Consider the following 112,282-nt stretch of genomic DNA (forward strand, 5'->3'; position numbering starts at 1 on the left):
TGGGGGACGTGGGGTTGTGCTGCGGGGGACGGGGGGCGGGCTTCGGGGCCGTGACGGGGGGGGGGGCCGCCGCCCCCCCCCCCCCCCCCCCCGCCCCCCCCGGGCCGCGGCCCCCTCGCGGGCGGCCACCGGCCGGTCCGCCGCGCGGTACGCGGACGTGGGGTCGGGCGGGCCGCGGCCCCTCGCGCCGCGGCTGACCCTCCCGGGTGACCAGGGCGGGGTGCGACTGCAGGTCGCACCCCGCCCTGCCGTCGTCGTGGGGGAGGAACCCCCACCGAGGAGACGACACGTGGACGACCAGGAGACCGGCGGGCACGCGGGGCGGCGCCCGTCCCGGCCCACGCTGTGGGTGCTGGGCATCACGACCGCGCTCGTCGCACTGACCGGCCTCGCGCTGTGGGCGGCGCCCGTGGCCCCGGCCCTGCACACCGGCCCGCACGGCGGGCTGTCCCTCCCGTGGTGGGTCCTGGCCCTCGGCTTCGCGGCCACCGAGGCCACCGTGCTGCACATCCAGGTCAAGCGCGAGGCCCAGACGGTCGCCGTCAGCGAGTTCCCCCTCGTGCTCGGCCTCTTCTTCGCCGGCCCGCTCCCCCTGCTGGCCGGGCGCCTCGTGGGGTCGGCGGCGGTGCTGCTGTTCCACCGCCGGTCGGCACCGCTCAAGACCACCTTCAACCTCGCGCTCGCCGGGGCCGAGACGGGGATCGCGGTCCTCGTCTTCGGCGCCGTCGGTCACCTGGGGGAGGGGAGCCCCCTGCTGTGGCTGGCCGCGCTCCTCGCGGCCCTGCTGGCCAACGCCGTGGGCATCGTGGCCATCGGCCTGGTGATCGCCGTGTTCGAGGGCGGGCTGCGGCCCGCGGCGCTGGCCCGCGAGGCGGTGACCGGGCAGGCGGTCGCGCCGATGGTGGTGGCCGTCGCCCTCGTGGCCGTCACCAGCCTGGCGGCCGACGTCCGCAGCGCCGTCCTCCTGCTGCTGGCCGCCGCGGGGCTGCTGGCCGCCTACCGCGCCTACGCCGCCCTCAGCGACCGGCACCTCAACCTCGAGCGGCTCTACCGCTTCACCCAGGCGGTGACCAGCTCGCCCGAGATCGACGTGGTCCTGGGCAACGTCCTCGGCGAGGCACGTGAGCTGCTCAAGGCCGAGCGCGCCGAGGTGGTCTTCCCCGCCCCGGGCGGCGGGCAGGTCGCCCGCGTCCTGCTGGGGCCCTCGGGCCGGCTCTCGCGGTCGGAGGAGCCACGGACACCCGTGGACGAGTGGCTGCTGCAGGCGGTGGTCGGCGGCGACGAGGCCCAGCTCCTGCCGCGGACGACCCGGCACACCCCGGCGCGCGCATGGCTGGCCGCCCGCGCCGCCCACGAGGCGATCGCCGTTCCCCTGCGCGGCGGGGCCGGCACGGTCGGCGTCCTCGTCGTCACCGACCGGCTCGGCGACGTGCGGACCTTCGACGAGTCGGACGTGCTGCTCCTCGAGACCGTCGCCAACCACGCCAGCGTCGCGCTGCAGAACGGCGAGCTGGTCGACAGGCTCCGGCACGACGCCCTGCACGACGCCCTCACCGGACTCCCCAACCGCGCGTTCCTGCAGCGCCGGCTCGCCCCCGCGCTCGACGACGTCCGTGACGGCCGCTCCGCCGGCGCGGTGGTGATGATCCTCGACCTCGACGGCTTCAAGGAGGTCAACGACACGCTCGGCCACCAGCAGGGCGACGCCCTCCTGGTCGAGGTGGCCGCCCGGCTGGTGTCCGCGGTCGGCGAGGCGGGCACGGTCACCCGGCTGGGCGGCGACGAGTTCGCCGTCCTGGTGACCGACACCGCCGACGAGGACCGTGCCGTCCGGCTCGGCCGGCGGCTGCTGCGGGCCCTCGAGCAGCCCGTGGCCCTCGACGGCCTCGAGGTCGAGGTCGGTGGGTCGCTGGGCATCGCCCTGGCGCCGGCACACGCCACCGACCCCGCCGGCCTGCTCAAGCGGGCCGACGTCGCGATGTACGACGCCAAGGGCACCGCACGCGGCCTGCGCGTCTACGCGCCCGACCTGGACACCGGCGACCCGCGCCGGCTCGCGCTGGTCTCGGAGCTGCGCACCGCACTGGCGACCGGCGGCATCGAGGTGCACGTGCAACCGCAGGCGCGGACGACCACCGGCGAGGTCGTCAGCGTCGAGGCGCTCGTCCGCTGGGACCACCCGGAGACGGGGCGGATCTCCCCGGAGGAGTTCGTGCCGATCGCCGAGCGCACGGGTCTGATCGGCGCGCTGACCACCCGCGTCCTCGACCGGTCGCTGGCCGCCTGCGCGGCCTGGCGGGCCGCGGGCCACGACCTCGGCATCGCGGTCAACCTGTCCGCGCGCAGCCTGCACGACGCCGACCTCGTCGACGAGGTCGCCCGGCTGCTCGCGCGGTACGGCGTGCCCGCGGGGCGGCTCACCCTGGAGGTGACGGAGGGCTCGGTCATGGCCGATCCCGCCCGTGCCATCGCGCTGCTGCACCAGTTGCGCGACCTGGGGGTGCGGCTGTCGGTCGACGACTTCGGCACCGGGTACTCCTCGCTCTCCTACCTCAAGCGGCTCCCCGTGCACGAGGTGAAGATCGACCGCAGCTTCGTGACGGGACTGCAGAACGGCTCCGAGGACGTGGCGATCGTCCGCGCCGTCACCGATCTCGGGCGGCACCTGGGGCTGGAGGTGGTGGCCGAGGGTGTGGAGGACGCCGCCACCTGGGAGCTGCTGCGCGAGATGGGCTGTGACCTGGTCCAGGGCTGGCACCTGAGCCGGCCCATGCCCGCCGCCGAGCTGCTGCCCTGGCTGCGGCTCCGGCCCGTCGCTCCGGCGGTGCTCCGCGCCGTCTGACCCGCCGGGGGCCCGTCCAGCGCTCAGCGGCCGCGGGGTGCGGCGCGCACGTGCACGCGCTCGCCCTGCGGGCCGAAGAGGGCGAGCACCTCGGTGGGCCGGTCGTCGGCGTTGCCCAGCCAGTGCGGCGTGCGCGTGTCGAACTCGGCCGCCTCACCGGCGGAGAGGACGACGTCGGTGTCGCCGAGCAGCAGCCGCAGCCGGCCCGACAGCACGTAGACCCACTCCCACCCCTCGTGCGAGCGCTGCTCGCCCGGCTCCCCGCCCCGGCGCGGCGGCAGCACCAGCTTGTAGGCCTGCAGGCCGCCGGGGCGGCGGGTGAGCGGGATGAACGTGGCGCCGTGCCGGGTGATCGGCTTCAGCCGCACCCGGGGGTCGCCGGTCTCGGGGGCGTCGACCAGCTCGTCGAGCGGCACCTGGTGGGCGCGGGCCAGCGGCAGCAGCAGCTCCAGGGTGGGCCGGCGCTGCCCCGACTCCAGCCGGGACAGCGTGGACACCGAGATGCCGGTGTCCTCGGACAGCTGGGTCAGCGTCGCGCCGCGCTGCCGGCGCAGGTCGCGCAGCCGCGGGCCCACCGCGTCGAGGACGGCGTCGAGGTCCGCGTCGGGATCGGTCACGTTGCCAGTATGGCAAAGGGGTTTGCCTGATCCGCGACGGCGGGTGCACCGTGGGCGGCATGGACGAGACGTACGACGTGGTGGTCATCGGCGGGGGAGCGGCGGGCCTGTCCGGCGCCCTCGCCCTGGGGCGGGCGCGGCGCTCGGTCGCCGTCGTCGACGAGGGGACGCCGCGCAACGCGCCGGCGCACGAGATGCACAACTACCTGGGCCGCGACGGCACGCCCCCGGCCGACCTGCTCGCCGCCGGGCGGGCCGAGGTGGCGGGCTACGGCGGGGTGCTGGTCGACGGCACGGTCACCGCGGTCGGCGGGGCGGCCGGCGCCTTCACCGTGGAGCTCGCCTCCGGGCGGGTCCTCGGCGCGCGGCGGCTGCTGGTCACCACCGGCCTGACCGACGAGCTGCCCGACATCCCGGGGGTGCGCGAGCTCTGGGGCACCGACGTCCTGCACTGTCCCTACTGCCACGGCTGGGAGGTGCGCGACCGAGCGGTCGGGGTGGTCGCCACCGGCCCGATGTCGCTGCACCAGGCCCAAATGTGGCGGCAGTGGAGCGCCGACGTCGTGTTCTTCCTGCACACCGCGCCCGAGCCGGACGACGCCACCGCCGAGGCGCTGGCCGCGCGCGGCGTCCGCGTGGTGCGCGGCGAGGTCGCGGCGCTGGAGACCGAGGGCGGCCGGCTCACCGGCGTCCGGCTGGCCGGCGGCGAGGTGGTGCCGCGCGCCGCCGTCGTCGTGGCCCCGCGGTTCACCGCCCGCTCGGCCGTGCTTGCCGGGCTGGGGCTGGAGACCCAGCCGTTCCGGATGGGAGAGGCGGTCGTCGGCTCGCACGTGCCGGTCGACGCCCGCGGCGCCACCGCGGTGCCCGGCGTGTGGGCGGCCGGCAACGTCGCGGACCCGAGCGCCCAGGTGATCGGCGCCGCGGCGGCCGGGCTGGGGGCCGGCGCGCAGATCAACGCGGACCTGGTCGCCGAGGACACCCGGGCCGCCGTCGACGTCATCCGGGCGATGAGCGACCCGGAGTACGGCGCGCAGTGGTGGGAGGAGCGCTACCGCACGCACGACTCCGGCGTGTGGAGCGGCCGGGTCAACGACGTCCTGGCCACCGAGGCCGCCGACCTGCCGCCGGGCCGCGCGCTGGACGCCGGTGCCGGCGAGGGCGGCGACGCCGTCTGGCTGGCCCGCCGCGGCTGGACGGTGACCGCGCTCGACCTCTCCCGCACCGCGCTCGACCGGGCGGCCGCGGCGGCCGAGGCGGCCGGGGTGTCGCTCGAGACCCGCGAGGTCGACGTCTCCTCGTGGCAGCCCGGCGAGGAGCGGTGGGACCTGGTGACCGCCTCGTTCCTGCACTTCCCGCCCGGCACCCGCGACGCCGTGCTCCGGACGCTGGCGTCGGCGGTGGCGCCCGGCGGCACGCTGCTGGTGACCATGCACGACGGCAGCGACGTCGCCTACGGCATCCAGCGGCCGGGCCTGCCCGACTGGTACGCCACCGGCGGGCAGATGGCCGCGGTGCTCGACCCCGGCGACTGGGAGGTCCAGGTGGCCGAGGCGCGGCCGCGCGCGGCGCGCGGGCACGAGCACGGATCGGCGCACGCCGCCGACGCGGTGCTGCGGGCGCGACGCCGTCAGCCGGTGACGTCGTCCTCGCTCGTGTAGAGCAGCCGCAGCCGGGCCGGCGGGGTGAACGGCCGCCAGCCGTCGCGGGTCTGGGCCAGGCGGTCGGCCACCAGCCACAGCACCGCCGGGTCGTGGCCCATGCCGAGGTGGCTGGCGTGCACGCCGACGTTCTCCGCGCGCGGCCCGGGCGTCTGCCGGCAGGCCCGCCAGTCGACGACGCCGTCCCAGCGCGAGTACACCGCGGTGCTCGGGACCGGCAGGCCGCCGGTGAGGCCGCCCCGGCCGCGCGGCACCGCGTGCAGGTGGCGGTAGCGGGCGTAGGCGCGGGCGCCGGGGCTGTCGTCGGGCGGGCCGCCGGCCAGCCCGAACGGCGAGCCGAGGCTGATCACCTGGCGGACCAGGCGCGGCACGCGCAGCGCCAGCCGCCGGGCGTAGATGCCGCCCAGGCTCTGCCCGACGATGCTCACCGGGCCGGCGTGCTGGTCGGCCAGCCGCTGCACCAGCCGGGGCAGCTCGTCGGTGATCTCCTTGGTGGGGCCGCGGTTGCGGCCGAGCTCCCAGCCGACCACCGGGTAGCCCAGGCCGCGCAGCCAGCGGCGCAGCGTCGCGGTGGAGACGTCGGAGGCCATCAGGCCGGGCAGCACGAGCACCCCGTGCGGCTCGCCGCGGGGTGCGCCGCGCAGCAGGGGGTAGGTCAGCGCGAGCGCGCCGGCGCTGGCCGCCGCCCGCACGGGCTCGGTGGCGGCGAGCAGGCGGCGGCGGGCTTCCGGGCTGTTGGGGGCGTCGGTCACGGTCGTCCCTCCGACGGCGGTGGCGGGTCTGCGACACCGCTACCCGGCCGGGCGCCCGGGACTCGCCTTCCGCGCGCGAAAGGCGGGTCCCGGGCGCGGGGTCAGCGCTCCTGCAGGTAGGCCGCCGCGGTGGCGCGCAGCCGCTCGTGCACGCCGTCGGCGGCGACCGCGCCGGGCAGGTACCGCTTCGCCAGCTTGGCCACCATCGTGTAGTTGGTGTCGACGACGTTGCCCGCCGGCGCCAGCCCCGCCTGGCTGACCAGCTGCAGGGCGTCGAGCTCGTCCCAGCCGGCGAGCTCGGCCGCCCAGGTCACCAGGTCGTGCTGGCTGATCCGGTAGGCGTCCTCCAGCGGCCGGACCGACCCGGTCGACATGAGGAACTCGTCGGTCTCCAGCCGCGGCCAGGCGGGCCCGCCGCCCTTGACCAGGTCGACGACGACGACCGTGCGCATCGCCGACTCGACCGCGGTGCCGCAGACCTCGCCCTCGCCCTGCCGGCAGTGCCCGTCGCCGAGGGAGAGCATCCCGCCGGGCACGTTGACGCCGAAGTAGACGGTCGTGCCGGCCCGCACCTCGGGGGTGTCCATGTTCCCGCCGTGCGCGCCGGGCGTGATGCTGGCGAACACCTCGCCCGCGGCCGGCGCGACGCCGATCGTGCCGTGCATCGGGTCGAGCGGGAGCTCCACCTCCGGCCCGCCGCGGCGGGGGCGGAACAGGCAGGTGCCCCGCTCGCGGTCGACCTCGTAGAGCCAGACCAGCTCCTCGAGCGGCTCGTGCAGCATCGCCGTCGAGTGGGTGGTGGTCAGCGCGCCGAAGTGCGGGAACGTGCTGGACACCGCCCAGTCGCGCGCCGGCGCGACGTCGACCAGGTGCACCGCCAGGGTGTCCCCGGGCTCGGCCCCCTCGACCGCGATCGGCCCGCTCACCGGGTTGAGGAAGGGGAAGTGGCACACCTGGCTCGGCAGGTCCTCGACGCTGCGCACCTTGCCGCCGTAGCAGTCCTCGGTGGTCAGCTCGACCACCGTGCCCGGCGCCACGGTGAGCAGCGGCTCACCGCCGCCGAAGGAGTAGCGCAGCTGGTCGGGGGTCGGCTCCAGGGAGACGATCTCGAGGGACGCCGTCACAGTCTCTCCTCCGCTCGGATCTCGGGCCTCCGGCCCGTGGCGATCAGGACGATCATCAGCACCACGCCGATGGCCAGCCACACGAAGCCGAGCTCCTGGGCGGCGACCTGGGCGTTGTAGACGACGTAGGCCAGGATGCCGAACCCGAGGACCGGCACCGCCAGGTGCAGCCACCAGTTGCGGCTCTTGAGGCGACCGACGAAGTGCACGACCACGGCGACGTGCAGCAGCAGGAAGGCCGACAGCGCGCCGAAGTTGACCAGGGTGGACAGCAGCGTGATGCCGTCCTCGCGCTGCTCCATGTACAGGCCGAGCACGAGGGAGACGGCCGCGACGAGGAGGGTGGCGTTGACCGGCACGCGGCGGGTCGGGTGCACCTTGCGCAGGAAGCCGGGCAGCTGGCGGTCACGCGCCATCGCGAACAGCAGCCGCGAGGTGGCCGCCTGGGCCACCAGCGAGTTGGCGAAACCCCAGGCGATCGCCGTCGCCACGGCGGTCAGGGTGCCCAGCCAGGCGCCGCCGGCCACCTCCGCGGCGTCGTAGAACGCGGTGCCCGCGGCGTCGCCCTCGGCGATGAGGGTGTCGGGGTCGGGCACCAGCAGCGCGGCGACCCAGGTCTGGACGATGAACAGCGTCCCGGCCAGCGCGAGCGCGGCGATCATCGCCTTGCCGATCGAGCGGGCCGAGTCGCGGTTCTCCTCCGCGAGGGTGGAGATGCCGTCGAAGCCGAGGAAGCTCAGCACCGCGATCGACACCGCGCCGAAGACCAGCTCCAGCGAGAACGTGTCGCTGTTGTAGATCGGCGTGAAGTCGAAGCCGCGGCCCTCGCCGGAGGCCAGCGCGACGACGCCGATGACCAGGAAGATCGCGAGCACGATCAGCTCGGCCACCAGCATGATCTTGTTGACCCGCGCGGTGAACTCGATGCCGAAGTAGTTGACGGCGGTGTTGAGGACGACGAAGCCGATCAGCCAGACCCACACCGGGATCGACGTGACGATCGAGTTCATGGCGATCGCGGCGATGAGGTAGAGCAGCGCCGGGACCAGCACGTAGTCGAGCAGGATCATCCAGCCGGCGATGAAGCCGACCGGCTGGGCGATGCCGCGGCCGGCGTAGGTGTAGACCGAGCCGGCCATCGGGAACGCCCGGGACATCTGCGAGTACGACGCCGCGGTGAAGGCCATCGCCAGCCCGCCGATCGCGTAGGCGAGGGCGACCATGCCGCCGGAGCCCTGGAAGACGCTGCCGAAGATGCCGAACGGCGCGATCGGCACCATGAAGACCAGGCCGTAGACCAGCAGGTCGGTGAACGTCAGCGAGCGCTTGAGCTCCTGGCGGTAGCCGAACTCCTCGACGCCGGCGGCTCCGGCTGCCGGGACCGCGCCGGCACCGGTGCTCCCGGTGGCGTGCGCGGACGGGGTGGTGCGGGGGTCGGTCACGACTCCTCCTCTCGGCCGGCTCGGGGCCGGACGCGGGGAGGGTAGGCCCCGTTGCTTCCGATCGGAAGCAGTGGGGGTCAGTCGCGCGCGCCGACCTCGCGGAACACCAGCCCGTCGGCGCGCGCCAGCCGGGGCCGGGGGATGCGCGGCGGCTCCGGCGTGCCGGTCTCCAGCAGCCGCGCGGCGGTGCGGACGCCGTCGTGCACGCCGCGGGCGTAGGCGCAGACCACCGGCGCGCTCGGCCCCACCCGGGCGGCGAGCCGCTCCTGCAGGGCGAGCTGCCCCTCGTCGCCGGCGCCGTCGGCCGCCGCGAACGAGGGCATGCAGGCGTAGAGCTCGCCGGAGCCGTCGCCGCCGACGGCGTACAGGCCGTTCTCCTCGAGCGCGCCGGACAGCCGGACGACGCGGCGGTCGAGCCCGGCCCGGGCGAAGGCGCGGTTGAAGGCGACCAGGTCGCGGCCGACCAGGCTGAGCAGGACGGCGTCGGCGCGGGTGCGGCGGACCAGGTCCAGCGCCGGGCCGGGGTCGGCCGGGCCGAACGGGACGAGCAGCTCGCCGGCGACCTCGGCGCCGAGGTCGTGCAGCACCGACCGCGCGGCGCGGTGCACCGCCTGCGGCCACACGTAGTCGGTGCCCAGCAGCACCCAGCGCCTCGCCCGGCGGTGGCGCACCAGCCAGGTGAGCGCGGCCGCGTGCTGGGCCGGCGGGGACGCGCCGATCCGCAGCGCCCCGCGGGACCCGCGCCCGCCCTCGTGCGGCGGGGTGAACACGTAGCCGGCGCGCCCGGCCAGCGCGGCGGCGACCGCGCGGGAGACGTCGCTGGTGGAGAACCCGACGAGGACGTCGACCGCGCCGGCGGCGTGCAGGGCGGCGACGTCGGCGGCCACCTCCGCGGGGCGGCGCCCGGCGTCGACGGTGACCAGCTCCACCGCGCGCCCGCCGACCCCGCCGGCCTCGGTCACCTCGTCGGCGGCGAGCGCGGCCAGGTCCAGCGCGGAGGGCGCTGTCATCGCCAGCGGCCCGGTCAGCGGGACGGCCAGCCCGATCCGGACGACGTCGGGGGACCGGTCGACGACGGCCGCCTCCCACGCCTCCATCGGGGCGGTCGGTCCGGGCACCTCCTGAGTATGGTGCGGGCATGGCGGTCGAGCAGCAGGCCACGGGCACCGCGGTGCCCGCCGCGCCCGCCGCCTCGCTGGTCGAGCTGCTGGCCGTCGTCTCGCGGCGGGTCGCCCGCGGCGTCGGGGCGGTGCTCGCCGAGGACGGCGCGACGCCGGAGACCTACCGGCTGATGCGCGCGCTCGCCTCGGGACCGGGCCGCACGATGAGCGAGCTGTGCGCGGCGCTGTGCGTCCCGGCGCCCACCGCCACCCGGATGGTCGACGGCCTGGTCGACGCCGCGCTGGCCTACCGGCTGCCCGACCCCGGGGACGGCCGCCGCGTGCGGGTGCACCTGTCGGCCCGCGGCCGCACCCGGCTGGACCGGCTGGAGGCGCTGGTGTCCGCGCACGAGGCGGCGCTGACCACCGAGCTCGGCCCGGCCCGGGTCGCCGCGCTGGTCACCGCGCTCACCGACCTCGCGGACCCACCCGCCTGATGCCCGCGGGGGCACCCGTCCCCGCGATCGCGGACCTCCGGCGGCGCCACGCCGTCACCTACCGGGGTGTCGCCGCCGCGACTCCGTGATCGAGTCGACGGGGGGCCGGGCACCAGGGGCCGTCGGACGCCGGCGGCCCACCGCGGGCGCCCGGACGGGCCGCGCGGGTACACCGGTCCGGTCCGCGCGAGTCCCGACGGCGGGCGCCCGCCTCAGTCGGACGGCGGCAGGATGCGGGGGACGAAGACCTCGTCGATCGGGCGCGGGCCGACGTACTGCCGGCAGGTGCACGGCACCCAGGTGTGACCGGCGAACCGGCCGCGCCGGTCGAAGGTGTCGCGGCGCAGCTCGGCGTAGCAGGTGTTGGTCTCGGTGTCGTGCTGGCTCAGGGTGTGCCCGCAGCCGCACACCGGCGTCGGGTTCGGCGGCGGACCCGCGGGACGACGGCGCCCGAGCCGGCCGGCCACGAAGCCCGCGGCCAGCAGTGCCGCACCGATGACCAGGCTGACAGGTTCCACCGTCGTCGCTCCTCCGCTCCGCAGACTCCCCGACGGTAACGCCGCGGGCGCCCTCGAGGTGCCGGGCGCGGGCGCGTCGCCGGTTCCCGGAGGGCGGTTTGATACGGAACCGTCCAGGACATCAACAGCGTGTGGACTCCCTGGCGGTCGGATTCGCCCGTCCGGACCGCTGGGACCAGGGCACTCCGGCCACCCGGCGCACCCCGTGGCACGCCGTCTCGTCGGTGCGGCCGGCGGCGGAGCGCGACGGCGAGGTGGAGCTGGCCCTCTGCGGGTCGATCGTGCAGATCTGGGGCCACCAGCGGTGGGAGCGCCTCGGCGCCGGGCGCACCGGCTGCCCGGAGTGCCGGCGGCTGTCCGGGCCGGCCTGGGAGCGGGCCCTCCTCAGCCGAGCCGGCTGACCGCGGCGGTCAGCGCCGCCGGCCGCTGATCGCCGACAGGCCGGTGATCTCCCGGCCCACGATCAGCGCCTGCACGTGGTCGGTGCCCTCGAAGGTGTAGATCGCCTCGATGTCGGCGTGGTGCCGGGCGATGTGGTGCTCGAGCAGGATCCCGTCCCCGCCGAACAGGTCCCGCGCGTCGGCCACGATCCGCCGGGCGGTGGCGCAGCAGTGCCGCTTGGCCAGCGACGCCATCGCCGCGGTCATCCGGCCGGCGTCGGCGAGGCTGGACAGCCGCCAGCACATCAGCTGCATGGTGGTGATCTCGGCGAGCATCGTCGCGAGCTTCTCCTGCACCAGCTGGTAGCCCGCGATCGGCTGGCCGAACTGCTCGCGGTGCAGGCAGTGCGCCAGCGCCAGCTCGTAGGCCGCCGTCGCCACGCCCAGCGCGCGCCACGCGACGGTGTACCGGGTGCGGTCGAGGACCGTGGAGACGTCCTTGAACGAGCGGCAGTTCGCCAGCTTGTTCTCCGCCGGCACGCGGACGCCGTCGAGGCTGATCTCGGCCTGCCACACCGCCCGCAGCGCCGTCTTGCCGGTCATGACCCGCGCGCTGAAGCCGGGCGTGCCCTTCTCGACGACGTACCCGCCGACCGCGCCCCCCTCGTCGCGCGCCCAGATGAGCACGTAGTCGGCGATCGAGCCGTTGCCGATCCACTTCTTCTGCCCGTCGAGGACGAAGGCGTCGCGGTCGCGGCGGGCGCTGGTCTCCAGGGCGACGGCGTCCGATCCGTGGCGCGGCTCGGTCAGGCCGAAGGCGCCGATCTTCTCCATCCGCGCCATCTCGGGGAGGAAGCGCTCCTTCTGCTCCTCGGAGCCGAGCATCGCGATCGACTGCATCGCGAGGAAGCTGTGCACGCCGTTGAAGGTGCCGATGCTGCCGTCGGCGCGGGCGAGCTCGGCGGCCACCAGGCCCGCGGCGACGGCGCTCATCCCCGGCGAGCCGTAGCCCTGCACCGTGCCCCCGGCGATGCCGAGCTCGGCGAACCCGGGCACCAGCTCGAAGGGGAACTCGGCACGCTCCCAGTAGTCGTTGATCCGCGGCGTCACCTCCTTGTCGCACCAGGCGCGCACGCGGTCGCGGACCTCGACCTCCCCGGGGGTGAGCAGCTCCTCCAGGGCGTAGAAGTCGGTGCTCGCGGTCTCAGGCACGGCCCGACGCTACGCGCGGGCAGGGCATGCTGCCGGGCGTGCGGATCGTCGTCGCCCCGGACTCATTCAAGGGCACGCTGACCGCGGCCGAGGCCGCCGACGCCGTCGCCCGCGGGCTGGCCCGGGTGCACCCGGACGCCGAGGTGCTCGCCCGCCCGGTGGCCGACGGCGGGGAGGGCACGGTGGCCGCCGCCGTGCGCGCCGGGTACCGCCCGGTGACGACGACGGTCGGCGGCCCCGACGGCCGGCCGGTGCGCGCCACGTTCGCCGTCGACGGGACGACGGCGGTGGTCGAGCTCGCCGCCGCGGCCGGGCTCGGGCTGCTCGCGGAGCCGGCACCGACGACCGCGACCACCCGCGGCGTGGGGGAGCTGCTGCTCGCCGCGCTCGACGCCGGCGCCCGGCGGGTGGTGCTGGGCCTGGGCGGCAGCGCCACCACCGACGCCGGCGCGGGGTTGCTGCAGGCGCTCGGCGTGCGGCTGCTCGACGCCGACGGCCGCGACGTCCCGCCCGGCGGCGCCGGGCTGGCGCACCTCGCGCGGATCGACGCCGGCACCCGCGACCCGCGGCTGCACGGCCTGGAGGTCCGGGTGGCCACCGACGTCGACAACCCGCTCACCGGCCCGTCCGGCGCGGCCGCGGTCTACGGGCCGCAGAAGGGCGCGACGCCGGAGCAGGTCGCGCAGCTCGACGCGGCGCTGGCGCGGTTCGCCGCGGTGGTCCGCCGCGACCTCGGGATCGACCTGGAGGGGCGGCCGGCGATGGGCGCGGCCGGGGGGACGGCGGCCGGGGTGGCCGCCGTCCTGACCTGCTCGGTCGGGTCGGGCGCCGAGCTGGTCGCCGACCTGGTCGGGCTGGACGACGCGCTGGCCGGCGCGGACCTGGCGGTGACCGGCGAGGGGTCGCTGGACGCGCAGTCGCTGCGCGGCAAGGCGCCGGCCGTGGTCGCCGCCCGGGCCCGGCGGGCCGGCGTCCCGTGCGTGGGGCTGGCCGGCCGGGTCGCGCTGGACCCCGACGAGCTGGCCGCCGCCGGGTTCGCCGCCGCGCACGCGCTCACCGAGGCCGAGCCCGACGTCGCCCGCTGCCTCGCCGAGCCCGCGGCCGTCCTCGAGGAGCTCGCCGCCCGCGTCCTGGGTCAGGCGCCGAGCAGCCCCCGCACGTAGGCCGCCTGCCCCACGTGCTGCAGGTCGTCGGACAGCACGCTGACCAGCCGGACGCCGAGGGTCACCGGCGGGTCCCACCGCTCGTCGACGACGCGGTCGAGGTCGTCGTCGGTGAGCCCGCCGAGGAACTCCGCACTGCGGGCGGCGACGGCGTCGGCGTACTCGAGCAGCAGCTCCGCCGAGGGCACCCGCACCGACGCCACCTCCTCCGTGCTCATCCCGTAGCCGGTGGCGGCGTCGTCGACGGGCAGGCCGAACCGGCCGGCGAAGCCCTGCGCCGTCCACACCTGCTCGGTGCCCGCGACGTCGGCGAGGTGGCCGTCCTGCACCCGCAGCAGGTGCCAGGCCAGCCAGCCGACCGGGTTGGCGTCCGGGCCGACGCGCTCGGCCAGCTGCTCGGGGGACAGGCCCTCGACGGCGGCGTGCAGGGTCTCGCCGATCTGCGAGTAGGCGTAGGTGAGCAGGTCACGGGTCCGCATGAGCGGCCGCTACCCGTCCCGCTCGCGGGGGACGCCTGCCGGCGCCGGCCGACGGTAGGTTGCGGTGTCCGCCCGGCCGTCGAGGGAGCCAGCCCGTTGGTGTTCGTCCTGCAGCGGCTGCTCCGCGCCCTCCGTGTCCGGCTCTCGGGCTGGCGCCTGCCGCTGGCGGTCATCCTGCTGGTGTTCCTCACCAGCTGGGCGGCGATGGCGCTGGTCGAGCCGGCCGGGACCGGCATCGCGGCGCCGGAGAGCTACTGGTGGTACTTCGTCATCACCGCCGCGACCGTCGGCTACGGCGACCTGTACCCGTCGTCGGTCGGTGGCCGGGTCGTCGGCGCCTACGTCGTCGTCGGCGGGATCGTCACGCTGACCCTGCTGTTCACCGAGCTGGCCACCGCCCTGCAGACCGCGCGGGGCAGGCGACTGAGAGGAGTGGTCGGCCTGGACCTCCGGGACCACGTCGTCGTGCTGGGCTACACCCCGGGGCGGACCGAGCGGATCGTCACCGAGCTGACCGTCGAGCCGGGCACCCGCATCGCGCTGTGCGCCCACGACGACGTGACGGTGAACCCCATGCCCGAGGAGGCGGCGGTCTCCTTCGTCCGCGGCGACCTCACGCACGCCGACGTCATGGACCGCGCCGGCGTGGCCCGCGCCCGCACGGTCGTCGTCGACGGCCGCGACGACAACGAGACCCTGGCCATCGCGGTCGCCGTCGACCACGCCAACCCGCGGGTGCACATGGTCGCCGCGGTCCGCGACCTGGGCCGGCGCGACACGCTCCGCTACGTCAACCCCGGCGTGCAGGTCGTGCAGTGGCACATGCCCTTCCTGCTGTCGGAGGAGGCGGCCGACCCCGGGCTGACCGAGATCTACAACGAGCTCATGACGGCGGGCGGGCACGGCAACACCTACTCGCTGCGCGTGCCGGCCGGGGCGCGGCCGCGGACGTTCGGCGAGTGGCAGACCGCCCTCGGCCGCGACCACGGCGCCACCGTGCTGGCGCTGCGGACCGCCGAGGACCTGCGGGTCAGCCCCGCCTGGGACACCCCGGTCCCGCAGGGCGCGACGCTGTACTACGTGGCGGCGCAGCGGCTGGACGTCACGCGGCTGGACCGCTCACCACACGCCGACCGCGGCGGCCAGTAGCGCCAGCAGCCCGCCGACGGCGGCCAGCACGGCGAGCAGCGCGATCAGCACCGGCACGACGACCCAGCGGCGCCGGAACCGCCGCCGCCGCGCCGGCCGCGGCGGGGGCGGGGGCGGGGGTGGTGCCGGCGGGGGAGCGGCGGCCCGGGCGTGCCGCTCGGCGCGCCGCTCCCGGCGCCGGTCGGCGAGGTACCGCGCCTGGTCCCGGGCGTCGCGGGCGACGGTGCCGAGCACCGCGGCCAGCCCGCGCAGGTCCTCGAGGTCGAAGCGCTCGACCCGGTCCCCGGGGGCGAGGCGCGGGCCGTCGTGGCGGGTGCCGGGGTCCTCGGCGGCGGGGGTCCACGCCGGCGCCGCGGCCGGCCCGGCCCGCTCGGCCAGGGCCTGCAGGGCGGCGCGCGTCCGCGCGACGTCCCAGCGCCGCGCGGGGTCCTTGGTCAGCAGCCCCTCGAGCACCGGCGCCAGCGGGCCGGCCCGCTCGGCCGGCGCGGGGTCCTCGGAGACGACGGCCAGCAGCGTGGCCATCGACTCGGGCCGGTCGAAGGCCCGCCGGCCCTCGACGGCGGTGTAGAGCGTGGCGCCCAGCGACCACAGGTCCACCGCCGGGCCGGGCTCCTCGCCCCGCGCCCGCTCCGGCGCCATGTAGGACGGCGAGCCGATGATCGCCCCTGACGTGGTGATCGACGGCCCGCCCGTGGCGACCGCGATGCCGAAGTCGGTGAGGTGCGCCGCGCAGTCGCGGCCGACGAGCACGTTGGCCGGCTTGACGTCGCGGTGCACGATCCCGGCGGCGTGCGCGGCCTCCAGCGCGGCCAGCACGTCGAGGCCGATGCGGGCCACCGTGGGCCAGGGCAGCGGGCCCTGCCGCTCGACGATCTCCTGCAGGCTCCGGGAGTCGACGAGCTCCATGACCAGCCAGGGCCGGCCGTCCTCCTCGACGACGTCGTAGAGCGTGGTCACGCACGGGTGCACCAGCCGCGCCGCCGCCCGGGCCTCCCGCAGCGTGCGGTCGCGCAGCGCCGCGCGCTCGTCGTCGCCGAGGTGGGCCGGGAAGGTCACCTCCTTGAGCGCCACGGGCCGGCCCAGCACCTGGTCGGTCGCGCTCCAGACCACGCCCATCCCGCCGCGGCCGAGCATCCCGGTGACCGCGTAGCGGCCGGCGACCAGCCGCCCTGCACCCGTGTCGGCGGACATGGGCGGACGGTACGCCGGTGGAGGAGCCGGCGTCCCGCCCTCAGTCGGTCCCGTCCTGCGCCGGCTCCGGGTCGCTCTGCGCCTCCAGGGAGGCCTCGGTCTCCGCGTCCTCCATCTCGAGGGCGATGTCGCGCGGCTGCGGCTGGTCCGGCTCAGGCGTCGTCATGACCGCAGCCTGCCCGCCGACGGCGCGGTCCGCTCCCCGGGACGGCGTCGCGGCGTGACCGGCGCCACCTAGACTCCGGCGCCGATGAGCATCACCCGCCTGCTGGTGGCCAACCGCGGCGAGGTCGCCGTCCGGGTGTTCCGCAGCGCCGCCGCCCTGGGCCTGTCCACCGTCGCCGTCGCGCCGGAGGACGACGCCGGGAGTCTGCACGCCCGCCGCGCCGACGAGGTCGTCCGGCTGCCCGGGACCGGACCGGCGGCGTACCTGGACGTCGGCGCCGTCGTCGGGGCCGCCGTCCGCGCCGGCGCCGACGGGCTGCACCCGGGCTGGGGCTTCCTCGCCGAGAGCCCCGACCTGGCCCGCGCCTGCGCGGACGCCGGGATCGCGTTCGTCGGCCCGGACGCCGCCGCGCTCGCCCTGCTCGGCGACAAGACCGCCGCCCGCGCCCGCGCCGGCGAGCTGGGCCTGCCGGTGCTCGCCGCCACCGACGGCGACACCGACCTCGCCGCCGCGACCGCCTTCCTCGCCGGCCTGGGCGACGGCGGCGCGGGGATGGTCAAGGCGGTGGCCGGGGGCGGCGGCCGCGGGATGCGCCCGGTGCGCGACCCCGCGGACCTGCCCGCCGCGCTGGAGCGGGCCCGCTCGGAGGCGCGGGCGGCGTTCGGCGACGGCGCGGTGTACGTCGAGCGGCTGCTGACCGGCGCCCGGCACGTCGAGGTGCAGGTGGCCGGCGACGGCGCGGCCGTGGTGGCCCTCGGCGACCGCGACTGCTCGCTGCAGCGGCGGCGGCAGAAGCTGGTCGAGGTCGCGCCCGCGCCCGGCCTCGACGACGGCCTGCGCGCCCGGCTGGCCGGGTACGCCACCGCGCTGTGCGGGTCGCTGGCCTACCGCGGGCTGGCCACCGTGGAGTTCCTGGTCCGCCACGACGAGGTTCGCGGCGACGAGGTGGCCTTCCTCGAGGTCAACCCGCGGCTGCAGGTCGAGCACACCGTGACCGAGGAGGTCACCGGGCTGGACCTGGTCGAGGTCGGCATCCGGCTGGCCGAGGGCGCGACGCTGGCGGACCTCGGGCTGTCCGCGCCGCCGCCGTCCCGCGGGGCCGCCGTGCAGGCGCGGGTCAACGCCGAGACGCTGCTGCCCGACGGCACCGTGCACCCCGGCGCCGGCCGGCTGGAGCGGTTCGTGCCGCCGACCGGGCGCGGCGTGCGGGTGGACACCGGCGTGGTCGCCGGCGACGAGGTCGGCCCGCGCTACGACTCGCTGCTGGCCAAGGTGGTCGTCGCCGACCGCGACCTGCCGCGGGCGCTGGCCGGCTGCCGCCGCGCGCTGGCCGAGCTCGACGTCGCCGGGGTGCCGGTGAACGCGGACCTGCTCGCGGCGCTGCTGGACCTCCCCGAGGTGGCCGGCGGCCGCGCCACCACCGACCTCGTCGACGCGCGCCTGGCCGGGCTGGTGCCCGACCGCCCGGCCGAGGTCGCGGCGGCCGTCGACGGCGTGCTCCCGGTGACCGCGCCGCTGTCGGGCGCGGTGGTCGAGGTGGCCGCCGCCGACGGCGACGCCGTCGCCGCCGGGGCGACGCTGCTGGTGCTCGAGGCGATGAAGATGGAGCACGTCGTGCCCGCGCCGGCCGCCGGCGTGGTCACCGGGCTGGCCGTGCGGGTCGGCGACGTCGTCACGGCGGGGACGGTGCTCGGCGGGGTCGTCCCCGGCGAGGCCGGCGACGCCGGGGGCGGGCCGGGCGGGGAGGACCCGGACGCCGTCCGCCCCGAGCTGGCCGAGCTGCACGAGCGGCGCGCCGCCACCCTCGACGACGCCCGGCCCGAGGCGGTCGCCCGCCGCCACGAGGCGGGGCGGATGACCGCGCGGGAGACGGTGGCGGCGCTGGTCGACGAGGGCACCTTCGTCGAGTACGGCCAGCTCGGCATCGCCGCCCAGCGGGCGCGGCGGACGCTGGCGGAGCTGGTCGCGCGGACGCCGGCCGACGGCATGGTCACCGGCGTCGGCGAGGTCGGCGGCGTGCCGTGCGCGGTCCTCGTCTACGACTACACCGTGCTGGCCGGCACCCAGGGCCGCACCAACCACCGCAAGACCGACCGGCTGCTCGAGGTCGCCACCGAGCGCGGCCTGCCCGTCGTGCTGGTCGCCGAGGGCGGCGGCGGACGACCCGGCGACACCGACGGCGGTGGCTTCTCCCGGCTCGACGTCCCGACCTTCACCACGATGGCGCGGCTGGCCGGGCGGGTGCCCACGGTCGCCGTCGTCTCGGGGTACTGCTTCGCCGGCAACGCCGCGCTGGTCGGCTGCTGCGACGTCGTCATCGCCACCGCGGACAGCAGCATCGGGATGGGCGGCCCGGCGATGATCGAGGCCGGCGGGCTGGGCGTCGTCGCGCCGGAGGACGTCGGACCGACGGCGGTGCAGGCGGCGAACGGCGTGGTCGACGTCGTGGTGCCCGACGACGCCGCGGCCGTGGCCGCCGCGCGGCAGGCGGTCGGGCTGCTGACCGGGCGGGTCGTGCCGGGGGAGGCCGCCGACCAGCGGCCGCTGCGGACGGCCCTGCCGGCCAACCGGGTGCGCAGCTACGACGTGCGCCCGGTGGTCGCCACGCTCGCCGACGACGGCAGCGTGCTGGAGCTGCGGCCGTCGTTCGGGCGCGGGATCGTCACCGCGCTGGCCCGCCTGGACGGGCGGCCGGTGGGGTTCGTGGCCAACGACCCGCGGCACCTCGGCGGGGCGATCGACGGCGAGTCGGCGGACAAGGCCGCGGCGTTCCTGCGGCTGTGCTCCTCGGCCGGGCTGCCGGTGGTGTCGCTGGTGGACACCCCCGGGTTCATGGTCGGCCCGGAGTCCGAGCGCACCGGCACCGTGCGCCGCTTCGGCGGGCTGTACGTGGCCGGGGCGCAGCTCCGCGTCCCGCTGCTGGCGGTGGTGCTGCGCAAGGCGTACGGGCTGGGCGCGATGGCGATGCTCGGCGGCGACCTGCAGGTCCCGCTGCTCACGCTGGCCTGGCCGACCGGCGAGTTCGGGCCGATGAGCCTGGAGGGGGCGGTGCGGCTCGGGTACCGGCGCGAGCTGGCGGCGCTGCCGCCCGGGGACCGCGACGCCCGGTTCGCCGAGCTGGTCGCGGCGTCCTACGCGCAGGGCAGGGCGCTCAACGTGGCGTCGGCGTTCGAGGTGGACGACGTCGTCGACCCCGCGGACACCCGCGACGTGCTGGTCCGCGCCCTGGCCGGACTGGCGTGAGCAGGCAGTGGGCGGCGCCCGCGGCTACCGTCCGGCCATGCCGCAGTTCCGCCTGACCACCGGTGACGGCGCCGTCCTGCACGAGTGGGACGCCGCCGACGCGACCGCCGCCGAGACCGAGGCCGTCGACGTCGTCGCCCGCCACCGCGCGGAGGACCCGCCCGGTGCCGCGGAGTACGTGCTCGTCGACGGCGCCGGCGGCGACGTGGCGCGCTGGGGCTCGGACGCGCCCTGAGCTCAGCTCTCCCCGAGGCGGCGCTGCAGCACCTCGTGCTCGCGCCGCAGCACGACCTGGGTGACCAGGTCGCGGACCGCGCCCTCGGCCTGACGGCCGATGAGCGGGGCGTCGACCCTGGCGTCGCCGGTCACGGTGGCGCGGGTGCCGCCGCCGGCCGCGGGGGTCAGCCGGCGCTCGCAGGTGACCCGCGCCTCGCGGCCCATGATCTCGGCGCGCAGGTCGAGGGCGCCGCGGTAGCCGCCGTCGCCGTCGGGCCGCCAGGTGGTGGTCTCGGTGACCGGGACCGTCCTGCCCACGAAGCGGGCGAAGACCGGCGGGATGCCCGTCGTCGGCGCCGACAGCCGCACCCGGGTGGTGGTGCCCGCCCCGTTCGCCTCGCTCGAGACCTCGTGCACCTCGGCGTCCAGGGCCTGGGCGACCTCGCGCAGCAAGACCTCGTCGGTGAGCTCGGCGAACACGCGGTCGGGGGCGGCGGTGTAGCTGGTGGTGGCGTCGATGGGCACGCCCCATCCTCGGCTGTGCCCCAGCGCGCCGCCCGGCGGGGTCAGACTGCGGCCGTGGGCGAGGTGGTCATCCGGCCGGCGGGTCCCGCGGACGCCGCCGCCGTCGCGGGGGTGCACGCGCGGGCCGGGCGGGCGGCGTGGTCGGCGTTCCTCGGCGACGTCCTGGCCGAGCCGGACGTGCCCCTCTGGCGGGAGCGGGTGGCCGCGGACGGGTTCCTCGTGGCCGAGCGGGACGGCGTCGTCGTCGGGTTCGGGCGGGCCGACGTCGCGACCGGTGAGGTCGCGCTGCTCTACGTGGACCCCGCCGAGCAGGGCAGGGGCACCGGGCGGGCGCTGCTGGCGGCCGTGCTGGACCTGCTGCGGACGGCCGGGTGGGACCGCGCCCGGCTGCGCACCGAGGAGCGCAACGCCGGCCCGCGCGCCTTCTACGAGCGGGCCGGGTGGCGGCCGACGGGCGAGGTGCTCGAGCGCGAGTGGGCAGGCCGGCGGCTGCGCGAGGTCTGGTACGTCCGGGACCTGGACTGAGCGGTCCGCGCCCGGCTCAGGGAGCCGGGGCGGGCTCGCCGGCGGGGGACTCCGCCGCGGTGCGCCCCTCCGGCGCCGGGGGCTCGGGGGACTCCGCGGTGGACGGGTCGGCAGGCGGCTCGGGGCAGGCCGGGACCGGCGGGCACCCGGGCGTGGTGGCGTCCGGGTCGGTGGCCGGGTCGGTGGCCGGGTCGGTGGCCGGGGCCGCCGCCGGATCCGTCGTCGGGTCCGTGGTCGGGGCGGCCGTCGGGTCGGTGGCCGGGTCCGGTGTGGTCCCGGTGTCCCCGCACGACGGCTCGTCGGCGGGCGGCTGGTCAGCGGGCGGCTCGTCGACCGGCGGCTGTTCGGCGGGCGGGTCCTCGGCGGGCGGTTCCTCGACCGGCTGCTCGACCGGGGGCTGCTCGACCGGCGGCTGCTCGACCGGCGGCTGCTCGACCGGCGGCTGGTCCGCGGGTGGCTCCTCGCCCGGCTCCGGTGCCGGCGGCGCGGGGTCCGCCGGTGCGGGAGGCTGATCGGCGGGAGGCTGCTCGGCGGGCGGTTGCTCGACCGGAGCCGGCCGGTCCGCCGGCGCCTCGACCGCGGGAGCCACGGGAGCCGGGGCGGCCGGGGCGGGCGCTCGGGGCGCCGGAGTGGCAGGGGCCGGGACAGCGGGCGCGGGGTCGAGGGGCGCGGGGTCGAGGGGCGCGGGATCGAACGGGACCTCCGTCGGCAGGGACCGGTCGTCGCTGGACCCGCGCGGGAACGAGTTCCGGGGGAGGGTGCCGGGAGAGGAGTCGTCTGCGTCGTCGTCCGGGGTGGCCCGGGTGGCGGCCGCGGGGGCCCAGCCGTCCTCGAACCCGGGCGCGGTGACGCCGATGCTCGGCATCACCAGCGGGCCGCCCTCGGGCAGGCCGTCGTCGCCCGAACCGCCCCGCCGGGCCTCGGCGTCGGCCGACGTCGTGTCCGCTCCGACCGCACCCGCGACCGGCGGCCCGGAGACCGCGGCCAGCGCGGCCGCCATCCCGAGCGCGCACGCGCTGGCGCCGAGCCCCGGGATCAACCGGGCGGATCGGACCCCGCGTCGCCTCTTGTCCATGGACGCTTCCCCCTGAGCTGTCACTGCGCCCTCAATCCTGACCCGGGCCGTTCCGTACGTCCACGAATGTCGGTGCTGTTCACCCGTGTGTCGCGGGAACCCCCCGGGAGAGGGCCGGGACCGGGCGTTCGGCACGGCGGCAGGTCGAGGTCGGTCCCGGAGCGCGGTGCAGGGCTGGTCCGGTCAGGCGGTGGAGTGCTCCAGGACGCGAGGTGCCGGCCGGGTCCGGGGCGGCCGGCTGCCGAACAGGACGCCGGCCACGACGAGGGCGCCGCAGGCCAGCTCGACCAGCGGCGACCGCTCGCCGAAGAACAGCCACGCCGAGCCCATCCCGACGATGGGCACCAGCATCGAGAACGGGGCCACGGTGCCCGAGGGGTGCCGGCTCATCAGCGCCGTCCAGATGCCGGAGCCGAGCAGCGTGGCGACCACGACGGTGAACAGCAGGCCGGCCAGCGCGAGCAGCCCCGTCGTCGTCCCGAGCGTCGTCAACGACGCGCCGATGCGGGCCGGGCCCTCGGTCGCCAGCGACAGCGCGAGCATCGGCAGCGGCGGCACGACGGTCATCCAGAGCATCAGCCGGAACGGGCGGGCCGGGCGCGCCTGCCGGTTGCACAGGTTGCCCAGCGCCCAGCCGAGCCCGCCGCACAGCGTCAGCAGCACCGGCAGCAGCGTGGCGCCGCCGTCCAACCCGGCCCGGTGGACGGCGATGCCGGCCAGGCCGACGACGGCGAGCGCGACCCCGGCCGCCTGCCGCCCCGTCAGCCGCTCACGGAGCAGCAGCCCGGCCAGCACGACCGTGAACGGCGCCGAGGACTGCAGCACCAGCGAGGCGAGGCCGGTCGGCATGCCGGTGTCCATCGCGACGTAGAGGAAGACGAACTGCAGGACGCCGAAGCCGGTGCCGTACCCGAGCACCCACCGCCACGGGACGCCGGGCCGCGGCACGAGCAGCACCGTCGGGACGGCGACCAGCGCGAACCGCAGCGCGACGAGGAAGAACGGCGGGAACTGCTCGAGCGACAGGTGGATCGCCGGGAAGTTCAGTCCCCAGACGACGGCCACGAGGAGGGCGAGCAGGCGGTCGCGGGTCGGCACGCCGTCGAGCGTGCGCCCTGCAACCTTCCAGCACCAGCGAGATCTCGTGACACGACGATGTAGCGTCGCTGCATGGACGTCCGCGCGCTGCAGACCCTCCGCGCGGTGCGGACGCAGGGCGGCGTCACCGCCGCGGCCGCCGTCCTGCACCTGACGCCGTCGGCGGTGTCCCAGCAGCTGGCCGCGCTCTCGCGGGAGGCCGGGGTGCCGCTCACGGAGCGGGTCGGGCGCGGGCTGCGGCTGACCGCGGCGGGGGAGGCGCTGGCCGAGGCGGCGGTCGACGTCGCGGTCGCCGTCGAACGGGCGCGGGCCGCCTGCGCCGCCTTCCTCGAGCGTCCCGAGGGCACCGTGCGGGTGTCGGCGTTCCAGAGCGGTGCCCAGCTGCTGCTGCCGCCGCTGCTCACCCGGGTGCGCGAGCTCGGCGGGATCACCGTCGAGTGCTCGGACGAGGACGTCGCGCTCGACGAGTTCCCCGCGCTCACCGACCGGGTCGACGTCGTCGTCGCCCACCGGCCCGACGGCACGCAGTGGCCCGCCCCGGGGCTGCGCGTCGTCCCGCTGCTGCGCGAGCCGCTCGACGTCGCCGTGCCCCGCGACCACCCGCTGGCCGGCCGGTCGCGGGTGCGGCCCGGGGACCTGGTGGGCGAGGACTGGATCGCCGTCCGCGAGGGCTTCCCGGTCGCCACCGTGCTGGCCGCCGTCGCCGCGGGGTCGGGCACCGCGCCGCGGATCACCCACCGGATCAACGACTTCTCCGTCGTCGAGGCGCTGGTGGCCGCCGGTCACGGGATCTCGCTGCTGCCGCGGTTCACCCGCGGCGGCCACCCCGGCGTGCGGCTGCTGCCGCTGGCGGGGGTGCGGGCCGGACGGCAGGTCGACGCGCTGCTGCGGCCGGACACCGCCGAGCGGCTGGTCGTGCGCCGCGTGCTCGACGCCCTCGTGGACGTCGCCGCCGAGGCCGCGGGCGGATGAGACCGGTCAGCGGCGGTTGCGGCGGGCGATCTCGGCGCTGAGCACCGTCGCGAACGCCGTCCACGCCGCGTAGGGGAGCAGGGCCCGACCGGCGGCGCGGTCCACCCGGCCGGCGCGCCGGGTGAGGTCGGCCGTCGACGCCGCCAGCAGCGCCGCCTCCGCCGCCGCCAGCGGGGGCCGGTGGGCGCGGAAGAAGGCCCACGTCCAGCCCGCGTTCAGCACGAGGTTGCCCGCGAGGGCCCGGGCGTCCGCCGGGTCGCCCCGCTCCAGGAGGCGTCCGCCGGCGAACGCCAGCAGCGCGTACAGCGCCGTCCACGCGATCCCGAACACCGGGCCGGGTGGCTGCCGGCGCGGCGTGTCGAGCCCGCGGTACCAGGACGAGCCGACGTCGGTCCCGGCCGAGCCGACCAGGGCGGTCAGCCCGACGGCGGTCGAGGCGGTCAGCAGGGGACGTCGCACGGGTTCAGCCTGCGCCGCGGGCGGCGGACCCGCCCGCGGAGCTCAGGGCTTCCAGCGGTGCAGGCCGGTGACCCGGCGGACGGCGGCGGCCGCCACCCGGTACGGCACCTTGTCCAACACCGCGGCCAGCTTCGCGTCCGGCCCGACGGTCACCCGGAACCGCGGGCGGTCCGCGTCCAGGGCGCGGGCGACGGCGCGGGCCACCTCGCGCGGGTCGCGCGAGCGGGGGAGGTGCTCCTCCTCGACGAACCGCTCCACGGTCCGCAGCAGGCCGGTGTAGGGGCTGCCGGGCGGGGTGACACGGGGCGTCGTCGCCCAGATCGCGGTGTCGTAGTTGCCCGGCTCGACCAGCACCACCCGGACGCCGAACGGCTCGACCTCGTAGGCCAGGGACTCCGCCCAGCCCTCGAGCGCCCACTTCGACGCGCAGTACAGCGACAGCCCGGGGTTGCCGTAGCGGGCGGAGTCGCTGGAGACGAGGACCAGCCGCCCGGACCGCTGCCGCCGCATGACCGGCAGCACGAGCTGGGTGAGCCGCAGGGCGCCGAGCAGGTTGGTGTCGAGGACCCGGCGCCACTCGTCCTCGTCGGTGTCCTCGAACGCGCCCCCGCTCGCGGTGCCGGCGTTGTTCACCAGCGCGTCGAGCCGGCCACCGGTGAGGCCGAGGGTCTCCTCCACCGCCCGCCGGGAGGACTCCGCGTCGGTCACGTCCAGCTGGACGACGTCGAGCGGCTCCAGCCCCGCCTCGCGGGTGCGGGCGTCGAGCGCCGCCCGCCGGCCCGGGTCGCGCATCGAGGCGACGACGTGCCGGCCGCGGCGGGCCAGCTCGACGGCGGTCTCCAGGCCGAGCCCGGAGGAGCACCCGGTGACCAGGACGGTGCGCTGCTCGGTGTCCACGCCACCCGCATCGGCAGTCCGGCCGGCCGACCGGACGACACCCGCCGGGTCAGACGCGGTCGGCCGCCGCGCCGGGCTGCTCCTGTCCCGCGGTCGCGGCCCAGCTGGCGAGCAGCCTGAGGGCGTCCTCCGACGGCGTGCCGGGCTCGGCGGTGTAGATCGTCATGCGCAGGTCCGCGGAGTCCTCGGCCGGCAGGTCGAACGTGTGGTAGCCCAGGTCGAGCGTGCCGACGACGGGGTGGTGGAACCGCTTGGCGCCGTTGTGGTGGATGCGGACGTCGTGCGCCGCCCAGCGGACCCGGAACTCCTCGCTGACCGTGGACAGCTCCCCGACCAGCTCGCGCAGCTGCGCGTCGTGCGGGCGGCGGCCGGCCTCCCCGCGCAGCAGCGCGACGGTGGTGTTGGCGGCGAGCTCCCAGTCGGCGTAGTAGTCGCGCGCACCCGGGTCGAGGAACTGGAAGCGGGCGAAGTTCGCCGGCCGCCGCGGACCGTCGAACAGCGGTGAGTGCAGCGCCCGGCCGAGGGCGTTGGTCGCCAGGACGTCCAGGCGGCCGTTGGCGACGAGGGCGGCCGAGCCCGTCATCGAGTCGAGCATCCACTGCACCCGCGGCTGTATCCGCGCCCTGCCGCGACGCTGCGGCGTGCGGGCCGGGCGGGTGGCGGCGCGGGCCAGGTTGAACAGGTGGGTGCGCTCGGCCTCGTCGAGCCGCAGCGCCCGGGCGACGGCCTCGAGCACGTCCTCGGAGACGCCGGCGATGTGGCCCTTCTCCAGCCGGGTGTACCAGTCGGTGCTCACCCCGGCGAGGACGGCGACCTCCTCGCGGCGCAGCCCGGGCACCCTCCGGCGTCCGCCGCCGGGCAGCAGCCCGGCCCGCTCCGGACTGATCCGGGCGCGCCGGCTGACCAGGAAGTCGCGGATGTCGGCGCGGTTGTCCACTCGTCCGACGGTACGGCGGCCCGCCGGGCCAGGGGGGTCGTGCCAGTACCCCCACAAGGCCGACCCCCCGCGCGTGCGCCGGAGGGGGTTCCGTGGGGTGCACACCCCGAACGACCCACGAGGAGCAGCACCGTGCGAGGAGCCGTCCTGTACGCCCCCGGCGACGTCCGCGTCGAGGACCGCCCGGACCCGCGGATCGAGCAGCCCACCGACGCCGTCATCCGGCTCGCCGCCGCCTGCGTGTGCGGCTCGGACCTGTGGCCCTACCGCGGCATCGAGGCGGTGGCCGGCCCGTCGCCGATGGGGCACGAGTACGTCGGCGTCGTCGAGGAGGTCGGCAGCGAGGTCCGCACCGTCCGGCCCGGGCAGTTCGTCGTCGGCTCCTTCTTCGCCTCCGACAACACCTGCGAGATCTGCCGCGCCGGCTACCAGACGCACTGCGTCAACCGGCAGCCCGGCGCCCCGACCGGCGCGCAGGCGCAGTACGCGCGGATCCCGCTGGCCGACGGCACCCTCGTCGCCACCCCCGACCTGCCGTCGGACGACCTGGTCCCCGGCCTGCTCGCCGCCTCCGACGTGCTGGGCACCGGCTGGTTCGCCGCCGTCGCCGCCGAGGCCGGCCCCGGCAGGACGGTCGCCGTCGTCGGCGACGGCGCGGTCGGCCTGCTCGGCGTCCTGGCCGCCCGGCAGCTCGGCGCCGAGCGGGTCGTCGTCTTCAGCCGGCACGAGGACCGGCAGCGGCTGGCCCGCGAGTTCGGCGCCACCGACGTCGTCACCTCCCGCGGCGACGAGGGCGTGGCGGAGCTGGAGGAGCTCACCGGCGGCCTGGGCGCGCACTCGGTGATCGAGGCCGTGGGCACCCAGGAGTCGATGGTGCAGGCGATCCGCGCCACCCGCGCCGGCGGCCACGTCGGCTACGTCGGCGTCAGCCACGACGTCTCGCTGCCCGGCGAGGAGCTGTTCTTCTCCGGCGTCCACCTGCACGGCGGCCCCGCCCCGGTGCGCCGGTTCCTGCCCGAGCTGATCGACCTGATCTGCAGCCGCACCATCGACCCCGGGAGGGTCTTCGACCTCGAGCTCCCGCTGGAGCAGGCCGCCGAGGGCTACCGCGCCATGGACGAGCGCCGCGCCATCAAGGCGCTGCTGCGCCCCTGAGGCCGACGACCAGCACGCCGCCGTCCACTGGCTGACCCCCGTCACCGACGAGGAGCACGCCGCCGCCCCGCCGTCGACTGACGGCCCCCAGAACGGAGAGCACCCCCTCGTGCGCGTCACCGCCTACGCCGCCCCGGCCGCCGGCCGGCCCCTGGCCCCCACGACCATCGAGCGCCGCGACGTCGGCCCGGACGACGTCCTCATCGCCATCGAGTACGCCGGCATCTGCCACTCCGACATCCACACGGTCAACGGCGACTGGGGCCCGCAGCCCTTCCCCGTCGTCCCCGGCCACGAGATCGTCGGCGTCGTCGCCGAGGTCGGCGCCGACGTCACCACCCACCGGGTCGGCGACCGCGTCGGCGTCGGCTGCATGGTCGACTCCCGCGGCGAGTGCGCGAACTGCCGCAACGGCGACGAGCAGTACTGCCTGGACGGCATGGTGCCCACCTACGCCGGCACCGACCGGGATGGCACCACCACCCAGGGCGGCTACTCCACCCACGTGGTCGTCGACGCCGGCTTCGTCCTGCGGGTGCCCGACGGCATCGACCCCGCGGCAGCCGCGCCGCTGCTGTGCGCCGGCATCACCACGTACTCGCCGCTGCGCCGCTGGGGCGCCGGGCCGGGCCGGCGGGTCGCCGTCGTCGGCCTCGGCGGGCTGGGCCACGTGGCCGTCAAGCTCGCCGCCGCGATGGGCGCCGAGGTCACGGTGCTGTCCCAGTCGCTGAAGAAGCAGGAGGACGGCCTGCGGCTCGGCGCCACCCACTACGCCGCCACCAGCGACCCGGACACGTTCGCGCGGCTGGCCGGCCGGTTCGACCTGATCGTGAACACGGTGAGCGCGCCGATCGACCTCGACGCCCACCTGTCGCTGCTGGCCGTGGACGGCGCGCTGGTCAACGTCGGGGCGCCCGCCGAGCCGCTGAGCCTGCACGCCATGTCGCTGATCGGCGGCCGGCGCACCTACGCCGGCTCGATGATCGGCGGCATCGCCGAGACCCAGGAGATGCTCGACTTCTGCGGCGAGCACGGGATCGGCGCCGAGGTCGAGGTCATCCCCGCCGAGCGGGTCAACGAGGCCTACGAGCGGGTGCTCGCCTCCGACGTCCGCTACCGGTTCGTCATCGACACCGCCACCCTCCGCTGACCCGTGGCGCGGGCCCCGTCCCGCGGGGCCCGCGCCGCCGTCAGCGGCTCGTGAGGACGACGAGCCGCTGCGTCGCCCGGGTCATCGCGACGTACCGGTCGACCGCCCCCTCGATCCCCTCGCCGAACCGGTCGGGGTCGACGAGGACGACCAGGTCGAACTCGAGCCCCTTCGCCAGCACCGGCGTCAGCGACCGCACGCGCGACGTCGCCGGGAACGCCGGGTCGCCGATGACGCACGCGACGCCCTCGGCGTGCGCGGCCAGCCAGCCGTCCACGACCGCCCGCAGGTCCGCGGCGGACCCGTGCGCGACGGGGACGCCGGTGCTGCGGACCGACGTCGGCACGTTGGCGTCCGGGACCGCGGCCCGGATGACCGGTGCGGCCTCGGCCATGACCTCCTCCGGCGTGCGGTAGTTGACGGTCAGCGAGGCCAGCCGCACGTCGGGGAGGCCGACCCGCCCGAGCCGCTCCTCCCACGACTCCGGGAACCCGTGCCGGGCCTGCGCGCGGTCCCCGACGACGGTGAGGCTGCGGGACGGGCAGCGGCGCAGCAGCACCTGCCACTCCGCGTCGGTCAGCTCCTGCGCCTCGTCGACGACGACGTGCGCGAACGGGCCGGCGAGCACGTCCGGGTCGGCCTGGGGCAGCGCGGCCTCGTCGACCAGGGCGTCGCGGAGGTCCTGGTGGCGCAGGGAGGTCATCAGCAGCAGCTCGGAGTCGTCGGCCGCGATCAGCTCGTCGACGACGCCGGCCATCCGCTCGCGCTCGGCCGCGACGACCGCGTCGTGCCGGCGCCGCCGCCGCTCCACGTCCGGGTCGCCGATCCGCTGCCGCGCCGCGTCGAGCAGCGGCAGGTCCGACACCGTCCACGCCCGCGGGTCCGCGCGCCGCAGCGCCCGGACGTCGTCGGCAGCGAGCCAGGGCGCGCACCGGCGCAGGTAGGCCGGCACCGACCACAGGTCCCCGACGACGTCGGCGGCCTCCAGCAGCGGCCAGGCGCGGTCGAACGCCGCACGCAGGTCGCCGTCCCGCCGCACCGCCCGCCGCACCTCGTCCGGCTCGGCGTCCTCGTCGTCGTGCGCGTCCACGACGATGGAGACCAGCGCCTCCCACGCCTGCCCGCGCGCCTCGTTGTGCGGTGTGCCGGGGTCGGGCGCCTCGAACGCCTCGGCCCAGTCGTCGGGGCCCAGCCACACGTCGGCCCACGGGGTCGTGACCGTCGTCCCGCGGGACGGCGGCTCCTCGTGGAAGCGCACCGCCGCCTCGACCGCCTCGGCCATCCGCGCGGACGCCTTCAGCCCGGCCACGTGCGGGTCGGCCTCGACACCGGCCGTCGCCCCCTCGGGCACCAGGTCCCGCAGCGTGCAGGTCCGCACGCCCTCCTCGCCGAGGCCGGGCAGGACGTCGGAGACGTAGGCCAGGTAGGGCTGGTGCGGGCCGACGAACAGCACGCCGCCCCGGTGGTGCCCGAGGCGCGGGTCGGAGTAGAGGAGGTAGGCGGTGCGGTGCAGGGCGACGACGGTCTTGCCCGTCCCCGGGCCGCCGTCGACGACGAGCGCGCCGCGGGAGCCCGCGCGGATGATCGCGTCCTGGTCGGCCTGGATGGTGGCGAGCACGTCCCGCATGCGGTCCGACCGGTCGCTGCCGAGGCTGGCGATGAACGCGGACTGGTCGTCGAGCGCGGCGTGCCCCCGGAGCCCGTCGGGGGTGAACACCTCGTCCCAGTAGTCGGTGATCCGGCCGCGGGTCCAGCGGTACCGGCGGCGGCTGGCCAGCCCCATCGGGTCGGCGTGGGTGGCGCCGAAGAACGGCGCGGCGGCCGGGGAACGCCAGTCGACCAGCAGCCGGCGGCCCGCGCCGTCGGTGAGGCCGAGCCGCCCGACGTAGACCGGCTCGCCGCCGTCCGCGGGCACCGTGCGCCCGAGGCACAGGTCCAGGCCGAAGCGGCGCAGGGTCCGCAGCCGGGAGGTGAGCCGGTGCACCTCCAGGTCCCGGTCCAGCGCCGCCTGGCCGTGGCCGCCGGGGGACCGGCGCTCGGCGTCGAGGCGGTTGCCCAGCTCGGCGACGGTCCGCTCGAGGCTCGCCGCGACGGCGGCGAGGTGCGCGGCGTCGTCGGCGACCAGCGCCGGGTCCGCCTTGGCGGCGAGGTCGTCGGGGAGGGCGAACACGGTGGTGCTCAGGGGGGTCACGGCGGGCGAGTGTGGGCCCCGACCCGGGCCTTGCCGCAAGCCCCGGGGGGCGCTATACGTTGAGGTGGGAGGACGGACGGCCCCCGTCTCAGGTGCCCTCGCCCGGCGTCATCCCCATCCGGGCCAGCACGACCGTCTCCCCGATCTGCACGAGGTGGTAGAGCACCAGCGACACCGCGGTCACCACCACGACCGCCGACCAGACCAGCGAGAACTGCACCTGCGCGTACGCGGTCTGGATCGCCGAGCCGATGCCGTCGCCGGTGGCCAGCCACTCGACCAGCAGCGCCCCGGTGAGCGCGCCGGGCACGGAGACGCGGACGGCGGCGAAGAACGCCGGCAGCGACGCGGGCAGCGCCACCTTCCGCAGCGCGGTCAGCGGGCCGCCCCCGTACACGTGCACGACGTCGAGCACCTGCGGGGACGCCGACCGCAACCCGAAGGCGATCGTCACCAGCGCGGGGAACAGCACGACGATCCCGGCGACCACCGCGACCGTGGCGACGTCCCGGCCGAACACCAGGATGATCAGCGGCGCCATCGCGACCAGCGGCACCGAGCGCAGCAGCATCGCGATCGGCATGAGCGCGTGCTCCACGCCCCGCGACAGCCGGAACGCCGTCGCGCCCAGCAACGCCGCCGCCAGGCCGGCGACGAAGCCGATCAGGGCGTGCCCCAGGCTGGTGCCCAGCCGGTCGAGCAGCAGCGACCGGTGCTCGCCGGCGTCGTCGTCGGTGACCAGGTACGCCCACACGTCCAGCGGGCCCTTGGCGACGTAGGACGAGATGCCGAACAGCTCGATCACGCCGACCCACAGCACCCCGACGACGACCAGCGTCCCGAGGGAGGTGAGCAGCGAGCGCGCCAGCGCGCGCAGCACCGCCCGGGTGGCCTGCCGCCGGACCTCCCCGCGCCGGGCCGCGGCGTCCCCCGCCGCGGCCGCCGTCCGGGGCCCGCCGGGCGTCTGCGCCATCAGGACTGCCGTCCTCTCGACCAGGGGGTCACGAACCGGGCGACCAGCCCGAGCAGGGCGAAGCCGACGGTCGCCACCGCACCGGAGGCCAGCGCGATGCCCCACACCCGCGCCGGGTTGAGGCCCTGCTGCGCGGCGGTCATCGCCGGCCCGATGCCGACGTCGACCTTGCCGAAGTACTCGCCCAGGACGGCGCCGAGGAAGCAGGCCGGCACCGCGATCTGCAGCGCGGTGAGGACGCCCGGCAGCGCGGCGACCAGCCGGACCTTGCGCAGCTGGGTGAGCGCCCCGCCGCCGTGGACGGCGACCACGTCGAGTGCGGCCCGGTCGGCGGCGCGCAGGCCGAGCAGCGTGCCGACGACGGTGGTGAAGAAGCAGCTCAGCGCCGCGAGGAAGACCGCCGTCCCGGAGGCCTCGCCGACGTCCGGGGCGCCGGTGATGATCAGCACCAGCGGGCCGACGGCGACGATCGGCACGCAGTAGGTGATGGTCGCCAGCTGCGTGACGACGCCCTCGGTCCGCGGCACCACCAGGACGACGGCGGCCAGCAGCAGCGCGAGCCCGTTGCCCCACAGGAAGCCCCGTGCGCCCTCCTCCAACGTCACGCCGAGGTTGCGGCCGTAGAACGCCCAGCCGTCGGCGGCCCACTGGGCCACCACCTCGGGCGGGGTGGGGACCGCGTCGACCGAGCCGGCGCCGACGTCGGACAGCACCGTGACGGCGGCCAGCCACCACAGCGCGACGACCAGTGCCGACCCGAGCGCGCCGACCGCCCAGGACGGCAGCCGGACGCCGCTCACCCGCCGTCCCCGTCCGTCCCCGCGCCGGTGCCGAACAGCAGCTCCGACGCCCGGTCGACGTAGGCGTGGAACTCCGGCGTCCGCTGCATCTCCGGCGTCCGCGGGCGGGGGAGGTCGACGTCGATGACCTCCCGCACGCGGCCCGGCCGCGGGCTCATGACCGCCACCTGGTCGGAGAGGAACACCGCTTCGGTGATGCCGTGGGTGACCATGAGGGTGGTCGCCGGCTTCTCGGTCCAGATCCGCAGCAGCTCGAGGTTGAGCCGCTGGCGGGTCATGTCGTCCAGGGCGCCGAACGGCTCGTCGAGCAGCAGCACCGACGGCCTGAGGACCAGCGCCCGCGCGATCGACACGCGCTGGCGCATGCCGCCGGACAGCTGCGCCGGCCTGGCCTTCTCGAAGCCCTCGAGCCCGACGAGCGCGACCAGATCGCGCACGTACGCGTCGTCGACCCGCACCCCGGCCACCTCGAAGGGCAGCCGGATGTTGGACAGCACGCTGCGCCAGGGCAGCAGTGCGGCGTCCTGGAAGGCGATGCCGAGCTCGTGCCCGCGGCGCAGCTCCTGCGGGCTCTTCCCGTCGACCCGGATCGAGCCGCCGGTCGGCTGCTCCAGCCCGGCCAGCACCCGCAGGATCGTGGACTTGCCGCAGCCCGACGGGCCGAGCAGGGAGAGGAAGCTGCCGCGGTCGGTGTGCAGGTCCACCGCGGACAGCGCCTCGACCCGGCGGGTGCCCATCGAGAAGGTCTTGGACAGGCCGGTGATCTGCACGCCGGTGCCCAGGGCGGCGCCCCGGGCACCGGACGTGGTGGTCGTCTCGGTCACCGGGTCGTCAGGGCCGGTAGTCCCTGAGCTCCGGGTTCTCCTCGTAGACCTCCTCGAGGAGGGACAGGTCGAACAGCTCGTCGGCCTGGATCTCGACGCCGGCGCCGGCCAGGGACTCGACGGTCTCCTGCTGCAGCTCGTCGGTGATCGTGAACAGGCCCTCGGCCTCGGTGTCCTCGGTGGTGATCAGCTCGTCGTTGGCGGTGTGCGCCGACTGCACCTCGTTCTCCCGGACCAGGCCGAGGTCGGCGCCGTAGCTCTCCAGGCAGACGTCGACGGCGGCCTCGGGGTCGGCCAGGACGTCGGTCCAGCCCTGGATCTCGGCGACGAGGAACGCCTTGAGCCTCTCGCGGTCCTCCGCGATCGACTGCTCCGTGGCGGTGAACGTCTCGGCGACGAAGGGCAGCCCGTTGTCGGCGAAGGGCAGGTTGGTGACGGCCAGGCCCTGGCTCGCCACGGTGATCGACTCGTTGGTCAGGTAGGCGACGAAGCCGTCGACCTCGCCGTTGACCAGCACGGAGGGGTCGTACTGCACCGGGACGACGGTGACCTGGCCCGGGTCGATGCCGTTGGCGGCCAGCAGCGCCTGGAAGAGGCTGGTGTTGGAGTCCTGGACGCCGATCCGCTTGCCGACCATGTCCTGCGGCGTCGCGATGTCCCCGCCGTCGGCCAGCGACAGGATCGTGAACGGGTTCTTCTGGTACGTCGTCCCGATGATCCGGACCGGGGCGTCCTCGTTGGCGACGGCGGTGCCGACCGAGACGGCGTCGCTGAGCGCGACGTCGACCGAGCCCTGCACCAGCTCGGCGACGCCGGTCGAGGGGCCGGCGACGAGGTTGACCGAGGAGAAGCCGGCGTCGGCGTAGTAGCCGTTGGTGTCGGCCACGTACTCGCCGAGGAACTCGGCGTTCTTGATCCAGGACAGCTGGACGGACAGCTCGCCGAAGCCGCCCTCGCCGGATCCCCCCGGTCCGCCGGGGTCGTCGGACCCGCCGCAGGCGCCCAGGGCCAGGGCCAGGCCCACGGCGGAGGTCGCCGCGGCGGCCCGCCGGAGAGGGGAGCGGGTGGGGGGCGGGAAGGTCATCGGGGTCCTCGCTCGGGTCGGCTGCGCGGTCAGCGGCGCCCGACACTCGCCGACGTTCGTTTCCGCCCGAGGCGCGTCGTGTCACCGCCGAGTTACCGCCGGTCCCGCGCCCGTGAGGAACCCCACGCCGCTCCCGTCAGCCGGCGGATCCCGTCGTCATCCGGTCCAGCACCTCCAGCCACGCCCGACGGACGTGCACGGGCTGGTCGTCGACCAGGGAGCCCAGGTGGGCGGGGTCGAGCCGGCCGGGGTCGACGACGGTGCCGAAGGCGAGGCGGAAGACGAGGTCGCTGACCTGGTCGCCCGCCAGGCCCGCGTCGGTCAACGGCTGCAGGACCCACCGCGGGTCCGCCGGCATCGTGCTCACGGACGATCTTCGTGCGCGGGCCGCCTCCCGGATGCACCCGGCGACGAGTCCCCGTCGTCCGGCCGGTCACCACCGTGCACGCTGCGGATGGGGAGGAGAGCCCGATGTCCGACCTGGTGGTGGACTTCATCGTCTCGCTCGACGGCTACGGGGCCGCGGAGGGCTGGCCCGGCTACTGGGGCATGGAGGGGCCCGAGTACCTCGGCTGGCTGGGGCAGGACGGCGCCCTGGAGCAGACCGTCCTCATGGGGGCGACGACGTACCGGCTGATGTCCGGCTTCGCCGCCGAGATCCCCGACGACCCCGGTCTCGCCGGCCTGACGGCGATGTCGAAGGTGGTCTTCTCCTCGACCCTGCGCGCGCCGCTGTCGTGGGCGAACACCGAGCTGGTCGACGGCGACGCCGTGGCCGCCGTGCGGGCGATGAAGGAGCGCGGCACGCGACCGCTGCGCACGGTGGGCAGCGTCAGCCTGTGCCGGTCGCTGCTCGCCGCCGGCCTGGTGGACCGCTACCGCGTCGTCGTCTTCCCGGTCATCACCGGCGCCACCGGGACCGACCGCGTCTACGACGGCTATCCCGACGTCGCTCTCGACCTGGTCGACAGCCGCCTGTTCGACGGCCGGCTCCAGCTGCTGGAGTTCGTCCCCACGGTGCTCGCCGGTCCGCCCGGGGCGACCTGAGGGAGCCCGGACCCCTCCGGCGGGGACCTTCGTGTCTTCTCCGGGGAACGGCGCGGTCCTAGCGTCGGGGCGAGCTGACCCCGGTGTCCGGTCAGACGCGGCCGGTGTCCCCGCATCCCCGCTCACCCCGGAGGTGGACGCCATGCGCACCCCGAAGAAGCGCACCAGCCTCGCCCTCGCCGGTTCCGCCGCCCTCGTCGCGGGGGTGGTCGTGTGGCCGGCGGGCGCGGCAGCCGCCCCGGAGGGCGAGGTCTTCGAGGGGACCTTCGAGACCGACCGGGTGGAGGAGGTCTTCCTCGACCACGACGCCAACGGCGTGCCCTCGCTGGGTGACGAGCTCGTCTACACCAACACCAGCACGGGCGGCCTCGGGGACGCCACCGACCGGGGCCACTGCGTGTTCCACCAGGTGGACCTCGCCGCCGACAGCACGGTGCTGCACTGCACCGCGACCAACGTCGGGCCGCGCGGCTCGCTCAGCGTGCAGGGCGTGAGCCGCACCGGCATCACGGCCCCGGTGCTGCGGGAGCCGAGCAGCTGGGCCGTGACCGGCGGCACCGGCGAGTTCGCCTCCGCGTCGGGGGAGATCCACATCGAGGAGTTCGAGGGCGCCGGGCTGGACTTCCGCTCCCGCGGGACGTTCCGGATCGTCCTCGGCGGCTGAGGGGCGTCCCGTGCCGGTCGCCGTCCCGGGCGACCGGCACTGCGCTCTCGTGCGGCCGCGCGCGACACGCCGCGTCGACCATCCCGGCCCGGCGGCCGGCGCCGGGCCGACCGTGTCCTCGCGGGGACCGCCGGTGTGTCCGCCCGTGACACCACGGGCCCCGGGGAGACCGGTGCCGCGTCTCCCCGGGGCCCGTCCGACCGGTCGGCTCAGCCGCCGAGCCGGGACCTGAGCAGCTGCTTGCCCTGTTCAGCGCCCTTGCGGCTGTCCGCCTGGGCCTTGCGGAAGAGCTCGGCGAGTTCGCCGTCGCCGTCGCGGTCGGCGTCCTGGATGTAGGTCTCCAGCCGCAGCGCGTTGCTCAGGCACTGCTCGGTGAACCAGATGAGGTTGTAGTCCTTGTCCTGGGTGCCGGTGACCTGCCCGGCCTCCTGGCCGCTGGTGGTGGTCATGGCTCGCTCCCTCCACTCGGGTGAGGGGTTCGGTCTACTCGCCGGCGACCGCGTGCGTCCACCACTACCTGCCTGGTGGTCCTCCGTGCCCGTACCCGGGCCGAGCGGTGCCGGACGCGTCGGCCGACGTGGACGCCATGGCGTCCGGCCGACGGACTGACCCGTCGAGCACCGACGAGGGGAGCGGGCGGTGGCCGGACGCCACGAGTACGAGGTCGAGGAGCTCCGCGAGGGCGTGATCGGCGGCAAGACGTCCGGCGACGAGCTCGAGAGGCTGCTCGACGAGCACGCCCGCGAGGGCTGGCAGCTCAAGGCGATCACGTCCGTCGACGTGAAGGGCCGCATCGGGCCGGGCAGCGTGGAGGGCAGCCTGGTGACCTTCGAGCGCCCCGTCGCCCGAGCACGCCCGGGACCGGCGACCGCTGCGCCGACCCACGCTCTCGTGTGTGGGGCGGGTGGGGCTCGAACCCACGACCCAGGGATTATGAGGACTTAGCCAATAAGCGCTGTGCTGACCAGGGAAAACGCCGGTCGGCAAGAAGCGTAGGCGGTCGAGTACCCGTCTCTTGCAGCGAGCTCCGGCAGTCCGGCTGCCAGCGTTGCGGGGGCCGGCGGACCAGCGCCGCACCGGCGGAGGTCCACCGACGTCGCCTACCGGCTGCATACAGTCCTCGCTCGTGCAGCCCGAGCTAGAAGAGATCCTCCTGCTCCAGACGGATTGGACCTCAGGCAACTCCGTCGCGATGCAGCGTCGCGGAGTCCTCATCCGCACGGAGGCGGCAGGTTGGCTACGGGACCGATTGGATGCCGTTACCACGGCGATGCCTCCGGACGCGCGCGATCTCGCGGTGACCGGCCGGGACTCCACCGGGCTCAAGGCCGAGGTGCCATGGATCCGCATCTTCTCGGCCACCCACTCCCCGAGCCCCCAGGAAGGCTGGTACCTGGTCTACCTCTTCAGCGCGCTCGGCGACCGGGTCTACCTGTCGCTCAACCAGGGCACCACCGTCTGGGTCAACGGAGAGTTCCGCCCCCGGCCTGCCGAGCAGCTCCGGGCTCGCGTGGAGTGGGCCAGGGCTCTCCTCGCCGACCGGTTGAAGGCGTTCGCCGGAGCGGTCTACGACATCAAGCTCGACGCTCGCTCATCGAACTTGGGACGCGGCTACGAACGCGGCAACGTCGTCGCTCTCGAATACCCCATCGACGCCATCCCTGCGGACGGTCAACTGAACGAGGACCTGCAGCGGCTCGCCGAGCTGCTCGGGGCCGTGTACGCATCCGACGTCATAGCTCCCGGGGAAATCGCGCCCGAGGTCGCCGATGCCGTCAACGCCGCCGAAGAGGTGGCCGAGCCGCGTCGGCGACGCCAGGGGCGGGGCTACCGCCTCAACACCGCCGAGCGCCTGGCGATCGAGCAGCACGCGGTACGGCTGGCGTGCCAGTACCTCAAGGAGCAGCAGTTCACCACGATCAAGGACGTCGGCTCGACTGAGTCGTACGACATCGACGCGCGTAAAGAGGGCCAGCGCCTTTACGTCGAGGTGAAGGGCACGGTCTCGGCCGGCGTCGAAGTGATCCTGACCAAGGCCGAGGTCGAGTTGCACAAGGCGTGCTACCCGAACACGGCGCTCATCGTCGTCCACAGCATCACGCTGCAGCGGGGCGAGAAGCCCGTCGCTTCCGGCGGGGTCCTCAAGGTGATATCGCCCTGGTCGCCCGAGGATGCGGCGCTGACCCCCATCACCTATCGCTACACCGTCACCGCGTAGGGGTGGCCAGGTTCCTGGCCTAGCGGGGTCTCGATCAAGCATCAAGCAGCTGAGTCCCGAGCGGCGCTCGCTCCGGGAGAACCGCGACTCGCGATCTCGTCTTCGCTGTTAGCCTCGCCTTCATGGCTCAAGAAGACGGCGACAAAGAGCATCCGGGGATGCAGCGAATCAGAAATGCTCTTTCCGACTTCCTGCGTTATGCCGCTGACACCATGAGTTTGATAGATCTTACCGAGGGCGGAGCGAGAGCCCTACTGGGCTATCGAAGCATCAACCTCCACATCAAAGATCTGTTGAGTGATCAGGAGTCGAAGTGGACAGCCGATGATGCGGCGCGACTGGAGAGAGCAGAGCGCAGCGCCCAGCTTGCAGAATCCGAGATTGAGCGCGGGTTTCCACTCCTGCACAATCACTCCTTGATGGGGCTCTGGGGAGCGCTCGAGGTAATGGTTGAAGATGTGAGCGCAAACTGGCTTGATGTTCACCCTGAGACCATGACTTCTGAACACTTCCCGAAGATCCAGGTCGAACTGAACAAGTTTCTCGCCCTGGACCCGCTTGAACAGAAGCGCCACGTCGTCGCGGAGTTGAAGAGCAAGAAGGGGACACCCCTACGAACAGGCGCAGGCCAATTCGAAGCACTACTCGACGCGATCGGCCTCGACGGCCCTCTTGACCCTGATGTCCGCAGTGTCCTCCGTATCGCGCAGGGCTTTCGCAACGTCGTCGCTCACAAGGGTGGAAGGGTGGACGCACGGCTGATTTCGACTTGCCCCGATCTCGGGTTGGAACTCGGGCGACCGATCCGCATCTCAGCAGCGCAGATGCAATCCATGGTCTTCGCAATGGTGATGTATGCAGAAGAGGTCAACCGGCGACAACGTGCCGCATCCGGCCTGCCTCCCGGCGGTGTGCAGCTACCGCCAGGCGTGGCCGCGCTCGGAGCTCTCGGAGCCGTTCAAGAGGCAGGTAGACGGAGCCAGCAACTAGGTCCGCCTGCAAGGTCTCCGAGTCGGCGTGCGCCCGCGAGCCTTGAGTTGAAGGGCGGACCCGGCGGTGCAGGGTGGGAGGCATGAACATCTGGCCGGCGGTCGTCGGTGTCGGTGGCGTCGTCCTGGGAGCGCTCATCGGCGGAACCATCTCGCTTCTCACCGGCTGGCAGTCCCGTCGGTGGGCACATCAGGAGTGGCTACTTGACCGCCGTAGCGACGTCTACACCGAACTGCTCACGGCCATCCAGGCGATCATGGACGCGGGGCCACAGGTCGACGCGCGGGAGCGGTCACGACTAGGCGGGGACATCTTCAGGGCCAGCATCCGTTGTCAGATGGTCGGGAGCAACGGCGTGGCGGAGGCCGTCAACAGCGTGCTCGCGGACGTCCCCGCCTACATACGCGAGGCGGCGGAGGCCAAGCGCATGACCAGGCACGGCCCCACCCTGCAAGACGCCATGCGTTGGGACCTCGTACGCGCCCCTCGGTTGCGTCAGTGAACATTCAGCGAAACGCCCTCGATAGGCTCATCCCTCGCGGCTGATGAGCGATGGCTAGACTTCGCCGATGCTGGAGGAAGTCATCGTTGATCGCGGCCCGCAATACGAACAGCTGAAAGAGTTGGCGGTAGGCCTCCGGGTTGAAGGTCACCTTCTCCACTCGATTGGGGACCCTACGTCGAGCAGCCCCTTTGCGGAGGCCAACGCGCTATATCGCTGGGAGAAGGCTTCCGACTGGTGCTACGAGTACCTCTCGGCTGCCATTGAAAGCGGGCTGATGTGGGCAGACTTCAGTGCGCCGCTGGAGTTTCATGAATCTGCCCGCGTCCGACTGAGGCCGCGTCCCATACAGGGCCTCGCTCGCTCGGCGCTTGAATCGGCATCTCAGGCTATCTGGGTAATGACCGCCGACTCACCGGAGGAGTTGGCTATCCGACACCTCCGTCTCATGTATGCCGATTTCGAGGAACAGCGCAAAGCGTACAAGCTACAGGGGAACCGCGTAGAACAGGCAAAGCGACAGATCGACCGCTTTCTCTCTCGCGTCGGTCCGGAATTGCAAGAGGCGGACGTGAAACGACGCGTCACGTACTTGGACACGATCCGAGGAGCCTCAACAGAGATGGGAATGAATCCGGACGCCGTTGAGTACCTGTGGAGATTGGCAAGCGGATCTACACACGGCAAGCGCTGGGCTGCATTAGACCTCAACGAGGTGGAGTTGAGGGAGGAGTATGAGCCGGGCCAGCACCGCGTGATGCGAACTCCCAAGTTTGAGCCCCTTCTCAAGGTCTTGGCCACAGCCTATGAGGCCATAAGGTTCGGCGTTGCAGTCTTCGCCGCTCGGTCGAGTGCCGATATCGGCCCCCTACGACGCGCTGCACTACTCGCCGTGGCGAGAGAGATGCCCGTACCCGCGGAGCGCGAACGAGAACGCCAGGAGCTCATCGAGCGGCTCTCGCAAGACTCTGTAGAGGCAAGGCCAGCCAGCGAATAGGCGTACAGCTGAGCTCGGCCGGTGCGCCGCAGCAGCTCCGCGACGAGGACGGCACACCGGCCGAGGATTAAGGGACCCCGGCTGTCAGAGCCGGACGCCGCGGACGATGTCGAACGCCTTGGGGCGGGCGACGGCGATGTCGCCGCGGTACCAGCCGACGAGGCCGAACGAACCCTCTTCGACCATGTACCGCTCGCGCAGCACGGTGATCGTCAGCGCGGTGCGGATGCCGACGTAGAGCTGCGAGAAGTCGCCGGTGAACACGTCGGAGGTGTCGTTGCTCGTTCCGGTGGTGAGGTTGACCGGCACCTGCGAGGTGGTCAGCCGGCGAACGCCGTCGAGGTAGCCCGGGGCGGCCAGGTAGGTGCCCTGGCCGTCCTTCTGCTTGCCCAGCGAGCGGGCGGTCCGGTCGGCCATGATCTGCGCCGTCGGGGACTCGTTGGCGTCTCGCACGCGGCCGACGGAGTCGACGAGGATGTCCCAGGTCGGCGAGCCACCGTTGGCCGCGACGTTGGTCTTGGTCACGCCGGTGGTGTTGATCAGGCCGCTGGGCTCGTCGCCGGTCCCGGTGCCGTACATCGCCGCGCCGTCGACCTTGAGCGCGAAGCCGATCGCGAAGGCGCGCCGGAGCTGCTCCTCGATCCCGCTGGCGTCCTCGAGCAGCTCCCGGGTGATCTTGGTGACCACCGCGAGCGACTTCGCCGACAGAGTGACCTTGTCCAGCGCCGCGTCGTCCTCGGCGAGCGGGTTGCCCTCGCCGCGCCATGCAGGCGTCGGGTCCTCGGCCCAGCGGGCAACGTCCAGCGTCCGGTTCGCCATCGGCACCAGCCGCGCACCGGCCTGGAACACGCGGGTCTCGGCGCGGGCCAGGTCGATGATCTCGGCGGCCAGCGGAGCCGGGAGCATGAAGCCGCCGTCGGCGGCGACCGTGCCGGTCATGGCCCGGCGCTCGGCCTCCGCGCCGCTCCACTCGCCGAACATCGCGCCGCGCAGGTACTTGCGCAGCGACAGCCCGGTCTCCTCCTCACGGACGAGGCCGCGGGTGCGGAGGAAGCCGGCGAAGGACTGCCGGTCGGTCAGCGGGACGCCGTCGCGGTAGTCGCCGCCGACGTCGACGAAGGCGCGGCGGCCGCTGCCGTCGCCCTCCATCAGGATGCCGCCCTCGGGGATGACGCCGGTCCGGTCGATCACGGTCAGGTCCTCGACGAGGTTCAGCAGTCCATCAAGGGTCTTGGTGAGGCCGCGGACCTCGGCCTGCTCAGCGTCGGTGGGAGCGGCGCTGCGCTGGAGGTACTCGATCCGAGCGCGGACGCTCTCAGCCTCGCGGAGCACGTCGGCCGGCGAGGCGTCGTCGGCGCGGAACTGCTCGGCGGTACGGAAGATCACGGAGGGCTTAGGCATGGGGTCACTGGCTCCACAGGAGAGGAAGGGCATGGAGGGGGATGCAGCGGAGCGCTGCTGATCCGGCCTGCCGTCCTGTGCGGTGACAGTGGCTCCGGGGCGCGGTGACCCCAGCCGAGGACTTGATCATGCGGCACCGCGCCGCAGCTCGTCCAGCGCCTGAGCGACCGGGTCGACACCAGGCGTCACGAGCGCACCTTCGGCCTCGTCCTCCTCGGTCAGCTCCAGCTCGGCGACGGCCAGCAGCCGCCGCCGCTCGTGGAGAGCACGCACCAGGGCGGCGGCGAGCCGATCGGTGAAGCGACGGGCCGAGACCGGCTCGCCCTCGGCGGTGTCGCGGAGCCCGAGGACGATCCGGCGGATCGTGTCGTCCGGGAGCTGGGCGATGTCGTGCTGGTTGATCTTCACGGTCGTACTCCTTCGTTCGGTCGTCGTTCGGTTAGTTCGCTCGGCGAGGAGCGTCGACAGGCCGGCGGCTGCCCGGAGCGCCCCGCTACGCCTGCCGGACCGGCTCCGGGCAACGGGAGCACCCCCGCGGGGCTCCGGCAGGCGTACGGGGCAGCTCCCACTGAGGCCGCCGTCAGGGCGGCGGCGGAGGCGGTCGTTCAGTGGGGAGGGAAATCCCGACGGCGCGGTCGAGAGCGGCCGAGGCCGGGAAGATCGGCACCGCCCCTTCCCCGGGCATCACGAAGCCTCCGCCGCCGGCTCGCCGGAAACAGTCCCGGCGCGAAGGTTGTGCTTCGCGACGATGCAGGTGACGCACTTGCCGGCGGCGGTCAGCGGGTGGCCGCAGTCGGTGGAGCTGACCGTGGGCACGGCGGCGATGGGAAGCTGGCCGCCGTCCCGAGATGCGGTGTATCCGGCACCCGCGGCCCCCGCGTTACCCGCGCCCATCGAGGCGACGGCGGGATGGTGCGGGGGCTGCGGGCCAGGATCGCCGGTCATCTCCGGACGCTCGGGCGGAGTGATCGTCCAGCGGATGACCTTGTCGTGGTTCTTGCCCTCGTCGTCGTGGACGGTCCAGCCGGCCCTGCGCATGGTCGGGGCCTGCCGCCGCAGCACCTGCGTGACCGTCCGCGCGTCGCCCGGCCACCCCTTGGCGCGGGTGTCGGCCATGAACGCCAGCCGGGTGAGCAGCTCGACCGCGGTGCCGGTGAAGGAGTTGCCGGCGTACATGCGCTCGATGGCGGTGATGAACGGGTCGCCGGTGAGGGTGTCGACGGCGACGGCCCCCTGCTTGCCGAGATAGCGGTCCAGCCCGTTGGTGCCGAGCACCCGGTCGACGGCGGCCAGGATGCGCGCGAAGTCGGCCATCCGGGGCTTGCTCTCCAGACGGACAGAGGGAAGGACACCCGCGACACCCGCTGCGAGGTCGAGCACCGCGCCGAGCAGCCGAGGGTGCATCTGGTCCCAGGCCGACCAGAGTTCCTCCTCGGTACGCCGCCCCTGCTCGGAGATGGTCTGCAGGTGGATCGGCAGCATCCGCTCGGCGAGGTCGCCCCGGATGGCCCCGATGTCGATCCCGTTGAGCAGGAGGCACCGGCGGAAGGCGAACACCGCGAAGTCGCCGTCGGTGTAGAGCCGGCGACGAACGTCGCCGTCCCCGGTGACCGCCCGGCACATCGAGTCCGAAAGCCATGCCGGGATGTCGGAGAGGTTGTCGAGCCCGACCACCAGGGAGCCAGTCGCCGCAGTCACCCACGAGTCTGCGTCCCGCGGCGGCTTGCGCAGCGGCACCGGCGAGGGGTCGAGCACGCTGACCAGCAGCTTGGTCGCGCTGCTCTTGCCGGTGCCCTGCTCACCGAAGATCGACAGCACCGGGTGGGGCATATCGGGCCAGAGGATCGCCACCAGCCACGCCGCGACCAGCGGCCGGTCCGCCGGGTCCACGTTCAGCCAGTTCCACAGCTCGTCGAGCGCGCCGCCGACCACCGGCTCGGGCAGAGCCGCGTTGAGCTCCGAGCGCCGGAACAGCACGGGGGCCTGCGGCGCGACTGTCCAGCCGTCGGCGGTGATCCGCACGACCCGGCCGGTCGCATCGCCGAGGTCGAGCCAGAGCGCGCCGCCGCGCTGGGCCGCCCGAAGGTGCAGCCGCTGGGGCTCACCGTCCTCGGCCGTGCCCTCAATCACCAGGAGGGCGTCGGCCAGCGCCTGCTGGGGTGCGGCCCGACCGGTGCGCTCGAAGTAGGCCCGCGCGAGCTGACCGCGCAGCGAGGTCTTGCCGCCGCGCAGCAGCCGGATCACCGGAGGGCCGGAGCGGGGGTCACCGAAGGTGTGCCCCTCGGTGCTGATCCCGAACTCGTACAGCTCGGCAGCAATCTCCACCAGCATGGTGGCCGCCGACTTCTTCTCCACGCGGTCCGGGACGGTGGTGTCCGGTTCGGTCGACGCCGCCATCGGCTCCGCGTCGAGGGTCACCGCTGCGGCGAACACGCTCTCGCGGATCTCGTCCTCGCCGTCGGTGAACAGATCGTTGGCGTTCACCGGTTCACCGCCTCCGCAGCGGCCCGCCGCTGCTGGACGGCCAGCACCGCCGTGACCTCCGCGACGACCAGGCCGAGGAGCGACTCCATGCTGTCGTGACCGACCGCCTGATTGAGACGGGTGGCGAGCATCTCGCACCGGCGGCGCAGCGCCCCGTTCAGAAGGCCCTGCCGGTACCAACCGACCGAGGCCGGCGTCGGGACACCGCCGTACAGGTCGGCCAGCAGCAGAGCCAGGTTGCCCACCGCCTCGGAGCCGGTGACGACCGCCTTCGCCTGAGCGTGCGCGAACACGACGGTCGGGTCAGGGGCGAGGCCACGCGCGGCCAGCTCCCGGCACACGTCGGCGACCAGCGCCAGTCGGGGGTCGGCGAAGTCCTCGCCGTTCACGAGGTGCAGAGCGTCCAGCGCGGCCACGGCCGAGAGATGGAGCACGGCCCCGACGAACGCGGCCTCGGGGTCCAGCATCGCCGTCCTCGCAGCGGTCGTCGTCGGAGCGGTCACCGCACACCACCGCGGCGCGCAGACCCCGGCCGGACCAGTTCGGCCGCCCACGCGGGGATCACGACGTAGTAGCCGCCGCTACCGCAGTGCGCGACGCGGTGGATGACCCGGGGCTCGACGGGCTCGTCGGTCTCCCACCCGTAGCCGTGGAGGTGCTGGTGCCTGCCGAACGGGCAGCGCACCCGGAGCCCGCGCGTCTCCCGGTACGGGCGGATCTCGACGACCTCGGCCGTCGGGTCCGCGAGGGCGGGGGCGGGCAGGTCACGGGCGGTGCCCTCGGGGGCGAGCCTGACGACCTGCTTGGCGGCGACGTGGGTCTCGGAGGGGGCGGTCCCGGTCGAGCGGGCCGCCCCTTCGTCCGCGGTCACGCGGCACCCGCCTGACCCTCGGTGCGGCCCGGCGTCGCCTTCCCGCGCCGACGCGCCTGCGCCGAGCGGTAGGCGAGCCGAGTGAAGTACTCCTTGCGGGCCGACTCGGCCATCCGGGCGCGCACGACGGGGTCAAGGATCCCGTCGGGGTCGACACGGGCTTCGAACCGATCGAGCTGCGCCCGGCGCGCCGGTGCAGTCCGAGCCGAACGGTCGGCGGTCTTGGCCCACGAGGCATGGGCGGCGATGCGGGCGCGCAGGGCGCGCTCGTTGGGGCTCAACGGACAGACCTCTCCCTGAGAAGAGGCCCGCTGAGACCCCGCGCTGCGCGCAGTACGGGTGGTGGAGGAGCGCCGTAGCCACCCGGGCGGCTGCTGACCTAGACGTTAGGACAGCGCCCGGAACGCTACCGCACAGCGCGGACGCTCCGCTAGGAAGGACCTACAGCCTGTGATCAGCGCGGCATTGTGATCTCGCGACGACCGAGACGTAGAGCGACCGCGTACAGCTCCAGCAGTCGGGCCGGACGGACGACGCCGCTGTAGGAGCACCTCCGGCAGTCCAGCCGGGTGCGCCCGTCGGTCATGTCCCGGAGGGGACCGGGCTGGAGCAGGGGGATCGGATCGACGCGGGTGGCGGTGACCCGGCCGCGGTCCGGGCGGTCCTGCTGCGCCGGGACGACCCGCAGTCCCCAGCCGTCCATGTCGGCGAGGATCGCGGGGAAGAGCAGGTGCCCGCGGGGGCACAGGAGCCGCACGACCGACGGCTCGGCCTCCCGCAGGGCGGCGACGACCTCCGGCCAGTGCGCGACCGTCCGTTGCACGGCGCGCTCCTCGTCGCGCATCCGCGGGTAGTGGTCGGCCGCTCCGCCTGCGTCCGGGTGGCTGTCGCGCTCGGGGCCGGTCACAGCCGGTCCCCGAGCCCGGCGCGATAGAACGCGGCGCGGGCGCGCTCGTCGGCGGCCGACGCGGCATACCGGCCGACCATCTCCCTCGACCGCCACCCGGCGAGCCGCATCAGGTCCTGCTCCTGGTTCCCATCGGCGAGCCAGCGGTGCGCGAACGTGTGCCGGAACCGGTGCGGGTGGACGTCCTCGACCCCGGCGTCGGCAGCCCGGCGCTCCAGCATCTGCCGGACGCCGGAGTCGGTCATCCGGCCCTTCTTCCCGATCCAGAGCGCGGAGAGCCCAGCCTGCGGGTGCTGGGCGCGGGCGCGGAGGTAGCGCCGGAGTGCATCGGCGGTCTTCGGGTTGTAGGGGACGGCCCGGCCGCGCCGACCTTTGCCCATAACATGCGCGACGCTCTGCTCCGGATCGAGATCGTCGACGCGCAGGCCGGCCAGTTCGCCAGCGCGCATCCCGGTGTCGAACAGCATCCGCAGGAGCGCGGTGTCCCGCCGGTTCTCGAACGTGTTGCCCTTTGCGGCGTCGAGCAGGCGGCGCAGCTCGTCCTCGGACAGGACGGCGACCGGCTGCTCGGGGACCGCGGGCGGGCGCATCTTCTCCATCGGCGACCGGGGGATCTCGCCGTCGTCGACGAGCCACCGGAAGAGCTGCTGGAGCGACCGGTAATGCTTCGCGACCGTAGCCGGCGCGACCCGGTCGACAAGCGCGGCAAGGAACGCCTCGACGTGCTCCCGGCTGATAGCGCTCGCGGTCGTCGGCATCCCGGCCCGGACAAGGTGCGCGTGGAAGTTCTCGCCGACACGGAGATAGCTCGCGATCGTCGTCGGGGCGACGTTCCGGGCGCGGAGATGAGTCCGCCAGTCGGGGAGCATGGTGGTCAGATCGTCGATCGCGGCGGCCGCGCGCCGAGCCGGAGCCTGGGTCATACGGCGGACCCTAGGAGGACCGGATCCGTCTAGAGCTAGGCGGGAGTCCCCGGCTCTTCGAGCGCTGTACGGGATCGAGTACCCGGGTATTGCCTGGTAGTGGGGCGGGTGGGGCTCGAACCCACGACCCAGGGATTATGAGTCCCATGCTCTGACCGGCTGAGCTACCGCCCCGGAACGACGCTCCCAGCCTGCCAGACGCCGGACCGGCGCTCAGCGGACCCACAGGCGCCGCGCCGCCGGGTCCCAGCGCCGGTCGCCGCCGCGCCGGGCCCTGCCCCCGGAGGTCCGGCGACGGGCCGCGGTCGGTGCGGCCGCCGCCGCGCTGCTGGGAATCAGTGGCGTCGGCCGCTACGCCCTCGGCTCGGCCGCCGCGGGGGAGGGCACCGCGGCGACGACGTCGGTGGTCCGGCCCGGCACCACCGACGGCACCCGGGGCGGCGTCCCCGGCCCCCGGCCCGGCCTCGACGAGGGCACCACCGGCGACAGCGCCTGACCCGTGCGCGGGCGGGCCCGGCCGGGGACTCAGCCCCGGCCGGGTCCGTCGCCGAAGCCGTCGAAGCCGCCGGGCCCGCCGCGGAACCCGTCCGGGCCGGCGTCGAACCCCTCGGCCAGCCCGTGCAGCACCAGCGAGCCGAACGCCACGAGCACCAGGAGGGTGACCAGGCCGACCAGTGCGATGCGCACCGCCGCGGGACGGCCGGCGCGCGCCCCGGCGACGGTGGTCCGCAGCTGCTCCCAGGCCATGAGCCCCAGCGGCCGCCAGCCCGGCGCGGTGACCTGCGGCGGGGCCGCCACCGGCGGGAGGTCGGCGGTCAGCGGCGCGAGGTCGCGCAGGTGGACGGCGGCCCAGGCGGCCGCCATCCGGTCCCCGCCCTCGTCGGGCGTGAGCGCCCCGCGGGCGACGCCGTCCTGCAGCCGGTGCACCGTCGCGAGCCGGTCGGCGTCGGTCGCGCGCACCGGCGGTGCCGGCGGCACGGCGCCCGGTCGCACCGTGCCGTCGGCGGCGGCCGCGTACCGCGTCCGGCCGCCGAACGGCGTCGTCGGTCCTGGGATCGGGGTCCCGTCCATGTCGTTCCTCCCCACGAGAGCCGGTCCGGCCGGCCAGCGTGCCCGCGGTTCCTGTGACGGACCTGTGAGCCCGGCCACCACGGGACATGCCTCGAAGGCGGGAGTGGCACTGCGTGTCAAACCGGCCACGATCCGTGAGACTCGCAGGTCGTCGCGGTGTCGAAACGGTTGAGCGCGCAAGCGGACACGCCGGGGCCGTTATGTCCCCGTGACCTCACCCGTCCCATCCGTAGTACCTTCGCCCGCGGTCCTGCCGGGCCGCTGCGCCTCGGGACGACGAGGACCCCGGCCGGACTCCGCCTGACCGTCCCGGCACGCGCCGGGAGCGGGGACCGCACGGAGGTCCCCGGCTCGGTCGCGCCCGCGGACGCCGGACGCGGGCAGGCCGCCCGTCCCGCCGGACGGGCGCCGATCCGGCAGGCGGCCGCGAGAAAGGGAGATCCGCCCTCTTGGCGACCGCGCACCACCGGACCGCCCGCTCCACCTCCCGCCGGCTCCGCCGCGCCGTGCTCGCCGCCGGCGCCGCCGCGCTCCTGATGGCGGCGCCCGTCCCGGCGATGGCGGACCCCGACGACGACGTCGCCGCGGCCGAGGCCGCCGAGGCCGCCCTCGTCGCCGAGGTGAGCCGGATCCAGGGGGCGGTCACCGCCGCCGAGGAGCAGCTCCAGCGGATGACCGTCGAGGCGGAGGCCGCCGCGGACGCCGCACTGGTCGCCCAGGCCGAGCTCGCCGCCGCGCAGGAGGCCGCCGCCGTGGCCGCGGCCGAGCTGCAGGCCGCGCGCGACGCCGTCGCGCAGGCGCAGGACGAGGTCGTCGAGCTCGGCCGCGAGGCCTACATGGGCAGCGGGGGAGACCTGGGCGGCACCGCCTCGGTGCTGCTGGACAGCCAGGGCCCCCGCGAGGTCCTCGAGCGCGCCGCCACCCTCGACCTGCTCGGCGCCCAGCGCGCCGAGACCCTCGAGCAGTACGAGCTGCTGGAGACCCAGGAGGAGGAGGCCGACGCCGCCGCCCGCGCCGCGGTCCAGGAACGCGACGCGGCCGCCGCGGCCGCCGCGCAGGCCCAGGCCGCCGCCGACGCACGGCTGGCCCAGGCGCAGGGCGACTACGACGCCCTGGCCGGTGAGAAGGCCCGCCTGGACGAGCAGTTGCGCGCGGCCGAGGTCGAGCTGCTGCGGCTGCGCGGCGTCGCCGAGGCCGAGGCCGCCTGGGAGGCCCAGCAGGCCGCCGAGCAGCGGGCCGCGGTCGACGTCCAGTCCAGTGCCGGTGGCGGCACCGCCCCGACCACCGGCCGCGTGACCTCCTGCTACGGCCCGCGCTGGGGGACCATGCACCAGGGCGTGGACATCGCCGCCCCGATCGGCACCCCGGTCCTCGCCCCGGAGGGCGGCGTGGTCCTGCAGGCGGGCCCGGCCAGCGGCTTCGGCCAGGCCGTCTACGTCCAGCACGACGACGGCTCGATCACCCTCTACGGCCACGTCAACCGGTTCTTCGTCTCGGCCGGCCAGGTCGTGGGCGCCGGCCAGCAGATCGCCGAGGTCGGCAACAAGGGCCAGTCCACCGGGCCGCACCTGCACTTCGAGGTGCACGAGGGCGGGCTCTACGCCAGCCGGGTCGACCCGATGCCGTGGCTGCAGGCGCACGGCATCTCGCTGGGCGGCGCCTGCTAGCGGCGTCCGCGGAACCGGCCGAGCAGGTCGCCGGCGCCCCCGACGGTCCGCGCGGCCAGCGCCAGGATCGGCCCGCCGGGGATGCCCGGCGCCGACTCGACGATCGGGGCCAGCCGCATCAGCTCCGGCAGGTCCCGCACCCGCAGCCGGCGCCGCACCAGCGCCGCGGCCGGGTTGGTCCGCCCCGACGCCGCCTCCAGCAGGACGTCGGCCGCGGCCTCGACGACGGCGCCGCGGGGCCGCGTGCCGCCCACCGGCCGCACCGTCCAGCCCGGCGGGTCGGCCGCGAAGACCCACCCGCCGCCGGGGGTCACCAGGGCGGCGCCGCCGGCGATGCCCGAGGAGGCGGCCAGCGCGCCGGTGACGTCGGCCAGCGCGGCCAGCCCGGCGTCCAGGACCCGTGCCGGGACCGGGGGAGCGCCCAGCGGTACCAGGTCCAGGCCGTGCACGGCGAGCTCGTAGGCCTGACCGAGGACCACCGACAGCATCGGCAGCCGCCCGACCGTGGAGACCGCGGGCGCGGCGTCCAGCTCGACGGGCTCCTCGGTCAGGTAGCGCTCGGTCGCCTCCCGGTTGCGGCGCAGCGCGGCGAGGACCTCCTCCCGCGAGGCGTCGCGGTGGGTGGCGGTCACCCGGGCGTTGGTCGCGTCGACGTCGGCCGGCGTCCCGGCGCCGCCGGCCCGGGCGGAGGTCACCAGGTCGGCCAGGGCGGCGTGGTCGGGCCAGCAGCCCAGGTGCACGCACACCTCGTGCGCCCGCCAGCCCGGGAGCCGCGTCGGCCGGTCCAGGTCCACCGCGGCCGCCTGCTCGAGGAAGGCGTCCCAGGCGCCGAGCACCATCGGCCCCACCACGTCCCGGCCGGCATCGGCCATCCCGCGCGTCCCGTCGTCCCGTCCCATGCCCCGGCCCCTACCCACCCCGTCGGGGGAGTGGCACGTGCGTCCGAGTGGAGAACGGAACGAGATCGGCCGAGAACCCCAGCGTGGACGGGGCAGGGGTGCGGCGTGCCGAGGCGGGGACCCCGCGCCGGCCGCGGCGTGCCGCGCCCGCCTGGCTCGGCGCCGGCCTCTACCGGCCGCTGGCCGAGGACGACGAGCGCGCCCGCTTCTGGGTCCGGCACGTGCACACCGGCGTGCTGCTCAGCGAGATCGCCGGCTGGGCCTGCCTGGTCTACACCCTGACGACCCCGACCCCCGGTCACCGGCACCCCGTGCTCCTGGCGCTGGCCGGCTCGGTCGTCGTCCTGACGCCCCTGCTGCTCCTCCTGCCGCTGCACCGGATCGTCCGCGACCTGCGCGGCCCGCTGCTGTTCTCCGTCTGGACGGCCGCCGTGACGGCCATCGTCGCCACCGCTGCGCGGCTGGACGGCGGCACCGACAGCCCGCTGTCGGTGATCTTCTTCCTGGTCCTCGTCTACATGGCGGTGGCCTACCCGCCGGCCGGCGTGGTGCTCACCGGCACGCTCATGACCACCGCGTACGCGACCGTGGTCGCCGGCCCGCCGGATGCGCACTCGCTGCTGGTGGCCACCGTGCTCGGCACGGTCACGCTGATCTGCACGCTGTCCTCGGCCAACCAGTGGGCCGCCCACGACCGGCAGGTGCTGCTGCTGCGCACCCAGGAGGCGCTGGCCACCACCGACCCGCTCACCGGCGTGCCCAACCGCCGGGTCTTCCTCGACCGCGTCGGCCGGGCCGTGCGCCTCGCCGGCCGGGGCGAGCGGGCGGTGGTCTGCATCGTCGACCTGGACGGTTTCAAGGCGGTCAACGACCGGCGGGGCCACGCCGCCGGCGACGAGGTCCTCCGCTCGGTCGCCGCCGCGCTGGGCCGGGTGGTCCGCGAGACCGACACCGTCGCCCGGCTCGGTGGTGACGAGTTCGCCGTCCTCGCCGGGTCCCTGCTGCCCGCCGACGACGTCCTGCTGGCCGACCGCCTGCGCGCCGCCGTCGCGGAGGTCGGGACCGGCTGCGGGGTGACCGCCAGCGTGGGCTGTGCCCCCGTGCACCCCGACGACGACGTCGCGGGCGTGCTGCACCGCGCCGACGAGGCGATGTACCGGGCCAAGGCGGCCGGCGGGGACCGGGTCGCCGATCTCGCAGGGTGACCGACACTCCCGCAGGCCGCTCACCGAGCGTCACCGGCGGTCGACGGAGTTCCGTATGCGACACGGGCTCCCGCAACGGCCCGTGACGGGAGCCACGGTGTAGCGTCGAGGCGGTCCGACCCCGGGTTGGACTCTGCGCCGGTGGTCGTGGTATGGCGCTGACCAGCACTTCCGTGACGCGCGTGGCGGGTGTGGTCACATCCGGAACAGTCGCTGCATCCGCACTGGCGCGACCGGCACCTCATCGTGCACACTGTCACCGGAAGCCCTGGTCCGCCGCCGTTGACCACAGCCTGTCACCGAATCGATCGTCCGTTGGGGAAGACGAGACCGATCGAGTCGATGGAGGTGCCTCGTGCAGCGACGGTCTACCCAGGGTGTCGTCTTCGTGCACTCCTGCCCGAAGGCGCTCTGCCAGCACGTCGAGTGGGCGCTCGAACGCGTCATCGGCGCGCCGGTCTCCCTGTCGTGGGCCGACCAGCCCGCGGCGCACGGTGCCTACCGTGCCGAGGTCGCCTGGACCGGGGTCCCCGGCACGGGCGCCAAGCTGGTCGCCGCGCTGCGCGCGTGGCCGATGCTGCGCTTCGAGGTGACCGAAGAGGCCAGCCACGGCAACGACGGCGAGCGCATGTCCTACGTGCCCGGGCACGGCGTCTTCCGGGCGCCCACGAGCGCCAACGGCGACATCGTCGTGACCGAGCAGCAGCTGCGGACGCTCGCGGCGACCGCCACGTCGGTGGAGGCGTTCCGCCACGGCGTCGACCAGCTCCTCGGCGCGGCCTGGGACGCCGACCTCGAGGTGTACCGCTACGCCGGCGACGGCAGCCAGACCACCTGGCTGCACCAGGTCGTCTGAGCGTCCGGAGCGGAGTCGCAGGTCACGATCAGGGCACACGACGTGAGGCACCCCGCCCCCTCGTCGTAGGCTGCACACCAGGTCGTCCGGACGCCGTCGGGGAAGCGGCGTCCGGGCGACCTCCACACGAGAGGCCCGCCACCGGTGCAGCGGTGGCGGGCCTCTCGGCGTCCGGACGGGAACTCGTCCGGTGGGCGGTCGGCCCCGCTGCGCGGGGCAGCGGGGACCTCCTCAGAGCGGGATGTTGCCGTGGGCGCCGCGGCCGGCCGGGGCCGAGGCGAGGGCCTCGACCAGCCGGCGGCGGGTGCGGGAGGGCTCCACCACCTCGTCGACGACGCCGATCTCCAGCGCCCGGTTCACCCCGCCGGCGATCCGCTCGTGCTCGGCGGCCAGCTGCGCGTGCAGCGCCTCGCGCTCGGCCGGCGGCACCGCGGCCAGCTTCTTGCGGTGCAGGATGCCGACGGCGGCCTTGGCGCCCATGACCGCGACCTCGGCGCCGGGCCAGGCGAAGACGGCGGTGGCGCCGAGCGAGCGCGAGTTCATCGCGATGTAGGCCCCGCCGTAGGACTTGCGGGTCACCAGCGTCACACGCGGCACGACCGCCTCGGCGAAGGCGTGCAGCAGCTTCGCGCCGCGCCGCACCACGCCGTCCCACTCCTGGCCCACGCCGGGCAGGTAGCCGGGGACGTCGACCAGCACGACCAGCGGCACCCCGAAGGCGTCGCACATCCGCACGAAGCGGGCGGCCTTCTCCGCCGACGCGGAGTCCAGGCAGCCGCCCAGGCGCAGCGGGTTGTTGGCGATCACGCCGACCGTCCGCCCGCCCAGCCGGCCGAGCGTGGTGACGACGTTCGGCGCCCAGCGCGGGTGCAGCTCCAGCCCGGGCCCGTCGAGCACGGCGGCCACGAGCGGCTTGACGTCGTAGGCCCGCTGCGGCTGCTCGGGCAGCAGGGAGCGCAGGTCGACGTCGGGGGCCTCCGACGCCGGCGCGAAGGAGCCCTGCGCGGCGAACAGGTCCACCGCCTGCCGGGCGGTCTCCAGGGCCGCCGCCTCGGACTCGGTGACCACGTGCACGACGCCGCTGCGCCGGCCGTGGGTGTCCGGGCCGCCGAGGCGCTCCATGTCGACGTCCTCGCCGGTGACCGAGCGGACCACGTCGGGGCCGGTGACGAACACCCGCCCGGCCGGCCCCATGATCACCAGGTCGGTGAGAGCCGGCCCGTACGCGGCGCCGCCGGCAGCCGGGCCGAGGACGACCGACACCTGGGGCACCCGGCCCGAGGCGCGCACCATCGCGGCGAACACCTCGCCGACGGCGTGCAGCGCGGTCACGCCCTCGGCCAGGCGGGCGCCGCCGGAGTGCCAGATGCCGACCACCGGCACGCGCTCGCGCAGCGCGGTGTCGATGGCGTCGACGATGTGCCGGCAGCCGTCGATCCCCATCGCGCCGCCCATCACCGTGGCGTCGGTGCAGAAGGCGACGGCGGGGCTGCCGGCCACCGTCCCGCGCGCGGCCATGACGCCCGAGGTGTCGCGGGGGGCGAGCAGGGCCACCGACCCGGCGTCGAAGAAGCGGGCGAGGCGGTCCTCGGGGTCGCGCGGGTCGGGGCTGGGCAGCGTCGGGACGGCGTGGACGGTGGTCACCGGACCTCCAGGGGCGGGCCTTGAGTGCGGGGCCGGCCCGGGGGCCGGGCGGGGAGTGCGCTAGGCGGTCGTGAAGACGAGCGCGATGTTGTGGCCGCCGAAGCCGAACGAGTCGTTGACCGCGGCGGTGAGGGACGCCTGGCGCGGCTCGCGGCGGACGATGTCGAGGGCCTGCACGGCGGCGTCGTCGTCGGGGTCGTCGAGGTTCGCCGTCGCGGGCACGACCTGCTCGCGCAGCGCGAGGATGGTGAACACCGACTCCAGGGCGCCGGCGGCGCCGAGCAGGTGGCCGGTCTGGCTCTTCGTCGCGGTGACCAGCGCGTGGTCGCCCACGGCGCTGCGGATCGCGGCGGCCTCGGCGGTGTCCCCGACCGGGGTCGAGGTGGCGTGCGCGTTGACGTGGCCGACGTCGGCGGGGTCGACGCCGGCGTCGCGCAGCGCGGCGCCGATCGCGCGGGCGGCGCCCTCGCCCTCGGGGTGCGGGGCGACCAGGTCGTAGCCGTCGGCGGTGGCGCCGGCACCGGCGAGCCGGGCGTGCACCCGGGCGCCGCGGGCCCTGGCCGAGCCCGCGCGCTCGAGGACCAGCGCGGCCGCGCCCTCACCGAGCACGAACCCGTCGCGGCCCTTGTCGAACGGGCGCGAGGCGCGCTCGGGCTCGTCGTTGCGGGTGCTCATCGCCCGCATGGCGGCGAACCCGGCCATCGGCAGCGGGTGGACGACGGCCTCGGCGCCGCCGACCAGGACGACGTCGGCGCGGTCGAAGCGCAGCAGGTCCAGGCCCCAGCGGATCGCCTCGGCGCCGGAGGCGCAGGCGCTGACCGGGGCGTGCACGCCGCCGCGGGCGCCGATGGCCAGCCCGACGGCCGCGGCGGGGCCGTTGGGCATGAGCATCGGGATGGTGAAGGGGGAGACCCGCTTGGGGCCCTTCTCCTCCAGGACGTCGTCCTGGCCGAGCAGGGTCAGCGCCCCGCCGATGCCGGTGCCGAAGACGACGGCGATCCGCTCGGGCTCGACCCCGGCGTCGGCGGCACCGGACTCGGCCCAGGCCTGCTCGGCGGCGATGACCGCGACCTGCTGGCTGCGGTCCAGCCGGCGCGCGCGGACCCGGTCGAGCTGCTGGACGGGGTCGGTGGCCAGGGTCGCGGCCAGCTGGGCCGGGAACTCCTTGACCCAGTCGTCGTCGAGGCGGCGGACCCCCGACCGTCCGGCCAGCAGCGCGTCCCAGGTGCTGGCGACGTCGCCACCGAGGGGCGTGGTGGCTCCGAGGCCGGTGACGACGACGTCGTCGTTCGAGCTCATGACGGGTCCTCTCCTGGGGGCGTGCGGGCGCGGGCGGCCGGGGACCCGGCTCAGCCCTGGTTCTTCTGGATGTAGCTGATGGCGTCGCCGACGGTCTTGATGTTGCCGAGCTCGTCGTCGGGGATGGCCACGCCGAACTTGTCCTCGACGGCGGTGGCGATCTCGACCATCGACAGGGAGTCGACGTCGAGGTCCTCGGTGAACGACTTCTCCGGGGTGGCGTCGGCGGGGGCGACCCCGGCGACCTCCTCCAGGATCTCGGCCAGACCTGCCTGGATGTCCTCGCTCACGCGGGGGTCCTCTCTCTCGGTGGGGGCGGGCGCTGCCCGCCGTCGGGCCCGGACGTCCCGGGTGTCTGGGGTGCCGCTCAGGGCAGGACGAGCACCTGGCCGGCGAAGGTGAGACCGGCGCCGTAGCCGAGGACGAGCGCGAGGTCGCCGCTCCTGGCCTCGCCGGACTCCATCAGCGCGGTGAGGGCCAGCGGGATCGACGCCGCGGAGGTGTTGCCGGCCTGGACGATGTCGCGGGCGACGACGGTCTCCTTGCCGAAGCCGAGCCGCCGGGTCATCGACTCGACGATGCGCAGGTTGGCCTGGTGCGGGGCGAACACGTCGATGTCCTCGGGCCCGACGCCGGCGGACTCCATCGCCTGGATGAGGGTGTCGGTGAGCCGGGTGGTCGCCCAGCGGTAGACCGCCTGGCCGGCCATCGAGATGCCCCTGGAGCCGGCGACGATCTCGATCGCGGAGAACTGGTCGCCGTCGCTGCCCCACGCCACCGGGCCGATGCCCGGCTCGTCGGAGGCGCCGACCACGGCCGCGCCGGCGCCGTCGGCGAAGATCACCGCGGTGGAGCGGTCGGTCTGGTCGACGACGTCGGTGAGCCGCTCGACGCCGACCACCAGCGCGTTGCGCGCCGAGCCCGCGCGGATGGCCGCCGAGGCCACCTCCAGCGCGTAGCAGAAGCCGGCGCACCCGGCGTTGAGGTCGAACGCGCCGGGGCGGGGGATGCCCAGGCGGTGGGCGACCTGCGGGCCGATGCCGGGGATCGGCTCCTTGAGGCTGGCGCTGGCGAGGATCACCAGGTCGACCTCGTCGGGCGCCAGGCCGCTGGCGGCCAGCGCCTTGCCGCCGGCGGCGACGGCCATCTCCTGCAGGGTCTCGTCCTCCGAGGCCCAGCGGCGCTCGGCGATGCCGACGCGGGTCTGGATCCACTCGTCGTTGGTGTCCATCACCTGGGCGAGCTCGTCGTTGGTGACGCGCCGGCGGGGCCGGTAGCCGCCGAGGCCCAGGATGCGCGCCCCGGGGGCGCCCTTCGGCAGTCGGATGCTCACGCGGGGACCTCCGGGTAGAGACGGGCGAGCGGGTCGCCGGCGTCGACGAGGTCGCCGTCCTGGACGAGCCACTCGGCGAGGACGCCGTCGTACCCGGCCGAGACCTTGACCTCCTCGCGGCGGCTGCGCACGCAGCCGAGGGGGGTGCCGGCGGGCAGGTGGGTGCCCTCGGGGACGTCGGCGGGGCTGACCGTGCCGCGGACGGGGGAGACGACGACGCGCCAGTCGGGCTGGTGCTCGGCCTCGGGGCGGCCGCGGGCGGCGTCGATGAGCGCGCGGGCGCGGTCGAGGTCGCCGGGGCCGGCCAGCGCCAGCACCTCGACGTCGGCACCCTTCCACTCGCGCTTGGCCAGGCCCGCCAGCGCGCCCGCCGGCGGCAGCTCGATGGCCGCGGTGACGCCGAGCTCGCGCAGGGTGGCCAGGCACGCGTCGAAGCGCACCGGGCTGGTGACCTGGCTGACCAGGCGGGACAGCGCCTCGGCGCCGGAGTCGACGGCGGCGCCGTCGGCGTTGGACAGCAGCAGCCGGCTCGGGTCGGCCGGGCGCAGGCCGCCGACCAGGCCCTCGAGCTCCTCGCGGGCCGGGCCCATGTAGGAGGTGTGGAACGCGCCGGCCACCGAGAGCGGCACCACCCGTGCCTTCGCCGGCGGCTCCGCCTTGAGCGCGGCCAGCCCGTCGAGCGGCCCGGCGACGACGACCTGGCCGCCGCCGTTGAGGTTGGCCGCGACCAGCCCGTGCCGCTCGAGCGCCTTCTCCAGCTCGTCGGGGTCGGCGCCGAGGACGGCGGACATGCCGGTCGGGGTGAGCCCGCAGGCGCGGGCCATCGCGCGGCCGCGGACGGCGGTCAGCGCGATCGCCGCCTCGACCGACAGCACGCCGGCCAGCGCGGCCGCGGTGAGCTCGCCGACGCTGTGCCCGGCGATGACGACGTCGCGGCCGGTCTGCGGGCTGTGCGCGACCGGGCCGGGCAGGCCGCCGAGCTCGCGGGCGACGAACAGGCTCATCGCGACGACCAGCGGCTGGGTGACCGCGGTGTCGCGGATCGCCTCGGCGTCGCCGGTGGTGCCCAGGGTCAGCAGGTCGGCGTCGGCGATCGCCCCGGCCCAGCGGAAGAAGGACTCGGCGCCGGGGAGCTCCAACCAGGGGGTGAGCATCCCGGGCTTCTGCGCACCCTGCCCGGGTGCGAGGACGGCCAGCACCCCACCACCGTCTCATTGGTCACGGCCCCCCGCGCGCTCGTCCGGCACGAAAGGACACCGCTGCGCTTTGGAGGGTTCCTACAACAGCGGAGCCCGGACGAGCCGTCGCGGTGCCGATCCGTGGTGGACAACACTGCAGGACCCCTTGCGGCCCCGGGCACTGCTAGTGCCAGAGGGAGCGCTCGCCGCCCAGGTCGGCCAGTGCGAGCGCGACCTGGAGCGTCCAGGCGCCGCGCGGGTCGGTGGCCACCTGGCCGGTCACCTCGGCGGCCCGCTTGAGCCGGTACCGGACGGTGTTCGGGTGGACGAACAGCGCCCGCGCGGTGGCCTCCAGGTTGCCGCCGCCGGCCAGCACCGCCCGCACCGTCTCGAGCAGGTCGCCGCCGGCGGTGCGCAGCGGGAGCACCACCCGCTCGGTGAGCGCCGCGCGGGCCAGCGGGTCGCCGTCGAGGGCCCGCTCGGGCAGCAGCGCGTCGGCGGGCACCGGCCGCGGTGCGCCGGGCCAGGCGCGCGCGGCCCGGAGCCCGGCCAGCGCCGCCGCGGCCGACCCGCCGGCCGCGCTGAGCCGGTCGACGACCGGGCCGAGGACCACCGGGCCCGGCCCGAACTCCTCGGTGACCCGCTCGGCCGCCGACCGCAGGTCCTCGGCGCCGCCCAGCACCACCACCAGGTGCTCGGCGTGCACGCCCACGAGCACCTCGCAGCGGTGCGAGCGGGCGGCGCGGCGGACGTCGGCGTGCGTGTCGCCGTCGGCGGGGGCGACCCCGACCAGCACGGCCACCGGGCCGGTGCCGTCCCAGCCGAGCGCGGAGGCGCGGCCGGGCAGCTCCTCGGAGCGCTCGCCGCGGACCAGCGCGTCGACGACCAGCGCCTCCAGTCGCGCGTCCCAGGCGCCGCGGTTCTCGGCGAAGCTCGCGTAGACGTGCGCGGTGGCGAAGGCGACCTCGCGGCTGAACAGCAGCACGGCCAGGCGCAGCGCGTCGGCGTCGCCGGGCTCGGCCACCGACTCGACGTGGTCGTCCATCACCTGGACGGTGAGCTCGACCAGGTCGACGGTCTGCTTGAGCGGCACGGCGCGGACCAGGTCGCGGGGCGCGGCGCCGAACACCTCGCCGGTGAGCCGGGGCGGGCGGTCGGGGGAGCGGCACCACTCGACCAGCGAGGCGATGCCGGCCTGCGCGACGAGCATGACCCACGAGCGCTGGTCGGCGGGCATGGTGCGGAACCAGGGCAGGTCCTCGTCCATGCGGGCGACGGCGCGGGTGGCGATGGCCCCGGAGGCGCGCTCCAGCCGCCGCAGCGTCGCCGCCGTCGGCGGGCGGTCGATCACCCGGTGGGCCACGCGGTCAGCGTGTCACGGCCCGTTGCGTCGGGGAGAGTGGGGGAGTGACCGCCCCGACCACCGCGCCCGCACGGGCCCGCCGCCGGGTGCTCCGCGCGATCGGGGCCGGCCTCGCCGTCCTCGCCCTGCTCGGGACCGGGGTGGCGGCCCGCTTCGGCCCGCAGGTGCGCCTCGACGACGCGGTCAGCCGGGAGCTGTACGCCGGGGACGACCGCTCGGCGCCGGTGAGCGCACTGCTGGAGACGCTCACCACCCCGGGCGTCACCTGGTTCCGCGTGCTGGTGTTCCTGCCGGTGCTGGTCTGGCTGGTCCGCCGCCGGGCGTGGCGCACCGTGCTGTGGGTCGTCGTCGCGGTCACCGCCGTCGGGCCGCTCACCACCGCGCTCAAGGAGCTGGTCGGGCGCGCCCGCCCGGCGTTCGAGAACGGCGGCCTGGTGTACGAGGGGCTGAGCTACCCGAGCGGGCACTCCTCGGGCATCGCCACGCTGGTCACCGTCGCGCTGGTGCTGGCCTGGCCGCGGCTGACCGCGCCCGGCCGCCGCGCCGCCGTCGCCGCGGGGGTCGCGCTCGCGGTGCTGGTCGGGCTGACCCGCGTGTGGCTGGGGGTTCACTACCCGTCCGACGTCGTCGGCGGGCTGTGCCTGGGGACGGCGTGGTCGCTGCTGGTCGCCCTGGTCGCCGGCGGGCTGCCCGGCGGTCCGGCGGCGCTGCCCGGGCGGGACGCCGCGCGGTGACCGGCGTCGAGGGCGCCCCGCTGCTCGAGCCGGGCGACGGCTCGCTCGGCCCGCTGCTGCGGGTCACCGACGACCGGCTGCCGCCCGGCGCCGGCTACGGCGTGCACTTGCACCGCGCGGTCGACGTCGTCGCGGTCGTGCTGGCCGGCTCGCTCACCCACCGGTGGGGCGGGGACGCCCCGCTGGCGGCCGGCGACGTCGGCGTGCTGCGCGCGGGCACCGGGCTGGACCACGACGAGGTCGCCGGACCCGGCGGCGCCCGGGTGCTGCAGGCCTACCTGCGCGCGGCCGACCCGGGCGCGGCCCCGGCGCACGAGGTCGTGCGCGCCCCCGCGGGCTGGGTCGACCTCGGCCGCCCCGACGCCCGGCTGTGGCTGGGGGCGGACGGCCCCGACGTCCCCGACGGCGTCGTGCTGCGCCCCGGCGGCGGGGTCGCCGTCGTGTGGCGCGTCGATGCCGCCCGCCCCGTCTGGGCGACCTGAGCGAGGACCCTCGCGACCTCGGGCGGAGGCGCGCCGCACGAGCCGGGTCGGGCAGACCCGCGCCTCCACCTCCGCGGAGCCCTCGACCTGGCGCAGCAGCAGGTCGGTCATGTGGCGGGTCATCTCGCCCAGCGGCTGGGCGACCGTGGTCACCACCGTCCACGTCACCCACGACCAGGTCGGGGCGATGACGACGGGCGACCGCGTGGCGGTGCTGCGCGACGGCGCCCTGCAGCAGTGCGACACCCCGGCGCCCTGCGCGACCGCCCGGCCACCACCTTCGCCGCCGGGTCCATCGGCTCGCCGGCGCGCTGCTGCCGGCGTCGCGGGACCTGCTCGACCGGGCCGCCGCCGGCACCGGGGGGTCACCGTCGGCTTCCGCCCCTGCGGGTCCGCGAGGGCGGCCTGCACGTCCTCGACCCCGTGACGCAGGCGCGCGTCGACCAGCCCCTACCGTCCTCCCGTCGGCGGCGACCGCTGCCGCCGCGCCTCCCCCTGGCCCCGCCCCGCTCACCCCTGCCCTGAGGAGCACCCCTGCCGTGACCACCACCGACACCCACGAGGACGCCCTCGCCGGGCTGACCTTCCCGCCCGACTTCGTGTTCGGCGCCGCGACCGCCTCGTACCAGATCGAGGGCGCCGTGACCGAGGACGGGCGGGGACCGTCGATCTGGGACACCTACAGCCACACGCCCGGCCGCACGTTCGGGGGCCACACCGGCGACGTCGCCGTCGACCACTACCACCGCTACCGCGACGACGTCGCGCTGATGGCGGACCTGGGGCTGTCTGCGTACCGGTTCTCGGTGGCCTGGCCGCGGGTCCTGCCCGAGGGCGGCGGCCGGGTCGAGCAGCGCGGGCTGGACTTCTACCGGCGGCTGGTCGACGAGCTGCTCGCCGTCGGGGTGCAGCCCTGGCTGACCCTGTACCACTGGGACCTGCCGCAGGCGCTGCAGGACCGCGGGGGCTGGGCCGATCGGGACACCGCAGAGCGCTTCGCCGACTACGCCGCGGTCGTCGTCGACGCCCTGGGCGACCGGGTGCGGCACTGGTCGACGCTCAACGAGCCGATGTGCAGCGCGCTGCTCGGCCACGTGTCCGGCGCGCACGCCCCCGGCCTGCAGGACCCGGTCGCCGGCGCCCGCGCCACCCACCACCTGCTGCTCGGGCACGGCCTGGCCGCCGCCCGGCTGCGGGCGGCCGGGGTGACCTCCCTCGGCGTCACGCTGAACTTCACGCCGATGCACCCGGCGACCCAGGACCCCGCCGACGTCGACGCCGCCCGCCGGCTCGACGGCCAGCAGAACCGGATGTTCCTCGAGCCGGTGGTCCACGGCGCCTACCCGGCCGACGTCGTCGCCGACCTCGAGGCCGCCGGCGCCCCGCTGCCGGTGCGCGACGGCGACCTGGAGACCATCGCGGCGCCGCTGGACTGGCTGGGCGTCAACTACTACTTCGAGCAGACCGTGCGGGCCGGCACCCGCCCCGCGGACGCGCCGCCGACGTCGTTCATCGGCGGCGAGGACGTCGTCGAGCTCGACCCCGAGGGCCCGACGACGACGATGGGGTGGGGGATCAGCCCGCAGGCGTTCACCGACCTGCTGCTGTGGCTCACCGAGCGCGCGCCCGGCCTGCCGCTGGTGGTCACCGAGAACGGCTCGGCCTGGGACGACGAGGTCGACGCCGAGGGCGCGGTGCACGACCCCGAGCGGGTCGACTTCCTGGTCCGCCACCTCGGCGCGATGGCGGCGGCGATGGAGCGCGGGGCCGACGTCCGGGGCTACTTCGCCTGGTCGCTGCTGGACAACTTCGAGTGGGCCCGCGGCTACGCGCAGCGGTTCGGGCTGGTGCACGTCGACTACGCCACCCAGCGGCGCACGGTGAAGGACAGCGGCCGGGCCTACGCCGAGCTGCTGCGCCGGCACCGCGCCGGGGCCTGAGGACCGGGGGCCCGTGCGGGGGTCGCGCACGGGCCCCCGGTCCTACGCCGCGGCCGGGCGGTCGCTGCTCGCCACGGCCGTCGCGCGGGTGGACGGGCTCGGGCGGGTCACGGGCGCCGCGGCCGCCCCTCGGTCCACCGTCCCGGGCACTCGCCCGAGGCGCAGGCCCGGCTGCTCCCGGCCGACGCTCAGACCAGGTCGGCGACGTCGGCCGCGCAGCCCCAGGAGAGGGTGACCCCGGCGCCGCCGTGCCCGTAGCAGGCGACGACCGGCCGCCCGCCGACCTCGAGCCGCTCCAGCCGGACGGTGGGCCGGCCCGGCCGCAGCCCGACCGCCCGCGACAGCACCGGCTGTCCCCGCAGCGCCGGGACGAGCGCGCACGCCCGCTCCAGGATCGCGGCCTCCACCTGCGGGTCGGGGTCGCGGCCCGTGGCCCCCTCCACCGCCGTCCCGCCGACGACGACGTCCCGCCCTCGGGGGACGACGTAGGTCAGCCCGGCCGGGCCGTCCTCGTCCAGCACCCACCCGGGCAGGCCCGGGTCGGCGAGGCGGACCACCTGGCCCTGCACGGGCACGCAGGTGTCGTCGTCGAGGAGGTGCCCGGACCCCAGCCCCGCGGCCACCACGACGACGTCCCCGGCCACCTCGTCGAGCGACCCGACCCGGCCCGGCACGGTCGTCACCCCGGCCGCGGCGCACGCGGCGGCCAGCCAGGGCAGGTACCGGCCGGTGTCGACCACCGGCAGCGTGCAGCGGGTGCCGGCGGGCGCGCCGGGCGGCAGCTCGTCCGGGGACGCGGGACGGACCCCGGGCACCCCCGGCGCCCACCACGGGTCGGGGTCGGGGGTGCGGTGCACGTACGTGCCCGGGCGCAGCGCCACCCCGGTCGCCGGGTCGGCGGCGAGCCGGGTGAGGACCTCCAGCGAGGTGGCGCCCCACCGCAGCACGGCGTCGGCGGGCGCCACCCGGTAGGGGGACCAGATGGCGGCGGCCACCGCGGAGGTGGTCGCCTCCCACGGGTCGGCGGTGAGCAGCCGGACGCGGTGCCCGGCACGGGCGAGCTCCAGCGCGCAGGTCAGCCCGACGACGCCGCCGCCGACGACCGCCACGGTGCGGCGGTCGTCGGCGGCGGTCCTGGACCCGGCCCCCTTGCAGGGTCCCGCCGCGAGCTGGCGAGTGGCGGGGGGCAAGGGGGTCCTCGCTCAGGTCGCCGGGCTCGGGTCGGTCCGCTCCTCGGCCGGCGCGGCCTGCACGTCGCGGATCCGGTACCTCTCCACCGCCTCGCGGACCTTCGACCGGTCCACCTGGCCCCGGTCGGCCAGCGACGCCAGCGTCCGGACGACGATCGACTCGGCGTCGACGTGGAAGTGCCGGCGCAGCGCCGGGCGGGTGTCGGACAGGCCGAACCCGTCGGTGCCCAGGGTGGCCATGCCCCCGGGGACGAACGGCGCGATGAGGTCGGGGACCGACTTCATCCAGTCCGACACCGCCACGACCGGGCCCTCGGCGTCCTGCAGCCGCTGGGTCACGTAGGGCACCTGCGGCTCGTCCTCCGGGTGCAGCAGGTTGTGCTCGCTGACCTCGTCGGCCTGCCGGCGCAGCTCGGTCCACGAGGTCACCGACCACACGTCGGCCGACACGCCCCAGTCCTCGCGCAGCAGCTCCTGCGCCCGCAGCGCCCACGGCACCGCGACGCCGGACGCCAGCACCTGGGCCCGCGGGCCCTCACCGGAGCCCGGCGCGTACAGGTACATGCCGGCGAGCAGGCCCTGGACGTCGAGGCCCTCGGGCTCGGCCGGCTGGTTGTAGGGCTCGTTGTAGACGGTCAGGTAGTACATGACGTCGGGGCTGCGGTGCCCGCCCAGCGGCGCGCCCGGGTCCTCGCCGTACATGCGCAGCAGCGCGTCCCGGGTGATGTGCCCGACCTCGTAGGAGAACGCCGGGTCGTAGGACACGACGGCCGGGTTGGTGTGCGCCAGCAGCAGCGAGTGCCCGTCCTCGTGCTGCAGGCCCTCGCCGTTGAGCGTCGTGCGGCCGGCGGTGGCCCCGAGGACGAAGCCGCGGGTCATCTGGTCGGCGGCGGCCCAGAACGAGTCGCCGGTCCGCTGGAACCCGAACATCGAGTAGAAGATGTAGATCGGGATCATCGGCTCGCCGTGCGTGGCGTACGAGGTGCCGACGGCGGTGAACGACGCCGTGGAGCCGGCCTCGTTGATGCCCTCGTGCAGGATCTGGCCCTGCTCGGACTCCTTGTAGGCCAGCATCAGCTCGCGGTCGACCGAGGTGTAGCGCTGCCCGCCCGGGTTGTAGATCTTCTGCGACGGGAAGAGGCTGTCCATCCCGAAGGTGCGGGCCTCGTCCGGGATGATCGGCACGAACCGCGGGCCGAGCTCCTTGTCCTTGAGCAGCTCCTTGAGCAGGCGGACGAACGCCATCGTCGTCGCCACCTCCTGCTTGCCCGAGCCGCGGCGCAGGACGTCGAGCGCCTTGTCGTCGGGCGCCTTGAGCGGCTTGAACTCCGAGCGCCGCCGCGGGACCGCCCCGCCCAGGGCCCGGCGCCGCTCGAGCATGTACTGCATCTCGTCGGAGTCCGGGTCGGGCTTGTAGTAGGGCGGCAGCGTCTTGTCGAGCGCCTCGTCGGGGATGGGCAGGTAGAGCCGGTCGCGGAAGGCGGCGAGGTCCTCGGCGGTCAGCTTCTTCATCTGGTGCGTGGAGTTGCGGCCCTCGAAGTGGCTGCCCAGCGTCCAGCCCTTGATGGTCTTGGCGAGGATGACCGTCGGCTGGCCCTTGTGCTCCACCGCCGCCTTGAACGCCGCGTAGACCTTGCGGTAGTCGTGCCCGCCCCGGGAGAGGTCCCAGACCTCCTTGTCGCTCATGTGCTCGACGAGCTTGCGGGTGCGCGGGTCGCGGCCGAAGAAGTGCTCGCGCACGAAGGCGCCGTCCTCGGCCTTGTAGGTCTGGTAGTCGCCGTCGGGCGTCTGGTTCATGAGGTTGACCAGCGCGCCGTCGCGGTCGGCGGCCAGCAGCGGGTCCCACTCGCGGCCCCAGATCACCTTGATGACGTTCCAGCCGGCGCCGCGGAAGAAGGACTCCAGCTCCTGGATGACCTTGCCGTTGCCGCGCACCGGGCCGTCGAGCCGCTGGAGGTTGCAGTTGACGACGAAGGTGAGGTTGTCCAGCTCCTCGCGAGCGGCCAGGCCGATCAGGCCCAGTGACTCCGGCTCGTCCATCTCGCCGTCGCCGAGGAACGCCCACACGTGCTGGTCGGAGGTGTCCTTGACGCCGCGGGCGTGCAGGTACCGGTTGAACCGGGCCTGGTAGATCGCGTTCATGGGGCCCAGGCCCATGGAGACGCTGGGGAACTCCCAGAAGTCCGGCATCAGCCGCGGGTGCGGGTAGCTGGACAGGCCGCCGCCGGGGTGGCTGACCTCCTGCCGGAACCCGTCGAGCTGCTGCTCGGTGAGCCGGCCCTCGAGGAACGCGCGGGCGTAGATGCCGGGGGAGGCGTGGCCCTGGAACCAGATCTGGTCGCCGCCGCCGGGGTGGTCCTTGCCGCGGAAGAAGTGGTTGAAGCCCACCTCGTACAGGGACGCGGAGGAGGCGTAGGAGGAGATGTGGCCGCCGACGCCGATGCCCGGCCGCTGCGCGCGGTGCACCATGATCGCGGCGTTCCACCGGATGTAGGCGCGGATGCGCCGCTCGACGTGCTCGTCGCCGGGGAAGTAGGGCTCCCGCTCGGGCGGGATCGTGTTGATGTAGTCGGTGCTGCGGAGGGACGGGACGCCCACCTGCTGCTCACGGCTGCGCTGCAACAACTTGAGCATGAGGTAGCGGGCTCGCCCGCGGCCTGCGTGCTCGACGACGCTGTCGAGCGACTCCACCCACTCCTGGGTCTCGTCGGGGTCGGTGTCGACCAGCTGGCTCGGGAGCCCGTCGGTGATGACCGCGCGGGGCTGTCCGGCGTCGCGGGTGGGGTCTCCACCCTGCTGCGGTGCGCTCATGCCCCCATCGTCGCGCGCCGGGATGGTCCGCGTCACGCAGGACCTCCCGCTCAGCGGTGTGCGCGGCGCCCCGGGCGCGTCGTCGACGACGGCTTGCGCGTGACCAGGCATGCCCTACGCTCCTGCCCACGCGGACCGACGCCGTCGGCACCCGCGCGTCCGGGCACGAGAGGGGTGACATGACCAGGCAGCGGGTGTCCTCCCCGCCGGTCGTGTCCGCCGTCGGCCCCCGTCCACCCCACGCGCCCGTCAGCCGGCGCTCCGTGCCCGCCGGTGCCCCACCGGCGGTTCGTGATCTCTCGGAGGAACAGCAGGGATGAGCGTCGACTCGGGCAGCGCCGGCATGGCGGCCCGGCTGGGCATCAAGCCGGGCATGGTCGTGCAGGAGCTCGGCTGGGACGAGGACGCCGACGAGGACCTGCGCGACTCCATCGTCGAGGTCTCCGGCAGCGAGATGGTCGACGAGGACACCGACGAGGTCGCCGACGTCGTCGTCCTGTGGTGGCGCGAGGACGACGGCGACCTGTTCGACGCCCTCACCGACGCGCTCACCTCGCTCGCCGACGAGGGCGTCGTGTGGCTGCTGGTGCCCAAGTCCGGGCGGCCGGGCCACGTCGAGCCGGGCGACGTCACCGAGGTGGCGCCCACCGCCGGGCTCGCGCAGACCAGCAGCATCTCGGCCGCCAAGGACTGGTCGGGCATCCGCCTGGTCACCCCGAAGGCCGCCCGCAGCAGACGGTGACGCCGTCCCGCCGCGGGGGCGCTCGCGCCCGTGCGGCACGATCGGGCGCATGAGCCTCTCCGTCGGTGACGTCGCGCCCGAGTTCAGCCTCCCCGACCAGGACCGCCAGGTCGTCTCGCTCGCCGAGCTGCGCGGGACGCCGGTCCTCGTCGTCTTCTACCCGTTCGCCTTCTCCGGCATCTGCACCGGCGAGCTGTGCCAGCTCCGTGACGAGCTGACCACCTACACCGACGCCGGCGTGAAGGTCCTGGCGATCAGCACCGACCCGGTGTTCAGCCTCAAGGCGTTCAAGGCGCAGGAGGGCCTGGACTTCCCGCTGCTGTCGGACTTCTGGCCGCACGGCGCCACGGCGAAGGCCTACGGCGTGTTCAACGAGAAGGCGGGCATGGCCCTGCGCGGCACCTTCCTCGTCGACGCCGAGGGGAAGATCGCCTTCGCCGAGGTCAACCAGCCCGGCGACGCGCGCGAGCAGTCCGGCTGGAAGGACGCCGTCGCGGACATCGCGGCCTGAGGCCCGGGTCCGGGACCCACCGCCCGGGGGCACCTACCCTGGGCGGGCGGGGCGCGTAGCTCAGCGGGAGAGCTCTCGCCTTACAAGCGAGCGGTCGCCGGTTCGATCCCGGCCGCGCCCACCTCCGCGCCGTCCGCCGTCCGGCGCATCCCGTCGCCGAGTGGTCGGCTGCCGGGGTCACGGGGGCCGGGAGACCCCGGCACCTGACCGGTCGCGGTCGGCGACGACGCCCGTCGTCGACCTGCGGCCGTCCCAGGCGTGTGGGGACAGCCGCAGGCCGACGAGCGGCGGTGTCGGGGTGCGGCGCAGCCGCGTCAGGCCGCGGCGGCCGGGCGCAGCGGGACCTCGGGGACGTCGGGGCGCGGGAAGGCCGGGCGCAGGGCCAGCGGCGGGCGGAACGGCCGCCAGGTGCCCTCCCGCTGCGCGAGCCGGTCGGCGACGGCGTAGAGGACCGCCGGGTTGTGGCCCATGCCGAGGTGGCTCGCGTACACGGCGACGTTCTCGGCGTGCGGCGAGAGCCGGTCCAGGCACGCCTTCCAGGCGACGATGCCGTCCTGGTGCGAGTAGATCGACGTCGACGGCACCGCCAGCGGCGTCGCCTCGCTCTCCAGCGGCAGCGTCCGCTTCTCCACGTGCAGGTGCGAGTAGCGCTCGAACACCTTGTGCGCGCGGGTCTGGCTGTCGCGCTGCAGACCGAACGGGCTGCCCAGGGTGATCACCTGGCGTACCGCGTCCGGGGTCTTGCGGGCGAGGTCGCGGGCGAAGATGCCGCCCAGGCTCTGGCCGATGAGGCTGACCGGCCGGCCGTAGCGGTCGCTGAGGTCCTCGATGCGGCGGCTCATGCCCTCCACGCACTCCTGCGTCGGGCCGATGTTGCGCCCGAGCCGCCAGCCGTGGACGCGGTAGCCCAGCCGCCGCAGGTTGCGGCGCAGCGTCGCCGTCGACATGTCGTCGGCCATGAGGCCGGGCAGCACCAGGACGGGGTGGCCGTCGCCGGTCGGTAGGCGCGGCATCAGCGGACGGGCCGCCAGGTAGAGGCCGTAGTCGGCCATCGCGCGGCTCACCTCGGTCAGGTACAGCGGCAGACCGGGCCCGTCGTTGGGCTGTCGCGACACGTCGTCCTCCTCGCCGGCGGTCCACACCGCCTCGCCCGGGCCGGTACCCACCATGGAGGACCGGTCACACCTGACTGCGACGACTCGCTGTGTCCAGTGTGGCCCTGATCACACGCGTCGCACGGGTCCCAGGCGTCCGGCCAGGGCACTTTCCCGTGTCGGAATCACTGGCGGAGGGTGCCCCGGGGCGCCGTCGGCACGCGCACCAGAGGGGGACCGTCGGGGTGGACGAGGCACCGGGGACGAGCAGGACCGTCGACCTGGGCGGCCCGGTGCACGTCGTGGACTACGGCGGTACCGACGACGGCCCGGCGGTCGTGCTGGTGCACGGGCTGGGCGGGTCGCACGGCAACTGGGACCTGCTCGCGCCGCTGCTGACGCCGTCGGCCCGGGTGTGGGCGCTGGACCTGCCCGGCTTCGGCCGCAGCGAGCCGGGGGAGCGCCGCGCCACCGTGCCGGCCAACGTCGCGGTCCTGCAGCGCTTCCTGCGCGAGGTCGTGGGCGAGCCAGCGGTGCTGGTCGGCAACTCGATGGGCGGGATGGTCTCGCTGTTCACCGCCGCGGCCGCTCCGGACGCGGTGCGGGGCCTGGTGCTGCTCGACCCCGCGCTGCCCGGCGGCCGGCGGCGGCTGGACCCGCTCGTGGCGGGCACCTTCGCCCTGTACGCCCTGCCCGGCCTGGGGGAGCGGTTCCTCGCGCTGCGGCGGGCCCGCTCGACGCCGCTGACCCGGGTGCGGTCGATGCTGCAGCTGGTCGGCGTCGACCCCGACGAGCTGCCCGCCCCCGTCATCGACCGCGCCGTCACGCTGCTCGAGCAGCGCGAGGACGTCGCCGGGATGGACCGTGCCTTCCTCACCGCGGCCCGCTCGCTGCTGGGGATCCTGGCCGACCCGCGCCGCTACCGGTCGGCCATGGCCCGGGTGGCCGCTCCGGTGCTGCTGGTGCACGGCGACCGCGACCGGCTGGTGCCCGTCGACGCCGGGCGCGAGGTGGCGCGGGCGCACCCCGGCTGGCGGTACGAGGAGCTGGCCGGGGTCGGGCACGTGCCGCAGCTGCAGGTGCCCGACCGCCTGGCCGGCCTGGTGCTCTCCTGGATCGGCGAGACCGTCAGCGGCCCCGCAGTTCGGTCTTGAGGACCTTGCCGCTCGGTCCCTTGGGCAGCTCGTCGATGACGACCACCTCCCGCGGGTACTTGTAGGCGGCCAGCCGCTCCTTGCAGAACGCGATCACCTCGTCCGGCTCGGCCGAGGCGCCCGGGCGCAGGCTCACGAAGGCCACGACCTCCTCGCCGAGCCGCTCGTCGGGCCGGCCGACGACGGCGGCCTCCATGACCGCCGGGTGGGCGTGCAGGACCTCCTCGATCTCGCGCGGGTAGACGTTGAACCCGCCGCGGATGACCAGGTCCTTCTTCCGGTCGACGATGAAGAAGAACCCGTCCTCGTCCGCGTAGCCGAGGTCGCCGGTGTGGAACCAGCCACCACGCACGGCCTCGGCGGTGGCCTCCGGGCGCCCGAGGTAGCCCTTCATGACGTTGTGCCCGCGCAGCACGATCTCGCCGACGTTGTCCGGCCCGGGCGGCAGCGGCCGGTCCTCGCCGTCGACGACGCGGACCTCGCAGCCCCACAGGCGCTTGCCGATCGAGGTGACCCGCCGCTCCTCGGCGCTGCGGTTGAACGTCGCCAGCGCGCAGGTCTCCGACAGCCCGTAGCCCTCGAGGATGGTCGCCCCGCCGTAGGCCGTCTCGAAGCCCTTGATGACCTCGCCGGGGATCGACGCGCCACCGGAGACGCACACCCGCAGCCGGGACACGTCGCGGCCGGTGAGGTCGGCGTGCATGAGCGCCACGAACATGGTGGGGACGCCGCAGAACACCGTGACCCGGTGCTCCTCCATCGCGTCGAGCACGGCGCCGACGTCGAAGCGGGGGACAAGGGACAGCGTCGCGCCGGCGCGGATCGCGCAGTTCATGACGCTGGACAGGCCGAAGACGTGGAACAGCGGCAGCACCGCCATGCCGACGTCGTCGTCCCGGTACTGGAAGGTCTCCGCGGCCACCGACGCCGCCATGTACATCTGGAAGTGGGTGAGCTCGGCGCCCTTGGGGCGGCCGGTGGTCCCGCTGGTGTAGATGATCGTGGCGGTGTCGTCCGGGGACATCTGCTCGACGTCGGCCGGGTCGGCGCCGGCACCGGCGGCGACCACCGCGTCGAACGGGGTGGTGTCCGGCGGCGCCTCCGGGCCGCCCGGCGCGGAGACCACGTACACCCGGACGCCGCCGGCCTCGGCCGCGCCCTTGACCGCCTCCTCGGCGAACGCGTCGAAGGTGACGAGCACCTTCGCGCCGCTGTCGGAGAGGTGGTAGCTCACCTCGGGTGCCTTGAGCAGCGGGTTGAGCGGCACGACCGTCATCCCGGCCCGCAGCGCGCCGAAGTAGGCGATCACGAACTGCGGCACGTTGGGCAGCTGCAGCGCGACGCTGTCGCCGCGCTGCAGCCCGGCCTCCCGGAGCCCGGCCGCCACCTGGGCCGACAGCTGGTCGACCTGGCCGTAGGTGAGCGTGAGCGGGCCCAGCTGCAGCATCGGCTTGTCGGGGTGGGCGGAGGTGGACTCCCGCAGGATCGTCGCGAGGTTGAAGGTCATGGCCGCTCCCTGGGCTGTGACGCGGGTTACAACCCGGTGCAGTACCGCGGGAGCCCCCGCTCACACCTGCCCGAGCGCCACCACCTCGTCCAGCCCGGCCTGGAGGTCGGCCACCAGGCCCGCCGGGTCGGTGACCGCGGCGCTGTCCAGGTTGACGCCGATGCAGCAGGTGTCCTCGTGCGAGAGCAGCGTGACCATCGCCGCGGTGCCCGGCAGCGGCCCGAACGGGTACATCCGCAGGATCCGCGAGCCGGCGATGTACACCGGGTGCGCCACGCCGGGCATGTTGCTCACCTGGACGTCGTTGGCGCTGGTCAGCCGCCCGGAGACCGCGCCCACGACCGGCGCGGGGAGCCAGTGCAGCGCCGGGCCGAGCAGGTCGTCGGTGACGCCGCCGGCGCTGGTCTCCCGCGCCGAGAGGACGAACTGGCGGATGGTGGCGATCCGCGCGGCCGGGTCGGCCTCGGCCAGCGACGCGGTGAACCGGGCGCCGGTGAACCGGTTGCCGCCCTGGGCGTCGTCGCGGGCGCGCAGGCTGATCGGGATCCCGACGGTCATCGTGGCCAGCGGGGCGCCGGTGCGCTGGTGGTAGCGGCGGAAGCCGCCGACCACCGCGGCGAGGAAGCCGTCGTTGAGGCTCCCGCCGGCCGCCTTCGCGCCCCGCTTGAGGTCGGCGAGCGGCACCTCGAGCACCTCGAACCGCCAGTCGCCGCCGCGGGCGGCGAGCGCGGGGGAGCTGCCGCGCGGCGGCGCGAGGGTCTTCGTCGCCGCGCGGGCGGCGTCGAGCGCCTGCGCCGCCACCTCCCGCGGGTGGCGCAGGGTGCCCAGCGCCTCCACGCCGCGGCGCAGCGCGGCCAGGGGCACCGACCGCGCCGTCCCGACCAGCTGCTCGGTCAGCGCACCGACGCGGGAGACCTCGCCGGGCACCGGGGCCGGCGGCTCGGGGCGGGCGGGGTCGCGGTCGGGGCTGCGGCGGTGCAGCAGGCCCATGAGCTGGACGGCGCCCAGCCCGTCGGTGGTGCTGTGGTGGGTCTTCACGACGTAGGCGGCGCGGCCCTCGGCCAGGCCCTCGACCAGCAGCACCTCCCACAGCGGCCGGTCGCGGTCCAGCGGCGCGGAGGCGAACTCCCCGACGACGTCGAGCAGCTGCCGCGTCGAGCCCGGCTCCTCCAGCCGCACCCGGCGCACGTGCCGGCCGAGGTCGAGGTCGTCCACGGTCGCCCAGCGGGGCGCGCCGACGCCCAGCGCGGGCTCGACCACCTTCTGGCGCATCCGCGGCACCATGCGCGAGGCCCACTCGTGCGCGCCGAGGAAGCGGTCCCAGTCCGGCGCGGTCTCGAGCACCTCGAGCAGCGTGACGTTGGCGCGCAGCCGCGGGTCGGCCGCCTCGGCGCGCCACATCGCCGTCTCGATGGGGTTCATCTCCGGCGAGGTGCCCCAGTCCAGCGGCGCGGCCGGGACCGCGGGAGCGGGCGCGCCGTCCTCGGCGGTGGGCGACTCGGCCACCACCGGCCGCCGGGTGCGCCCGGACCAGTTGGCCAGCGTGGCCAGGAAGGAGTCGCGCACCTCGGTCACGTGCCGGTCGAGGTCCTCGACCGTCCAGTCGCTCGTGTCGACCGGGGGCAGCACCCGCACCTGCACGGTGCCGGGGGAGACCGTCGTCGCGCCGCGCCACATGAGTTCGCCGGCGTTGCGGATGACCACCGGGACGATCGGCACGCCGGCCTGCATCGCGACGTGGAAGGCGCCCTTCTTGAACGGGCCCAGTGTCGGGGTGGCCGAGCGGGTGCCCTCGGGGGCGACGACCAGCGAGATGCCCTCCTTGAGCCGCTGCACGGCCGGTTCCAGCGCGCGGCGGGCCTGGGCGGGGTCGCCGCGGTCGACGAAGGCGACGTCGGCCAGCCGGAACGCCAGCCCGAAGCCCGGCGTCCGCGCCAGCTCCTTCTTGGCCACGCCGGTGAAGCCACCGCGCAGCAGCTTCGCGAGGATGAGGACGTCGAGCTGGCTCTGGTGGTTGAACAGGAAGACCGCGGGCCGGGTGGCCAGGTGCTCGGCGCCCTGGACGTCGAGCCGGACGCCGGCCAGCGCGCTGCCGAGTTCACCCGCGAGGGTGAGGCCGAGGTCGACCGCCTCCCGCCGCGAGCCGCCCAGCGCGCCGACCGCCAGGCCCGTGGCGAAGCCGCCGAACATGCCCCCGACGCCGGCCAGCGTCCGGGCGACGTCGGCCGGGGAGGTGCTCCCGCGGCGCTTGAAGCGGGCGACCGGCCACGAGTAGTGCCGGGCCGCGGCGGTCAGCCCCTTGCCCGGGTTGAGCGCGCGGGCGCGGCCGACGGTGCGCAGGAAGGGGACGTCCTCGTCGCCGTTGGAGTAGGCGTAGCTCTGCAGCAGGTCGATGCCGTGCTCCTCGGCGAACGCGCGCACGGCCGCGGCCTTGCCCGCCCGCCACAGCAGCGGGCCGCCCGGGCGGCCGGTGCAGACGCCGTCGACGATCTCGACGGGGGAGACCAGCACGTGCTCCACGCCCATCGCGCGGGCGGCCGGCTCCACCTGGAACCGGGTCGCCGACGAGGCCAGGACCACCGTGTGCCCTGCCTGCAGGTGGGCGGTGACCAGGCGCCAGGCCTCGGGGTACAGCGAGCCCGCGATGCCCTGGACGAACAGCCGCTCGCCGAGCTCGGCCAGCTCGTCCTCGCTGCGGCCGGCCCAGGCGCGCATGCCGGCGACGGTGAACCGCGCGAAGTCCTCCTCGGTGGTGACCCCGCGCAGACCGGTGAGCAGCAGCTGGCCGAGGTCGGTCGGGGTGACGTGCAGCGAGCGCAGGTGGTGGCGGGCGAAGGCGGCCAGCGAGTAGCCGTCGATCACCGTCCCGTCGAAGTCGAAGAACGCCCCGACCCGCGGACCGGGCGGCGCCGCCTCGACGTCGGCGATCAGCTGGTCCTCGGTCCAGACGTTGCTCCGGGCCATGGCGGCCGCCTGCTCGCGCAGCCCGCCCCCCGTCGACGTCTCGGCCGTCACGGTTCCACCCCCACGCTCTCCCGCCGCGCCGCGGCGTCCAACTCGTCGATCACCACTACTCGGCCGACGACGTCCCGGACTTGAGCGGCCCACTCCTGCCGCCGGCGGGCCAGGTCGTCCCGGCCGGGGTCGACCAGGTCCAGGTTGGCGGCCAGCCGCAGCGCCCCGGCGAACAGCTCGCGGGACAGCGACTCGGGCCCGTGCAGCCGGCCCTGCAGCAGCATCTGCTGGCCCACGCCGGAGCACTCGGCGAGGAACTCCGGCTCGGTGACCGGCGTCCGCGGGTCGCGGGCGGCCAGCCGCTCGGCGACGACGAGCTGCGCGTCGACGAAGGACCGCAGCACCCGGTGGGCCACCAGCAGGTCGGCGCGGCAGAGGACGTCGCGGCCGTCGGCGGTCTCCCACCCCGGGTCCAGCCGCTCGAGCTCGCCGGCCAGCCGGTCGCGGTAGGCGTCGCGCTCGGGGAAGAAGAACTCGAACTTGAGCTGGTCGCGCAGCCGGTAGGCCTCGTCCCAGCGGTCGGCCGGGTCGCGCAGCATCACCAGCTCGGCGATCGCCCGGTCCACGAAGTGGTGGATCGCGTTGTTGCGGTAGAAGGCGGCGACCAGGTGCTGCCCGCGTCCGATCGCGTAGACCGGCTCCTCGCCGCCCTCGTAGGCGGTCACCACGCCCTGCCCGGCCAGCGCGCCGAGCACCCGCCGCACGCCGCGCGGCGTCTGCAGGGCGGCGCCGGAGTGCGGCAGGTCCCGCTCGGTGAGGTAGCGCAGCAGCGGCTCGAGCACCCGCTGCACCTGCGCCAGCGTCAGCGCCCGGTCCCGCACGCCGAGCAGGGCGAGGGTGACCAGCGCCGTCGCCGTCGCCGGGGTGACGTCGTTGATGCCGACGGCGACCTGGAAGGCCACCTTCTGCAGGCTCAGCCGGCGGGAGCCGGGGTCGGCCGGGTCGGCGCCGCGCAGCGCCGCGGCCAGCGACAGCGGCTCCGCGAAGCCGACGTGCACCGTGCCCAGCGGCGTGCGCACCTGCTCGCGGATGTAGGACGCCATCCACGACAGGCCCTCGCCGCGCTTGGCGGCGCCGCCCTGCTCGGCGGCCATCCCCGACACCTCGCGGAGCTGGTCGTAGGTGATGGACACCGGGACGAGGTAGACGTCCTCCACCCGCTTGCGCTCCACGGCGTCGGCGACGAAGCCGAGCAGCCCGTGCCGCGGGGGACGCAGCTTGCCGGTGCGGGAGCGGCCGCCCTCCATGTACCACTCGAGGTTGAACCGCTTGGCCAGCAGGAACGCCAGGTACTCGCGGACGGCGGTCTTGTAGACCTGGTCGTCGCCGAAGCTGCGCCGGATGAAGATCAGCCCGGCCCGCTTGGCGATCGACCCGACCGGCCAGAACCGCAGGTTCTCCCCGCCGAGCACGTGGTTGCGCGGGAAGTCGTGCTGCGCCAGCACGTCGGCGAGGACCAGCGGGTCGACGTAGGAGCGGTGGCTGGGCAGGAACACCAGCGGGTGCGTCCGGTTGAGCTCGCGCAGGTCGGTGAGCCGCGCGGTGTCGGCCTGCACGTCCCAGGCGCGGGCGTGCACCGGCCGCAGCAGCCCGGTGAACACCTCGACGGCGGCCGGGTCCATCGCCGCGACGAGCTCGTCGAGGTCGGCGGCGGCCTCGGCGGCCACCTCCTCCTCGGGCCGCTCCAGCCGCTCGGCCAGCGCGGCGACCTCCGCGCGCCACTCGGGGCTGTGCCGGATCGCCTCGGCGACGTGCCGGGGCACCTTGGCCCGGTCGCCGACCACCTGCCGCTCGGCCCGGTCCAGCGCCAGCGCCGCCTGGTGCGCGACGAACGCGGCGAGGCTGCCGGTGCCGTCCCACCGCCCGGTCAGCTCGCCCACGGTGGCGGGCTCGGCGACGACGACCCGCGCCCGGTCCGGGTCGCGGCGCACCGCGGCCGCCTGCAGCGGGGCCGGCGGGCGGCGCAGCAGCGAGGGGCGGGCCGCCGACCACCGCCCGCGCCGGCCGGGCCCGCGGCGGGTCACCTCGGCGCCGCCGAGCGGCGTCCACGCCACCCGGGTCGCGGTCACCACGGTGGCGGGGTCGGCGTCGGCCAGCGGCCCGGCCAGCGCCGCGCCGCTCAGCGGCAGGACCGTCCCGCCCGGGGGCAGCGCCTCGGTCACCATCCGCCGCTCGACCTCGCTCGCGGCGTCGACCAGCACGATGCGGGGGACGTCGTCGTCCGCTCCGGGGGTCATGCGCACTCCTTCCTCGGGGCTCGTCGCGGCGCGCCGGCGCCGGGTCCAACGGGCGGGCGCCCCGCCGGTGACGGGGCCGGCGCCGGCGGAGGCGCCGATCCTGCTCCCGCGCGGCGCGGGCCGGTCTCAGCCCCGGTCGAGGGTGGCGCGCAGCGCCTCCAGGCCCGTGTACCGCGGCTGCCAGCCCAGTTCCCGCTTCGCCTTGGTGGTGTCCATGATCGCCGGGTGGCTGGCCGCCTCCACCCACTCGACGGCCGGCGGCAGGAACGGCAGCCGGGACACCGCGCGGGCCGCGAACTGCGCCGGCGCGGCCGGCAGCGGCAGCGGCAGGGCGCCGTACTCGCGGGCGACGTCGGCGGCGGTCACGACACCGTCGCCGGCGATGTTGTAGGCCCCGGGCGGGCCGGCGGCGACGACGCACTGCAGCAGCGCGGAGCCGACGTCGTCCTCGTGGACGAACTGCAGCGGCAGCGCCGGCACCGCGACCGGGACCGGGACCGGCAGCCGCCGGGTGCTCTGCTCGGCCAGCCACCGTCCCAGCGGGGCGAGCGGGCCGGGCAGCAGGTCCTTGGCGCCGACGGTGTGCGGACCGAGCACCACCGGCGGGCGCAGCAGGTACAGGCCGAGCTCCGGGTGGTCCTGCGCCTCCTGCTGCAGCAGCTGCTCGAGCTCGGCCTTCTCCTGCGCGTAGAACAGCCGGGACGCCGGGCGCACCGGCCAGTCCTCGGTCATGCCCACCGGGTTGTCCCGGTGGAAGCCGTACGCGGCGAGCGAGGAGGCGTAGACGAACCGGCGCGCACCGGCGGCGGCCGCGGCCCGGAACGCGTTGAGCGTGCCGTCGACGTTGATCGCCCGCGTGGTCTGCCGCGAGGCGTTGCCGGTGATGAGGAACGCCAGGTGCACGACGACGTCGGCGCCGGCGAACGCCTCCTTCAGGGCGTCGGCGTCGCGCACGTCGCCCCGGCGGTACTCCATCTTCGTCCAGCCGCGGGCCGCCGGGTCGAAGGGGCGGCGGGCGATGCCGACCACCCGGCGGACCCGGTCGTCGGCCTGCAGCAGCGGGACCAGGCCCTCCCCGAAGGTGCCGGTGGGGCCCGTGACGGCGACGGTCAGATCGGTCTCGGAAACGGTCACGACGGCGCGCTACCCGGCGTCGCCGGGCGTGAACCGGGTCACGCCCGGCGACCGCCGGGTCACGGCGTGGCCGCGGCCGGCTGCCGCTCCGCGGCGAGCCCGACCAGCTCGGCGATGCCGCGGCAGATGCCCTCGGAGAGCACGTCGACGTCGGGGAAGGCGTCGAAGTCGGCGTTGATGCCGAAGGTCATCGAGTTGAGGTAGCTGAAGATCCCGATGGAGATCCGGGTGCCGCCGGCGATCGGCACGTAGGGGTGGGCGGACACCATGCGCTTGCCGAGCACGTACAGCGGCACCCGCGGGCCGGGCACGTTCGTCGTCACCGCCTGGCACCACACCTGGCCGGTCTGCATGGCCGCCCGGACCCCGAGCGCCAGCAGCGTCGGCGCGACGTAGTCGCCCATCCCGATGATCGAGCGGGCGTCGACGGCCTGCATCGTCCGCTTGTACTCGTCCATCTGCTGCTTGATCGCGGCCAGCCGGGCCCGCGGGTCGGCCTCACCGACCGGCAGGTCGACGAAGACGGCGGTCACCCGGTTGTCCAGCGAGCCGCGCTCGCCCTCCTTGCGCACCGAGATCGGCACCATCGTGCGGACGACCGTGTCGCCGCCGAGCGCCCCGCGGCCCTTGAGCAGGTCGCGGAAGCCGCGGGTGATGGCGGTGAGGACGACGTCGTTGACCGTGCCGCCCAGCGCGCTGCGGGCGGTGCGCAGGTCCTCGAACTCGGCGTCGGCCCACGCCCAGCGCCGGTGCGGGCCGATCGGGCCGGTGAGCGTGCGGGCCATGGGGGTCAGCGCCTGGCGGGCCAGCTGCGGGACCGACGACACCGCCGCCTTCGCGCTGTTGACCAGCCCCCTCGCGCCGTTGCTGACGGCCTCGGGGCCGTGGACGAGCTGGCGCAGGGGAGCGGTGACGGTCTCGGTCAGCGCGCCGGCGACCATCTCGACGCCCGAGGGGCTGCGCTGCGGCGACCAGTCGCGCGGCGCCTTGTGCTCCGCGTTCGGGTCGAGGTCGAACATCACCTGCATCAGGTCGGTGCCGGCGATGCCGTCGACCATGCAGTGGTGGACCTTGGAGATGATCGCCCAGCGGTCGTCCTCCAGGCCCTCGACCAGCCACACCTCCCACAGCGGCTTGGCCATGTCCAGGCGCTGGCCGAGCACCCGGCCGGCGAGGTTGCGCAGCTGCTCCTCACCGCCGGGCTTGGGCACCGCGGTGTGCCGCACGTGGTAGAGGATCTGGAAGTGCGGGTCGTCGACCCACAGCGGGCGGCCCAGGTTGAAGGGCACCTCCCGCACCCGCTGCCGGTAGCGCGGCACCAGCGGCAGCTTGCTCAGCAGCAGGCGCACCAGGTCGCCGTAGGACGGCGCCGGTCCCTCGAAGACCGCCACCGAGCCCACGTGCAGCGGTGCGTTCTCGGTCTCCGCGTAGTAGAAGCCGGCATCGGTCGCGCTCAGGCGGTCCACGGTCGCTCCCCAACTCGTCGAGACGGTGTCGGCCGGTCCCGTATCCAGCGACCCGGCCGTCGGAACACGGTCGTGTGGTGCCGGACACGGTAGGCAGGTCCGCGGTCAGCCTGCCTGCCGGACGCTGCCGGGGCCAGCCGCTGCCACCCGGTCGAGCAGGTCGGTGAGGGCGCGGTCGACGACGGCGGTGCGGGTGAGGTTGACGCTGTGCCCGGCGCCCGGGACGACGACCAGCTCGGCCCGCTCGCCGATCCCCGCGGCCAGTTGCCGGCCGTGCTCGGCCGGGGTCAGCCGGTCGTACTCGGCGGCGACGACGGTGCACGGGACCCGCCCGAGCACCGGCAGGGACGCGGTCTCGTCGTGGTCGAGGAAGGTGCCGTAGAAGGCCATGGTCACCGTCAGCGGCGTCTCCTCGAGCATCGCCTGCACGACGCGGACGGCCTCGCGCGTGGCGTCGTCGCGGCCGAACAGGTAGCGGCGGGTGAACCGGTGGCCCAGCCGCGTGCCGCGCCGCCGCAGCCGCTCCAGCCCGGGGGCCAGCAGCCGCAGCCACCACAGGTAGAGGCCCAGCAGGTGCAGCGTGCGCATCGCCTTCACCGCGAACCCCAGGGGCCCGCGGGCGACCAGGCCGCCGGCCGAGGTGGCCAGCAGGAACGCGCCGACGACGCGGGTGCCGAACAGCTCGGGCCGCTGCCGGGCGAACGCCATGATCGTCATGCCGCCCATCGAGTGCCCGGCGAGCACCACCGGCCGGCCCGCGGGGACGACGGCGTCGAGCACCTGGCCGAGGTCGCGGGCGGTGCGGTCGATGGTCGCTGTCCGCGGGTCGACCCAGCGGGACCGGCCGTGGCCGCGCTGGTCCCACAGCACGACGCGGGCGCGGTCGCGGATCGCCTCGACCTGCAGCTGGAACTCGCCGAGGCGGGCGGTGAAGCCGTGGCAGAAGACCACGGTGACCGGGGCGTCCTCGGGTCCGTCGAACTCCACGTGCAGGTCCACGCCGTCGTCGGTGCGGACGGTGCGCGAGCCCGGCGGGGGCGGTCCGTCGATCCCCGGGACGACCGGGATGCGGGGCGGGACGGGCGCGGGGCGATGACGGCGGAGTGGCACCCGTCCATGACAGCGCAGCTCGCGGACAGCGGCGACTCAGCCGCCGGGCGCCGCGGTCCCGTGGGGGCGACCGGGCTCAGCTCCCGGGCGCCGCGGTCTCGGGGCGGCGGCCGGGGGCGGCGTCGCGGACCAGCCGGCGGGCGGCGTCGACCTCGCGGGCGACCGGGGCCAGGACGCCGTCGGCGTGGATCTCGGCGTCGTCGGGCACCCGGTGCGTGCGGACGTCGTCCTCCAGCTCGCGCAGCGCCCGCCGCAGCACCGCCACCTGGGACGGGTCGGGCCCGGGCTCCCCGCCGTTGACGGCGATGACCGCCTCGGTGACGGCGTCGGCGGTCCGCTCCAGCTGCACGATGACCGGCCACCAGGCGCCGGCGCGGGTGCTGATCGGCGGCGGCTCGGCCAGCCGGCGCTGCAGCTGGGTGTGCAGCTCGGTGAGCGCCCGGTAGGTCGCGCGACGGGCGCGCCGGCGCGCGACCGGGTCCGCGCCGAACGCGGCGCCGACGAAGGCGTCCAGCGCCAGCGCGGCCGCGCGCAGGGCGTCCTCCAGCGGCGCCCGCCAGGTCTGCGGCCACAGCAGGTAGCCCGCGACCAGCACGATCGCGCAGCCGATGAGGGTGTCCACCAGCCGGGCGCCGACCAGCTCCGGCCCGCCGGGGACGGCGAGGTCGAGCAGCAGGATGATCACCGGCGTCTGGAAGACCGAGAACAGGCCGAAGTTGGCGCCGCGCGCCCACGGCAGCAGCCCGGCGGCGACGGCCATGGCGACCACCACCCACCCGTCGCGGGGCAGCACCGACAGCAGCAGCGAGCCGATGAGGACGCCGAGCAGGGTGCCCGCGCCGCGCTGCACCGCCCGGGTGAACACCGACCCGTAGTCGGGCTTGAGCACGATCGCGACGGTGAGCAGCACCCAGTAGGGCCGCTCGATGGGCAGCAGCTGGCGGGCGACCTCCGCGATGGTCATGCACAGCGTCAGCCGGAGGGCGAACTCGCGGGTGTCGGTGCTGCCGAGCGTGCGGTCGGCGAGGTCGCGCAGCCGGTCCCGCCAGGGCGGCCGGGGCGGGGTGACGGCGGCTCCCGCACGCTCCTCGGGGTCGCCGACGACGGCCCAGGCCAGCCGCACCCCGTGGCGCACCGCGCGGCGGACGGCGGGCCCCTCGTCGAGGGCGGGCGGGCGCTCGTCGGGCAGCTCGCGGCTGCCGGAGACGGCGGCGGCGAGGGCGTGCACCGCCGTCACGTCGTGCGGGTCGGCGTGCACCCCGGTGCGGGCGGCGGCGACCGCGGCCTCCACCAGCGGGGCGGCGGCGTTGAGGACGCCGGCCAGCTCCGACAGCTGCCGGTTGCGCCCGGCGGCGAGGCTGCGGGTGCGGATGACCCGGTCGTAGGCGGCGTTGAGCGCGGTGGTGAGCTCGCGGCGGGCGTCGTCGGTGCCCTCGGTGCCCACGGCGGTGAGCAGCCCGGCGATCCGGGTGAAGACCGCGGCGACGGCGCTGCGGTCGGGGTCGCTGGGCTCGGTCGCAGCCTGCACCAGGGTGGCCAGCGTCGCCCAGGCCGCCCCGGCGGCGAAGAACGCCACCTCGGCCGCCGCGGGCAGCGGCGTCACCAGCCCCGACGCCAGCGCGGTGTAGACCAGCAGCTGCAGGGCGCCCAGCGACATCGCCGAGTTGACCGCGCTGATCACCGCCGCGGCCACCGACAGCACCGCCACGACCACCACCGGCAGCACGCCGCCGCCGCTCGCGAACTGCCCGGCGACCAGGCCGACCGCGCCGAGGCCGACCGCGGCGGCGGTGCGGCGCAGCCGGTCGCGCAGCGGGCCGCCCTGCGGGGCGAGGGTGGCCGCGAGCGCCCCGGTGGTGGCGAAGACGCCGGCGCCGAGCGCCGTCCGCCCGCCGACGGCGAGGGCCACGGCCAGCGGCGCGGGCACGACGACGGCGAACCGGACGACGTCGCGCCACGGCACGGGTGGGGGAGTGGTGCGGAGCAGTTCCTCGAGCCACGCGGGTGCGCGCAGCGACCTGTCCGCCACGGTCTGGAGCCTGCCACCCGCGGCCGCCGGAGGCGGGACGGCGCTCGGCTAGCGTCGGCGCCCGTGACCGCCACCCTGGGCGAGGTCGTCGCCACGCTGGAGGCCCGCTACGACCCGGCGCTCGCGGAGGGCTGGGACGCCGTCGGCCTGGTCTGCGGGGACCCCGCCGAGCCGGTGGAGCGCGTGCTGGTCGCCGTCGACCCGGTGGCCGCCGTCGTCGACGAGGCGCTCGAGCTCGGCGCCGGGCTGCTGGTCACCCACCACCCGCTGTTCCTGACCCCGGTGCACGGCGTCCCCGCCGACGACCCGAAGGGGCGGCTGGTGCACCGGCTGGTCCGCGCCGGCTGCGGGTTGTTCGTCGCGCACACCAACGCCGACCGCGCCCCCGACGCCGGCGTCAACGACGCGCTGGCCGCCGTCCTCGGGCTGACCGGCACCCGCCCGCTGCAGCCGGTGGCGCCCGGCTCCCGCGCCGGGCTCGGCCGGGTGGGGGAGCTGCCGCGGCCGACCACGCTGGCCGGCCTCGCCGCGCTCGCCGCGGAGGTCCTGCCGGAGACCGCCGGCGGGGTCCGCGCGGCCGGGGACCCGGACCGGCCGGTGCGCACCGTCGCCGTCTGCGGGGGCAGCGGCGGCTCGCTGCTGCCCGAGGCGACGGCGGCCGGCGCCGACGTCCTCCTCACCAGCGACCTGCGGCACCACCCCGTGTCCGAGGCGCGGGAGGACGGGGGTCCCGACTTGTGTGACGTGGCACACTTCGCCTCCGAGTGGCCCTGGGTCCCCGTGGTCGCCGACGTGCTGGCCACGGACCTGTCCGGCAGGGTCGAGGCGGTCGCCTCCCGGCGCCGCACCGACCCGTGGACGGTGCACCGGGGCCGGTCGGCAGGAGGGGACCCGGCCCGCACGGCCGGCTGAGACGGGGAGGGCGCCGTGGCCACCGCCGAACGACCGCCGACGGGAGGCGCGGTCCCCCGGAGGAGCGACCGCAGCCCCTGGAACTGGCTGCTGCTGGTGCCGATCGTGGTGCCGCTGGTCGTGCCGTTCTACAACCGCGTCGAGCCGACCCTCTTCGGCTGGCCGTTCTTCTACTGGGTGCAGCTGCTGTTCGTCGGGCTGGGCGTGCTGACCACCGTGGTCGTCTACCGGGCCACCCGGCGCAGCCCGGAGGAGCGGGCCGCCGCCCGCGCCGCCATCGAGCGGGACAGGGAGCGCTGAGCCGTGGACGGGGTCAACGTCGTCGAGCTGACGATCGTCATCGTCCTGTTCCTGGTCGTCACGGTCATGGGGTTCGTCGCCTCGCGCTGGCGGCGGGCCGAGACCCTCATGCACCTGGACGAGTGGGGGCTGGGCGGGCGCAGCTTCGGCACCTGGATCACCTGGTTCCTGCTGGGCGGCGACCTCTACACCGCCTACACGTTCGTCGCCGTCCCCGCGCTGATGTTCGGCGCCGGCGCGGCCGGGTTCTTCGCCGTCCCGTACACGGTCGTCATCTACCCGCTGGTGTTCCTGGTCGTCATCCGGCTGTGGTCGGTCAGCCACGTGCGCGGGTTCGTGACGCCGGCGGACTTCGTGCGCGCCCGGTTCGACTCCCCGACGATGGCGCTGCTCGTGGCCCTCACCGGGATCGTCGCGACGATGCCCTACATCGCCCTCCAGCTCGTCGGCATCGAGGCGATCCTCAAGGCGATGGGCGTGGAGGGCGAGCTCCCGCTGATCGTCGCGTTCGTGATCCTGGCGCTGTACACCTACAACTCGGGGCTGCGGGCGCCGGCGCTCATCGCGTTCGTCAAGGACACCCTCATCTACCTGACGATCATCGTCGCGGTGATCGTCATCCCGGTGAAGCTCGGCGGCTGGGACGTGATCTTCGGCGCGGCCGAGGAGAAGTTCTCCGCCGGCACCGGCGCGGGCGTGCTGCTGCCGGGCACCGGGCAGTGGCAGTACGCGACGCTGGCCCTGGGGTCGGCGCTCGCGCTGTTCCTCTACCCGCACTCGATCACCGGCGTCCTGGCGGCCAGCAACCGCGACGTGCTCAAGCGCAACATGAGCGCGCTGCCGGTCTACAGCCTGGCGCTGGGCTTCATCGCGCTGCTGGGCTTCATGGCGATCGCGGCCGGGGTGACGCCGATCGGCGAGGACGGCAACACCGTCGTCCCGGTGCTGTTCCAGGAGATGTTCCCGAGCTGGTTCGCCGGCATCGCCTTCGCCGCCATCGGCATCGGCGCGCTGGTCCCGGCGGCGATCATGTCGATCGCCGCGGCGAACCTGTTCACCCGCAACATCTACAAGGAGTTCCTCAGGAAGGACGCCACGCCGAGGCAGGAGGCGCAGGTCGCCAAGGTGACCTCGCTGGTGGTGAAGGTCGGCGCGGTCGCGGCGATCCTGTTCATCGACCCGCAGTTCTCCATCGACCTGCAGCTCATCGGCGGCGTGATCATCCTGCAGACGCTGCCCGCGGTCGCCCTCGGCCTCTACACCCGCTGGCTGCACCGCGGCGCGCTCATCGCCGGGTGGGTCGCGGGCATGGCCGCGGGCCTGCTGATGCTCTACAACATCCCGCGGCTGGCGCCGGACGGCACGGTCCTCCGCGAGCACTTCGGCGGGTCGGCGTTCGCCCTGTCCAAGCTGGGCCTGGACGCGCAGTCCAGCGTCTACGCGGGCTTCCTCGCGCTGCTGGTCAACCTCGTCGTCACGGTGCTGGCGACGATGGCGCTGCGCGCGGCCAAGGTGGACGACGGCGTCGACGGGACGGCGGAGAGCGACTACACCGCCGAGCGGGAGGACCCGACCTTCCGCGACCTCCCCGACCCGCTGGAGTCCGCGCCGCCCGGCACGGCCCGCGGCACGACGGGGGAGGCGACCGGCCGCAGGTAGGTTGAGCGGGTGAAGGCCGACCACTTCGAGCAGCAGAAGCTGCTGGCCCTGGCCGACGAGGACGTCGCGCTCACCCAGCTCGCCCACCGGAAGCGCACGCTGCCGGAGGTCGCCGCGGTCGAGGCCGCCGCGGAGTCCGAACGCACCTTCGCCGAGGCCGAGGTCCGCGCGGAGACCGAGGTGCGCGACCTCGACCGCGAGCAGCGGCGGCTCGAGGCCGACGTCGACACCGTCCGGCAGCGGGCCGACCGCGACCGGTCGCGGATCGACTCCGGGGCGGCAACGCCGAAGGAGATCACCTCGCTGCAGTCGGAGCTGCAGTCGCTCGCCCGGCGGCAGTCCGACCTCGAGGACCAGGTGCTCGAGCTCATGGAGCGCCGGGAGACCGCCGACGCCGCGCTGGCCGACGCCCAGACCGGGCGTGCCGCCGCCGTCGCCGACCGGGAGCGGGCCGAGCAGCTGCGCGACGACGCCCTCGCCGACATCGCCGACTCCACCGCCCGGCACGAGGCGAAGCGCGCGGAGGTCGCCGGCGGCATCTCCGCCCCGCTGCTGGCGCTCTACGACCGCATCCGCACCCAGACCGGCACCACCGGCGCGGCGGTGCTCAAGGCCCGGCAGTGCCAGGGCTGCCGGATCGAGCTGAACGGCCGGGAACTCGCCGCCGTCCGCAACGCCGACCCGCACGAGGTGGTCCGCTGCGAGAACTGCGGCCGGATCCTCGTGCGCACCGCCGAGTCGGGCCTGTGACCCGCCGTCTCGTCGTCGAGGCCGACGGCGGCTCGCGGGGCAACCCGGGCCCGGCCGGCTACGGCGCGCTGGTGCGCGACGCCGCCACCGGGCGGGTGCTCGCCGAGCGCGCGGCGTCGGTCGGCCGGGCGACGAACAACGTCGCCGAGTACGGCGGGCTGGTGGCCGGGCTGCAGGCGGCGCTGGACCTCTGTGGCGGCGGAGGCGCGAGCGCCGACGTCGAGGTGCGGATGGACTCCAAGCTCGTCGTCGAGCAGATGTCGGGGCGCTGGAAGATCAAGCACCCGGACATGCAGAAGCTCGCCGTCCAGGCCCGCGATCTCGCCCGGCAGCTGGGCAGCGTCCGCTACACCTGGGTGCCGCGCGCGCAGAACGGCGCCGCCGACGCGCTCGCCAACAGCGCGATGGACGGCCGGCCGGTGCACCGCGACCTCGCCGCCGAGCCGACCGTGGTGGAGGACGACGTCCAGCCGGCCGCCGAACCCGCGCCGCCGGTGACCACGGTGACGCACCTGCTGCGCCACGGGCGCACCGAGCACACCCCCGAGCGGCGGTACAGCGGCCGCAACGACCTGCCGCTGTCGGTCACCGGGCGCGCGGAGGCCGAGGCGGCCGCGGTGCGGGCGAAGGAGCTGGGCATCGAGGTCGTCGTCGCCTCGACGCTGCGCCGCACGCGGGAGACCGCGGAGGTCGTGGCCGGCGCGCTGGGCCTGCCGGTGGAGCTCGACGACGACCTGGTCGAGCTCGACTTCGGCGACCTCGAGGGGCTCACCGCCACCGAGGCGCAGCAGCGGCACCCGCTGGCCGCCCGCCGCTTCGCGAGCGACGTGACGGTGGCCGCGCCGGGCGGCGAGTCGGTGGCCGACGTGTCGCGCCGCGTCGCCCGCGCCCGGGAGCGGCTGCTCGAGCGGCACGCCGGGAGGACGGTGCTCGTGGTCAGCCACGTGACCCCGATCAAGCTGCTGCTCGCCGCGGGCCTCGGCGCCGGCGACGAGGTGGTGCACCGGGTGTTCCTCGAGGCGGCGTCGCTGTCGACGGTGGCATGGAGCTCCGACGGCCGCACCTCGGTCCGGCTGGTGAACGACACCGCTCACCTGCGCTGAGGACACTCAACCGATGAGTTGAGGAACGCCCGCCGGTCTCCCCTGCAGGCGGCTCCGCCCCGGAGCCGGGAGCGAGGAGGTGCGCCATGGGCCGGGTGGTGCTGTTCGCGGCGGTGTCGCTGGACGGGTACGTCGGGCGGGACGACGACATGCCCGGGCCGCTGTTCGACTGGTACGCCAACGGCGACGTCGAGATGACCTTCAGCGACCCGGACCGGCCCTTCCGCGTGACCGCGGAGACGGCGGAGTTCCTCACCGACATGGCGACGCGGGTGGGCGTCATGGTCTGCGGGCGCCGGCTGTTCGACATCACCGACGGCTGGGGCGGCGTGCCCCCCAACGGCGAGCACGTCGTCGTGGTCACCCACCGGCCGGCCGACGACTGGCCGCACCGCGCCACCGCGCCGTTCACCTTCGCGCCCGACGTGCCGGCCGCGATCGGGCGAGCGAGGGAGCTCGCCGGCGACCGCGACGTCACGGTGAGCGCCGGGGACGTCGGCGGGCAGGCGCTGCGCGCGGGCCTGGTCGACCGGGTGGTGCTGGCGCTGGTCCCGGTGGTCCTGGGCTCGGGGCGGCCGTACTTCGGCGCCGGCGGCCCGCCGGAGATCCAGTTCGAGGACCCGGTGGTGGTGCAGGGCAGGCGGGTGACCCACCTGGTCTACGACGTGCGTCGCTGACGCCCCGGAGCGGGAAGCGGGCCGGGCGGCCCGGTGTTGCACCGGACACCCCCGCCGCCGCCCGCCGCGGCGCTCCGGGGACGATGAGCCCCCCGCACTCCGAGGAGCCCCGTGACCGCGACCATCGCGCCCGCCACCCCCACCGTCGCCGGCGACGAGCGCACCCTGTCGGCCGCCGAGTACGAGAACTGGGCGGCGGAGGTCCGCCGGCTCGCCGACGAGCGCGGTGCGGTGGTGCTCGCGCACAACTACCAGGTGCCCGAGATCCAGGACGTCGCCCACTTCACCGGCGACTCCCTCCACCTGTCGCGGGTCGCGGCGCAGACCGACGCCCGCGAGATCGTGTTCTGCGGCGTCCACTTCATGGCCGAGACGGCGAAGATCCTCTCGCCGGACAAGACGGTGCTGCTGCCCGACCACGCCGCCGGCTGCTCCCTGGCCGACTCGATCACCGCCGAGCAGCTGCGCGAGTGGAAGGCCCAGCACCCGGGCGCCGTCGTCGTCAGCTACGTCAACACCACCGCGGCGGTGAAGGCGGAGACCGACGTCTGCTGCACCTCGTCGAACGCCGCCGACGTCATCCGGTCCATCCCCGAGGACCGCGAGGTCCTGTTCTGCCCCGACCAGTTCCTCGGCGCGCACGTCAAGCGCGTGACCGGGCGGTCGAACATCCACGTGTGGGCGGGCGAGTGCCACGTGCACGCGGGCATCAGCCCGGCCGACGTCCGCGCGCAGGTGGCCGCGCACCCGGACGCCGAGATCCTCGTGCACCCCGAGTGCGGCTGCACCACCTCGGTGCTCGACCTGGTCAGCCACGGCGACCTGCCCGCCGACCGCACCCGCGTGCTGTCCACCGGCGGCATGGTCGAGGCCGCGGCGCGGACCTCGTCGGGCCAGGTGCTCGTCGCCACCGAGGTCGGCATCCTGCACCAGCTGCGGGCGCTCAACAGCGGGACGTCGTTCATCCCGATGAACAGCCGCGCGGCCTGCCGCTACATGAAGATGATCACCCCGGCCAAGCTGCTGCACACGCTGCGCACCGGCGAGGGCGCCGTCGACGTCGACCCGGAGACCGCCGCCCGCGCCCGCCGCGCCGTCGAGGCCATGATCGCCATCGGAGAGCCCGGCCGCGGCGGTGAGTAGAAGGACCCCGCTGCCCCCGCCGCTCGCGAGCTCGCGGCGGGACCCTGCAGCGGGGCCGTTCCAGCACGTCACCGCGTGAAGAGGTAGACGGACACCGCGACGCCGAAGACCACGATCAGCACCCGCAGCGGCGTCGCGGGGATGCGGCCGGCCACCCGCGCGCCGAGGAACCCGCCGACCAGACTGGCCGGCGCCGCGACGGCGACCACCTGCCAGGCCACCGGCCCGAAGACGCCGAACACGACCAGCGTGACCGTCGCCGTCACCGCGGAGAACGCCGACTTCAGCGCGTTGGCCAGCGGCAGCCGGTGCAGTGCCGTCCCGAGCACCCCGACGAGGATGACGCCGAGCGCGCCGCCGAAGTAGCCGCCGTAGACGGTGGCGAGGAACAGCGCGAGGAACAGCCACCACGGGTCGCGGACGGCGCCGTCGTCGCGGTCGCGCAGCCGGCGGGTGAGCAGCGGCTGCACCGCGAGCAGCAGGCTGGCCAGCAGCACGAGCACCGGCACGACGACGTCGAAGGCCTCGCTCGGCGTGGTCAGCAGCAGCACGCTGCCGGCGACGCCGCCCAGCGCCGAGACCGCACCGAGCCGCACCAGCCGGTCGCGCTGACCGGCGTACTCGCGGCGGAACCCGGCCATCCCGCCGAGGTAGCCCGGCCACTGCGCCACCGAGTTGGTGACGTTGGCCGCCACGGTGCCCAGGCCCAGCCCGACCAGGGTGGGGAAGAGGATCAGCGACCCGCCGCCGGCGATCGAGTTGACCGCCCCCGCGCCCAGGGCCACCGCGGCCGCGATCAGGAGGTCGGCGGCCGTCACGGGGCGCCAGCCTACGGTCGGTGCGTGCGACTCCCCGCCCCGGCGACCTGGCTGGCCGCCGCCCTCGGCGGCTCCGGCGTGCTGCACCTGGTGCGGCCGCGGACGTTCGAGTGGCTGGTGCCGCCCGAGCTCGGCGACGCCCGCGCCTGGGTGCTCGTCAGCGGGGTCGCCGAGGTCGGCACCGCCGCGCTGCTGGCCGCGCCGGCGAGCCGCCGGGCCGGGGGACGGGCCGCGGCCGCGCTCCTGGCGTCGTTCGTGCCGGCCCACCTGCACCACCTCCGCGTGGCGCGCGGGCGGCCGGCGATGCTGGCCGCGGCGGTGGTCCGGCTGCCGCTGCAGGCGCCGATGATCGCCGCGGCGCTGCGGGTGGCCCGAGGGCGCTGAGCGTCAGCGGCCGCGGGCAGACTGCCCGCATGACGGAGGCGTTCCCCGAGGACTGGCAGCGCGCCCTGGTCGTCGCCGCCCACCCCGACGACGTGGAGTACGGCTGCGCGGCCGCCGTCGCGGCGTGGACGGCGGCCGGGCGCGACGTCCGGTACGTGATGGCCACCAGCGGCGAGGCCGGCATCGCCGGGCTGCCGCCGGAGGCCGCCGGGCCGCTGCGCGAGCGCGAGCAGCGGGCCGCGGCCGCGGTGGTCGGCGTGTCGGTGGTCGAGTTCCTCGGCCACCCCGACGGGCGGCTGACCGAGGGGCTGGACCTGCGGCGGGCGGTCGCGGCGGCGATCCGGCGGCACCGCCCCGACCTCGTGGTCACGCTGCACTTCGGCGACACGTGGACGCCGCCGGGCGCCCCGCTCGGCTACTGGAACAGCGCCGACCACCGGGTGCTGGGCCGGGCGGTGGTCGACGCCGTCGGCGACGCGGCCAACGAGTGGATCTTCGCCGAGCTCGCCGACCCGGAGCCCTGGCGCGGGGTGCGCTGGACCGCCGTCTCCACGCCGGTGGGGGTCACGCACACCGTCGACGTGACCGACGTCGTCGACCGGGCGGTGGCCTCGCTGGCCGAGCACCGCCGCTACCTGCAGGCGCTGTCGGCCGACCCGGTCGAGGAGCAGGCACGGCGACAGGTCGACACGGCGACCCCGGTCGTCGACGGCCGGCGGGTGGCCGGCTTCGCGCTGTACGCCGGCTGAGGCGGACGCGGCCCCGGGGTGCGCCCGGGGCCGCGTCCGGGCCGGTCAGGGGTTGAAGCTCACGTGGACGTGGTCCATGTGGTTGGCGGTGGGGGACCCGCGGTCCTCCATCGCCCGCCAGCCGGAGCTCCCGATCACGAAGATCCGCTGCTTCCAGATGACGTAGTCGACGCCCATGCGCGCGGCGTTGTCGAGGACGTACTGGGCGACGGCGTTCCCCTTGGCGGAGTCGGCGTAGACCATGAAGTCCGCGGCGAGCTGCTGGGTGGGGGAGTGCCCGGGGCGGGTGAGCACGGTGGACACCCCGCACTGCTGCACGACCTCGGCGACGACGGGGCGGACGTGCGCCGCCCAGGCGCTGTAGGAGGTCGAGGAGGCGGTCGGCGCGCCGGTGAGGTTCGTGGACACCGCCGCGGGGGCGGCGGGGGCGGCTGCCGGTGCGGCCGCGGGGGCGGCGGGGGCCGCGGGCGCGGGCGCCGCGGCTCCTCCCCGGTCCTGGGACCAGCCGTTCGACCCGTCCCGGCGGGGGCCGTCCCAGTCGGCCTGGGCCACCGACTGGCCGCTGAGGCCGAAGGCGACGGCGAGGGCGCCGGCCGTGAGGGTCCGGCGGATCGTGCGCTTGCTGTTCGAGGGCATGACGAGGAGAGCTCCTGACGTCGGTTCCGCGTGGCGCCGTCCGTGGCTCGGCGGTCACCCGTCGCGTGGGGGGACCTGCGGGACGGGCCGGGACGCGGCCGGGCGGCGGGCGGCTGCTGGAGGGCAGGCCGACGCGAGGCCGGTCGTTTCCGGTCCGTGGAGGCGCGGCGACCGGCGGAGGTGGGCGGGTCGCGGCGCTCGTCGCAGAGTGCGGGGCACGCCGGGGCAGGCGCCGTCGGCGCACCCCGTGGTGGTTCTCCGTTCTCCCGTGGCCGCCTACCGGGTCAGCTGACGGGTTCGGGCGGGGAACTGCGCCCTACCCCCTCCCGGGTCCGGGAGGTGGGACTCACCCCGGTGGTGCGGTGGGTCCCCGGCTCACGGCCACCGCGGTGGCCGCGACTCGGCGGCACCCGGCTCGGTTCCCCCGGTGGAGGACGTGACGACCGGCCGGACGGAGCCACCGTAGGAGCGTCCGCGGGAGCCCGCAGCGCGGACTGAGCAGTTCCGCTGAGGGGGTCCGTAGACTGGTCGGCACGACGGACGAGTCGGCCGGGCGGTCGCGTCGGCGGGGGAGACCCCGTCGCCGAGGAACGTCCGGGCTCCACAGGGCAGGGTGGTCGCTAACGGCGACCCGGGGTGACCCGCGGGACAGTGCCACAGAGAACAGACCGCCAGCAGTCCGCTGCTGGTGAGGGTGAAACGGTGGTGTAAGAGACCACCAGCGCACCGGGTGACCGGTGCGGCTCGGTAAACCCCACCCGGAGCAAGGTCGAGAAGGGGCGGTGGCCGGGCGACCGGACACCGTCCTGCGCAGGCGTTCGAGGGCTGCCCGCCCGAGCCTGCGGGTGGACCGCTCGAGCCCGCCGGCAACGGCGGGCCTAGATGGATGACCGCCCATCGGGAGGCCGCGAGGCGCCCGAGGACAGAACCCGGCGTACAGGCCGACTCGTCCGTCGCCCGCCGTGACCTGCGGGTCTGCGGTCAGGGCGCGGCGCCGGTCCGCGCGGGGTCCGCCGCTCGGCCGGGAACGGGGTCGGCGGCGGCCCTCGGCCGGTCGCCGGAGCCGGGCCAGAGGTGGCTGACGTCGGTCGGTCACGGCGATCGTCGGCCGAGGTCGGCTCGCCCTCTTCCCGGCTGCGGCTGCTGACGACGATCGGCTCCGGGATGATCCGGCTCGCGTCACGCGGCCCCTGCGACCCGGCGGCGTGGACGTCGAGCGGCCGGACGACGAGGCGGCGACCCGTCCCACGGGGCGCTGTGCCGGTCGTCGTCCCTCCTCGTACGCGGCATCCGCTCGGCGCGGTGGTCGACCGGCCCTGGGTGTGGTCCGACCGGTCAGTTCTCCGTGCCGTGTCGGTCCGTACGCCGAACACCGACCCACGGGAGGCCACGCGATGCGGAGACTGACCTTCGCCATGAACCTGAGCCTGGACGGCTACGTCGCCGCGCCCGGCGACGACCTCGGCTGGAGCGTGCCGAGCGACGAGCTGTTCCAGTGGTGGTCCGACCGGGTGGAGGCCACGGGCCTGGCGCTGTACGGGCGCAGACTGTGGGAGACGATGAGCTCCCACTGGCCGACCGCCGACCGGCAGCCCGGCGCCACACCGGCGCAGATCGAGTACGCCCGCCGTTGGCGGGACATGCCGAAGGTGGTGTTCTCCTCGACGGCCAGCGCGGTCGACGGGAACGCCCGCCTGGTCACCGGCGACGCCGTCACCGAGATCACCCGGCTCAAGGCCGGGGACGGCGGTCCCATGGACGTCGGTGGCGCCACCCTCGCCGCGGCGGCCATGCGGGCCGGGCTGATCGACGAGTACGCGCTCGTCACCCACCCGGTCCTGGTGGGCGGCGGCACGCCGTTCTTCCCGGCCCTGGACGACCGGGTGGACCTGGACCTGGTGGAGACCCGGACGTTCCGCGGCGGCGTGCTCCTGACCAGGTACGAGACCAGGCGCTGAACAGCCGGCCCCGGATCGGCAGGCCGACTCGTCCGTCGTCCCCCTCCGCCGATCCGCGCACGACCGGGTCGACGGCGTCCGGTCGTCCGGGCCCGGTCGCGGGTGGCTGCCGGTGTGTCGCCGCCAGGCGACCCCACCGACGGGACCCGACCGATGAGTCGATGCGGCGACCGGGGTCCCTCTCGTGGAGCGGCCGGACGGGCCGCGGCGACCACCCGGGAGGACCCGTGACGCAGTACCTGCTGTCCATGCCGCACGACTCGGCCGAGGAACCGACGATGGCCACGATGGACCCCGCCGAGCTGGAGGTCGCCCTGGCGGCGGCCGGCGCCTTCCTGGAGGAGCTGGCGGCGTCCGGCGCGCTGGTCTTCGCCGGTGGGCTGCACCCGCCGTCGACCGCGGTCACCGTCGACCACACCGGGGACGACCTCGCCCTCACCGACGGGCCGTACACGCAGGCGCCGGAGTACCTCGGCGGCTTCTGGGTCGTCGAGGCGCCGGACCGGGCGGCGGCCGTCTCCTGGGCGGCGAAGGCGTCCCGGGCGCTCGGCGCGCGGATCGAGGTCCGCGCCTTCCAGGAGATACCGGCACAGCGCCCGGCGGTGTGAGGTCGCGCCGCCGTGTCCCCCGGGGCGGCTCCCGGGAGGCGGGACCGATGACTTCGTCCCCGTCCGCCGGTCCGAGCTCCCGGACCGGGTCGGAGACCAGGAGGACGGATGCGGAAGATCGTCGTGCACATGATGCTGTCGCTGGACGGCTACTTCGAGGGGCCGGACCACGACCTGGGCTGGCACCGCGTCGACGAGGAGCTGCACGGGCACTTCAACGAGGAGCTCGCGACCAAGAGCGCCTTCCTCGAGGGCCGGGTCACCTACGAGCTCATGGAGGCGTACTGGCCGACCGCCGACCAGGACCCGGACGCCCCGCCGACGATGCGCGAGTTCGCCGGTATCTGGCGGGCGGTGCCGAAGATCGTGTTCTCCCGCACGCTGCGGGAGGTCGGCCCCAACGCCTCGCTGCGGGCAGAGGTGGACCCCGACGAGATCCGCGCACTGAAGCAGCAGCCCGGCGGCGACATGACGCTCGGCGGGGTCGACCTGGCCGAGACCTTCCGCCGGCTGGACCTGGTCGACGAGTACCGGCTCTACGTCAACCCCGTCGTCGTCGGCCGCGGTCGACGGCTGTTCGAGACCGCCGACGAGCCGACCGACCTGGAGCTGGTGGAGAACCGGCGGTTCGGCAACGGGGTCGTCCTGCTGCGCTACGCCGTCCGGCGCCCGGCAGCCGGCCGGCCGCGCCCGGGGAGGGCATCGTGACCGCCACCTACACCTTCGACGTCTTCTCCACCCTCGACGGCTTCGGCTCCTACGGCGAGGACGGCGACTGGGGCGGCTACTGGGGCAAGGAGGGCCCGGAGTTCCTCGACCACCGCCTCGCGCAGTACCGCGCGGAGCAGCGGCTGGTCCTCGGGGCCACCACCTTCCGGGAGTTCGTGCGGTTCCTGGACCCGGCCCAGGTCACCGACCCGCTGAACACCCGGATGCGGACCATGCCGACGACGGTCGTGTCGACGACGCTGCAGGGTCCCCTCGACTGGCCCGACGCGACCCTCGAGCACGGGGACGCCGTCGACGTCGTCGCCCGGCTCAAGGAGGAGTCCCACGTGCCGCTGCGCTCGCACGGCAGCCTGTCGGTGAACCGGGCGCTGATGGCCGCCGGCCTGGTCGACCGCGTCCAGGTGACGGTCTTCCCGGTGATCACCGGCCGGACCGGGACGGCGCCGGTCTTCGCGGGCGCGGCCGACTTCGACCTCGAGCTGCTCGGGAGCCGGACGTTCGACGGCCGCATCCAGGAGCTCGTCTACCGGCCCACCCTGCACGGCGGGGACACCGGTTAGGGCCGCACCACCCGGTAGTTGAGCAGCACGATCCCCGAGGGGAAGGGGCGGCACTCGATCAGCCGGAGCCTGGTGCTCGCCGTCATCGTGCCGAAGAAGGGCACGCCGTCCCCGAGGACGACGGGGACGACGGAGACGCCCAGCTCGTCGACGAGCCCGAGCTGCAGGAGCTGGGTGACCAGCCGCCCGCCGCCGAAGACGCAGATGTCCCTGCCGGGGTCGATCCGGGACCGCACGGTGTCGATCAGCCGGGTCAGGTCGCCGGCGTACGCGTGCGTGTTCCGGCCGGTCGGCAGGTCGGCGTCGTGGGTGACCACCCAGGTCGGCACGCCACCGACACCGGCGGTGCCCATCTCCCGGTACGTGTTCGCGCCGACGACGTAGGCCCCGGTGCGGGCCTCGGTCTCCGCGAAGCCGTAGTCCTCACCCGGGGCCATGGCGTCGTTGAGCCACGCGAGGTCCCCGGACCTCGACTGGATGAAGCCGTCCAGGCTGGCCGCCATCCCGGCGAAGACCGTCGCCATGCCGGACGAGCGTAGGGCGCGACGGCCCGCGGTCCCAGGCGCGGATCCGCCGCGCGGCCCCTCAGCCGGCCGTGTCGGCCTCCGCGGTGTAGGACCTGCCGGGCCAGTACGCCCACTCCTCGAAGTCCTCGACCCGGCCGTCGTCGGCGAAGCGCAGCACCCACAGGTCCCGGTACTCCTGCGGCGCCGGGGCGCCGTACCGCACCTCCAGCCGCACCACCGCGTCGCGCCCCTCGACGGCGACCGGCTCCGCGGCCACCGTGAACGTCCGGCCCTCGTCCTCCCGCCAGAACGCCCGGATCGCCGCGTGGCCGACCTCCGACGGCTCGTAGGGGAGCGCCGGTACCGCGCGTCGTCGGTGAACAGCCGGGCGACCGCGGCCACGTCCCCCTCCCGCCACGCGCGCTCGTACCCGGCCACCCACTGCATCACGCCGGCGCGGTCCACCCGGCCACGCTGTCACGTCCGCCGGGCCCGCGGGGGTTCCCGCCGCCGTGCCGGTCGCGCGACGATCGCCTGGCTCCGGACCGCCGAGGAGGGCCCCGTGACCGACACCGCCACCGCGACGAGGACCGGGTACGCGCCGGTCGGCAGGCTGCGCATGTACTACGAGGTCCACGGGCCCACGGGGGAGCCGGCGGGCGGCCCGGTCCTCCTCCTGCACGGCGCGTACATGTCGGCCGGCGACCTCGGGCCGCTGGTGGGCGCCCTGGCCACCACCCGGGAGGTCGTCGTCCCGGACCTGCAGGCCCACGGCCGGACGGCGGACGTGGACCGGCCGATCACCTACGAGGGCCTGGCCGACGACGCCGCGGGCCTCCTCGCGCACCTCGGCATCGAGCGGGCCGACGTCCTGGGCTACAGCATGGGCGGCGCCGCGGCGCTGCAGGTGGCCGTCCGTCACCCGGAGGTGGTCCGCACGCTGGTGGTCGTCTCGGCGTCGCACTCGAGCAGGGGGACGCAGCCGGAACTGCTCGAGATGATCCCGACCATCACCCCGGAGGTGTTCGCCGGGTCGCCGCTGGAGGAGGCCTACCGGGCCACCGCCCCGGACCCCGGCCACTTCCCGGTCCTCGTCCAGAAGCTGAAGACGCTCGACGAGACCCCCTTCGACTGGCCGGCCGAGGACATCCGGGGGATCACCGCGCCGACCCTGGTCGTCGCCGGGGACGCCGATGCCGTCCTGGCCGAGTCCGCGGTCGAGCTCTTCCGCCTCCTCGGCGGCGGCGCGATGGGCGACCTGGCCGGTCTCTCGCGGGCGCGCCTGGCGATCCTGCCGGGGACCACCCACTTCATGCCGCCGGGCAGCGGCGTGCTCGACCGCCTGGACTGGCTGCTGCCGATGGTGCTCGCCCGGTTCGACGACCCTCCCGCTGGGACGCCCTGACCCTCCCGGAGGGGTCAGTCGTGGACGAGCACCACCTCGTACCGCGACGCGGTCGGCGGGATGCCGGTGTCGAACTTGGCGTTGACGACGGCGAGCCGTCCCTCGTGCCGGATGGCGGTCGCCGGGGTCTGGAAGAGGTCGCTGGTGACGACCTCCACGACGGACCCGGACGCCAGGTCCGGGCTCAGCCGGACCTCGCTCACCCGGTTCGTGTTCTGCACCGCCCACAGCGAGTCGCGGTGCAGCTCGATGCCGTCCACGGACGGCACGCTCACCCCGGCGACGACCGCGCTGTCGCCCGTGGCGGGGTCCACCGTGTACAGCTCGCCGTTGGTCGAGTGCGCGACGACCAGCGTGCCGCCGTGGCGCGCGGCGTCGATGCCGTTGAGGTTGATCTCGCCGGCGGTGTCGGCCGCCGGCCCGTGCAGCGGGAGCGTGCGGAACGGCCCCGGCCGCCCGGAGGCGTCGATCCGCACGTGGTACAGCACGGCACGCCGGCTGTCGGTGAACCACGCGCCCGCCGGGGTGACGACGACGTCGTTGACCAGCGTGGTGAAGGCCGCCGGGGGCGCCGGCGACGGCGGCGCGAACTGGTACTCCGCGACCGTCTCCCCGGAGTGCAGGTCGTACACGTACGCCTGGCCGGTGCCGCCGCCGGCGACGTAGAGCAGGCCGTGCCGCAGGTCGGCGTCCATGCCGACCGCCCACCGGCCCTCCGGTGCGTCGATGAACAGCTCGGCGGTGCCCGCCTCGAGGTCGCCGCGGAAGACGTCGCCGGCGAACAGGTCGCCCGCGTAGAACGTGTCCCCTGCACCCGCCGCGATGCCCTCGGCCGAGGTGGCGCCCGGCAGGACGATCACCTCCGGCCAGGACGCCGCCGCGGGCGGGACGGTGGTGACGGTCAGGGCGACCACGCCGGTCACCAGCACCGCCGCTCGCAGGGAGCCGGTCGTCCTCCGCGTCGTCGGCACGGCAGCCTCCGGTGGGCGTCGTCGGTCGCACGGTCGTCCCCCGCCCGGTCAACGGTGCCCCGCCCGCGGCGGGCGGGACAGGGCCCAACGCCTCCGTACGGAGGCCGCGCTCAGGCGACGGTGGGTACGGCGGACGAGGGACCCGTCCCGTCCTGGTCCCGGCGTCTCACGGCTCGCCGTGTGACGGGCCCGGGCGCCTGGCCCTGGGCAGTCCCTCCACGACCAGTTCGTACGAGTTGCGCACCAGCTCGTCGACGAGGTCCCGCGTCACCGGCACGGATGGTCAGCCGGTGCCGCTCGTCCACGGGGTGGCCGGGGACGAGCTCCTCGTACCGCTGCTGCAGCGCCCAGCTGTGCTCGGGCTCGCACGTCAGCGTCACGAGTGGTTCGCCGGGAGCCGAGCGGCGGACTCCATCGCGACCTCGAGCAGCCGCACGCCGTCCATGCCGTCCGGCTCCTCCTCGACCGCCGGGTCGGCCCCGGGCGGGCGTCGTCGTCCCGGGACGGCCGTCGAGGACAGCCGTGCCCGAGCGTCGCACGGACCCGTGTCCTCGGCCTCGTCCGCCGTGCTCAGGCGACGGTGAGCAGCACGGCGCCGGCGGCGAACAGCGGCAGGGACACGAACAGGAAGACGCCCACGCCGGTCAGGACCCCACCGGGGGAGCCGTGGTCGTCGACGTCGGGCCGCCGGCCGTGCTCGTACTCGTGGGCCCGGGTGAACACCGCGCCGCTGGTCAGCCCGATGAGGCCGGCCAGCACGAGCAGGACCAGCGCGAACCGCGACAGGAAGCTGCCGTCCCCGAGCAGGCTCCACAGCCCCGCGACGGCCAGAGCCACGGCCGCCGCGAGCAGCACCGCGGCCAGCGCCTGGCGCAGGCCCCGGAGGACGACGCCCACGGGGTGACGGTAGCCCCGCCGGGCGTGACCGGGGTCCTCCCGCGACGCGGGCGTCCACCCGGGGCACGCGGGGTGGCCGGGCGGCGTGGACCTGCTCGCCCTGCCCCGCACCGTCACCGCGTCCGCGCTCGCCCTCGGGACGGCGGTGCGCGGCGCGCGCGTGTTCCACCCCCGGGGACGGGCGTCCGCCGGGACCGTGGTGACCGACGGCGGCGGCACCCGGGGTGCCCGGGTCCTCGACGAGGCGGGTACGTACGACGTCGTCGTCCGCGTCTCCCGCGGGGTCGGGCTGCCGGAGCCGCTGCCCGACGTCGTCGGCCTGGCGGTCCGCCTCCCGCTGCTCGGCCGGGGCGGGGCACCGCTGGACGTCCTGGTCAACACCTCCGGGGGCCTGCCCGGCCTGCGCCACCTGTTCCTGCCGGAGCCCCTCGGCCGGACGTGCTCCTCGGTCCTGCCGTACCGGACCGGCAACGGCCGCCTGGTGGTGCTCGGGGCGCGCGACACGGGCGCCGGCTGGGACCTGCTGGCGGCACCGCTCGCCGGCGGCTGGAGGCGGTGGGGACGGCTGACCCTCGGCGCCGCCCTGCCGGACGCGGAGTCCGAGGCGCTGCGCTTCCGGCCGACGCTCGGGGCCGACGACCTCCAGCCGGTCGCGCTGTTCCGCGCCGTCCGCGACCTCTCCTACCGCGGGAGCCAGGCCCTCCGCCCCTGACGGCCGCGGCGCCGCTCAGCCGTCGACCGGCCGGCGGTGGCTCGGGCTGTCCGGGTTCAGGAGCGAGTGCTTGCGCCCGTAGGCGAAGTAGATGACCAGCCCGATGAGCAGCCAGACCCCGAAGCGGGCCCACGTCTCCCACGGCAGCTGCCAGATGAGGAACAGCGACGCGAGCACCCCGAAGGCCGGGACGACGGGCATGAGCGGCAACCGGAACGGCCGCGGGGTGTCCGGCCGGGTGTAGCGGAACAGGATGACCGCGACGCAGACCACGATGAACGCCGACAGGATGCCGATGTTCGTCAGGTCGGCGACGGCGCGGATCGGGAAGACGCCGGCGAGCACGGCAGACCCGACGCCGGCGATCCAGGTCACCCGCTGCGGCGTGCCGGTCCGGTCCACCTTCGCGAACCACGGGGGCAGCAGCCCGTCGCGGCTCATGGAGAACCAGACGCGGGTGACGCCGAGCAGGAAGGTCAGCATCACGGTCAGGATCGACAGCACGGCGAAGACGGAGATGACGCCGGCGACCACCGGCAGGCCCACGCTCTCGAAGGCCGAGGCGAAGCCGGCGGTCGGGTCGATGTCCCGGTAGTCCTGCATCCCGGTGAGCACCAGCGTCGCGGCGACGTAGAGCAGCATCGCGATGACCAGCGACAGGATGATCGCCTTCGGCATGTGCTCCTTGCCGTCCCGGGCCTCCTCGGCGGCGGTGCTCATGGCGTCGTAGCCGAAGACCGCGAAGAAGACGGTGGCCGCGCCGGTGAGCACCGGGCCGAAGCCGGACGGCAGGAAGGGATCGTAGTTCCCCGCCTGGACGTAGAAGACGCCCAGCCCGATGATGCCGAGGATCAGCAGGATCTTGATCCCCACGGCGATCAACTCGAACCGGCCGAAGGTCTTCGTGCCGCGGCTGAGGATGAACGTGACGAGCAGGCAGATCACGACGGCGGGGACGTTGACGACGCCGCCCTCCTCGGCGGACGCGGTGAGCGACGTCGGCAGGGTGAGCCCGAGGTTGTCGAGCAGCTCGCCGAGGTAGCCGGAGATGCCGATGGCCACGACGGCGACGATGGCGATGTACTCCAGGAGCAGGTCCCAGCCGATGAACCAGCCGATGAGCTCGCCGAGGGCCACGTAGCCGTAGGTGTAGGCGGAGCCGGCCCGCGGGATCATGCCGGCGAACTCGGCGTAGGACAGCGCCGCCGCCGCCGACGCCAGGCCCGCGATCAGGAAGGCGATGAGCACGGCCGGCCCGACGGGCTCGTTGTCCGCGTCGCCGGCCGCCACGAGCCCCGCGAGGGAGAAGATCCCGACGCCGATGATGCCGCCGACCCCGATCGCGGTCAGCTGCCACAGCCCCAGGCTCTTGGCGAGCGCGCCGCCGGCGTTCCGTTCCTCGACGTCGTCCATCTGCTCGACCGGCAGGCGCCGCCAGACGGAGCGCTGGTCCCGAGTGCTCATGGGCGTCCCCTCGTCGCGGGCCCCGTGTGCGGCGAGCCTGCCCGCGTCCCGGCGGGTCGGCAAAGCGAGGGCGCGGCGGCACGGCGGGGCGGCGGCACGGCGGCACGGCGGGGCCTTGTCGGCCGGGCGGCGGGGGAGCACCGTGGCGGGGAGCGACGCGGGAGGCACGATGCCGAAGCGACTGGTCGTGTGCTGCGACGGCACCTGGAACACCCCCGACCAGGTGGCCGAGGGCCGGCCGTGCCCGACGAACGTCACCAAGCTCGCCCTGGAGGTCGCCCCGGCCGGCGCCGACGGGCTGCGGCAGTGCGTCTTCTACCTGCGCGGGGTCGGCACCGCACGCGGTGAGCGGTACCGCGGCGGCGCGTTCGGCGTCGGCCTGTCCCGCGCCGTCAAGGACGCCTACCGGACGATCGTCGACAACTACGAGCCCGGTGACGAGCTGTGGTTCTTCGGGTTCAGCCGCGGCGCGTTCACCGCCCGCAGCACCGCCGGCTTCGTCCGCACCGCCGGCGTGCTGGAGCGCCGCCATGCCGGCCGGCTCGACGAGGCCTACGAGCTCTACCGGTGCCGGGAGGCCCATCCCCGCGGCACCGAGGCCGAGCTGTTCCGGCGGTCCTACTCCTACGAGCCCGACGTCCACTTCATCGGCGTCTGGGACACCGTGGGCGCGCTCGGCCTGCCGGTGCGCGGCCTGGGCTTCGTCAACCGGCGGTGGGCGTTCCACGACACGACGCTGAGCTCGAAGGTGCGCAACGCCTTCCAGGCGCTGGCCGTGGACGAGACCCGCCGCGCCTTCCGGCCCACGCTGTGGGAGCCGCACCGCGGCGACGCCCGCCCGGAGGGCCAGCGGCTGGAGCAGGTCTGGTTCTCCGGCGTGCACTGCGGCGTCGGCGGTGGCTACCGCGACACCTCCCTGTCCGACGTCGCGCTGCTGTGGATGGTCGACCGGGCCCGCGAGTGCGGCCTGGCGTTCCACCGCGACGCCTTCGCGCCGCCCCCGCCCGGCGGGGCCCCGGACGACAACCGCCCGCGCCCGGTGCCCGACCCGCTCGGCGAGCTGCGGGACTCCCGCACCGGCCTCTACCGGCTGCTGCCGCGGTACCACCGGCCGATCGGCGTCGGCCACCCGCGCACCGAGAGCCTGGCCTCGACCACCGTCCGCCGGTACCTGCAGGACGAGCGCTACCGCCCGCCCGGCGTCGCGTCGTTCCTCGCCCGTGGCGGCCCGCGCACCGAGGTCGACGCCGGCCGGCGGTCAGCCGGCGGCGGACGCCCGCTGCCACTCCCGCGGACTCGTCCCGAAGGCCTCGCGGAACCGGCGGGCGAAGTGGCTGGGGTCGGCGAAGCCGCAGGCGCGGGCGGTCGCGGCGATCGACCGCTGCCGACCGGCGGGTGAGGCCAGCCGGGCCCGCGCGGCCTCCAGCCGCCGCGCGATGACCTCCTGCTCGAGGCTGGCGCCCGCCGCGGCGAAGGCCTTGTAGAGCTGCCGGACCGAGACGCCGTGCGCCCGGGCCACGGCGGCCGGGGTGAGGCCGGGGTCGGTGAGGTGCCGGGCGACGTACGCCCGCACCCGGGTCACCAGCGTGTCCTCCCGCACCGGCGGCCCGAGCCGGTCGTCGCCGGCCGCGGACACGACCAGCGCGCGGACCAGCTCGACCGTGGCCGCCTCGAGCGCGGCCGCCCCCGGGTCGGCCGACAGGGCCGCGGCGTCGTCGGCGATCCGCTGCAGGTGCGCGCGCACCAGCCCGTGCAGCGCGCTGGCCCGCAGCCGCGGCGCCGCCCGGCGGACGACGTCGACCGGCAGGCCGAGCCGGTCGAGGGGGACCAGCAGCGCGCGGGACCCGCCGCCGGTCGCGCAGGCGAACCCGTAGGGCGCGCTCATGTCCACCAGCATCAGGTCCCCGTCCTCGACCACCTGCTCGTGGCCCAGCTGGTCGAACTCGCCGCGGCCGCGGTGCTGGAAGGCCAGCGCGACCAGCGGGGCGTCGTCCCGGGCGACGTGCCGCCGGGTGCGGACCATGCGGAAGCGGGTCGCGTCGGTGGCCAGCAGCACCGCCGTCCCGTACGGGAACGCCTGCACCCGCGCCTGCACCGCCGCGGGGTCCTCGCGGTGCTCCACGCGGCAGGCCGCCGACGCCTCCTGCATCGCGACGTGGAAGGCCTCGGCGCGGTCGGCGCGGGGGAGCGGGGTGGTGTCGAAGAGCAGCATGCGCCGTCCCTGGGCCTCGGGCAGCAGACGTTCCCGTGGACGCCGAGCCTGGCAGAGCCGGGCTCCTCCCGGAACCCGCACGGATGCAGGCAGGGACCGCAGCCGTGCACGCAGGGACCGTTCGCCCGCCGGGTCCGCTGCCAGGCTCGCGCCGACCGGGCACCACCTCCGAGGGGAGCGACCGTGACCACGCCACCGGCACCCGGCACCACCGCACCGGACACCATCGTCCTGATCCACGGCTTCTGGGTGACCCCGCGCAGCTGGGAGGACTGGAAGGCGCACTACGAGCAGCGCGGCTTCCGCGTGCTCACCCCGACCTACCCCGGCTTCGAGGGCGAGGTCGAGGCGCTCAACGCCGACCCGACGCCGATCGCCGAGGTCACGCTGCCCGCGATCGTCGAGCACCTGTCCGCGCTCGTCCGCGGGCTGGACCGGCCGCCGGTCCTGATCGGCCACTCCGCCGGCGGCACGCTCGTGCAGCTGCTGCTCGACCGCGGTCTCGGCGCGGTCGGCGTGGTGCTCAACTCCGCGCCGACCGAGGGCGTGCGGGTGGTGCCGCTGTCGCAGCTGCGCTCCACCTGGACGGTGCTCAGGAACCCGGCCAACCGGCACCGCGCCGTCGGGCTGACCGAGGAGCAGTGGCACTACGCCTTCACCAACACGTTCCCCGAGGACGAGTCGCGGGCGCTGTACCGGCGGTACCACGTCCCGGCGTCGGGCCGGATCCTGTGGAGCTCCGTGCTGGCCAACCTCATGCCCGGCCCGCAGGACGCGCACGTCGACTACGGCAACGAGGCCCGGCCGCCGCTGCTGTTCGTCTCCGGCGGCGAGGACCACATCATGCCGCCGGCCGTCCAGCGGTCGAACGCGGCGCACTACCGCGGCGACACCGTGACCGAGGTGCGCGAGTACCCCGGCTACCCCCACCTGCTGCCCGCCTCGCCGGGCTGGGAGGCGATCGCCGACGAGGTCCTCGACTGGGCGCTGGCGCACGCGACGGGACCGCGTCCGCAGGTCGCCGGCGCGCAGTGACGTGCGGCTGACGCACGTCGGCGGCCCGACGCTGCTGGTCGAGGTCGCCGGGCGCCGGCTGCTCACCGACCCCACCTTCGACCCGCCGGGACGCGCCTACGCCTTCGGCTGGGGCACCGGGTCGACCAAGACGGCGGGACCGGCGCTGGCACCGGCCGACGTGCTGCCGGTCGACGCCGTCCTGCTCAGCCACGACCACCACGCCGACAACCTCGACGACGCCGGCCGCGCCCTGCTCGCCGAGGTGCCGGTGGTGGTCACCACCGCGTCCGGCGCCCGCCGGCTGGGGGACGGCGCCCGCGGGCTGCGGGACTGGCAGACGACGGTCCTCGAGGCGCCGGGGCTCCCGCCGCTGGAGGTCACCGCCACGCCGGCGCGGCACGGGCCGCCGCTGAGCCGCCGGCTGGTCGGCGACGTCGTCGGGTTCGCCGTGCGGGAGGCCGGCGCGGACGGCGGGGTGCTGTGGATCTCCGGGGACACCGTGGCCTTCCCCGGGCTGCGGCGGGTCGCCGAGCGGCTGCGGGTCGACGTCGCGGTGCTGCACCTGGGCGGCGTGCGCTTCCCCGTCACCGGGCCGGTCCGGTACTCGATGACCGGCCGGGAGGCCGCCGCCGTGTGCCGGGCGACCGGGGCGCGGGTCGTCGTCCCCGTGCACCACGAGGGGTGGAGCCACTTCCGGCAGGGGCGGGAGGCGGCCGAGCGCGACCTGGCCGCCGCGCCGGAGGACGTCCGCCGGCGGTTCCGGTGGCTCGACCGGGGGGTGCCCACCGACGTCTGACCCGTTCCTGCTGGCCGACGGGGGCTCCGGTGGCGATCATGGCGGGATGACGGTCACCGCGATGCCGGCACGGGCCCGCTGGGTGTGGGACGCACGCGACCGGACCCGCGCGGTCCGCGTCTCCGCCCACCCGGCGCAGGGCCTGGTCAACCTGAGCATCTGGCGCGACGACGCGTGCGTCGGCACCGTCAAGCTCCGGCCCGACGAGGTGGCCGGCCTGGTGTCCGGGCTGACCGAGGGCCTCGCCGAGCTCGCGGTCACGCCGCCGGCCGCCCCGGCCACGGTCACCGACCTGGAGACGCGGTTGGCCGCCGTCGAGTCGCGGCTCGAGGCCCCGCGCCCGCCCGCCGGCCGGCTGGCGCGGACCGTGCTGCGGCGCGTGCAGGACCGCCTGCTGCGCTGACCGGCTCACGCCCGCAGCGCGGCGTCCAGCGCGGCCACGAGCCGGCTCGTCCGGTTCCCGCCCGTCGGAGCGGCCGGGTAGCGCCGGAGCACCGCGACCAGGCCGGGCGTCGCCCGCTGTCGCGCCCGCTCGATCCACGCGGCTCCCACCGCCTCGTCGCCGCCGACGGCCAGCTCCGCCGCCCGTGCCGCGGACGCCGCCGCCCCCAGGACGTGCCGCACCTGCGTCGCCCGCGCCAGCGGGTGCAGGTACGCCGCGGCCGCCGCGGAGCCGGCCGCGCGCGCCGCCTCCCGCGCGGCCCCGGGCGGAGCCTCGGCCGCGGCCCGGTGCGCCGCCAGGGCGGTCGTCCGCTGCAGCACCGTCCGGGCGGCCCCATCGGCGAAGGCGTCCGCGGCCTCGACCGCCGCCCGCGGTCGCCCGTCGCCGGGGCGCTCGGCCTCGAACAGCGCCAGGACCTCCCGCGCGCACCCGGCCGCGTAGCGGGCCACCACGCGGAGGTCCTGCAGGCTCAGCTCGACCTCCCCGGACACCCGGGCAGGGTCGCAGACGACGACCCGGGTCCGGCGCCGTCCGTACATTCGAGGGGGTGACCGTCACCCCCGGCGTCTCCGTCGTCCTCGGCACCCGCTTCGCCACCGCGCTGCCGGAGATGGCCGTGCCCTGGCAGGCCGTCGAGACGCCCGCCCCTCGGCTGCTCGTGCTCAACGAGCCGCTGGCCGCGGAGCTCGGCCTGGACCCGGAAGAGCTGCGCGGGCCCGCCGGCGTCGGGCTGCTCACCGGCACCGTCGTGCCCGAGGGCGCGCGGCCGGTGGCGCAGGCCTACGCCGGCCACCAGTTCGGCTACTACAACCCGCGGCTGGGGGACGGGCGGGCGCTGCTGCTCGGCGAGCTCCCCGGCGCCGACGGCCGGCCGGTCGACCTGCACCTCAAGGGCTCGGGCGCCACGCCGTTCTCCCGCGGCGGCGACGGGCTGGCCGCCGTCGGGCCGATGCTGCGCGAGTACGTCGTCAGCGAGGCGATGCACGCCCTCGGCATCCCCACCACCCGCTCGCTCGCCGTCGTCGCCACCGGGCGTCCGGTGCGCCGGGAGACCCTGCTGCCCGGCGCCGTCCTCGCCCGGGTGGCCGCCAGCCACCTGCGGGTCGGCAGCACGCAGTACGCCCGCGCCACCGGCGACGACGACCTGCTGCGCCGGCTCGCCGACGAGGCGATCGACCGGCACCACCCGGCCTCGGCGGACGCCGGCAACCGGTACCTCGCGCTCTACGAGGCGGTCGTCGCCGCGCAGGCGGACCTGGTGGCGCGCTGGATGCTCGTCGGCTTCGTGCACGGCGTGATGAACACCGACAACGTGACGCTGTCCGGCGAGACCATCGACTACGGGCCGTGCGCCTTCATGGAGGGCTACGACCCCGACACGTGGTTCAGCTCGGTCGACGAGGGCGGGCGCTACCGCTACGGCAACCAGCCGCTCGCCGCCGAGTGGGACCTCGCCCGGCTGGCCGAGGCGCTGCTGCCGCTGTTCGCCGACGAGCAGGAGCAGGCGGTCGCGCTCGCCGTCGAGGCGCTCGGCCGGTTCCGCCCGCGCTACGAGGCGGCGCTGCTGGCCGGCCGGCGGGCCAAGCTCGGCCTGCCCGCCGGGCTCGACGACGAGGTCGCCCGGGTCCTGGTCGACGACTGGCTCGCGCTGCTGCAGGCGAACCGGGTCGACCTGACCTCCTCGGCGCGGGCGCTGTCGGCGGCCGCGCGCGGTGACGCCGAGCCGGTCCGTGAGCTGGTCCTCGACCTCGCCGGGATCGACGCCTGGCTGGAGCGCTGGCGCGCGCTGGCCCCGGACGCGGACGCCATGGACCGGGTCAACCCCGTCTACGTGCCGCGCAACCACCTCGTCGAGGAGGCGCTGGCCGCGGCCACCGCCGGCGACACGGGCCCGGTCGAGCGACTGGTCGAGGTGGTCCGCCGGCCGTTCGACGAGCGGCCCGGGCTGGAGCGCTACGCCGCCCCCGGCCCCGGGGGACCGTTCGTCACGTTCTGCGGCACCTGACCGCGCCGGTCGGGCACCCCGGCGTCCTCCCGTCCCTTGCCCCGCCCGGCGGGGCGGGTGGATGGTGCGGCATGGCGTCCAAGAAGCGGTCCGGCCCCTCCGTCGAGGAGGCACCCAGGTCCACCGGCAAGGTCCCCACCGCGTACTACGAGGAGGAGATGGCCCGCCTCCAGGTGGAGCTGGTCAAGCAGCAGGAGTTCGTCCGCGCGCGGGGGCTGCGCGTCGTCGTCCTGTTCGAGGGCCGTGACGCGGCCGGCAAGGGCGGCGCGATCCAGCGGATCACCGAGTCGGTCAACCCGCGGGCCACCCGGGTGGTGGCGCTGCCGGCACCGACCGAGCGCGAGCGCGGGCAGTGGTACTTCCAGCGCTACGTGGAGCACCTGCCCACCCGCGGCGAGATGGTCCTGTTCGACCGGTCCTGGTACAACCGCGCCGGCGTCGAGCGGGTCATGGGCTTCTGCACCGACGAGGAGTACGAGGAGTTCCTCCGCTCCTGCCCCGAGTTCGAGCGGATGCTCGTCCGCAGCGGGATCACCGTGCTCAAGTACTGGTTCTCCGTCAGCGACACCGAGCAGGAGAAGCGCTTCCAGGCGCGGCTGCACGACCCGACCAAGCGCTGGAAGCTCAGCCCGATGGACCTCGAGGCGCGCAACCGCTGGGTCGAGTTCTCCAAGGCCAAGGACGCGATGTTCGCCGCGACCGACATCCCCGAGGCGCCGTGGTGGGTGGTCGAGGCCGACGTCAAGAAGCGCGCCCGCCTCAACGTGATCTCGCACCTGCTCACCCAGGTGCCCTACGAGGACCTCACCCCCGAGCCGCCGGAGCTGCCGCCGCGGCCGCCGGTCGACGAGGACTACGTGCGCCCGCCGCTGGACAGCCAGCGGTTCGTGCCCGACGTCGTCCCCTGACGGTCAGGGCAGGACCGGTGACCTGCACCCGCACCCGGTGCCCGCCCCGGAACCGGCAGGCGGTGGGGAACAGCGCGACGTCGACGGCGAGGGTGCCGTCGTCGGCGACCGCGACCGCGACGTCGTCGGCCGGGACGGTGCGCGGGTCGAGCCGGGGGATCCCGTCGACGACGGCGCGCCCGTCGGGCATCGACACGGGCAGGTCCCGCTCGACGGTGTACGTGCCGGCGGTGGGGCGCAGCCCGGGCGCGAGGTCCGCGGCCAGGGCACCCAGCCTGCCCAGGACGGTCATCGCCGGACGCCGCCGACCGCTCCCGTGCCCCGGAGGGCGGATCACAGGTTCCGCTCCGCGCGCTCCTTGAGCGCCCGGTTCATGGCCTCGAAGGCGGGCAGCGTGCCCCGCCGCAGCGACCGCGCCAGCAGCGGGACGAGCACACCGCGGAAGGTCTCCTCCTGGACCAGCCGGGTGCCCGGCCCCACGGGCTCGAGGCGGAAGACGTGCTCGCCGTCGAACAGGCCCGGCACGCCGAGCCTGCCGAGCCACCGCAGCTCGCGGGCCGGGGCGACCTCGAGCAGGCGCGGGCGGAAGCCCATCGCCCGTCCGCCCACCGGCTGCATCCGCAGCGACAGCCGGGCGCCGGGGACGACGTCGCCCTCGGCCCGGACGATGAACGGGTTCCACTCGGGATAGGCGCCCAGGTCGGTGAGCTCGGCCCACACCCGCTCGGGCGGAGCGTCGATCTCGATCGCGGTGGACAGCTGGGTCATCGCGCTGGGCTCCTCGGGTCGGCGTCGGCCCACCGTGGCCGACGTCGGCCGGCGCCGTCGAGGGCTCCCGCCGCGGGCTCGTCGTGGCCGGGTGGTCGCGGCGTGGTCTCGCCGTGGCCGCGGGACTGCGCGGACCCGCCCTGCCGACCTACGCTCGTCGCGCCGAGGGCCGGAGGCGGCCCGGAGGGGGCGGTGACCATGACGCGGAGCCCTGACTTCCTGCCCGTGCTGAGCCGGGGACGGCACCGCACGCCCGCTCGCGGCGCGTGCTTCCTCGAGTACACGGCCCTGCTGGCCGGTGAGCCGTTCAGCGACGCCCCGGCGTGCGTCGACGCCGAGCTCGCCGCCGTCCTGCGGCACGCCAACGACGTGCTCTCCGACGCCGACCGGCCGCGCCTGGTCCCGCTGCTGGGCCGGGCGATCGGTCTGGCCGTCCCCGCGGCGGCGGCGCGGCTGCGGAGGGAGGCGGCCCGGCGGTTCGCCGCGGCCGTCGGGTCGACGTTGTCGGTGGACGAGCGGCGGTTCGTGCGCACCGCGCACGTGGACCGGTTGTTCTGGTCGCTGATGTTCGAGCCGGTGCCGGTGAGCACGTCCGCGGCCTGGGTCGACCGCCTCGTCGAGCGGCTGGACCTGCTCCACGGCTGCTACGAGTCGGTGGTCGCGGAGCTCACCGCGCGACCCGCGCCCGCGGTGGGCTGACGGCGCGCGTGACGCTGCCGCCGGCCGTCGTCCGCGTGCGCGGGGAGGCCTCCGCCGACCACGCGCCCGACTGCGCGACGCTCGCCGTGCACGTCCACGAGGTCTCCCCGGACGGCCGGGCCGCGGCGCTGGCGCTGGCGTCCGAGGTCGCCGCCGGCCTGCGCGCGGCGCTCGCCGGGGTCGCCGGGGTGCGGGCCGTGGTCCTGTCACGCGTGTCGGTGCACGAGCGGTTCGTCTGGGACACCGGCACCGCCGAGCCGGCCGGCTGGGAGGCGACCGTGGCCGGCACCGTGCAGGCCGACGCCGGGGCCGTCCCGGAGCTGGCCGAGGTCGTGGCCGCGGCGGGTGCCGGGATCGGCGGCGTCTCCTGGGACCTCGACGACCCGGCCACCGCGCGCCGCGCCGTCCGCAGGGCCGCCGTCGCCGCCGCCCGCGAGGCCGCCACCGACCTCGCCGACGCGGTCGGCCGCCCGCTCGGGCCGCTTCTGGAGCTGGCCGACCCCGGGCTGTCCTCCGCGGTGCCCGGCGCTCCCGAGACCATGGCGGTCACGGCCCGCGGCGGCGGTCCCGCGCTGGAGCTGGACCCGCAGGACGTCGTCGTCCGCGCCGTCGTCGAGGCGACCTTCGCCCTGGGGGAGTGACCGTGGTCGTGCCATGATCGGCCGGTCGGCGCCGGACCCCGCCCGGGGACACCCGCCGGCCCCGACCCGCGAGACGGTCCGTCCCCGTGGCGCCGGCCCGGCGGTCCCCGCCGGCTCCCCGCTGCGGGTCGTCCCGTCCGCGCGAGGACCGACATGACCACGCAGCTCTCCCGCCCGGCGTCGCCCTGGCCGGGCTCGCGCCACGAGACCGAGCACCGCTGGGACCTCGACGACGTCGTCTCCCTGGCCGACGCCGCCGCCCGGGTCCGCGCACTGGCCGCCGAGCTCCGCGCCGCGCACGTCGCCGGCTGGACGCTGACCGAGCCCATGCGCGACGGCCACCTGCTCGCGAGCCGCCCGTCCCGGCGGCAGCGCGCCCACTCGTCCCCGGCGCCGGCGCCGGCGCCGGTGCCGCCGCCGGCGCCCGGCGTCGCCCCCGCCCTGCGCTGGCGGGTCCGGGTGGTCGACGAGCCGCCCGTCCCCGGCGACGAGGTGCTGTCCCTCGCCGCCGTCCCCGGCAGCCCCTCGTGGCCCACAGCGGGGCAGGAGCGGTGCAGGTGGGCGGGCCGGACCTGCCGTCCGAGGTGCTCGCCGAGCTCACCCGCCAGGTGCCGGCGGCGGAGTTCGGCTCCCGGAGGTGGGCGGTCGTCGCGGCCCGGGTCGGTCCCGGCCGTGACCTGGTCGCCGAGGGCAGCGCCCTGCGGGTGCACGCCGTGGCCGGCGGTGTCCTCGTCCGGACGGTCGAGTCGCTGACCTTCCGGCAC

Annotated in this window: 110 protein-coding genes, 2 tRNA genes, 1 other RNA gene, 1 pseudogene and 1 riboswitch (1 of these 115 cut by a window edge); of the genes and pseudogenes, 54 read left to right on the plus strand and 60 right to left on the minus strand. The window is 75.6% G+C overall.

Annotation, left to right across the window (positions count from 1 at the left end; all coding sequences use genetic code 11):
• Window positions 1–289: 289 nt before the first annotated feature.
• Window positions 290–2,842: a putative bifunctional diguanylate cyclase/phosphodiesterase gene (locus ACI79Z_RS11010; protein ID WP_387984968.1), complete on the plus strand. Its 2,553-nt coding sequence runs from the start codon at window positions 290–292 to the stop codon at window positions 2,840–2,842.
• A gap of 23 nt (window positions 2,843–2,865) precedes the next feature.
• On the opposite strand, the gene ACI79Z_RS11015 is transcribed toward ACI79Z_RS11010, so the two are convergent.
• Entirely contained in the window at window positions 2,866–3,459 is a 594-nt protein-coding gene (locus tag ACI79Z_RS11015) for a helix-turn-helix domain-containing protein (protein ID WP_387984966.1), read from the minus strand.
• 59 nt (window positions 3,460–3,518) lie between these two features.
• On the opposite strand from ACI79Z_RS11015, the gene ACI79Z_RS11020 reads away from it, so the two are divergent.
• Entirely contained in the window at window positions 3,519–5,117 is a 1,599-nt protein-coding gene (locus tag ACI79Z_RS11020) for an FAD-dependent oxidoreductase (RefSeq protein ID WP_456902634.1), read from the plus strand.
• On the opposite strand, the gene ACI79Z_RS11025 is transcribed toward ACI79Z_RS11020, so the two are convergent.
• From ACI79Z_RS11025 to ACI79Z_RS11040, 4 genes are all read right to left on the minus strand, one after another.
• The gene (locus ACI79Z_RS11025; protein ID WP_387984960.1) at window positions 5,087–5,869 is read right to left on the minus strand and encodes an esterase/lipase family protein; all 783 of its coding nucleotides are present in this window, start codon (window positions 5,867–5,869) and stop codon (window positions 5,087–5,089) included. The genes ACI79Z_RS11020 and ACI79Z_RS11025 overlap by 31 nt on opposite strands.
• A gap of 101 nt (window positions 5,870–5,970) precedes the next feature.
• Complete coding sequence (locus ACI79Z_RS11030; protein ID WP_456902635.1) at window positions 5,971–6,993, minus strand: acetamidase/formamidase family protein; 1,023 nt, start codon at window positions 6,991–6,993, stop codon at window positions 5,971–5,973.
• Window positions 6,990–8,435, minus strand: coding sequence for an APC family permease (locus ACI79Z_RS11035; RefSeq protein ID WP_387984954.1), 1,446 nt, complete (start codon window positions 8,433–8,435; stop codon window positions 6,990–6,992). The genes ACI79Z_RS11030 and ACI79Z_RS11035 overlap by 4 nt, the downstream gene beginning before the upstream one ends.
• Before the next feature lie 77 nt (window positions 8,436–8,512).
• Entirely contained in the window at window positions 8,513–9,553 is a 1,041-nt protein-coding gene (locus ACI79Z_RS11040; protein WP_456902636.1) for an ABC transporter substrate-binding protein, read from the minus strand.
• Window positions 9,554–9,573: 20 nt separating this feature from the next.
• On the opposite strand from ACI79Z_RS11040, the gene ACI79Z_RS11045 reads away from it, so the two are divergent.
• Window positions 9,574–10,032 carry a MarR family winged helix-turn-helix transcriptional regulator gene (locus tag ACI79Z_RS11045; protein WP_456902637.1) on the plus strand — a complete coding sequence of 153 codons (459 nt, stop codon included), beginning with the start codon at window positions 9,574–9,576 and terminating at the stop codon, window positions 10,030–10,032.
• A gap of 212 nt (window positions 10,033–10,244) precedes the next feature.
• Here ACI79Z_RS11045 and ACI79Z_RS11050 read toward each other — a convergent pair whose 3' ends face one another.
• The gene (locus ACI79Z_RS11050) at window positions 10,245–10,550 is read right to left on the minus strand and encodes a hypothetical protein (RefSeq protein ID WP_387984944.1); all 306 of its coding nucleotides are present in this window, start codon (window positions 10,548–10,550) and stop codon (window positions 10,245–10,247) included.
• 131 nt (window positions 10,551–10,681) lie between these two features.
• On the opposite strand from ACI79Z_RS11050, the gene ACI79Z_RS11055 reads away from it, so the two are divergent.
• Complete coding sequence (locus tag ACI79Z_RS11055) at window positions 10,682–10,951, plus strand: hypothetical protein (RefSeq protein WP_456902638.1); 270 nt, start codon at window positions 10,682–10,684, stop codon at window positions 10,949–10,951.
• Window positions 10,952–10,960: 9 nt separating this feature from the next.
• Here the strand turns inward: ACI79Z_RS11055 and ACI79Z_RS11060 are convergent, their stop codons facing one another.
• A complete protein-coding gene (locus tag ACI79Z_RS11060; RefSeq protein ID WP_456902639.1) occupies window positions 10,961–12,142 on the minus strand; it encodes an acyl-CoA dehydrogenase family protein in 1,182 nt (393 codons plus the stop codon).
• Window positions 12,143–12,180: 38 nt separating this feature from the next.
• Here ACI79Z_RS11060 and ACI79Z_RS11065 point away from each other — a divergent pair, with 38 nt between their 5' ends.
• Window positions 12,181–13,305, plus strand: coding sequence for a glycerate kinase (locus ACI79Z_RS11065; RefSeq protein WP_456902640.1), 1,125 nt, complete (start codon window positions 12,181–12,183; stop codon window positions 13,303–13,305).
• Here ACI79Z_RS11065 and ACI79Z_RS11070 read toward each other — a convergent pair.
• Window positions 13,278–13,784: a mycothiol transferase gene (locus ACI79Z_RS11070; RefSeq protein WP_456902641.1), complete on the minus strand. Its 507-nt coding sequence runs from the start codon at window positions 13,782–13,784 to the stop codon at window positions 13,278–13,280. The two genes, ACI79Z_RS11065 and ACI79Z_RS11070, sit on opposite strands and share 28 nt — an antisense overlap.
• Before the next feature lie 99 nt (window positions 13,785–13,883).
• On the opposite strand from ACI79Z_RS11070, the gene ACI79Z_RS11075 reads away from it, so the two are divergent.
• Window positions 13,884–14,933: an NAD-binding protein gene (locus ACI79Z_RS11075; protein ID WP_387984929.1), complete on the plus strand. Its 1,050-nt coding sequence runs from the start codon at window positions 13,884–13,886 to the stop codon at window positions 14,931–14,933.
• Here the strand turns inward: ACI79Z_RS11075 and ACI79Z_RS11080 are convergent.
• A complete protein-coding gene (locus tag ACI79Z_RS11080) occupies window positions 14,904–16,124 on the minus strand; it encodes a serine/threonine-protein kinase (RefSeq protein ID WP_456902642.1) in 1,221 nt (406 codons plus the stop codon). The two genes, ACI79Z_RS11075 and ACI79Z_RS11080, sit on opposite strands and share 30 nt — an antisense overlap.
• 40 nt (window positions 16,125–16,164) lie before the next feature.
• Window positions 16,165–16,290: a hypothetical protein gene (locus ACI79Z_RS11085; protein ID WP_387984923.1), complete on the minus strand. Its 126-nt coding sequence runs from the start codon at window positions 16,288–16,290 to the stop codon at window positions 16,165–16,167.
• An 84-nt stretch (window positions 16,291–16,374) separates the two neighbouring features.
• On the opposite strand from ACI79Z_RS11085, the gene ACI79Z_RS11090 reads away from it, so the two are divergent.
• Together ACI79Z_RS11090 and ACI79Z_RS11095 are read left to right on the plus strand one after the other, a co-directional pair.
• Complete coding sequence (locus ACI79Z_RS11090; RefSeq protein WP_456902643.1) at window positions 16,375–19,533, plus strand: carboxyl transferase domain-containing protein; 3,159 nt, start codon at window positions 16,375–16,377, stop codon at window positions 19,531–19,533.
• 37 nt (window positions 19,534–19,570) lie between these two features.
• The gene (locus tag ACI79Z_RS11095) at window positions 19,571–19,768 is read left to right on the plus strand and encodes a hypothetical protein (RefSeq protein ID WP_387984917.1); all 198 of its coding nucleotides are present in this window, start codon (window positions 19,571–19,573) and stop codon (window positions 19,766–19,768) included.
• 2 nt (window positions 19,769–19,770) lie between these two features.
• On the opposite strand, the gene ACI79Z_RS11100 is transcribed toward ACI79Z_RS11095, so the two are convergent.
• A complete protein-coding gene (locus ACI79Z_RS11100; protein WP_456902644.1) occupies window positions 19,771–20,274 on the minus strand; it encodes a DUF2505 domain-containing protein in 504 nt (167 codons plus the stop codon).
• A gap of 54 nt (window positions 20,275–20,328) precedes the next feature.
• Between ACI79Z_RS11100 and ACI79Z_RS11105 the strand changes: the two genes are divergently transcribed.
• A complete protein-coding gene (locus ACI79Z_RS11105; protein WP_387984911.1) occupies window positions 20,329–20,799 on the plus strand; it encodes a GNAT family N-acetyltransferase in 471 nt (156 codons plus the stop codon).
• Window positions 20,800–20,815: 16 nt separating this feature from the next.
• On the opposite strand, the gene ACI79Z_RS11110 is transcribed toward ACI79Z_RS11105, so the two are convergent.
• Entirely contained in the window at window positions 20,816–21,838 is a 1,023-nt protein-coding gene (locus tag ACI79Z_RS11110; RefSeq protein WP_456902645.1) for a hypothetical protein, read from the minus strand.
• 219 nt (window positions 21,839–22,057) lie between these two features.
• Window positions 22,058–22,972: an EamA family transporter gene (locus tag ACI79Z_RS11115; protein ID WP_456902646.1), complete on the minus strand. Its 915-nt coding sequence runs from the start codon at window positions 22,970–22,972 to the stop codon at window positions 22,058–22,060.
• Window positions 22,973–23,044: 72 nt separating this feature from the next.
• Between ACI79Z_RS11115 and ACI79Z_RS11120 the strand changes: the two genes are divergently transcribed.
• Complete coding sequence (locus tag ACI79Z_RS11120; protein ID WP_456902647.1) at window positions 23,045–23,944, plus strand: LysR family transcriptional regulator; 900 nt, start codon at window positions 23,045–23,047, stop codon at window positions 23,942–23,944.
• Between the two features lie 6 nt (window positions 23,945–23,950).
• Here ACI79Z_RS11120 and ACI79Z_RS11125 read toward each other — a convergent pair whose 3' ends face one another.
• The 3 genes from ACI79Z_RS11125 to ACI79Z_RS11135 are packed head-to-tail and all read right to left on the minus strand — an operon-like array spanning window position 23,951 to window position 26,237.
• The gene (locus ACI79Z_RS11125; protein WP_456902648.1) at window positions 23,951–24,403 is read right to left on the minus strand and encodes a TspO/MBR family protein; all 453 of its coding nucleotides are present in this window, start codon (window positions 24,401–24,403) and stop codon (window positions 23,951–23,953) included.
• A gap of 42 nt (window positions 24,404–24,445) precedes the next feature.
• Complete coding sequence (locus ACI79Z_RS11130) at window positions 24,446–25,300, minus strand: SDR family oxidoreductase (protein ID WP_456902649.1); 855 nt, start codon at window positions 25,298–25,300, stop codon at window positions 24,446–24,448.
• Window positions 25,301–25,349: 49 nt separating this feature from the next.
• Window positions 25,350–26,237, minus strand: coding sequence for a helix-turn-helix transcriptional regulator (locus ACI79Z_RS11135; RefSeq protein WP_456902650.1), 888 nt, complete (start codon window positions 26,235–26,237; stop codon window positions 25,350–25,352).
• A 132-nt stretch (window positions 26,238–26,369) separates the two neighbouring features.
• Between ACI79Z_RS11135 and ACI79Z_RS11140 the strand changes: the two genes are divergently transcribed.
• A complete protein-coding gene (locus ACI79Z_RS11140; protein ID WP_387984891.1) occupies window positions 26,370–27,392 on the plus strand; it encodes a zinc-dependent alcohol dehydrogenase family protein in 1,023 nt (340 codons plus the stop codon).
• Window positions 27,393–27,501: 109 nt separating this feature from the next.
• Window positions 27,502–28,542, plus strand: a complete 1,041-nt coding sequence (locus ACI79Z_RS11145; protein ID WP_456902651.1) for an NAD(P)-dependent alcohol dehydrogenase — start codon at window positions 27,502–27,504, stop codon at window positions 28,540–28,542.
• 40 nt (window positions 28,543–28,582) lie between these two features.
• On the opposite strand, the gene helR is transcribed toward ACI79Z_RS11145, so the two are convergent.
• From helR to ACI79Z_RS11175, 6 genes are all read right to left on the minus strand, one after another.
• Window positions 28,583–30,733, minus strand: a complete 2,151-nt coding sequence (gene helR, locus ACI79Z_RS11150) for an RNA polymerase recycling motor ATPase HelR (protein WP_456902652.1) — start codon at window positions 30,731–30,733, stop codon at window positions 28,583–28,585.
• 88 nt (window positions 30,734–30,821) lie between these two features.
• The gene (locus tag ACI79Z_RS11155) at window positions 30,822–31,706 is read right to left on the minus strand and encodes an ABC transporter permease (protein WP_456902653.1); all 885 of its coding nucleotides are present in this window, start codon (window positions 31,704–31,706) and stop codon (window positions 30,822–30,824) included.
• Complete coding sequence (locus tag ACI79Z_RS11160) at window positions 31,706–32,506, minus strand: ABC transporter permease (RefSeq protein WP_456902654.1); 801 nt, start codon at window positions 32,504–32,506, stop codon at window positions 31,706–31,708. The genes ACI79Z_RS11155 and ACI79Z_RS11160 overlap by 1 nt, the downstream gene beginning before the upstream one ends.
• Complete coding sequence (locus ACI79Z_RS11165) at window positions 32,503–33,330, minus strand: ABC transporter ATP-binding protein (protein ID WP_456902655.1); 828 nt, start codon at window positions 33,328–33,330, stop codon at window positions 32,503–32,505. The genes ACI79Z_RS11160 and ACI79Z_RS11165 overlap by 4 nt, the downstream gene beginning before the upstream one ends.
• A 7-nt stretch (window positions 33,331–33,337) precedes the next feature.
• Complete coding sequence (locus ACI79Z_RS11170; protein ID WP_456902656.1) at window positions 33,338–34,414, minus strand: ABC transporter substrate-binding protein; 1,077 nt, start codon at window positions 34,412–34,414, stop codon at window positions 33,338–33,340.
• A 136-nt stretch (window positions 34,415–34,550) separates the two neighbouring features.
• On the minus strand, window positions 34,551–34,781 hold the full coding sequence (locus ACI79Z_RS11175) for a hypothetical protein (protein ID WP_387984873.1): 231 nt from the start codon (window positions 34,779–34,781) through the stop codon (window positions 34,551–34,553).
• A 104-nt stretch (window positions 34,782–34,885) separates the two neighbouring features.
• Here ACI79Z_RS11175 and ACI79Z_RS11180 point away from each other — a divergent pair, with 104 nt between their 5' ends.
• Window positions 34,886–35,461 (plus strand): dihydrofolate reductase family protein, encoded by a 576-nt coding sequence (locus ACI79Z_RS11180; protein ID WP_456902657.1) that lies wholly within the window; start codon window positions 34,886–34,888, stop codon window positions 35,459–35,461.
• Window positions 35,462–35,603: 142 nt separating this feature from the next.
• A complete protein-coding gene (locus ACI79Z_RS11185; RefSeq protein ID WP_456902658.1) occupies window positions 35,604–36,125 on the plus strand; it encodes a hypothetical protein in 522 nt (173 codons plus the stop codon).
• A gap of 209 nt (window positions 36,126–36,334) precedes the next feature.
• Here ACI79Z_RS11185 and ACI79Z_RS11190 read toward each other — a convergent pair whose 3' ends face one another.
• Entirely contained in the window at window positions 36,335–36,574 is a 240-nt protein-coding gene (locus ACI79Z_RS11190; RefSeq protein WP_456902659.1) for a hypothetical protein, read from the minus strand.
• Window positions 36,575–36,764: 190 nt separating this feature from the next.
• Here ACI79Z_RS11190 and ACI79Z_RS11195 point away from each other — a divergent pair, with 190 nt between their 5' ends.
• From ACI79Z_RS11195 to ACI79Z_RS11215, 5 genes are all read left to right on the plus strand, one after another.
• The gene (locus tag ACI79Z_RS11195; RefSeq protein WP_456902660.1) at window positions 36,765–37,070 is read left to right on the plus strand and encodes a DUF4177 domain-containing protein; all 306 of its coding nucleotides are present in this window, start codon (window positions 36,765–36,767) and stop codon (window positions 37,068–37,070) included.
• A gap of 181 nt (window positions 37,071–37,251) precedes the next feature.
• Window positions 37,252–38,343: an MrcB family domain-containing protein gene (locus tag ACI79Z_RS11200; protein ID WP_456902661.1), complete on the plus strand. Its 1,092-nt coding sequence runs from the start codon at window positions 37,252–37,254 to the stop codon at window positions 38,341–38,343.
• 122 nt (window positions 38,344–38,465) lie between these two features.
• On the plus strand, window positions 38,466–39,419 hold the full coding sequence (locus ACI79Z_RS11205) for a hypothetical protein (RefSeq protein WP_456902662.1): 954 nt from the start codon (window positions 38,466–38,468) through the stop codon (window positions 39,417–39,419).
• Window positions 39,416–39,835: a hypothetical protein gene (locus ACI79Z_RS11210; protein ID WP_456902663.1), complete on the plus strand. Its 420-nt coding sequence runs from the start codon at window positions 39,416–39,418 to the stop codon at window positions 39,833–39,835. Before ACI79Z_RS11205 ends, ACI79Z_RS11210 begins: the two co-directional genes overlap by 4 nt.
• 67 nt (window positions 39,836–39,902) lie before the next feature.
• Window positions 39,903–40,832, plus strand: coding sequence for a hypothetical protein (locus tag ACI79Z_RS11215; RefSeq protein ID WP_456902664.1), 930 nt, complete (start codon window positions 39,903–39,905; stop codon window positions 40,830–40,832).
• Between the two features lie 84 nt (window positions 40,833–40,916).
• Here the strand turns inward: ACI79Z_RS11215 and ACI79Z_RS11220 are convergent, their stop codons facing one another.
• From ACI79Z_RS11220 to ACI79Z_RS11265, 10 genes are all read right to left on the minus strand, one after another.
• Window positions 40,917–42,233 (minus strand): phage major capsid protein, encoded by a 1,317-nt coding sequence (locus ACI79Z_RS11220; protein WP_456902665.1) that lies wholly within the window; start codon window positions 42,231–42,233, stop codon window positions 40,917–40,919.
• A 126-nt stretch (window positions 42,234–42,359) separates the two neighbouring features.
• Window positions 42,360–42,641: a hypothetical protein gene (locus tag ACI79Z_RS11225; protein ID WP_456902666.1), complete on the minus strand. Its 282-nt coding sequence runs from the start codon at window positions 42,639–42,641 to the stop codon at window positions 42,360–42,362.
• A 276-nt stretch (window positions 42,642–42,917) separates the two neighbouring features.
• On the minus strand, window positions 42,918–44,717 hold the full coding sequence (locus ACI79Z_RS11230) for a hypothetical protein (protein WP_456902667.1): 1,800 nt from the start codon (window positions 44,715–44,717) through the stop codon (window positions 42,918–42,920).
• A complete protein-coding gene (locus ACI79Z_RS11235) occupies window positions 44,714–45,184 on the minus strand; it encodes a hypothetical protein (protein WP_456902668.1) in 471 nt (156 codons plus the stop codon). The genes ACI79Z_RS11230 and ACI79Z_RS11235 overlap by 4 nt, the downstream gene beginning before the upstream one ends.
• Window positions 45,185–45,216: 32 nt before the next feature.
• Window positions 45,217–45,588: a hypothetical protein gene (locus ACI79Z_RS11240; RefSeq protein WP_456902669.1), complete on the minus strand. Its 372-nt coding sequence runs from the start codon at window positions 45,586–45,588 to the stop codon at window positions 45,217–45,219.
• On the minus strand, window positions 45,585–45,869 hold the full coding sequence (locus ACI79Z_RS11245) for a hypothetical protein (RefSeq protein ID WP_456902670.1): 285 nt from the start codon (window positions 45,867–45,869) through the stop codon (window positions 45,585–45,587). The genes ACI79Z_RS11240 and ACI79Z_RS11245 overlap by 4 nt, the downstream gene beginning before the upstream one ends.
• Window positions 45,870–46,042: 173 nt before the next feature.
• Window positions 46,043–46,495, minus strand: a complete 453-nt coding sequence (locus ACI79Z_RS11250; RefSeq protein WP_456902671.1) for a hypothetical protein — start codon at window positions 46,493–46,495, stop codon at window positions 46,043–46,045.
• Window positions 46,492–47,418, minus strand: coding sequence for a tyrosine-type recombinase/integrase (locus tag ACI79Z_RS11255; RefSeq protein WP_456902672.1), 927 nt, complete (start codon window positions 47,416–47,418; stop codon window positions 46,492–46,494). The genes ACI79Z_RS11250 and ACI79Z_RS11255 overlap by 4 nt, the downstream gene beginning before the upstream one ends.
• A gap of 100 nt (window positions 47,419–47,518) precedes the next feature.
• A tRNA-Ile gene (locus ACI79Z_RS11260) sits at window positions 47,519–47,592 on the minus strand.
• 351 nt (window positions 47,593–47,943) lie between these two features.
• Complete coding sequence (locus ACI79Z_RS11265; RefSeq protein ID WP_456902673.1) at window positions 47,944–48,489, minus strand: DUF1707 SHOCT-like domain-containing protein; 546 nt, start codon at window positions 48,487–48,489, stop codon at window positions 47,944–47,946.
• Between the two features lie 449 nt (window positions 48,490–48,938).
• On the opposite strand from ACI79Z_RS11265, the gene ACI79Z_RS11270 reads away from it, so the two are divergent.
• A complete protein-coding gene (locus ACI79Z_RS11270) occupies window positions 48,939–50,156 on the plus strand; it encodes a M23 family metallopeptidase (protein WP_456902674.1) in 1,218 nt (405 codons plus the stop codon).
• Here the strand turns inward: ACI79Z_RS11270 and ACI79Z_RS11275 are convergent.
• Window positions 50,153–51,055 (minus strand): maleylpyruvate isomerase N-terminal domain-containing protein, encoded by a 903-nt coding sequence (locus ACI79Z_RS11275; RefSeq protein WP_456902675.1) that lies wholly within the window; start codon window positions 51,053–51,055, stop codon window positions 50,153–50,155. The two genes, ACI79Z_RS11270 and ACI79Z_RS11275, sit on opposite strands and share 4 nt — an antisense overlap.
• Window positions 51,056–51,138: 83 nt before the next feature.
• Between ACI79Z_RS11275 and ACI79Z_RS11280 the strand changes: the two genes are divergently transcribed.
• On the plus strand, window positions 51,139–52,260 hold the full coding sequence (locus ACI79Z_RS11280) for a diguanylate cyclase (protein WP_456902676.1): 1,122 nt from the start codon (window positions 51,139–51,141) through the stop codon (window positions 52,258–52,260).
• A gap of 355 nt (window positions 52,261–52,615) precedes the next feature.
• Window positions 52,616–53,116: a DUF3145 domain-containing protein gene (locus tag ACI79Z_RS11285; RefSeq protein WP_387984854.1), complete on the plus strand. Its 501-nt coding sequence runs from the start codon at window positions 52,616–52,618 to the stop codon at window positions 53,114–53,116.
• Window positions 53,117–53,347: 231 nt separating this feature from the next.
• On the opposite strand, the gene ACI79Z_RS11290 is transcribed toward ACI79Z_RS11285, so the two are convergent.
• From ACI79Z_RS11290 to ACI79Z_RS11315, 6 genes are all read right to left on the minus strand, one after another.
• Window positions 53,348–54,760, minus strand: coding sequence for an acyl-CoA carboxylase subunit beta (locus ACI79Z_RS11290; RefSeq protein ID WP_387984852.1), 1,413 nt, complete (start codon window positions 54,758–54,760; stop codon window positions 53,348–53,350).
• 60 nt (window positions 54,761–54,820) lie between these two features.
• A complete protein-coding gene (locus tag ACI79Z_RS11295; protein ID WP_456902677.1) occupies window positions 54,821–56,059 on the minus strand; it encodes a beta-ketoacyl-[acyl-carrier-protein] synthase family protein in 1,239 nt (412 codons plus the stop codon).
• Between the two features lie 50 nt (window positions 56,060–56,109).
• Window positions 56,110–56,349, minus strand: a complete 240-nt coding sequence (locus ACI79Z_RS11300) for an acyl carrier protein (RefSeq protein WP_387984847.1) — start codon at window positions 56,347–56,349, stop codon at window positions 56,110–56,112.
• Between the two features lie 77 nt (window positions 56,350–56,426).
• Window positions 56,427–57,392, minus strand: coding sequence for a beta-ketoacyl-ACP synthase III (locus ACI79Z_RS11305; RefSeq protein WP_456902678.1), 966 nt, complete (start codon window positions 57,390–57,392; stop codon window positions 56,427–56,429).
• Window positions 57,389–58,591, minus strand: coding sequence for an acyltransferase domain-containing protein (locus ACI79Z_RS11310; protein ID WP_456902679.1), 1,203 nt, complete (start codon window positions 58,589–58,591; stop codon window positions 57,389–57,391). The genes ACI79Z_RS11305 and ACI79Z_RS11310 overlap by 4 nt, the downstream gene beginning before the upstream one ends.
• Before the next feature lie 163 nt (window positions 58,592–58,754).
• Window positions 58,755–59,933, minus strand: coding sequence for a PucR family transcriptional regulator (locus ACI79Z_RS11315; protein WP_387984840.1), 1,179 nt, complete (start codon window positions 59,931–59,933; stop codon window positions 58,755–58,757).
• 44 nt (window positions 59,934–59,977) lie between these two features.
• Between ACI79Z_RS11315 and ACI79Z_RS11320 the strand changes: the two genes are divergently transcribed.
• From ACI79Z_RS11320 to ACI79Z_RS11330, 3 genes are all read left to right on the plus strand, one after another.
• The gene (locus tag ACI79Z_RS11320) at window positions 59,978–60,667 is read left to right on the plus strand and encodes a phosphatase PAP2 family protein (RefSeq protein WP_456902680.1); all 690 of its coding nucleotides are present in this window, start codon (window positions 59,978–59,980) and stop codon (window positions 60,665–60,667) included.
• Window positions 60,664–61,149 carry a pirin family protein gene (locus ACI79Z_RS11325; protein WP_456902681.1) on the plus strand — a complete coding sequence of 162 codons (486 nt, stop codon included), beginning with the start codon at window positions 60,664–60,666 and terminating at the stop codon, window positions 61,147–61,149. The genes ACI79Z_RS11320 and ACI79Z_RS11325 overlap by 4 nt, the downstream gene beginning before the upstream one ends.
• 539 nt (window positions 61,150–61,688) lie before the next feature.
• Window positions 61,689–63,089 carry a GH1 family beta-glucosidase gene (locus ACI79Z_RS11330; RefSeq protein WP_456902682.1) on the plus strand — a complete coding sequence of 467 codons (1,401 nt, stop codon included), beginning with the start codon at window positions 61,689–61,691 and terminating at the stop codon, window positions 63,087–63,089.
• Between the two features lie 188 nt (window positions 63,090–63,277).
• Here the strand turns inward: ACI79Z_RS11330 and ACI79Z_RS11335 are convergent, their stop codons facing one another.
• Both ACI79Z_RS11335 and aceE read right to left on the minus strand, forming a co-directional pair.
• Entirely contained in the window at window positions 63,278–64,198 is a 921-nt protein-coding gene (locus ACI79Z_RS11335; RefSeq protein ID WP_456902683.1) for an FAD-dependent oxidoreductase, read from the minus strand.
• A gap of 93 nt (window positions 64,199–64,291) precedes the next feature.
• Complete coding sequence (gene aceE, locus ACI79Z_RS11340) at window positions 64,292–67,090, minus strand: pyruvate dehydrogenase (acetyl-transferring), homodimeric type (protein WP_387984825.1); 2,799 nt, start codon at window positions 67,088–67,090, stop codon at window positions 64,292–64,294.
• Window positions 67,091–67,406: 316 nt separating this feature from the next.
• Between aceE and ACI79Z_RS11345 the strand changes: the two genes are divergently transcribed.
• From ACI79Z_RS11345 to ACI79Z_RS11355, 3 genes are all read left to right on the plus strand, one after another.
• A complete protein-coding gene (locus tag ACI79Z_RS11345) occupies window positions 67,407–67,832 on the plus strand; it encodes a DUF3052 domain-containing protein (RefSeq protein ID WP_387984824.1) in 426 nt (141 codons plus the stop codon).
• Window positions 67,833–67,881: 49 nt separating this feature from the next.
• A complete protein-coding gene (locus ACI79Z_RS11350) occupies window positions 67,882–68,343 on the plus strand; it encodes a peroxiredoxin (RefSeq protein WP_456902684.1) in 462 nt (153 codons plus the stop codon).
• A gap of 49 nt (window positions 68,344–68,392) precedes the next feature.
• Window positions 68,393–68,464: transfer RNA gene (locus ACI79Z_RS11355), tRNA-Val, on the plus strand.
• Between the two features lie 193 nt (window positions 68,465–68,657).
• On the opposite strand, the gene ACI79Z_RS11360 is transcribed toward ACI79Z_RS11355, so the two are convergent.
• Window positions 68,658–69,458, minus strand: a complete 801-nt coding sequence (locus ACI79Z_RS11360; protein WP_456902685.1) for an esterase/lipase family protein — start codon at window positions 69,456–69,458, stop codon at window positions 68,658–68,660.
• Window positions 69,459–69,682: 224 nt separating this feature from the next.
• On the opposite strand from ACI79Z_RS11360, the gene ACI79Z_RS11365 reads away from it, so the two are divergent.
• Window positions 69,683–70,591, plus strand: coding sequence for an alpha/beta fold hydrolase (locus ACI79Z_RS11365; protein WP_456902686.1), 909 nt, complete (start codon window positions 69,683–69,685; stop codon window positions 70,589–70,591).
• Here ACI79Z_RS11365 and ACI79Z_RS11370 read toward each other — a convergent pair.
• From ACI79Z_RS11370 to ACI79Z_RS11400, 7 genes are all read right to left on the minus strand, one after another.
• Window positions 70,566–72,098 carry a long-chain-fatty-acid--CoA ligase gene (locus ACI79Z_RS11370; RefSeq protein WP_456902687.1) on the minus strand — a complete coding sequence of 511 codons (1,533 nt, stop codon included), beginning with the start codon at window positions 72,096–72,098 and terminating at the stop codon, window positions 70,566–70,568. The genes ACI79Z_RS11365 and ACI79Z_RS11370 overlap by 26 nt on opposite strands.
• A 60-nt stretch (window positions 72,099–72,158) precedes the next feature.
• Complete coding sequence (locus ACI79Z_RS11375) at window positions 72,159–75,113, minus strand: wax ester/triacylglycerol synthase family O-acyltransferase (protein ID WP_456902688.1); 2,955 nt, start codon at window positions 75,111–75,113, stop codon at window positions 72,159–72,161.
• Window positions 75,110–77,350, minus strand: coding sequence for a lysophospholipid acyltransferase family protein (locus ACI79Z_RS11380; protein WP_456902689.1), 2,241 nt, complete (start codon window positions 77,348–77,350; stop codon window positions 75,110–75,112). The genes ACI79Z_RS11375 and ACI79Z_RS11380 overlap by 4 nt, the downstream gene beginning before the upstream one ends.
• Window positions 77,351–77,476: 126 nt before the next feature.
• Window positions 77,477–78,484, minus strand: coding sequence for an NAD-dependent epimerase/dehydratase family protein (locus ACI79Z_RS11385; protein WP_456902690.1), 1,008 nt, complete (start codon window positions 78,482–78,484; stop codon window positions 77,477–77,479).
• Window positions 78,485–78,543: 59 nt separating this feature from the next.
• Complete coding sequence (locus ACI79Z_RS11390) at window positions 78,544–79,950, minus strand: WS/DGAT/MGAT family O-acyltransferase (RefSeq protein ID WP_456902691.1); 1,407 nt, start codon at window positions 79,948–79,950, stop codon at window positions 78,544–78,546.
• Window positions 79,951–80,055: 105 nt separating this feature from the next.
• A complete protein-coding gene (locus ACI79Z_RS11395; RefSeq protein ID WP_456902692.1) occupies window positions 80,056–80,949 on the minus strand; it encodes an alpha/beta fold hydrolase in 894 nt (297 codons plus the stop codon).
• A gap of 187 nt (window positions 80,950–81,136) precedes the next feature.
• Window positions 81,137–83,089 carry an FUSC family protein gene (locus ACI79Z_RS11400; RefSeq protein WP_456902693.1) on the minus strand — a complete coding sequence of 651 codons (1,953 nt, stop codon included), beginning with the start codon at window positions 83,087–83,089 and terminating at the stop codon, window positions 81,137–81,139.
• Window positions 83,090–83,152: 63 nt separating this feature from the next.
• On the opposite strand from ACI79Z_RS11400, the gene ACI79Z_RS11405 reads away from it, so the two are divergent.
• From ACI79Z_RS11405 to nadA, 7 genes are all read left to right on the plus strand, one after another.
• Complete coding sequence (locus ACI79Z_RS11405) at window positions 83,153–84,001, plus strand: Nif3-like dinuclear metal center hexameric protein (protein ID WP_456902694.1); 849 nt, start codon at window positions 83,153–83,155, stop codon at window positions 83,999–84,001.
• A 15-nt stretch (window positions 84,002–84,016) separates the two neighbouring features.
• Window positions 84,017–84,301 carry a DUF3311 domain-containing protein gene (locus tag ACI79Z_RS11410; RefSeq protein WP_387984799.1) on the plus strand — a complete coding sequence of 95 codons (285 nt, stop codon included), beginning with the start codon at window positions 84,017–84,019 and terminating at the stop codon, window positions 84,299–84,301.
• Between the two features lie 3 nt (window positions 84,302–84,304).
• Window positions 84,305–85,960, plus strand: coding sequence for a monocarboxylate uptake permease MctP (gene mctP, locus ACI79Z_RS11415; protein ID WP_456902695.1), 1,656 nt, complete (start codon window positions 84,305–84,307; stop codon window positions 85,958–85,960).
• A 9-nt stretch (window positions 85,961–85,969) separates the two neighbouring features.
• Window positions 85,970–86,710 (plus strand): zinc ribbon domain-containing protein, encoded by a 741-nt coding sequence (locus tag ACI79Z_RS11420; protein ID WP_387984795.1) that lies wholly within the window; start codon window positions 85,970–85,972, stop codon window positions 86,708–86,710.
• A complete protein-coding gene (locus ACI79Z_RS11425) occupies window positions 86,707–87,813 on the plus strand; it encodes a bifunctional RNase H/acid phosphatase (RefSeq protein WP_456902696.1) in 1,107 nt (368 codons plus the stop codon). The genes ACI79Z_RS11420 and ACI79Z_RS11425 overlap by 4 nt, the downstream gene beginning before the upstream one ends.
• 86 nt (window positions 87,814–87,899) lie before the next feature.
• Window positions 87,900–88,490 carry a dihydrofolate reductase family protein gene (locus ACI79Z_RS11430; RefSeq protein WP_456902697.1) on the plus strand — a complete coding sequence of 197 codons (591 nt, stop codon included), beginning with the start codon at window positions 87,900–87,902 and terminating at the stop codon, window positions 88,488–88,490.
• Window positions 88,491–88,601: 111 nt separating this feature from the next.
• A complete protein-coding gene (gene nadA / locus ACI79Z_RS11435; RefSeq protein ID WP_387984788.1) occupies window positions 88,602–89,633 on the plus strand; it encodes a quinolinate synthase NadA in 1,032 nt (343 codons plus the stop codon).
• 68 nt (window positions 89,634–89,701) lie between these two features.
• Here the strand turns inward: nadA and ACI79Z_RS11440 are convergent, their stop codons facing one another.
• On the minus strand, window positions 89,702–90,451 hold the full coding sequence (locus ACI79Z_RS11440) for a sulfite exporter TauE/SafE family protein (RefSeq protein ID WP_456902698.1): 750 nt from the start codon (window positions 90,449–90,451) through the stop codon (window positions 89,702–89,704).
• Between the two features lie 24 nt (window positions 90,452–90,475).
• Between ACI79Z_RS11440 and ACI79Z_RS11445 the strand changes: the two genes are divergently transcribed.
• Window positions 90,476–90,835, plus strand: coding sequence for a DoxX family protein (locus tag ACI79Z_RS11445; RefSeq protein ID WP_387984783.1), 360 nt, complete (start codon window positions 90,476–90,478; stop codon window positions 90,833–90,835).
• A gap of 29 nt (window positions 90,836–90,864) precedes the next feature.
• Complete coding sequence (locus tag ACI79Z_RS11450) at window positions 90,865–91,584, plus strand: PIG-L deacetylase family protein (protein ID WP_456902699.1); 720 nt, start codon at window positions 90,865–90,867, stop codon at window positions 91,582–91,584.
• Between the two features lie 45 nt (window positions 91,585–91,629).
• Here ACI79Z_RS11450 and ACI79Z_RS11455 read toward each other — a convergent pair whose 3' ends face one another.
• Window positions 91,630–92,220 carry a hypothetical protein gene (locus tag ACI79Z_RS11455; protein ID WP_456902700.1) on the minus strand — a complete coding sequence of 197 codons (591 nt, stop codon included), beginning with the start codon at window positions 92,218–92,220 and terminating at the stop codon, window positions 91,630–91,632.
• 258 nt (window positions 92,221–92,478) lie between these two features.
• A riboswitch (cyclic di-AMP (ydaO/yuaA leader) is annotated at window positions 92,479–92,636 on the minus strand.
• A gap of 125 nt (window positions 92,637–92,761) precedes the next feature.
• Between ACI79Z_RS11455 and rnpB the strand changes: the two genes are divergently transcribed.
• The 5 genes from rnpB to ACI79Z_RS11480 all read left to right on the plus strand — a co-directional run bounded on the left by rnpB (window position 92,762) and on the right by ACI79Z_RS11480 (window position 96,075).
• An RNA gene (gene rnpB / locus ACI79Z_RS11460) (RNase P RNA component class A) lies at window positions 92,762–93,173 on the plus strand.
• Between the two features lie 441 nt (window positions 93,174–93,614).
• Window positions 93,615–94,178 (plus strand): dihydrofolate reductase family protein, encoded by a 564-nt coding sequence (locus ACI79Z_RS11465; protein ID WP_456902701.1) that lies wholly within the window; start codon window positions 93,615–93,617, stop codon window positions 94,176–94,178.
• A 227-nt stretch (window positions 94,179–94,405) separates the two neighbouring features.
• Window positions 94,406–94,786, plus strand: a complete 381-nt coding sequence (locus tag ACI79Z_RS11470; protein WP_456902702.1) for a YciI family protein — start codon at window positions 94,406–94,408, stop codon at window positions 94,784–94,786.
• Window positions 94,787–94,894: 108 nt separating this feature from the next.
• On the plus strand, window positions 94,895–95,494 hold the full coding sequence (locus ACI79Z_RS11475; RefSeq protein ID WP_456902703.1) for a dihydrofolate reductase family protein: 600 nt from the start codon (window positions 94,895–94,897) through the stop codon (window positions 95,492–95,494).
• Window positions 95,491–96,075 (plus strand): dihydrofolate reductase family protein, encoded by a 585-nt coding sequence (locus ACI79Z_RS11480; RefSeq protein WP_456902704.1) that lies wholly within the window; start codon window positions 95,491–95,493, stop codon window positions 96,073–96,075. Before ACI79Z_RS11475 ends, ACI79Z_RS11480 begins: the two co-directional genes overlap by 4 nt.
• Here ACI79Z_RS11480 and ACI79Z_RS11485 read toward each other — a convergent pair.
• Entirely contained in the window at window positions 96,072–96,599 is a 528-nt protein-coding gene (locus ACI79Z_RS11485; protein ID WP_387984753.1) for a dihydrofolate reductase family protein, read from the minus strand. The two genes, ACI79Z_RS11480 and ACI79Z_RS11485, sit on opposite strands and share 4 nt — an antisense overlap.
• A 61-nt stretch (window positions 96,600–96,660) precedes the next feature.
• Window positions 96,661–96,858 (minus strand): hypothetical protein, encoded by a 198-nt coding sequence (locus tag ACI79Z_RS11490; RefSeq protein WP_456902705.1) that lies wholly within the window; start codon window positions 96,856–96,858, stop codon window positions 96,661–96,663.
• Between the two features lie 285 nt (window positions 96,859–97,143).
• Here ACI79Z_RS11490 and ACI79Z_RS11495 point away from each other — a divergent pair, with 285 nt between their 5' ends.
• Window positions 97,144–97,986 carry an alpha/beta fold hydrolase gene (locus ACI79Z_RS11495; protein WP_456902706.1) on the plus strand — a complete coding sequence of 281 codons (843 nt, stop codon included), beginning with the start codon at window positions 97,144–97,146 and terminating at the stop codon, window positions 97,984–97,986.
• A 14-nt stretch (window positions 97,987–98,000) separates the two neighbouring features.
• Here the strand turns inward: ACI79Z_RS11495 and ACI79Z_RS11500 are convergent, their stop codons facing one another.
• Window positions 98,001–98,957, minus strand: a complete 957-nt coding sequence (locus ACI79Z_RS11500; RefSeq protein WP_456902707.1) for a hypothetical protein — start codon at window positions 98,955–98,957, stop codon at window positions 98,001–98,003.
• A gap of 570 nt (window positions 98,958–99,527) precedes the next feature.
• A complete protein-coding gene (locus tag ACI79Z_RS11505; RefSeq protein WP_456902708.1) occupies window positions 99,528–99,854 on the minus strand; it encodes a hypothetical protein in 327 nt (108 codons plus the stop codon).
• Between the two features lie 85 nt (window positions 99,855–99,939).
• On the opposite strand from ACI79Z_RS11505, the gene ACI79Z_RS11510 reads away from it, so the two are divergent.
• Window positions 99,940–100,566 (plus strand): hypothetical protein, encoded by a 627-nt coding sequence (locus ACI79Z_RS11510; RefSeq protein WP_456902709.1) that lies wholly within the window; start codon window positions 99,940–99,942, stop codon window positions 100,564–100,566.
• Between the two features lie 15 nt (window positions 100,567–100,581).
• Here ACI79Z_RS11510 and ACI79Z_RS11515 read toward each other — a convergent pair whose 3' ends face one another.
• The gene (locus tag ACI79Z_RS11515; RefSeq protein ID WP_456902710.1) at window positions 100,582–102,030 is read right to left on the minus strand and encodes an amino acid permease; all 1,449 of its coding nucleotides are present in this window, start codon (window positions 102,028–102,030) and stop codon (window positions 100,582–100,584) included.
• A 169-nt stretch (window positions 102,031–102,199) separates the two neighbouring features.
• On the opposite strand from ACI79Z_RS11515, the gene ACI79Z_RS11520 reads away from it, so the two are divergent.
• Complete coding sequence (locus ACI79Z_RS11520) at window positions 102,200–103,429, plus strand: DUF2235 domain-containing protein (protein ID WP_387984736.1); 1,230 nt, start codon at window positions 102,200–102,202, stop codon at window positions 103,427–103,429.
• Here ACI79Z_RS11520 and ACI79Z_RS11525 read toward each other — a convergent pair.
• Window positions 103,358–104,242 (minus strand): annotated as a pseudogene (locus tag ACI79Z_RS11525) (AraC-like ligand-binding domain-containing protein); the annotation flags it as partial. The gene ACI79Z_RS11520 and the pseudogene ACI79Z_RS11525 overlap by 72 nt on opposite strands.
• A gap of 183 nt (window positions 104,243–104,425) precedes the next feature.
• Here ACI79Z_RS11525 and ACI79Z_RS11530 point away from each other — a divergent pair.
• Genes ACI79Z_RS11530 through ACI79Z_RS11540 form a run of 3 tightly spaced genes read left to right on the plus strand, consistent with a single transcriptional unit; the run spans window position 104,426 to window position 106,458 of the window.
• Window positions 104,426–105,277, plus strand: a complete 852-nt coding sequence (locus ACI79Z_RS11530) for an alpha/beta hydrolase (RefSeq protein ID WP_456902711.1) — start codon at window positions 104,426–104,428, stop codon at window positions 105,275–105,277.
• 1 nt (window position 105,278) lies between these two features.
• The gene (locus tag ACI79Z_RS11535; RefSeq protein WP_387984731.1) at window positions 105,279–106,055 is read left to right on the plus strand and encodes an MBL fold metallo-hydrolase; all 777 of its coding nucleotides are present in this window, start codon (window positions 105,279–105,281) and stop codon (window positions 106,053–106,055) included.
• A 46-nt stretch (window positions 106,056–106,101) separates the two neighbouring features.
• Window positions 106,102–106,458 (plus strand): hypothetical protein, encoded by a 357-nt coding sequence (locus ACI79Z_RS11540; protein ID WP_387984728.1) that lies wholly within the window; start codon window positions 106,102–106,104, stop codon window positions 106,456–106,458.
• A 5-nt stretch (window positions 106,459–106,463) separates the two neighbouring features.
• Here the strand turns inward: ACI79Z_RS11540 and ACI79Z_RS11545 are convergent, their stop codons facing one another.
• Window positions 106,464–106,988, minus strand: a complete 525-nt coding sequence (locus tag ACI79Z_RS11545) for a putative immunity protein (RefSeq protein WP_456902712.1) — start codon at window positions 106,986–106,988, stop codon at window positions 106,464–106,466.
• 56 nt (window positions 106,989–107,044) lie between these two features.
• Between ACI79Z_RS11545 and ACI79Z_RS11550 the strand changes: the two genes are divergently transcribed.
• Window positions 107,045–108,502 carry a protein adenylyltransferase SelO gene (locus tag ACI79Z_RS11550; protein WP_456902713.1) on the plus strand — a complete coding sequence of 486 codons (1,458 nt, stop codon included), beginning with the start codon at window positions 107,045–107,047 and terminating at the stop codon, window positions 108,500–108,502.
• 71 nt (window positions 108,503–108,573) lie between these two features.
• Complete coding sequence (ppk2, locus tag ACI79Z_RS11555; protein ID WP_387984722.1) at window positions 108,574–109,410, plus strand: polyphosphate kinase 2; 837 nt, start codon at window positions 108,574–108,576, stop codon at window positions 109,408–109,410.
• Between the two features lie 333 nt (window positions 109,411–109,743).
• Here the strand turns inward: ppk2 and ACI79Z_RS11560 are convergent, their stop codons facing one another.
• Complete coding sequence (locus ACI79Z_RS11560; RefSeq protein ID WP_456902714.1) at window positions 109,744–110,178, minus strand: SRPBCC family protein; 435 nt, start codon at window positions 110,176–110,178, stop codon at window positions 109,744–109,746.
• A gap of 198 nt (window positions 110,179–110,376) precedes the next feature.
• Here ACI79Z_RS11560 and ACI79Z_RS11565 point away from each other — a divergent pair, with 198 nt between their 5' ends.
• The 3 genes from ACI79Z_RS11565 to ACI79Z_RS11575 form a co-directional block, all read left to right on the plus strand.
• Window positions 110,377–110,877 (plus strand): hypothetical protein, encoded by a 501-nt coding sequence (locus ACI79Z_RS11565; RefSeq protein WP_387984719.1) that lies wholly within the window; start codon window positions 110,377–110,379, stop codon window positions 110,875–110,877.
• 8 nt (window positions 110,878–110,885) lie between these two features.
• Window positions 110,886–111,518 carry an SIMPL domain-containing protein gene (locus ACI79Z_RS11570; RefSeq protein ID WP_456902715.1) on the plus strand — a complete coding sequence of 211 codons (633 nt, stop codon included), beginning with the start codon at window positions 110,886–110,888 and terminating at the stop codon, window positions 111,516–111,518.
• Between the two features lie 557 nt (window positions 111,519–112,075).
• Window positions 112,076–112,282, plus strand: partial view of a hypothetical protein gene (locus tag ACI79Z_RS11575; protein WP_456902716.1) — the 5' portion only. Its footprint extends 141 nt past the window's final position; 207 of the gene's 348 nt are visible here — the first part of the coding sequence; its start codon is at window positions 112,076–112,078; its stop codon lies beyond the right edge, outside the window.

The sequence above is a fragment of the Geodermatophilus sp. SYSU D00663 genome (assembly GCF_054050655.1).

Excerpts from the sequence above, each read along its gene's own strand:
- ACI79Z_RS11350 (WP_456902684.1), top strand. The coding sequence starts at position 67,882 with ATGAGCCTCTCCGTCGGTGACGTCGCGCCCGAGTTCAGCCTCCCCGAC.
- ACI79Z_RS11565 (WP_387984719.1), top strand. The coding sequence starts at position 110,377 with ATGACGCGGAGCCCTGACTTCCTGCCCGTGCTGAGCCGGGGACGGCAC.
- ACI79Z_RS11370 (WP_456902687.1), bottom strand. The coding sequence starts at position 72,098 with ATGACCTTCAACCTCGCGACGATCCTGCGGGAGTCCACCTCCGCCCAC.
- ACI79Z_RS11455 (WP_456902700.1), bottom strand. The coding sequence starts at position 92,220 with ATGCCCTCGAACAGCAAGCGCACGATCCGCCGGACCCTCACGGCCGGC.
- ACI79Z_RS11220 (WP_456902665.1), bottom strand. The coding sequence starts at position 42,233 with ATGCCTAAGCCCTCCGTGATCTTCCGTACCGCCGAGCAGTTCCGCGCC.
- ACI79Z_RS11120 (WP_456902647.1), top strand. The coding sequence starts at position 23,045 with ATGGACGTCCGCGCGCTGCAGACCCTCCGCGCGGTGCGGACGCAGGGC.
- ACI79Z_RS11180 (WP_456902657.1), top strand. The coding sequence starts at position 34,886 with ATGTCCGACCTGGTGGTGGACTTCATCGTCTCGCTCGACGGCTACGGG.
- ACI79Z_RS11080 (WP_456902642.1), bottom strand. The coding sequence starts at position 16,124 with ATGTCCGCCGACACGGGTGCAGGGCGGCTGGTCGCCGGCCGCTACGCG.
- ACI79Z_RS11515 (WP_456902710.1), bottom strand. The coding sequence starts at position 102,030 with ATGAGCACTCGGGACCAGCGCTCCGTCTGGCGGCGCCTGCCGGTCGAG.
- ACI79Z_RS11215 (WP_456902664.1), top strand. The coding sequence starts at position 39,903 with ATGCTGGAGGAAGTCATCGTTGATCGCGGCCCGCAATACGAACAGCTG.
- ACI79Z_RS11090 (WP_456902643.1), top strand. The coding sequence starts at position 16,375 with ATGAGCATCACCCGCCTGCTGGTGGCCAACCGCGGCGAGGTCGCCGTC.
- ACI79Z_RS11465 (WP_456902701.1), top strand. The coding sequence starts at position 93,615 with ATGCGGAGACTGACCTTCGCCATGAACCTGAGCCTGGACGGCTACGTC.
- ACI79Z_RS11430 (WP_456902697.1), top strand. The coding sequence starts at position 87,900 with ATGGGCCGGGTGGTGCTGTTCGCGGCGGTGTCGCTGGACGGGTACGTC.
- ACI79Z_RS11275 (WP_456902675.1), bottom strand. The coding sequence starts at position 51,055 with ATGGGACGGGACGACGGGACGCGCGGGATGGCCGATGCCGGCCGGGAC.
- ACI79Z_RS11155 (WP_456902653.1), bottom strand. The coding sequence starts at position 31,706 with ATGGCGCAGACGCCCGGCGGGCCCCGGACGGCGGCCGCGGCGGGGGAC.
- ACI79Z_RS11450 (WP_456902699.1), top strand. The coding sequence starts at position 90,865 with ATGACGGAGGCGTTCCCCGAGGACTGGCAGCGCGCCCTGGTCGTCGCC.
- ACI79Z_RS11265 (WP_456902673.1), bottom strand. The coding sequence starts at position 48,489 with ATGGACGGGACCCCGATCCCAGGACCGACGACGCCGTTCGGCGGCCGG.
- aceE (WP_387984825.1), bottom strand. The coding sequence starts at position 67,090 with ATGAGCGCACCGCAGCAGGGTGGAGACCCCACCCGCGACGCCGGACAG.
- ACI79Z_RS11085 (WP_387984923.1), bottom strand. The coding sequence starts at position 16,290 with ATGACGACGCCTGAGCCGGACCAGCCGCAGCCGCGCGACATCGCCCTC.
- ACI79Z_RS11475 (WP_456902703.1), top strand. The coding sequence starts at position 94,895 with ATGCGGAAGATCGTCGTGCACATGATGCTGTCGCTGGACGGCTACTTC.
- ACI79Z_RS11295 (WP_456902677.1), bottom strand. The coding sequence starts at position 56,059 with ATGAGCTCGAACGACGACGTCGTCGTCACCGGCCTCGGAGCCACCACG.
- ACI79Z_RS11560 (WP_456902714.1), bottom strand. The coding sequence starts at position 110,178 with ATGACCCAGCTGTCCACCGCGATCGAGATCGACGCTCCGCCCGAGCGG.
- ACI79Z_RS11380 (WP_456902689.1), bottom strand. The coding sequence starts at position 77,350 with ATGACCCCCGGAGCGGACGACGACGTCCCCCGCATCGTGCTGGTCGAC.
- ACI79Z_RS11210 (WP_456902663.1), top strand. The coding sequence starts at position 39,416 with ATGAACATCTGGCCGGCGGTCGTCGGTGTCGGTGGCGTCGTCCTGGGA.
- ACI79Z_RS11205 (WP_456902662.1), top strand. The coding sequence starts at position 38,466 with ATGGCTCAAGAAGACGGCGACAAAGAGCATCCGGGGATGCAGCGAATC.
- ACI79Z_RS11235 (WP_456902668.1), bottom strand. The coding sequence starts at position 45,184 with ATGCTGGACCCCGAGGCCGCGTTCGTCGGGGCCGTGCTCCATCTCTCG.
- ACI79Z_RS11540 (WP_387984728.1), top strand. The coding sequence starts at position 106,102 with ATGACGGTCACCGCGATGCCGGCACGGGCCCGCTGGGTGTGGGACGCA.
- ACI79Z_RS11255 (WP_456902672.1), bottom strand. The coding sequence starts at position 47,418 with ATGACCCAGGCTCCGGCTCGGCGCGCGGCCGCCGCGATCGACGATCTG.
- ACI79Z_RS11045 (WP_456902637.1), top strand. The coding sequence starts at position 9,574 with ATGGCGGTCGAGCAGCAGGCCACGGGCACCGCGGTGCCCGCCGCGCCC.
- ACI79Z_RS11345 (WP_387984824.1), top strand. The coding sequence starts at position 67,407 with ATGAGCGTCGACTCGGGCAGCGCCGGCATGGCGGCCCGGCTGGGCATC.
- ACI79Z_RS11020 (WP_456902634.1), top strand. The coding sequence starts at position 3,519 with ATGGACGAGACGTACGACGTGGTGGTCATCGGCGGGGGAGCGGCGGGC.
- ACI79Z_RS11070 (WP_456902641.1), bottom strand. The coding sequence starts at position 13,784 with ATGCGGACCCGTGACCTGCTCACCTACGCCTACTCGCAGATCGGCGAG.
- ACI79Z_RS11190 (WP_456902659.1), bottom strand. The coding sequence starts at position 36,574 with ATGACCACCACCAGCGGCCAGGAGGCCGGGCAGGTCACCGGCACCCAG.
- ACI79Z_RS11520 (WP_387984736.1), top strand. The coding sequence starts at position 102,200 with ATGCCGAAGCGACTGGTCGTGTGCTGCGACGGCACCTGGAACACCCCC.
- ACI79Z_RS11185 (WP_456902658.1), top strand. The coding sequence starts at position 35,604 with ATGCGCACCCCGAAGAAGCGCACCAGCCTCGCCCTCGCCGGTTCCGCC.
- ACI79Z_RS11485 (WP_387984753.1), bottom strand. The coding sequence starts at position 96,599 with ATGGCGACGGTCTTCGCCGGGATGGCGGCCAGCCTGGACGGCTTCATC.
- ppk2 (WP_387984722.1), top strand. The coding sequence starts at position 108,574 with ATGGCGTCCAAGAAGCGGTCCGGCCCCTCCGTCGAGGAGGCACCCAGG.
- ACI79Z_RS11095 (WP_387984917.1), top strand. The coding sequence starts at position 19,571 with ATGCCGCAGTTCCGCCTGACCACCGGTGACGGCGCCGTCCTGCACGAG.
- ACI79Z_RS11170 (WP_456902656.1), bottom strand. The coding sequence starts at position 34,414 with ATGACCTTCCCGCCCCCCACCCGCTCCCCTCTCCGGCGGGCCGCCGCG.